Origin of the sequence: Agrobacterium sp. rho-8.1 (assembly GCF_033957725.1) — a bacterium.
Taxonomy (GTDB): domain Bacteria; phylum Pseudomonadota; class Alphaproteobacteria; order Rhizobiales; family Rhizobiaceae; genus Agrobacterium.
Map to the genome: position 1 here is coordinate 1 of NZ_CP192790.1, position 114,173 is coordinate 114,173.

Genomic DNA, 114,173 nt, shown 5'->3' on the forward strand with positions numbered 1-114,173 from the left:
ATGAGCAACTCGCTGCCCAACAGATTTGATATTGAGATTGCCCAGCAGGGTGCCAAGATCTCCAACGCGTTGCATATGTTACGCAGCCAGCAGTATCCTCCTGATGCTCGCAAAGGGCTTCGTAAATTCCAACTAGGGGAAGTCGCGGATTTTATGGGGGTTACCCAGACCCACCTCCGACAACTTCATTCTGACGGAAAGGGCCCGGAGATAGAGTCGGTCAGCGGACGCCGCTACTATACGGCTGATCAAATGTTGGAACTCCGGGACTATCTTGAGGCCAATAAGAAATCTGACAAAAGGTATTACGTTCCTCGGCGACGCGAAGGCGAACCGATGCAGGTCGTCTCGGTCGTAAATTTCAAAGGCGGGAGCGGCAAGACAACTACTGCCGCACACCTCGCGCAATACCTTGCTCTTACTGGCCATCGTGTGTTGGCGGTCGACCTTGATCCTCAGGCATCCCTCACCTCCCTTTTCGGGATCCAGCCCGAACTCGATGATACGGCGTCCCTGTATGAGGCTCTTCGTTTCGATGAGGAGCGGAAATCTATTGCAGACGTTATACAGCCAACCAATATCCCTGGTCTTGACGTGGTGCCTGCAAATCTGGTCCTGCAGGAGTACGAATATGATGTCCCCCTGGCGATATCCTCCAAGAAAGGTGAGGACGGCCGGCTGTTTTATATGCGCATTTTCAATGCGCTGAAGCAGGTGGACGACAGGTATGATGTGGTGGTCATTGATTGCCCGCCACAACTTGGATATCTGACGATCACGGCGCTCATGGCCTCTACAGGCATTCTGATCACGATCCACCCTCAGATGCTGGATATCATGTCAATGAGCCAATTCCTGATGATGCTGGGCGGTATCATGGGTCCGGTCGCCGAGGCGGGCGCCGAGATGCGTGTCGAGTGGTTCCGCTATCTCGTGACGCGCTTCGAACCGACCGACATCCCCCAGGCACAGATGGTCGGGTTCATGCAATCCATGTTCGCCCAACAGATGTTGCGAAATCATGTGCTCAAATCAACGGCCATCTCTGACGCTTCAATAAAAAAGCAAACACTGTACGAGGTGGAGCGAGGCGATTTCGTCCGGTCTACCTATGATCGGGCAATGGAGAGCCTGAACGCGGCCAATGGTGAAATCCAGGAATTGATCCACGGCGCATGGGGGCGCAAATGACGTACTTGTCAGCCGTTTTTTCAGCGGTATTTGTGAACGATATCAATTCCCTGTCGAAGATGAAAGCGAGTTCGGAGGCTGGCTATGGCGCGTGAAAATCCTTTTGCAAAACTGGACATGGCGTCAATCGCGTCAAACCAGACGCCGACAAAACCTGGATACGGCATGACAGGGGCCGCTAAGACCGTCGTTCGGTCGATCGAGGATATGGCAGAGAACAGCAAGAAATTGATGCAGGGCGAGGTGATCGTCGACCTGGACCCGCAGTTAATTGACGGTTCCTTTGTCGCCGATCGCCTTTCCGACGATGGCGACGAATACCAGGAGCTCAAGCAGGCGATAAAGGAATCCGGCCAGATAACGCCGATTCTGGTTCGCCCCAGCTCATCAGACGGCCAACGCTTCATGGTTGTCTTCGGTCATCGCCGTCTCAAGGTCGCCAGAGAGCTTGGAATTTCGGTCAAGGCAGTCGTCAAGAAACTGGACGATGTTACTTCCGCTATTGCACAGGGACAGGAGAATTCCGCTCGCTCCAACCTGTCGTTCATAGAGCGTGCATATTTCGCACAGAACCTGATTGAGTCTGGAATGACGAAGGACGTGGTTCGGTCGTCGCTTGCGATCGACGAGGCGATGCTATCGAAAATGCTGGGTGTCGTGGAAGCTGTCCCGGCCTCGATCCTCAAGGCGCTAGGAGCATCCAAGAAAATAGGACGCGATAGGTGGCTGAGCCTCCGTCAACTGCTTCTAGTCCCTGCTCTTTCGAAGGTAGCCACAGAGCATACGGAAACCGCCGACTTCATGGAGTTGACCGAGGATGAGCGGTTTGATGAACTGCATGATTTTTTAAAGCGCTACAAAGTCAAATCAGTTGCCAAGAAGCCAAAGATCAGTTCGTCCGTGAAGGATTGGACGTCGACTGACTCTTCGCTGAAATTCGTAATGAATGCCAAATCGAAGAAAGTTGCGATCGAACTCTCGAATGTCGAAGCTAAACCTTTCAGCGAGTGGCTTTCAGCCCACATGGATCGTTTGTACGTCGAGTACAGAGGGTCGAAGCAGGAAAACAACGGAGACTGAACAGCAAAAGAAAAAGGCCCCCAAACGGTAAACCGTGGAAGCCTCTCTCGTATCTCTCGCAGGATTGAGGATCGCATTTCCCGGAATCACAGTCAAGAGTCTTGGCACCGATTTGGTGAGCGAATTTCCTTTGCCTGAAGAAAGGTGAAAGAAAAATGCATACGGGACATATAACGACGCCCTTTGGGCGGCGGCCAGCGAAGCTTGCTTTGGTGAAAGAGCAATTAGCGATCGCGGCATCAACACCAAGCACGCGTGTCGAAAAGTGGAAGGTCTTTCGCGATGTGTGCGAAACGAGGGAGCGCTTCGGCCTGCAGGACCGAGCAATTGCCGTTCTCGATGCCCTTTTGACATTTTATCCTGATACACAGCTCGACGCCTCGAACGGGCTTGTTGTATTCCCATCCAATGCGCAATTGTCGGTCCGCGCTCATGGGATCACGGAAAGTACACTGCGGCGCCAGCTCGGCGCGCTCGTCGATGCTGGACTTATCCTGCGTCGTGATAGTCCGAACGGGAAACGTTACGCACATCGCAGTCGCGATGGTGAAATCGAAAAAGCCTACGGGTTCGATCTGAGCCCGCTGCTCACACGGTCCACCGAGCTAGCCTTACTAGCCCAAGACGTCGCAGCGGAGCGGATGCGGTTTCGCCGGTCAAAAGAAACGCTTACGATATGCCGTCGAGACGTCCGCAAACTGATTACAGCTGCGATCGAGGAAGGTGCCCCTGGCAATTGGGGGCATGTAGAAACAATATACGTTGGAATTCTTAGCCGCCATCCTCGCCACCCAGACAGAAACCAGGTCGAGACAACACTTGGAGAGATGGAGCTTCTGCGTGAAGAAGTCATCAACATGTTGGAGATGCAGGTAGAATCTGATTTGATGCATGGCAATGCCGGTCCAAATGATCGGCACATACAGAGTTCAAAATCCGAATCTATAAATGAAATTGAACCTAGCTCCGAAGAAGAGCAGGGCGCAAACGTGCCGGAAGAGCCGAATGCAAGGAGTGTGGCGGGCGCAAAGACTAAGATTAAACTCGAGAAAATAAAGGCTTTCCCGCTGGGCATGGTCCTTCGGGCTTGCCCGCAGATTGTTGACTACGGTCCCGTAGGCGGTATTGCACATTGGCGGGAGCTGATGACCGCGGCCGTGGTGGTCCGCTCGATGTTGGGCGTTAGCCCGTCAGCCTACGAGGAGGCTTGCTGTGCGATGGGGCCTGAAAATGCAGCGGTAGCGATGGCGTGCATTCTCGAACGATCGAATTTCATAAACTCGCCTGGTGGCTATCTGCGAGACTTGACGAAAAGATCGGAGCAGGGAGAGTTTTCGCTCGGGCCGATGCTGATGTCGCTCTTGAGGTCCAATGGTGAAGGGAGTGCTGTTGCGTGACCGATGATTTTACGCAGAACCGCTCGGATAAACTTGTTGCAGTATATCAACGCTTTCGAGACACGATTGATGCAACGGCACCTGGAGGCAAATCAATGCCATATCATTGGTGGACCCTGCCAAATCCACTGGGTGCCATTTGGATGCCCTACAGGTCCATGCTTGGCGAATACGCGACCGAGTTGGCAAACATCATAAATGATCTTACTAATCACGTGGACCGGCTGCGTGCGTGGGATAAGATCATTTCCCAGCTCGACAATGACGAAAAGTTTGCTGTGAGTCACGAGTTCCTGAACACATTAGGTACGGTCGCGCTTGGCCAACCCTATGCGATCAAGTCACGCTTTGCCTTCGCTTCCGGGCACCTGTGCCATCAGGCAAACCAGGCAAGGCAATCGAAGGTCTGGGTGGACGACTTTCCCGAACAGAACCTCTACCTCAACGATATTCAACCTTATGGCGCTGGTTGGAGGAAGTTCAGCGCTTTCAAGGTTCGAGTGGAAGCAATCGGGGGCTCCGCCTTCAAGGCTGCGTCTGATGACTTTCGGAACGCCTATAATCATGGCTTCTCGTCCCGATTTGTACTGGGTATCACCAGCACCGTCCAACGGACGGTCAAGGATGGTAAAGTGAGATATGTATTTGGTGGCAATGAGCCTCTCAGCATTTCAAAAGTCGCTCTATTGCTCGAAATCGAGCGGGATCTTTGTTATGTGGCATTCTATGCGTTTATAAAACTAGTCGCGGAGCAAACGGCCGCGATCACATCGTTCGATGAAAAACATTCATGAGAGCGGAGGCTTGTCCCAAAGAGGTGGATAGGCTTTAGTCATATGCATAGAACAGTCGCATTTGCCCCCACGATCAGGTCGCCCCTGAGGTAGAAGTAGCGAGCAGCAGAGCCAAAACTTGTCAGCCGTCTTTTTTCGTCATTTTCTGATTAGTTTCATAGGGTTATGGGATTTGAGACATAATGTTAACGTGGAGGAAGGGTGCAAATGATGACGGTCGGAGCCAGGGCCTCAAGACGTACGACTTCCACTCCATTGGTTTAGACGCGAGTTGCCAACCAGCAGGTGGTCAGCCGCTCACTAATTTTTTCCAGCCAGACAGTGGTGAAGATAGCAGAGCTCCTGCTTTCGAGGTTCTCTCGTGCAGCAAGGTCGCTGGCAACACACTCTTTAGTGGGTGCCTCGGGTCGGCGAGATTGGCACTTGCCGTCTTGCAAACCTAGATTGAACAGACTCGAAAATCGTCATCAAGCCCATAGTCAGTCTCGATCTTCAACTCCGCGAAGGATTAGCTGATGAACTGGAGAGAGGGTCCTGACGGGTAGCCAAAGCTAAACGACGGATCCGCTAGCCAGCGGGCAAATCGTCGAAGTCAGCCTTTAGGCAAATCAATCAAATGGCCCCATAACACCTCATCGGTATTTCGAGAGAACGAGTTTCCCAATGATGGAAGCCTCCGGCTGAGAACTATACGGGATCATGCTTGTCGGTCTCTCGTGACTAGACGTAATTAGATGATCGGGTGCGAAGGATAGTAACAATGGCCGCTGAAATCGAAATGTTTAGAGATATGTCGCTCCATGGCCCCTCTGAAAAACGCGAAGAGTTGCGGGCCGCGCTTATAACCGCCGCATCCGGGGACTGGGGCGTGGATTTACAGCGATCAGAGGAAGTGAGAAGCAGCGCACTGACTGATGCGGACGTCGTGCTTTTCCGTTGTGCCGCGAACAACGATCACCCAGCCGCTGGCTTGACGCTTTGGGAAACGCCAGACGGATACTACGTGCCAAACGTCGTGCCGTTAGCATTTGGATCCCTCACGAAGGGCGAGTACAACGCAATTCTCCAAGAGTTTATCGATGCAATCGCCCAGCCGATAGCAAACCGGTTGGGATTCGAATTGCGCGCGGCTGAATCTCGGCAAGCGCTGGCCGATTGGGTTTCCGACGAGGTGGGGACAAAGCTTAAGAGATTTTCTGGCGCTGCAAATAAATCGACTGGCGCGAGCCATCCCAGCGACCAAAGACGCTGGTTCGATTTCATCGTTGCGGCTCACCGTAGACACGAGCGGCTTGACCCCGGCACGCTCTTTAGGTGGCTGCATGAGGCAGAGGGCTGGGACGAGGAAACGGCTCACCAACTCGCTGGTGACTACGAAAACGCTCGAGCGCTTCTGAAATTTTCTGACGAAGATCGTTAGTAGCCATGGATGACGTTCAGCTGGCTTCAAAGAACCTGCCTACCCTGTGCATCGACACATGCTCAATCCTTGATGTCTTTAGAGACCCAACGCGAGACGCAGTTCGCGCTTCCGACGGTAAGGCTTATTTGAGCTTGATCCAAGCGTCTGTTGACGGCCGATTATCCTGCTTGATCGCGCAACAGGTGCAAATCGAATTCGCTTTACATGACCAGCGTATTCAGGACGAGGCTGCGAAAGCCATTGAGCGTTTGCGGAGGCAGTTCATTAAAGTATCGGAGATCACCGCAGTCTTCGGGTCTCCAAATGAGATCAACTTTTCCCATCTTGACGATCACGTCGACCGCGCGCGTGCCGACTTAGAGAGGTGGTTTGCAACTTTCCATTTGCTTCTACCCGACGCTCAAACGGAGGTTCGCGCTTTCGGACGGGTGCGGGGGAACCGCGCTCCGGCACAACGGGGGAAGGATACTTGGCAGGACTGCATGATATTTGAGACCTATCTAGAAGCGGGACGGCTACTACGTGCAGGAGGCAATACTGCTCCATTCATATTCCTGTCGTCAAACACCTTGGAATATTTCACCCAAGCGAGGATATTGAAGCATGAAATCACCGAGGATTTTGGGCCGTCCTTGATTCAATATGCGCCAACAGCTGGTGCAGCACTGCATGCACTTGGTTTGTAACTCTTGGCGACGCCCTGAAACTTTTGACGGAGAGTACTTTGAAGTTCATAGACGGCGAGGCCGAAATTCCAGACGAGCTCGTTGAGGCGGTGCTTTCCGGCGACGCTGTTTTCCTTTGTGGCGCTGGAATTTCGAAAGGAGCTGACCTTCCGCTTTTCAACGAGCTTACCCTTAAGATCTACGAGGACCTCGGGGAGGCCTACGAAAACGATCCAGCTGAGCTTGATTCCTTCAGGAAGAACGAATTTGATCGTACTCTCCGCGCTCTTGAGAAGCGCGTGCGGCGACCAGGTAGCGAGCGATCTCCGGTTCGAACGTCCTGTGCGAAGCATCTTCAAGTTCCTCCATTACTTCGCTTCCCTCACCATGAAGCAGTGCTTGCACTGTCTCGCGATAGGGAAGGCCGTAGCCGCGTTCTCACAACGAATTTCGACACCCTGTTCGAACGAGCGGCAAAGGACCGTAAGGAAGAATGGCGCAGCGAAGCCGTGAAAGGTCTCCCAAAGCCTGGAGGTCCGCGTGACTATGGGATCCATCACCTCCATGGTCGAATAGCCGATTCCGCTCTTGAACTTCCGGAAACAGAGCTAATCCTTACGAGTGCTGATTTTGGTGACGCGTACCTGCGGGACGGATGGGCCTCACGTTATGTTGAAGACCGCATGCGCACCGCGACTCTGGTCCTTGTTGGCTACAGGGCAGAAGACGCGGCGCTTCGTCTCCTTCTGGAGACGCTCGACGTTGATCGGGAGCGATTTCCGGATCTGAAGAAGGTCTACGCTTTGGAAAGAGGAACGCCCGGCTCTGCTGCACAATGGAGAGCAAAGGGTGTTATCCCCGTCGAATTCGTGTCCCATGAGGCACTTTACGACACGCTACAAGTTTGGGGGAACTATGCGGAACGCCCACTCGAATTCGAGCGAGACATTATAACGCGCGTCTTCAGAAAGCTCCCAAGCGATGCGTCAGATTTCGATAAATCGCAACTTTCTTCACTGAGGGGCAGGGGAAGCGTTCCCGCTCTATTGATTACCGCTAACCCCTCACTGGCCTGGCTTCCGACTCTTATAGAGCTGGATGTGATCCGCTATGACGACCGCTGGTCGGCCGGTTGGTTGAGGCAGAACCTTCATGAGGCACGTTCAATCGTCGAGGTCGTGTCTCAGCTCCGTATGTTCGGCCCATCTCTAGCAGATGCACTGTCCTACAACTTGGAGCAATATCAGGGAAACTTACCGCCGCTCCTTCGGAAGAGTTGGGCCCTTCTGGTGCGACACATGAGGCAAGTGAAGCGGTCGCATGTGTCGGCCTGGTATGATCTTCTTCCTGTACTGAAACGACTCGATACCTCGACCGAGACAATCGAACGGCTGACTGGCATTCTGCGGCCAGAGATCAGAATCTCCCAGCATTTCACGCTCAGCGACGAGGTGAACGATACCCCAAACTCCGTTCACGATCTGATGCGGGTAGAATATGAGCCTGAGGACGACGTTGCAGTCGATGAGGTCTTGGACGCTTGGTCAACCCAGCACGCTGGTGAGGTGGATGCAGATCTCCTCAACTCGCTCACTCACGCTCTCGACCGAGCTGTAGCGGACGCGGCGGATGTAGGACTTGACGGCAACCGCGGTTTCGGTGTCGTTGACATGCATGTGGCGTCGGTAGCGGATCATCCGCAGAACCGCTATCGTAAGGGCTTTCTCCCAATCGTTCGGGTGATCGCAGAAGTTTGGTTGCGGCTTGCCACCAAACGGCCGGCACTGGCCGTTGAGTTCGTGTCGAGGTGGCTCCGGAGCCCTTATTTGATCAATCGTCGTCTCGCTATGTTCGCGGCCCGGCATCCAGCGATCGACGCCATACTGGTTAAGGAAGTCTTACTGACCTTGCCTGCCGGGGAACTGTTTTTGACGGGCGCAGCCGTTGAGGTCCATCGTCTACTAGTTGATCGCTGGACCGACCTCGATACAAATACACGTTTAGTTATCGAGCAACGTCTCAGAGAGGGGCCGCCGCCAGAGTGGTTTCGGATAGATGCCGATGTTTCTCTCTATGTCGATAGGTCTAGATACGACGTAATTGGCAACCTCATCCGGGACGGCGTCGCTCTATCCCAAGAGACTCGATATGAGTGCGCGTCAATTGAAACACGCCATCCGGAATGGCGCCTGAGACCGCAGGCGCAAGCCGGCTTCCATAGATGGTTTGAGATGAGCTCCGGAGTCTCATCAGACGAGCTTGAAGAGTTCGTTGGTGTTCCAGACAGTGAACTTCTGACTGTGGCGCTCCAAGAGCACGCCGGGGGACGAGTGCAGGAAGGGGAAAGCTGGCGACATGTTTGCGAACGTGATCCAGACCGGGCACTCCGCGCGCTAGCCAACGACGCCGCCATGGACCGATGGAAAGCCGGTGCGTGGAAGGCCTTTTTGTTATCTATCACGAAAGAAAAGATTCTCACCGATGTGCTCAAAGTCGGCGATCTTCTAATGCAATGGCCTGAGGAGAACTTAGGTGAGATCAGCGGGTACGCCGCTGATTGGCTCGGCACCCCACAGCTCCTAAATGGGGGTGCCTATCGCTGGGATCTTTGGGACAAGCTCATAACTATCAAAGTCGATGACGCTCCAGTTGCACTTTCCGCCGAAGCGGTTGTCCAAGAGTCTTTCGGCCATCCCGTGAGCAAGCTTGCGGAAATCCTGGTGCAGCTGATGCCGGTGGCAGAAACAGATCCACTTTTCTCTGATGAGATTGAACCTCGTCTTGCAGCACTGATCGACATGACGGGCAGGGTAGGACAGTTCGCCCGAATACGGCTCTCGATCGAGGTGAATTTCATTTTTGAGCGTGCCCCGATCTGGGCGACCGCCAAACTCGTGCCGCTTTTCGCTTGGTCAAGCCCGGACGCGCCCGCGGTTTGGACTGCCAGGCAATACGCGCGACACATCGGGGGCGGAGCTCTATTCAATGTGACCAAAGCAGCATTTCTAGGACTATTTTCCCGCGCTGACGTCAGTGATGAGGTTTTGAGAACATTCGCCGGGTGGATGATAGCAATGCTTTTGTCAAATCAGAGCGGGGGAGGGGGCTTCGACCTCAGTTTTATCGAAGCGAGAGCCGCTTTGCGACAAACTAGGGCGACAGTTCTTCAGTCGGTAGCCCATGAGTTGGCGGTTGAGATGCAAAGGGCCACACCTCCTCAGAAGACCGCAGTCTGGAGAAACAGCGTCGGCCCGGTTTTTGAAGGCGTCTGGCCAATGGATGTGGATCTTCTGAGCGGAGCGGTAACCTTCAAGCTCCTTCAGATTTTACGGGCTACCGGTGAGGCCTTTCTGGAAGCCGCTGTTGTAATCGAGCCCTTCATCGTTCCCGAAGACAAAGAGCAAGGAACAGCCACTTACTCTCTTGCTAACGCTGATGAAATACTTTTCAGCTCCGCACCTTCGAAAATGCTCGACATTGTCGCCGCGGTAGTTGGTAAGAAAGCGCCTGGATCAGTATTCGAACTGCAGAAAATCCTTGATCGAATAACGGCATACGAAGCCGGCCTAATTGACACAAGGAAGTACCAAGGCTTGCGACAGATGGCGCGCTGATGCGGCGAATAGGAAGGATTGTGACAATCGTACTGAAGGCGTCAGCGTTCAGGAAATTGAATGATGCGTCGGTTTACTATGGTGTGAACCGGCAGGCGACCCTTATGCCGATACGCACGATAAAGCCTTGAATGTTTCACGTCGACGGGGACATTTCTGTACGCCTAATCACATCGCTCTCCAGGGCCGAGGTTGGGATCCGGGACATTTACGCATGAATTTTGAAGGCTCGCTGTAAGATGGCAAAAAATGGACAACGCAAAGATCAGGGTGTCATAGATCGTCATGGAGAAATCGATTTCGGCACCATCGACCACGAACAATTTGAAGAACTTTGCTACGAGTTAGTTGAAGCGGTTGGCTATCATAACCTAGAATGGAGGCGCGGCGGCGCCGATAGCGGCCGGGATATCCAAGGCAAACGCTCAGTCGACACTGGTTTGTTCACTGAGTTTGATGAATCGTGGTTCTTCGAATGCAAGCATCACTCAAAGGGTGTCAGGCCAGAGCTGCTAGCCTCGAAGTTTATTCATGCCCTAGCCGAGAACCCCCGACATCTTGTCTTCTTCATCAGCTCATACCCGACGACGGCCGCAAAGCGTTGGCTTGAGGGCATCACACAGAGATCCACTTTTCAAATTCATGTCGTTGATGGAAAGCAACTTAAAGAGATCCTTCGGCGCCATCCGGCCATAGTTGAAAAGTATTTTAGTAGTAAACTCCAATCCGTAGTGATGGCAGCGCGGCGGTCTTGGCACCTCCGTGATCTGGTGCCTTCGGTACCTACGCTACTCGGATTTGTGGAGGACGAAGAGTTCTCAAAATTGAAGGCGATCGATAGGGCACTGATTTTTCTATGGACCAGGCGGACGTTTAATGACTTCGAACCCGAGGACGTCGTGTGGCGGCCAATGGTCTCAGAAATGGCGGAATTTAAAAACACTTCGATTCCCATATGGCGCTCATGCGAGAAGGTCAGGATCTTCGAACAGAAATTTGACATGAATGGTCATTCCTTAGTCGCAGCTGCGTTGAAGCTGACTAAAGGCAATGCTTCCGTCATTGGAAACTATTGTTACGAAAGTTACGATGACGTCGGCATCGAAGTGTTTGTTGAGCAGGCCAGCATGGATTTCCACGTTCGATATGTTGGAGAAGGCGCCGACAAAGAATTCAAGCAGATAATTGAATGGCTTTTACCGAGAGAAGAGCGTTCTGTATTATAGGGGTTCTAAAGCATCCGTGCGGAGCGCCCCGTCCGCCGCGTCGCATTGTTATAATAGCTTGAAGCCTGCTGCACCGACCGATGTCTCGACTGCTCCATCGCCTCGGGCAGGGGGATCCCACGGTTGGCAGCCTCGGTCAGATAGCCGGACCTTAGCCCATGAGCGGAAAACTCCCCACTGTCCAACCCAGCCATCTCCGCCCGCTGCTTGAGGATCGCATTGATCGACTGAGGATCGAGCGCCCGCTTGGAAACCGTTCCCCATCTCCCGATCCCCCTGAAGACACTGCCCTTGTCGATTTTTGCCGTAGTCATCCATGCGTTAAGGGCATCGACCGGCCGACCTGTGAGATAGACGGTATCATCCTGCTCGCCGAGGTGATGGGCGACGAAATTGAGGAGCAGCGCCTCTGGCGCCGGCCAGGGCAGGGACTTGCCGGTCGCCGCCAACCCCCATGCTTCCAGATAAGCGAGGTCGGAGGTCAGCGCCCTGAGTGTGTTGTCGCCCATACCCTGGTTGACCAGATGGCGCAGTGTCTCGATGTCCTGGTCGGTCAACAACTCGGCGAGCTCGTCGCGGCGTTCGAGCGGCAGGACGGAGGCAATCGTGTCCAGCTCCTCGGCGCGGCGATCGACAGCGGATTTTATCGTGGACGACGTCAAAGGGGGCTCCGAAACGGTGATCTGTCCGGCGATGATGCCGTCCACTGCAACGATTCTGTCTTGTCGATCGACTTGATTAGGCGCAATCGATTTCCTTGTAATGATATAGTTTTTTGTCTCCCGGGATCAGTGGAATCTTTCTTATTGAACGGAATGCGCCGATAGCAGCTTTGCTTCCTCGCTACCGCGTGAAGGTTTAGTCGATTTGGGAGGCTGATTTGTTCTGCTTCCGACCCCGCGTCGCGGGCTTCTCGGGCAGGGTTTTGCCATACTCTTCCCACCAAGCTGCAAGGGCTTCCATGGTGGGCGCAAGTCCCAGGGCCTTGCGTGTCATCTCATATTCGACACGTGGCGGCACCTCCGCATAAACGGTCCGCGAGACCAGACCGTCCGCCTCTAGCTCACGGAGCTGTGCGGTCAACATATGCTGGGTGATGCCGGGGATCGCCTTGCGCAGTTCGCCGAAACGATGGACCCGCTGATGCAGCAGCCACATGATCTCGAGCTTCCATTTGCCCGAAAGCATCGCGAAGGCGCGCCGCATCTCATCCTGCATGGTGAAATCATTCTCTGGCATTGGTCTGGTTTTCCATACCTAGTGTTGGAAATTCATCCTACTTGCGCATTTCGTTCATAGGCTTCAAATTAGATACAAGCTCTGCAGGCGCAACGCAACGCTCAGCGAACAAAATGCAAATTTCAACGCATCTCGCCCAAAGTCGGGGCGGGTGAGGAATATATCATGGCTGCAATTTATACCTATTGGATAAGCACGGCGCTTTTGTCGTTGCTGTATCTGTCCTCTGCTACCCTCTACATCGTGAAAAGGGATTTTGCCGTCAAGGCGCAGGCCGATCTCGGTTACAGTGCACCAAATCTCGTGCCGTTTCTGATCGTAGTGAAGATCCTCGGCCCCTTGGCAATCCTTTCGCGCGTCAGCGTGCCGCTCAGCGACCTCGCATATGCCGGCATGTTCTATCACCTGATCCTGTCCGGCCTCGCGCACCTGGGCGTGCGCAGCATCAAGGGTGCGGTACCTGCCGCCATCGGTCTGGTACTGCTCGTTGCGTCCTTCGCCACCCAGAATGTCGCGCGCGACGTGCCGTCGCTCTTTCTCCAGGCCTTAGGGTTATGACGTGCGAAGCCGCGACACACCGACGAAGTGGAAAATTCCCATGTTGCTTAACACAGAAACGATCATTCACCCGCGGCTGCACCATCTCGGGCTGACGACGGCGAATGTCGCACCGATAATCGAATGGTACCGCCAGGTTTTGGGCATGACGATCGTTCATGCCACGCCCTCCGCAACAGCGGGTCACGCGGACCTTCCGCCGGTCAAGATCACCTGGATGAGCAATGACGAAGCCAACCATCGCTTGGCATTGGTCGAGCTGCCAGGCCTCGAAGCGGACGCCGAGCGTTCGCGCCATCCCCGCATTCAGCACTTCGCTTTCGAGTATCAGCGTCTCGATGAGTTGCTTGGAACCTATGTGCGGTTGAAGAGGCTGGGCATCCTGCCGGTGCTGTGCACCGATGCCGGGCTTCAGACCGCCTTCTATTATGAAGATCCGGACGGCAACAGCGTCGAGATCAACGTCGATAATTTCGGCAATCCCTGGACCTCTGGAGAGTTCGTCCGGAACTCTCCAGAGTTCGCAAGCAACCCGCTGGGCGTCTTTGTCGATCCCGACAAGCTGGTTGCAGGCTTTGAAGAGGGCGCATCGCCCTTTGAGCTTCATACCCGCGCCCGTGCTGGCGAGTTTGCACCAGCAGCGCCCTTCGAACCCCGGGTGATGATCTAGGGCCAATTCAAAACCAAACGCGCATTTGGCCCCGGCATCGTCCGCTCAAGTCAAGAAGGAGATAATCATGGGTCGACTTACCGGAAAAGTAGCGATCATTACAGGCGGGGGACGCGGCATCGGTCGTGCGACCGCCAAGCTCTTCGCCGCCGAAGGCGCAAAGGTCGCCATCGTTTCATTGTCACCGGCAAATATCGCCACGGTCGTTGCCGATATCGAGACGTCGGGCGGTGTCGCCCTGGGTGTACCGACAGATGTCAGCGATGCCGACCAGATCAAGGCCGCGATCGAGAAGGTGGCGGCGACCTGGGGCGGCATCGACATATTGGTCAACTGCGCCTTCGACAGCTCCGTCGTTTTCTCGTCTGTCCTGGACCTCTCGGTCGAACAGCTCCAGCGCAATTTGGACACGGGACCGGTTGCCTTCCTGCGCACCATGCAGGCGGCCTATCCGTACCTCAAGGCCAGCGGCAATGGCCGCGTCATCAACCTCGGATCTGCGGGCGGCGTGCTCGGCATGGTCAACTACGCGCCCTATGGCATCGCCAAGGCTGCGGTCCACGCGTTGACGCGCACCGCGGCGCGAGAATGGGGCGCGGACGGGATCACGGTCAACAACATCATGCCAATCGCCGACACCTTCGGCAGCGACAGGCCGCCGCTCCCCAATGTGCTCGACCGCAACGGCATCCCGGAAAGCGACATCGCGCCGGCCATCCTGTTCCTGGCAAGCAAGGACGCGCAGTTCATTACCGGCTCCAGCATCACGCCCGACGGCGGGATGATGATCGACGCGGCGCGCTGAGACGCGGCGCTCCCCTCCCATACTCTTGCATTGAAGGATTACATCATGGGCCGTCTCAATGGAAAAGTCGCCATTATAACCGGCGCCGGTCGCGGCATCGGCCGCGCCACCGCCAAGCTGTTCGCAGCCGAGGGCGCCAAGGTCGCCGTGCTGTCGCTTACGCCCGCCAATGTGGAGGCGGTCGTGGCCGAAATCGAGGCCGCTGGCGGAACGGCGCTGGGCATACCGACGGACGTCAGCGACGCCGATCAGATCAAGGCTGCGATCGAACAGGTCGCCGCGACCTGGGGCGGCATCGACATCCTCGTCAACAACGCCTTCGACCCGTCCGTCGTCCAGTCGTCGGTGATCGAGCTTTCGGTCGAGCAGCTCCAACGCAATTTCGATACGGGGCCCATCGCCTTCCTGCGCACGATGCAAGCCGCCTATCCGTATCTCAAGGCAAGCGGCGAAGGCCGGGTCATCAACTTCGCCTCATTGGCCGGGATCACCGGCCTACGGCCCTATGCGCCCTACAACATGGCGAAGGAGGCCGTCCGCGCGCTAACCCGCGTGGCTGCGCGCGAGTGGGGGGCTGACAAGATCACGGTCAACAACGTTCTGCCCGTCGCCGACACCTGGGGCGCGGAAGCCAACAACATCCCCGCACCCGACACGCCGCTTGGTCGGTTCGGCTCGCCGGAGGAGGATATCGCGCCTGTCGTGCTGTTTCTCGCCAGCAAGGATGCGCAGTTCATCACTGGCTACAGCCTCACCCCCGATGGTGGCTCAATCATCGACGCTGGGCGCTGAGCCAACCGCGCGGCGATCATCCTGAAACCGTTGTGCGCCTTTGCGCGAAGCGTGGCGGCGCCTTCACCCCAATCAAAAGGAAGACAACAATGAAGACGCATGGACTCACTATCGACACTGCCAATCCGCAGGCCCTCGCGGCCTGGTGGGCCGAGGCTCTTGGAGTAGAGATCGGCACAGACTATGGCGTTCTCGTCACGCTGGTAACGCCTCCCGATCTGCTCCCACTACAGTTCTTCAAGCCTGAGACGATCGCGGAAGGCCGCAATCGCGTACATCCCGATTTCAAGACGTCCGACCTTGACGCAGAGACAGAGCGCCTGGTCGCTTTGGGCGCGATAGTCGTGCAAAAAAACGAGTTGCCGCAAATCCGCTACACGACCCTGACGGATCCAGACGGAAACAACTTCGATCTGGTTCAGGAATAGCGGCTGAGCGAAGTGGCAGGATAAGGATCGCGTATCCCGCCACTGCACCGAGACGGCTGGAAGTGGATGTCGCAGCATGTCCGCTCAGGGCTCCAAAGTCGTTATGGGTAGAAGGGTTTTGAAGACGCTGCGTCTTCCAACTGTCATGGTGGGAGAGCACTCTGAGATTGACAGCGATTGACAGCTGCCAAACCGGCTTGCCGGCTGGGAGGTCTCATTGGCGCAGACAACTCGCACGACGCTCATCAGCGAGGCGGCTTGGCAGAAGGCTTTGGCTCGCGAAGCGGTCATTCGGCCCATCGCTTTCGGAAAGAAGCTGACCGGCCCGGAGAGATTCGCCGTGTGCAGGCAGCTGGGTCTTAAGCCCACACGGTTTTATCAGTTACTGGGTCAATTTCGGCGAAAGCCCGTTACCACCTCACTTTTGGATGAAACGCCGGGTCCGAAAAAGGGGATGCGGCTTCTATCACCGGAACAGGAAGACGCAGTCGCCTGCGCCATCCAGGAGATCTATTGCCGTCGCGAGCGGCCGACGATCACCGCCGTCCATGATCATGTCCGGGTAATTTGCCGTCAGCGAAACCTGTCTGCACCATCGTGGAAGGCAGTGAAGACTCGCATCGATCAGTCCGACCGGCAGACGCTTACCAAGGCCCGAGAAGGTGCCAGCGCCGCGCGTCAGCGATACACGCCGGTCGTCGACGAGTATTCAGCAGGTCACGCGATGGAAATCGTGCAGATTGATCACACATTGGTCGATCTCTTCGTCGTCGATGCTGTGAACCGCCAACCACTTCAACGTCCTTGGCTGACACTGGCGATCGATGTCGCTAGCCGCATGGTGGCGGGTTTCCATCTGAGCCTAGAGCACCCATCGTCCACATCGGTCGCCTTGGCCATCCGGCAGATGGTTTTGCTGAAGGCCTCGTGGCTCGCGGAGCGAAACGTGGTCGGCAACTGGCCCGTCCATGGTTTGCCCGCCGCCATTCATCTCGACAATGCTCGGGAGTTTCGAGGAAAAGCCCTTGCCTGGGGAGCGGCCGAGCATGGCATCAATCTCATCCATCGACCGGTTGCTCGCCCACATTACGGCGGTCACATCGAACGGCTTATCGGCACGATGATGGGTGCCGTTCACTTTCTGCCCGGCTCAACCTCGAGTGATATAGGCTCCCGCAGCGACTACGATCCGCAAAAGCATGCAGTGATGACCTTTGACGAGCTGGAGCGATGGCTCACCCTTGAAATCGTCGGCCGATATCACGCCGATATCCACCGCACGCTGAAGATACCGCCCCGTCTGGCTTGGGAAGATGCCGTCCTCGCCCGTCGTGAACCTTTGCGGCTTCCCTACGATGAACATCGTTTCATCCTGGATTTCCTGCCGTTCGAGGAACGTTTCATCCGCCGAGATGGACTGCATCTGTTCGGCCTCAAATACTGGGACGATGTCCTGAGCCCACGGACCGCTGCGCCGGACAAGATGCGGGTCCGCTACGATCCTCGGGATATTTCCTGCGTCTTCGTTGACGGGCCAAACGGCGAGAGCTGGCCGGTTCGGTTTGCAGACCTCAGCCGGCCACGGATTACGCTCTGGGAGCATCGGCAGGCCATGGCCGCTTTGAGGGCTCGTGGTCTGCAATCAGTCGACGAGCATCTGATTTTCGAGACCATCGAAGCACAACGACAGATTATCGAGGTGGCGGGGCGCCAAACGCGGAGTGCCCGCCGGGGAGCCGAGAGACAGTCGCGAGCCCTGGCGGCGACCAACCGGCAGCAGGCGGAAATGACGGATGATGTCGATGAAAGCGATTTCTTCGATTTGGCACCGTTATCGGTGGAGGAATGGTCATGACGGAATATCTCCACCTGCTGCCGGCCTATCGCCAGTATGCCGAGATGGGGATTGAAGAACGGGTCGCCTGGATCCGTGCAGATCGTTGGCTGGAAACAGCCGATGCGAGCGCTGCCCTGGCGCGGCTGGAAGATCTGCTCTCCTATCCGCCGCGGGATCGAATGCCTTGTCTGCTTCTCTATGGCGATACCGGCATGGGAAAGACAAAAACCATCCGCAAGTTTCTTCGCGATCACCAGCCCATTTTCGATCGTGGGACCGGGGTGACGAGTATGCCGGTCGTGGCGATGCAGATGCCGGCCGAACCCGTCGAGCGCGATGTTTACGGCGAACTCCTCAATGCAATGAGCGCACCGGGTCGAAGCGGAGACGCGACCTTCCGTCTGAAGACCACTTGCCGGACCCTCATGCGCAGAATGGGTGTGCGGATGCTGATCATCGATGAGATCCATGCCATGCTGACGGGGACGTATCGGCAGCAACGAGTTTTCCTCAACGTCATCCGCTTCCTGGCGAATGATCTGAAAGTCCCCTTGATCTGCGCCGGTACCGATCTCGCCCGACAGGCATTGTTGACGGATCCTCAGCTCGCGGACAGGTTCGAAGCACTTCACCTGAAGCGGTGGTCCAATACACAGCGGTTTGCGCAGTTGCTCGCAAGTCTCGGGAGCATTCTGCCTCTGCGCCAGTTATCTCAGCTTGGGACCGCAGCGGTTCGCCGCAAAGTGCTGGATATGACCGATGGCGTCACGGTGCGAATTTTTCGCCTGATCGAGACAGTTGCGGTCGAAGCCGTACGAAATGGAAAAGAGAGGATAACTTTGGAGAGCTTCGATGGTGACAACCTTGTCCTGCCGCTTGTGGCGATGGCGCGCCGCACTGAAGGCCGCCTGCAGCGGCATGCAAACCATTGAGACCGGTGCGGCTGCTGGCGATCGCCCCGCGGCCCTCTGAGGATGAACTCCTGAGCTGTTGGCATTGGCGGGTGGCGAGCCATTACTCCAGCTCGCCCCGGCAGGTTGAGAACTGGATAAGTGGCTCATCGAGAGTTTCGACCCCCCATCTCTTCAATCATGAGATCCCTACCGACCAGTCCGCAACCCGATTATGGGCGCTTGCCTGTCGCCTACGGCAAGGCGATCTGGAGCGACTGTCTCTGCGAGCGACAGGGCGCAGCAGGGCGTCATTCGTCAGCGATCCTGGCCATCGAGGCGTTTGTCCGGCTTGTTTGGATGAAGATGCCGAGGAGGGGAGGGATCACTATTGCCGACAATCTTGGGCGTGTGTGGAGGCAGTGGTCTGCCAACGGCACAAGATTGGCCTCGAGATTAACTGCGGTGGCTGTTTCCGCACTGGGCTGTTTCAGTTCCGGTCTACACCTGCCGGCGTTGTCAGACTGTTTTGCCGTGACTGCGATGCGGTTGTCTCGGTGCGGCGATTCCAGCGCCGCAATCAGACAGACCTGCTGCAAATTGTATCGTTGGTAGGCGAGGTAATAGGCAAGGGCGGGTCGGGGTTTGAACGCATTGAGGTGGCAAGCCGCTTCCTCTGGTCGCCGCGGGCGGAAGGGATGCCATACATCGCCGCGCTGGGTATCCCGCTGCCATATGGCCAGCGACCGTCAGTCACTGCAGGCGCGGCGCCGCTGGCCAGCCTTTCACCGGCATGGCGAGCCGTCACCATGACAGCCATCGCAGACCTTGTCTTTAAGGACAGTTGCAAGACGGCTCGAATCTCTGCCTCTGTTCGCGAAGCCTTTTGGCAATTCGAGCGTGGGCCAGTCCCAGAGTATCATCAGGTGCCTCCACCAACGCGGGTGGCGTCAGTTCTAAATCTACGTCCGGAAACCGAGTACCGGCAGTTGGCCCGCGGCATTGTCGAAAGCGAAGGCTGGAAATCTCTGCCGTCCAAAACAGGGCGCGCAAGAAACCGGGCAATCGGCAAGTTGATGCTCCGTGCCCTCAATGACGGATGAGACCAAACCGATGTGCCTCATCCAGCAGGTGGCGAACAGAGGAAGGTTGCCATTTGCGCCCACCGCGTGCCGGCCGCTCACCCATCTGATCCAGTTGGGCGGCAATATCGCGGAGCGACAAATCTGGATCAGCAATGGCGATCGCTGCAACGAGCTTCATCAGGTGATCCTCTGGGGCACGGCGGGGCGAGCGCGCCAAAAGCTCGGGGTCGGCAAGCTTCTCGCGGACCATCCGATGCGCCGCGCGGCGAAGGCGTTCCACCGTCCAGTCATGACCGCGGCGATTGAGGACCCGGACGACATTGTCCCAGCTGTGCTGAGGCCGGAGTTGCCGCACCATCGGCAGCCACGTTTGGGCGGACGAGATCAACTCGTCGAGATAAAGTTTGTCTCGCGCCTTAGATACCGCCTTGATCGCTTCTGGCCGCCGCTCTCGAAGTCCAGGATTGCCCGGCAGCTTGCCACGCGCTTTTGCCGCCTTGATGCCAGCTCTGGTTCGTTCGGCGATCAAAGCCCGTTCGAGCTGCGCGACAGCTCCGAGAACCTGAAGAGAAAACATTCCCTGCGGGGTAGACGTGTCGATGGGATCGCGGATCGATCGGAAATGGACGCCGCGTTCTTCAAGGTCCTCGATCACCTGCAACAGATGGCTGACCGAGCGGGCGAGGCGATCCAGCCGGATAACGACAAGCACGTCGCCAGCCGCGAGCTCGCCGAGGAGCCTCGTCAGAACCGGTCTGGCCCGTGATGCACCGGATCCATGCTCCTGAAAAATTCGCTCGCAGCCGGCGGCACGTAGCTCGTCCATCTGGGCGTCATGAACCTGATCGTCGGTCGAAACGCGTGCATAGCCGATAAGACGTTTGGGGCCTGGCGACGGTTTGGCGGTTTGCCGTTTTGCCATGGTTTTCTCGCGTGGTTTTAAAGTGCTTTGTACAGATAAGGAATGCGTGAGAAAATGACCAGTTGCAAGCGTGGTTTAGTACCGAAATGTGAGACTGTAGAACGCGATCTAAAGCTGATACACGGTTCGCAGGTGGCATTGCTGAAGCCACCGTCCGGGCTGCTCGCCCAGCCAGATGTATGCACGCATGGGTTTTCAAAACGTCGCCGGGATCGTCAGCTCAAACGTTCGGGTGCCGTCATGGCCTGCGTTCTGGAGCGCGTAGCGCCTATAAATTCGGTCGGTGGATGGAAGGGCTAGCTGTTAATCCGGTTGCAACGACTCGACCTCTACAAGTCATCCTATTATTTCCGGCCTTGCCTCATCGCCGGAAGCCCTTGAGACTGGCAACCCGATAGAGCGAGCTAATTTATGACTGTAGTCGCGTTTTTTGATGATCTCTACATTGCAATAGCGGACATTCTGATGTCTTTGGACTACAGCAAGTCCAATCATCCACTCCCTGCTTCTGTCTTTTTACCGTCCGCCCCTCACGGCTACACAGTGCACCGGGAGGCTGTGCCGAGCAGGATTGTGAGGAAGTCATTCTCGGTCAATACCGCTTCATCTCAGGGTGTGTTCCTCGGCGCAGGAACTGTTGAGCACATCAAGGACGTCATTCAAAATACTCAATTGTTGCGCAGCGGCCTTTTGATGCCGTCTCGATCGCTTCCCACTCTTGATACACGTAAAGTCCAACACCTTATGGCGCATGCCATGGACATCAGTGAACAAAACTCATTGGGTGATTTTGAAATCCTGGGACTATGCGACGGGGTCAGATTTGACCGCGCGGCGACGATCGGTTCATCTTATGAGTTTCCCTACTTTGGCAAGGTGACGATTGCGGGTAGTGGGAGGGAGGCCCTTCGCGACTGGCTATTCCAGCGGGGTGAGCAAATCTCGGAAATGAGCATGTCAAATGAATCCTTCGAAATGCGGAGGCATAGGACCGGAGGCTGGCTGATCAGTCGCCTTCTGGAAGAAGATGGGGCGGACAACCCTCTCACCCTTCCAGCAGGAGTAGGCGGCTACTACGAACTCTACGAATATGACCGATCTGGGATGACACCGGTCGATGCGGTGCTGACAGTGTTTCTATCGCTTGGAGGCCCCAAAAATGCTGGAATCTTCGATCTGCAAAATCTCTTTTTCCACAAATATGTCGATGGCCATTTATGCATCCTGACGCTACAGAACGTGCAGCATTCTATCAAAATCGGTGACGAGATTCGCGTTCCATTGTCGGATTTTTCGCTCTCCGTAGTGCCACGCTTTTATGAGAAGGTATCCGCTCCGAACATCGCGCCCGAACTGATCGCAACGATGGCCGGCAACGCTGACTTCTTCAATCTGTCATTGTTCAGAGACTCGGCAAGGAACTTTCCCTCCCAAGCCAAGCGTTTCATTGACACTCAAAATAAGCTGCTAACGACGAGAGTCGTCAACGGCAACGTGCATATAAGCTTTGACTATGAGCTACTGAAACAACGGTTTCAGCATTTCCCTAAGCGCCCCGCGCATGGCACAGAGGTCTTCTATTCGAAGTGAAACAAGGAACAAATGTTGGCTTGTCGCCCTCGAGTCCATATCCGAAATTGGCGTTTTCTTTCTGCCGACCTCACCTCATCGCGGATTTTCTGTATCGTGGGATCGGCCGACTGGGAAGATGGAGTAGTAGCTCCATCGCAGCAGTCTCGGTTGAATGTCGCAATCTGAAGTGATCCGCCTAAGTGTTCGAGAACACCTCTTCTCGCAGAGGTCTCCCAAGAGATTGTGGTATCCAGTCCAAAATTGAAGTCAGGTTTGCCGCATAACCGCATCTGCGAGAAGTGGTTTCTTCGCCAATATATATGCCGAAGACTTCTGGCGTCTCGCTTATCGTAGAGAGCGGCGCCCCAGAGCAGCAGGAACCGCCAATTTCGCTGACCTCGAAAAAGCTGTTGCCGACATAGATGCTGAGATTGGGATTCGGTGAGTATCGAATACTGCGCCGAATATACCCGCGAAAATAGACCGGAGATGGATTAAAGTTCAGTGCTCCAACTTCCCGTTCGTGATTTTCGTATTCCTTCGCTATCACATCGGGATAGGCCCACATATGATATTCCGCGCTTGGATAGGGAGCTTTCTCAGCGAAGCGGACCGGCGATATGATTGGCATGGGCAGCTCAAATTTAATGATCCCAATATCTTCTTCAGGGTGTACCTCGCCCGTGTTGATCAAACATGCCTCCCACCCCTCAGGATGAGGAACAAAAACACGGGCCATCTCGCCCCGCACTTGGTGAAGGACATGTGCCGCGGTTAGAGCGAAGCCCCGATTTCCTATAAGGAAACAGGTGCCAATAAGCATAGCGCCTTCGGCAATGGGATGGCCATCCGCATCGTGATCAAGGTCGCAGATGGGGAGCACGAAATCGCGGACATTTTTGTTTGCTTGCATGTTCTCTTCACCGGTCCTGAAGTTGAGAAATCGCTGCGCCCAAGGCTAAGCTCAGGCAGGGATAGCGTCCCTCTTGTGTTCATATTTTGAGTACGACTTACAACATTCTTGCCGCACGGCCGCTACGGCGTGTGGCATTGTTATAATAGCTCGAGGCCTGTTGCACCGATTTGTGTCTGGACTGTTCCATGGCCTCGGGAAGGGGAATGCCCCGGTTCGCGGCTTCGGTCAGATATCCGGCTCGCAATCCATGTGCGGAAAACTCCCCAAACTCCAACCCGGCCATCTTCGCCCGCTGCTTGAGAATCGCATTAATCGACTGCGGATCGATCGCTCGCTTTGACACCGTTTCCCATCGCCCAATCCCCCTGAAGACACTGCCCTTGTCGATTTTTGCGGCCGTCATCCATGCGTTGAGAGCCTCAACAGGCCGGCCTGTCAGATAGACGGTATCGTCCTGCTCGCCCGACGTTGTCTTGGTCCGGCCGAGATGAATGGCAATAGAGGGGAGGGGAGGGCCATCCGGCATCTCGATCGGCGGCTCGACGGTCAATTGTTCGACCCGAAGTCCAGCGATTTCGCTGCGCCGACGGCCGCCCGACGCAAAGGCGACCATCAGGATCGCCCGATCACGTAGATCGCGCAGGCCGGTGCCCGCGCAAGTGGCCAGCAGTTTTGCCAGGACGTCGCCGGTGACTGCCTTGGCGCTCTTGCGGCGTCGCGTCCGAGGGACGGCCCGCACCGCGTGGCGAATGGCTGACTTGAGGGCAGGGGAGGTGAAGGCACCATCGAGGCCGCGCCATTTGGTCAGTGTCGACCAGTTGGCAAGTCGCCGACGCACGGTGGCTGGCGCGTGCGGGCCGACGGATTTGAGAAACCCCTGCTTTCGGAGTTTGTCATCCGCCTCGACTGGCATCCCATGATCCGGATCGGTCATTTTTTTCTCGGGGTCCCAAAGATGATGTGCGACGAATTTGAGGAGCAGCGCTTCAGGAGCCGGCCATGGCAGGGATTTGCCGGTCGCTGCCAGGCCCCAGGCTTCCAGATAAGCCAGATCCGATGTTAGCGCCCGCAGCGTGTTGGCACCCATGCCGGCATTGACCAGGTGGCGCAGCGTTTCGATGTCCTGGTCGGTCAGAAGCTCGGCAAGTTCGTCGCGACGATCGAGCGGAAGCACGGACGCTATCGTGTCGAGCTCTTCGGCGCGCCGCTCGACGGATGTCTGTGATTTTGTCGTCTTGGCCACGGAAGCTCCGGTATGACTCGTTTTTCCAGGCACTGACGTGCCCTGCTTTGCTGCGATTCTGTCTGATTTGCGGCTTCAGATCAACAATCATCGATAATCGCTACTTATCGATGGTTAGACCGCCAACTGACAATCATACCATGTGGCGAACCGTAATATTCCAATCGCGTTCGTTTAAGAAATCATTTATCATGATTTCAATGGCTTACGATATTACGAAAATCAGCATAACTGCCCTGATGGGTCCGGCTTTCGACGCCGGTGTGGATTTTAGCTCGCGGTTTCAATTGAAGTGCTAAGCTAGAAACTCGACGTAGAAATTTTCGCTTGCGATTTCACTCCAGAGCAGGGGAGGGGCAGTTAACCCGCTGAAGCCTCGATTAGATTCACCGCAAGCTGTCGTGTCGGCGACGTTATTTGCGCTACCCCTCGGTTGGTCAGCCCGTTGCGGGTGCGATGCTTTTGACATCGAGAGTAATCAATAGCGCGACAAGGAATGCTGCGGCGGTGGCAAGCAGAACTGCTCCGACGAAAATCGCAAGTGCTCTTGCCGCGCCAATGCACAGATCAAGCATGAACCAACGGACCTGCGCCTGTGCGTACCAGATTGCGGCGACCGCCAATACGACGACACCTTCAAGAGTACCCTGATCCTGAGGCATGCTGAAGAAATCAAATGCCAGCACGAGTACGAAGGCAAAGGGTGCCGCAACGTAGCATTGGCTGAAGAAGGGCGGGCGGAGCGAATTGCGCGTGATACTGACCGTCTTCGATCTCAGAAGAATCACCGCCATGCACAGGGGATAAATCCCGAAGATGACCCCTCGTGCGATCAGAAGGTTCGATCCGGATCCGAGTTCCCGGGCGGCTTCCGTCGGATCGTAAACCGAGGGCAGCGAAGCGGACAATGCCTGCGAAAGAAGCAGAGTGATCAGCAGGAACAACGGCGGGCTCAGAGTATCCTGATACTGGTCTTCCGGCTTATCGGCGAGTTCGATGTCAGCGTAGCGCATCATGCTGAGCGGCGTGACGACCGAGCGCCACATCGTGACAGGATAGAAAACAAGCCACGACACAAGTTCGTAGAGCAGCTCTTCGAGCGACTTCAGCAGTTTCATGAAGTCCAAGTGCCAGTCCTTCCCGTCCGATCCCTGCGTATGGATCCGTATCATACCAGCGCCAGTGCCCTACGTCACCGCGGCAATGACAAGCCCGCAGTTGTAAACATTGAACTCTTCGCCATCTAGTCTTTCCACTACGGGATTTGGCGGCTATGTTGCGCGCGTAAAGGCGCTTGGACTGGAAGTCCAAGATATAGTCACACGACCCGAGCAGCGCTGTCAGGGTGCGATGCCCTGAGAGAACGGTTGCTCCTGTATCGGACACGTGGAGCCAGTCGATGAGGATAATGAGAGGCCTGATTTTAGGCGTTGCCTTGCTGGCAGCCGTGCCCGCGGTCGCCGACGACATGCGGCGGGAGACCGTCCGTTTCGCCCCCGGGTCGTCGAGTTCAACCATCAAGGCATCCGTGAAAGGCTATCAGACCGTCCAGTACGCGCTGTCTGTCACGGCTGGCCAGAAGATGAGTGTCCAACTCGATTCCCGCAACACCAGCCTCTACTTCAACGTGACAGCGCCAGGCGCCGATGCGGCGATGTACAACAGCTCGATCGATGGCAACGGCACAAGCATCACGATCCCGTCCAGCGGCAAGTACGTCATTGACGTCTATCTGATGCGTAACGCGGCCCGGCGGAACGAGTCTGCAAGCTATGACCTCACCCTTTACGTGGAATAGTCAGATGCCGAGGCCCTGAGATGACCTCATCGGATCGCGATCTCCCGTTCTACAACGGCATGCCCGTCAAAATCGATGGAGCGGGCTGGCTCGTTCTCATGGCCTCTGTTGCGCTGGCATTTTTGGCACTTACACTTATCCCCCTCCGCGCCTTCCCAAACAATCTCATTCCGGCGCTCCTATTCGTCGGGATTCCGATCCTGGCGCTTCACAGGGTGGCCGGCAGGCACTGGAAATGTCTGTTGCACCGCGTCGGCTTTCGATCCGCGGCGTTGATGGTGCTGTTCGGAGCAGCAACGCTGGTAGGATCCATGGCGATGGGCTGGGTCCTACAGCAGTTTTTCGAGCTTCACTCCAACCCGGTGGCAGATGAGATCGCCGCAATGTCCGCATCGCAGGTCGGCGTTACGCTTTTGGTGACCGGCATCCAGTTGGTCGGCGAAGAGCTTTTCGGAATACTGCCGTTCCTCGCCGTTCTGTGGCTGTGCGTGCAGCATCTGAACCTGTCGCGCAGGTTGGGAATCCTTGTAGCGCTTGTCATCTCCGGCCTGCTCTTCGGCGCGGCGCATCTGCCAACCTATGACTGGCACTGGGCGCAGTCATTGATCGGGATCGGCTTCGCCCGCGTGATTCTGACGCTCGCCTATATCGTCACGAGAAACCTTTGGGTCTCGGCAGGCGCTCATATCATCAATGACTGGACGGGGTTCATCTTTATGTTTGAATTCGGCCACCTGCCAATCAATCCGGTGGAGTGACTGCCGATGGCCAGTCGCCGAAATGAAATCCAGCTCAAAGGCCTTTGCGCCACAACGTTTAACGAAAGGAGTTAGGCATGCGTCTCGTCGCGACATCTCTCATGGGAATGATCCTGCTGTCGGCCATACCCGCGCTCGCAAATGACGTTCATCAGACGAAGTGCAAGGGCAACAGCGGCGCCTGCATCCAGGAAGCCCAGCGCGTCTGCGGTGGCGAATACCACGTTCTCTTCAGCGAAAGCCACGCTGGTGGGCTTCTGGGCGACAGCATTCCCGGGCCTGTAACCTGGTACTCGATGAGCTACGAGTGCCCGAACTCCCGTGGCGAGAAGCCGGACTTCGCGTTCCGCGGCAACACGTACTCCCCGCCACCGCTACGAGACGTCGAAACGAAATCGAGGCAGAGGATTTCGGTCGGCAGCATGGGGAAATTCTGCCAGGGCGAGGCGTCCGCAACGTTCGGCCGCAAGCCTCAGGAGATACTCACGCTTCCGGTCGAACGCACGGGCGGCGGCTTCACTGTCTATGGCCAGTTTCCCCCTGAGGGATTAAGAGTGACCACGTTCGAGTGCCGGTTCGACTCGTCGGGCGCGTTCAGACGCGTTGTTCGAGATTAAGGACCCGTACTCTCGATCGCAATCGAAGAGCCTTGCGGCAATCTGTTACCTAGATCGGCGCCCGGAACTTTGGGGGAGGGGAGGGGCAGATCATAGACCTGAAGCCTTGGTCAAATTCACACGGAAGCGGTCGCGCCGGCGTTGGTATCTGCGGGTCATCTCCGCAGACGCATGGCCAAGCTGTTTCTGGACATAACGTTCGTCGACCTCGGCAGAGGAGGCGAGCCCCGCGCGAAGGGAATGCCCAGAGAACTTGAAGGCGCGCTCGATCTCGCTGAGATCGCCGCGAACGCCAGCCGCCATTGCGGCTCTTTTCACAAGCCGCGCCACTTCCTTGTCGTTCAGCCGCTCCGAGCCAACAGCCTTTCCTTGCCCCGTCACGCGGCGAAAGAGGGGGCCATGCGCCAGCTTGGCGAACTTGATCCAGGTTTCGACGGCCACAATCGGACACGTGGAGTTTGACGAGCCACGGCCAATTTCGACCTCCCGCCAGCCCGTTTTACCGCGCAGGGTCACAAGCATGCCCTTATCGAGGATCTCGATCCAACCGCGGCCATCTTCGGTTTGCTCGGCCTTCAGATCAAGACCGACGATTTCGGAGCGGCGAAGACCGCCGGCAAACCCGATCAGCAACATGGCGCGGTCGCGCAGGCCGCGCAGCGAACCACGCTCAAGGGTCTCGACCATGGCGATGATATCCTCCGCCAACACTGCTTCTTTCTGGACCGGCGGCTTAGCATGACTGTTGCGGATGCCGGCCATCACCGTCGCAATGTGCCTGTCTTTGCGATCAAGCGTGAGACCGCGCTGGGCATAATTCCACCTCAGGGAGGAGAGGCGCCGTTCGATGGTCGAGACGGAGCTGGCCTTGTCGCCCCTCGCAGCCGTGCCAATGGCACTGCCGGAAGCGCAGGCTGTGATGTAGAGCCCGACGGTTTGCGGATGCGGGGGGAGGGGAGACAGATTGGACCGCCGGCACCAGGCGGTGAAGTGTTTCCAGTCTGAGGCGTAAGCCTTGCGGGTATTCGCCGAACTTGCCGCCTCGACGTAGCCGCGGGCGCGCTCAGTGAGGCCTGCGAGATGGGCAGGCGTTTGGTCCTGAACGGCGAGAGAGGGGAGGGGGTTGTCGCCCGACACCTCCGGCGCGGAAACATCACCGCCGGAGGCTGTGCTGAGAGACGACGCTGGGGAGTCCTTAACGTGATTTTCGCTATTCTGCTCGATGATTTGGGCCATTTTTTTATAATGATCAAAATGTCCGATAATGCAAGATTATCGGACGTTTTATCTTCGCGATAGGCTGTGCGGTTTATAACGAAAAAGTAGCACAAACTGCACATCTGATTTATGCTGCTGCGTATGGATTCGATCACATCTTCGTTCTCTGCAACCTCCACATGGACCGGCTACCTCCCAAGCTGGGCGCTGGCGCGTGGCCGTGACATTGACGAGCTGGATGCTGCTTTTGCCGCAGGTATCGCGCTGAAATCACTCGACGATTTAATCCGTTCGGATACACCATGGATAGGCTGCTGGCGCGATCGTCTTGCTCTCAAGTCAGCCGCCGTCGCGGCCAGGATGCTCGGTCGCAACGAGGAAGAGCCCGCGCTGCGGGACGCCGTTTTGTTGACGCCCGTGGACGGTGATCCCGGTCCTGCCGGGAAGCTGTTTTTGGCCACACGAATGCTGTCCCGCCGGATCGGCATGCCGGGCACATCGTTTACTAAGGAATTGGCCACGCTTCTATCGATCCGTTGGGACGACGATCTTGCCTTGGTCCCAGATCTTGTCGATTCTGCCATCCGATCCGGACGTTCGGCACCTTTCGCGGTGGCGGACCTTATAATGGCGATTTCTGCGGCTCGCCCGGACGCAGAAGTGTTGGCACTTGGTCTTGGCGAGATGGTGCTGGCTCAGAAGCTGAACTGGTCGCAACCGGTTCCCCTGTTGCTACCCGAGCGCTTTGGCCCAGCTTTCCGCACCATCGGTGGCCGGGGTCGCGTGAAGCCGGGTGAGTCAGCCTATTCGAAAGCAATCTGCATGGCGATTGTCGATGGCGCCGAACTGGCACTGCGTTCCGCTGCGGAGATCGATCGCCGCGCTAGCCGCTTGTTGGCCATCGCAGCCAAAGTCAGGACCAGAGGAGCTGAACCGGTCATCCGTCGGCTGTTGAACGAAGACGCTGTATCCGCTTCGGCAGCCGGGGCCAGCCTGTCACGATGGGCGGCAAACCGGCTGTTCGAGCGGCTCGAAGGCTTTGAGGCGATACGCGAGCTCTCGGGCCGGTCCTCCTTCCGAATATTTGGATTGTGACAATGGCAGGAGCGAGCGCAGCTAAACGCCGCCGTCAAGCCGGAGGACGCAAGCAAGAGCTCCTGTATGATCGCGAGCTACTGGACTTGCCGTCGGAAATGCGCTGGCGGGAATGGATGATGCGCGTCGAGGCGGTCATTTTTGCGTCCGCCGAGCCGGTCAGCCGCGAGACTCTGGCGCGGGTGGTCGGCAAAGACTGCAGCGTCGATCTGCTGATCGACGACTTGGTCGGAGAGCTGCGAGATCGCCCTTATGAACTGATCTCGGTCGCAGGCGGGTGGCAACACCGGACCCGACCAAGGTTTGCCGAGACGATCCGCGCTTCGTCCGCGCCTACGCGAGGCGGTGTGGCGGCGTTGTCTGAATTTGAGGCGATGGTGCTGATAGCTGTCGGATATTTCCAGCCGATCACGCGCGGTGAGTTGTCAAAGTTATTTGGCAAGGAAGTCAGCCGCGATACGATCGGCGGTTTGCGTGGAGCAGGTTTTATCGGCTCCGGCCCACGGAGCCCTACGCTGGGCGCGCCATATACCTATGTCACGACGCCATATTTCCTCTCGGCCTTTGGCATGGAGACCTTGCGGGACCTGCCAAACATCGAGGCGCTGGAAGACGCTGGTCTCTTGAGTAAACAGGGTAGCGCCGTGGATACTGACCCGGCCGCCGGAGACGACATGTTGGAAGATTGACAGGTTTGGGCTTGGCGCCGCGGTAGCGCACATCGGGCTGCCGCAAGAACTGCGGTTGTTTTTGACAACCGGCATTCTTGGCGGTTTTACGACCTTCTCGACGTTTTCGCTGGATGCTGTAGGGCTTTGGGAAAGGGGAGAGGCTAGCGCCGCCATCCTCTACGCCAGCGCTTCTGTCATCCTGGCATTCATTGCAATGTTCGCTGGCATGGTGCTGGTGCGTGGTATGGCTGGAGGTCAAACGGCATGAAAAGTATTTTTCTCGGCTGGCCCTTCTGGGCGCTATTATCGGCTGGCTTTGCGGCAATGACGGCTATCTTCGCAAAAGTCGGGGTCGAAAACGTCAATTCCGATTTCGCGACTTTCATTCGCACGATCGTCATTCTGGCGGCCGCCGGGATGATGGTCTATGTCACCGAAAATTGGCAATCGCCGGGTACGGTGTCCGGCCGTAGCTGGGTATTCCTTGTTCTATCAGGCCTGGCAACCGGCGCGTCGTGGATCTGCTATTTCCGGGCGTTGAAACTCGGTGATGCCGCACGCGTTGCGCCGATCGACAAGCTCAGTGTCGTCTTCGTCGCAATCTTCGCCGTACTCTTTCTAGGGGAGCGTCTGTCGCTTCCCAATTGGCTTGGCGTCTGCCTGATTGCCTGCGGCGCTATCCTCGTCGCTTACCGAGCCTAGAGCAGATCCGATGTCGAACCCACTTTGCCTCCCGATATGGCAGGTCTGGTACGCGTGGCACCCCGGTTCTGCCCGAGGATGATCGCGTATTCTGACTGGAGTATGTTTGGAGGCGATGGGATACGACGGCACGGCGATGATGGTATCGCTTGTTCGGAGCCACGAACAAAAAGACGCGGAAGCTGCGTCGCAGGAAACCTGAACCAGGAGGAAAACCATGCACATTGTTGCACTCATCCCACATCCTAAAACAGCCCTTTCCAGCCTGCTCATCGCCGACGCTGCATCAGCGGTCGAACCGGGATCAACAATCACGGCGCTCCATGTTTGCGTCGATCCCGCCAAGATCGGAGGCAGTGTAGAGGAAGTCGACATGCAGGAAATGCGGATCCGCGATGAGGGCACGGCCTTTCAGCGACGGAACGAGGTCAGAAAGATCTTCGAGGAGTGGTCGGCAGGGCGTGAACCGTCGCCGGCTGGCGCCAAGGTCGAGTGGGTGGAAGCTGATGGTGGAGAAGAAGACGGTGTCCGCAAACATCTTGGATCAGCCGATCTTGTGACCATCGCCCACCCGCAATCGATGGACGGCGGCGATGCCCTGCATGCGGCGCTCTTCGATCACCATAGGCTGGTGGTTTTTACGCCGGATACTAACGGCACTCCGGTTTCTTTCGGCCGCTCAATCGCCATTTTCTGGAGGGACGATGACGGAATACGTTCTTGCCTTCAAAAGGCCAGAGCTTGGCTCCGCGCTGCTGATACGTTGATAATTCTCGCAGCACACGAGAACGACATCTCAGAGGCGGTTGCGTTCTTTCAGACATTGCATGTCAGCGGGACAGGGCGGCTGCAGACCTCCGTGGCGAAAAACGCCGACGATTTTCTGGAGAAGGCCAATAGGGGCGGCGCGGATACGCTTTTGATGGGCGCCTACCGTCATGGCCTATTCCTCGAGACCGTCTTTGGCGGGGCCACGAAGACAGTGATGGATCACACAAGTTTGCCCGTGTTTCTCAGCCATTAGGCCTACGTACGACACATCCTCCTGTAGAACTTCGCCCTTGGAATCCGTTCTACCAGCCAAAGGGAGTTCAATATCCTTGAGCGCGGTGAGCGAGGAGAAAATTATTTTGCTGCCGGGTGGAATAACGCGTGATTGCCAGCGTCTCTCTCCTGTCATTTCAACAAGGAGATTATACTATGCGCAAAACAGTTCTGATGGCTCTGCCGCTCGCTTTTCTCATGTGCACCGGTGCAGCCCTTGCTGGCCCTGCCATGGACATGGCCAAAACCCGTATCGAAGCGATCGCCAAGGGCGATGTCGCGACAATCACCAAGGACTACGGTAAGGATCCTTCCCTTGCCTGGATTGGTGGTCCGCTCGACGGCACCTATGCGTCGGAAAAGGCGATAGCTGAAGTCTGGACCAAATTCTCGACGGCACAGGGCGAACAGACCGCCACAGTCGGCGAAGTCTGGGAGGCAGCCAATCCGAAGGGCGCGACCGTTGCAGCAAATGTTGTCTTTGCCGGCAAGAACAAGGTTCCCGTTCTCTATATCATGACCTATCGTGACGGAAAACTTGTCGACGAAATCTGGCAGGTTAACCCGCCTGCAAAGTAAGCCGAATGGTGGCCATGCCAGCATCCCCGGTATGGCCACCGATCCGAAGGGCTGATGATGTCGACAATGGCGATGCGACTGGAGGCGGAAATACCGGCACTGCGACGCTATGCCTTCGCGCTTCTGCGCGATCACAACCGCGCCGACGATCTCGTGCAGGATTGCCTCGAGCGTGCGATATCACGCTGGTATCTGCGTCGGACCGATGGTGACCTGCGGGCATGGCTGTTTACCATCATGCGAAACCTGCACATTTCGGCTGGACGCCAATCCCAGCGACGGGGGCCACACCACGAGCTCGATACCGTCACGCTCCCCGGATCGCCCGCCGATCAGGATCATGGCATCGCCGTACGCGATATACTCGAAGCGCTCGATAGGCTTTCCGACGATCAAAAATCGCTTCTGCTTCTGGTTGGCGTCGAGGATCTGTCCTATGAGCAGGCTGCCGCCGTCATTGGTGTTCCGGTAGGAACCGTGATGTCGCGGCTGTCGCGCGCCAGGCAGAAATTCCGATCCATTCTCGACAACAAGACGCCCGTGACCTTGCGAAGGGTAAAATGATGAACACCGGTTCGCCGATTGGCGAAGATGATCTTCAGGCTTACATCGACGGAAAGCTGACGCCTGACCGGCAGGCGCTTGTCGACGCCTATCTTGCTGGTCATCCTGAAGCGAGCGCAAGGGTCACGCAACAGCTTGCGGATCGGGAAGCTTTGCGTGTGCGGCTGTCTGAGAAATTCTCGGAGCCCATTCCAGCGCGGCTGCGCATCGCCAACCTTCAGTCCAATGCAGCTTTGCGAAGACAAGGTTGGTATCGCTCCGCCATGGCAGCTTGCATCTTCTTGGGAATGGGCCTGGCCGGTGGCTGGTGGCTAAAGCCTGAAGGCGTGCAAATCAACGCAGCGCGATTGTCCGAGGCGGGTTTCGCCGCGAACGCATCTGACGCCTATCGGACCTTCGTGGTCGAAGTAGCCCATCCGGTCGAAGTTGGAGCGGATGACGAGGCACATCTGGTCACATGGCTGTCGAAGCGATCCGGCCGGGCACTGACGCCACCGAACCTTTCGGCATTCGGGTATAAGCTGCTCGGCGGACGCGTCCTTCCGGGCGGTGGCGCTGCGGCTGCACAACTCATGTACGAGGATGACAAAGGCGAGAGGCTGGCCGTTTATCTACGCGCCGGCCAATCAGCGCAGACAGCGTTCACGTTTGAAGAGAAAAACGGCGTGTCCAGCTTTGTCTGGGTGGATCAGGGGTTCGATTTCGCGGTATCCGCCTCGGTCGATCGGGCAAAGCTCCTTCCGATCGCAACTGCGATCTATCAAGGAATGATTTGAATCCGGTCAATCTCAGTGCGGTATCAAAAATGACTGCGGCATTGTAAGAACGCCGCAGTCAACTTGTTTTGGGGTTGCCCATAACAGGTAGCCAAACTGTTAGTTGCTCTGCAAGACCGCATTTGCTGACGGTTCTGTTCCCTCAACGAGGATAACCTTAGGTGTCTTGGAGGCTTCGCCCGGTTTGACGATGGAGCGGGTCGGACTGGTGGCAGATGCCATCGCGGCACCTTTGGCATCCGTCTTGAACGCCACGATCGGTTCCGGCTGACCTTCGAACAACAGCGCATAAGCCGTGTCCGGCTTCAATTTCGAAACGCTGAGATCTACGATATCGATCAGGCCAAGATTGCGCGAGACGACCATTCCGCCGCCTTGCGCATCTGCGGCAGGCTTCAGCATAAGTGTGATGTTCTCCGGCATGTCCTTGCGTGGTTCAAGGTTTTGGCGGCCATCGCCTGTCGGGACCGCATCCGGAACGTAGATCAGCGCTTGTGGGGCCTGGCCTGAGGGGATATGGGCGATCTTCTCATTCTTCTGAGTGTCGATCACGTCCACCGCGTCGCCGTTTTCGAGGCCAACAAAGACGCGGCTGCCGTCGCCCGAACCCCAGACACCGTGCGGCAAGGCGCCGACGGGAATGGTGGCTATCAGCTTGGCCTCGTCGTCCAGCGTGTAGACTTTCACGACGTTCTCGCCGCCGATGGTCACATAAGCCAGAGTTCCGGCGGATGTGTCGGCGAACGCCAGATGGTTGGTGATCGGACCGCTATCGATCACGCCCTTGACTTTCAATGTCTTGGTATCAATTCGCGTCACCTTGCCGACATCCTTGTGGGTTAGCCAGGCTTCCTTTCCATCTGGCGTCACCTGAATGAACGGCGAGAATGGCGAGACCACCGGAATGGATGCAAGCAGCTTTTTCGACGCGACATCGAACACCTGAACGACCGGATTGAAGCTGTTGGCCACAAAGGCGCGCTTGCCGTCTGGCGTAAAGATGGTCATGCCGGGACCGCTCTCGGTCTTGATGCGATCGGTCTCCTTGAATGTCTTCGCATCAATGACCGAAAGGTAATCCTCGCCACGCACGGTTGCCCAGACGTGTTTGCCATCCGGCGTGAAGAAGGCCTCGTGCGGGTTGCGGCCGATATAGGCGACACCTTTGATCTTGTTTGTCGCGGTATCGATGAAGGTCACGGAATTGGTCACCGTCGAGACGGCGACGATGGTACGGTGATCCGGCGAGAAGCCAAGGCCGTGGACGTTGACCTCACCCTTGTAAAGCGGGCTCAAGACATTCGGGCGTGGGTCGCCGAGCTTGATCAGGCCGAGAAGCGTGTTGGTCGATGGGTCGATGACAGATACGGTGTTGCTGTTCTGGTCAGCAGCATAGACCCGGTCCTTGGATTCGGGCAGGGCAAAGGCTGGCGTGCTCGCCATCAAGGCGATCAGCAGGGCTGCGGAACGTTTCATTTCGAAGTCTCCGGGTTGGCGGCGACGGAGCCGCGCTGTTGTGTGAGCATCGAATTCATCAACTGAATTTCGTAAGCCTGCTCTGTGATGATCGACTGGGCGAGGTTTCGGATTTGCGGATCTTGGGTGGTGAGCAACACGGCCTTGGCCATGTCGATGGCGCCCTGGTGATGCGGGATCATTTGCGCCAGAAAATCGTGGTCTGGATTGCCTGTTTCGGGTACCGCCATCATGCCGGTATGCATTTTGTCCATGGCCACCTTCATGCTTTTCGAGAACGCAGTTGAAGGGCCGCTATCCTCCATGCTCATCGCCGGTTGGTGGTCGTGGAACTGCTCAGCAGTTGCACTTCCCACAATGGCAAAACTGGCAACAAGTATGAAACTGTAAACGCGCATGGCGGAATCCTTTTGGCTTTAGTGGATAAGAACGCTGTGGGTCGCCGTTTATTCCACTGCTCATCCGTATTTGTTCTCACGTCGGCGTGAGCGGTTGGCACGCGCGGTGCTATACCGGTCTGCGCGAAGAACGACGGAACGCGGATGGTGACTCGAGGCGTGCCGAAATACGGCTTGTTCATATGCCGCCAAGAGGATCACGCGTGTTGGATCCAATCGGCCTGTGAACGATGTCTGAAGGACGATACTCGCAGCGGATTGCGGTATGGAGAATGAACGGCCGGTTGGAACAGGGCGAAAAAGCAGACATTCTAAGCCGTTCGACGACGGCGCCCAGTCGTCCGTCTTTTCAGAGGAAAACCAGCCTGGTCGATCGTAGGAAAACTTCCTACAGGGAATTCCGCCACTCTCAGATTTTGGTTTCACTCCAGGCTGGCGGTGGCTTTCATGACTGCTTTGGCGACCTCGTTGAAACTCATTTTAATCCGAACCTGTTGGCCGTTGACGAAAAACGATGGCGTGCCGGCGACTCCGAATTTTTTGTTCGCTTCGGTTGTCGCAGCATTGAGCTTGTCGAGATAGGCCTGATCGGCGACAGCGCGATCGAAACCTGCGCGGTCGATGCCCATGCTAGCGGCGATCTCGCGCAATGCATCCTCGGCGTTGGCGGCGCCGGCAATCTCATCGAATTTCGTCATGAAGGACGATACCGTCTCGTCGAATTTGTCTCGGCCCCGCGCATTCGCCAGCATGAAGATAACGGCATCCACCGAGTTTCGCACGAAGGGCCGGTACGCGATCTTCAACTTACCCGATGCGACATATGTATCCTGCAGTTTCGGCAGGTCTCGTTCATGGAAGTCGACGCAGTGGCTGCAGGTTGGGGAGGAATAGACGACCAGCGTGACTGGAGCGGTCTTCTGCCCAACGAAGCTGTCTTGGAATACGGCCGGGGTCATCAAATCCTGCACGGGTTCGGCCTCGGCCGATGTCACGCATCCTAAGGCAATGCCGACGATCACGGCCATCATACGAAACGTCATGTCTTCTCCTGTTCGGTTACGAGAAAAAACACTCCGGCATGAGCAATGCCGGAGTGTTTCGATCATCAGTCGGCCTTGAGGCAGGGCGAGACGAAGAGCGAGCGGTCAAGAGTGCCCTTGATCGTCTTGGCCACGACCAGCAGCCACATGCAGACAAGTGCTATAACAAGAACCGCGCCAAAGATTGCGATAGACGACATCGGCACCATCGTTGAGAGACGAAGCGTGGCGACGGCGAACACGCCAAGCGGGAAGGTATAGCCCCACCAGCCGATATTGAATGGAAGGCCCTCGCGAAGGTAGCGCAGGGTGATCAGGACAGCAGTCGCCAGCCACCAGATGCCGTAGCCCCACAGGAGGATCGCGCCGAGGAAGCTGGCGCCACCGAAGGCCGGAGCAACGCTCGCCAATCCATTCGCCGACAACACGGCGGGTCCGGTCTGGCTCATGACGAGAAGACCAAGCGCACCGGTTCCGATCGGGCCGAGAGCCAGCCAGCTCGAGGCGGCCATGTTGACATGCGGAAGCTTGTGGACCGTCATGCGCAGGAAGAGGATGACGAGAACGCTCATGGCGAGCGGGACCGAACAGGCCCAGAGAACCAGGCTCGTCATCAGCACCGTCAACTGCGTCTGAGCATCGCCGATATGGGGCAGAAGCAGACCACCGCTGACGGCCGCTACTTCGCTTGCCACGATCGGCAGCAACCAGACTGCGGTCATCTGGTCGATCGAGTGCGACTGGCGCGTGAACATCATGAACGGGATGGCGAGGCCGCAACAAAGCGACAGAGCGACGTCAAACCACCAAAGCGTCGTTGCGATCGACACCGCCGTGTCGCCGATATGTGGGATGCCATAGATCAGGAAGCCATTGATGATCGTGGCCAATCCCATCGGAATGCAGCCGAAGAACATCGACACGACGGAATGGGAAAAGACCCGTCTTGCCTCTTGGAAATAGAGCAGCCAGCGTGCCGCGTAGAGCGTTGTGCAGGTTGCAAACAGCAGGATATTGAAGAGCCAAAGCGCCTGACCCATCGCGAAAAGCCCCGGATGCCCAGGAAACTGTGCGAAGGCGACCGAAAGGATGCCGGTGCCCATAGTGGTCGCGAACCAATTTGGCGTAAAGTTCCGTATGACATGGCCTTGCATAGGAACATCCGAGGCTGGCGCTACCGGCTCCTTGAAGGCAACAATCTTGTGCATCGAATTTCTCCTGATCGTCGAGGAGAAAATACGTGGGTACAACGATTAGTTCCAACGCATAGTTCAGGATATTTCAATCGCCGTTTCCGATTGATCTAGATTTGCGGCGGCAGCTTCGAAAGCCGCGTGAAGGCGGTCGCGCAGCGTCCGCGAGGTATTGATCAGCGTCGGGCTCGGATGGGGGCAGAGGATCACCTCGATGCCGGCATCCACCAGTACATCTTCAGCACCACTCGCCACCGCGCCCGCCAGGACGGCGACACGTAGGTTCGGCAGCAGCGGCAGAAGGCCTGCAAGTCCCTTGATGCCCTCGCGCCGCTCGCTGGCCACGATCGAGCTTCGGGTTGCGCGGACCCACGGGACCGTATTCCACAGAACGATGTCCCGGCGCGATATCCCTGCGCCAGTCAGTGCCTTGCGCAGGTTCTTCGCCGTGCCGGTCGGGTTATCGATCGAAACGAAACGCTGGCCGCGTTCAACCGGACTTGGTCCAGGCGTCTCCAAAAGGATCAGCAGTCTTGCGCTGATACCGCCATCGTATGGATCGAAGTTCGGCATATCCCGGTCGGAGTTGAGCTGAACGTGCTCCCGGAAGGCGTTCAATGGCTGCATATGCGCACTGTCAAGCGCGGCCAACCGCTCCTCGCGTCGATGCTCGTGCCAGAGCGTATCAGGTCCGCGATAGGTCATCGTGTCTATTCCGACAACAGGGCTTCGAACGCATCGGCCGCCTTGGAGCGATACCGCTCCTTATGCCGGAGCAGGAAGAATGGGCGCGGAAGCGGAGAAGCATTGGCCTCGACCAGCAGGCCGCTGTTGAGTTCGGTCTGGGCAGCACTTCGCGATGTCAGTGTTGCCCCCATGCCGGCCTCGACTGCGCCGAGCACGGCCTCGTTTCCGGGCAGGACAATTGCAACGTTCAACGCCTGCAGCTTCAATTTCTCTTTCGTCATCATCGTCTCGAAGGCGAGCCGTGTTCCCGATCCGGGTTCGCGAAGAACCCATGTCGCGTCTTCAAAATCGGCCTTTCCGAGCTTTTTGCCTTTGGCCCATGGATGAGTTGGCGACACGACGAGGATCATCTCATCCGTGGCGATCATGCGCGACGACAAGGCCGGTCTGTCGACCGCGCCCTCTACAACGCCGAGCTCAACCCGCCCTGCCTCAACCGCGTCGCCTACCGCCTCGGTATTGCCGATCCCGACGTCGAGACCGAGACCAGGATAGCGTGTGTGGAACGTCGCAAGCCTGGAGGGCAGCCAATAGGCGCCAACAGTCTGACTCGCCATAACCGACAATTCCCCGCGCAAAAGTCCGGCAAGGTCGCTTAGCGCAGACTCGGCGGCTTTCGCTTCAGCCAAGACCTGAAGTGCATGCTCGAGAAAGATCGTTCCGGTTTGATTGAGAACGATAGAACGACCGATCCGGTCGAACAAAGCCACGCCGTGCCGTTCCTCAAGCGCGATGACCGCAGCACTGACGGCCGACTGCGTCATGTTCATCGCTTTGGCAGCCTTGGTGATGTGCTGTTGGCGGGCGACTTCGGCGAAGATGCGCAACTGGTCGAGGGTCATGAGGATAGCAACCTTGAATCGGCTCCGAGTTATAATCGATTTATCCGAATGTTCGTAGCAAAATTATGCGATGGAACTGATGCAGAATGGCGCTAGTTTTCTCCTACCAGACACGGAGGAAATACCATGCTGAAATCCATCATCACCGGCGCGGTGATGCTTGGCGCCACGACAGCACCAACGCTTGCCGCCGATATCCACGTCTATGGTCCCGGTGGACCACTCCCTGCCATGAAGGAGGCGGCAGCCGCCTTCGAGAAAAGCTCCGGCAACACGGTGATCGTTACCGCCGGCCCAACGCCGCAATGGATCGGCAAGGCTAAAGACAATGCCGACCTGATCTTCAGCGGCTCAGAGACGATGATGTCGGATTTCGTGAAGGCGATGGACGGCCAGATCAAGGACGCCGATGTCGTACCGCTCTACTTGCGTCCTTCCGCTATCCTGGTGCGTCCGGGGAACCCGGAGAAGATCACCGGCCTCGCTGATCTGTTCAAGCCCGGCCACAAAGTGCTTGTCGTCAATGGTGCCGGGCAGAACGGTCTTTGGGAAGACATGGCCGGCCGGACCGGTGACATCGAGAAGGTGAAGGCCCTTCGCGCCAACATCAGGACCTTTGCCGCCAACAGTGCCGAAGCCAAGAAGGCCTGGACCGAGGACAAGTCCTTCGATGCCTGGATCATCTGGAATATCTGGCAGGTCGCCAACCCAGAACTCGCAGACGTCGTCGAGGTCGAACCGGACTATCGCATCTACCGAGACACCGGGATCGTGCTGACCGAGCGCGGAGGCAAGAATGCCGACGCCAAGGCGTTTTCGGAATTCCTTCAGGGCACCGAGGCCAAGGCGATCTTTGCCAAGGCCGGCTGGACCACGCCCTCGAATAACCTTATCCCGTCTCAGGAAAGATAATGACAATGCAATCCACTCCCAAAAAGATCGCCGTGACCGGTGCTGCCGGCCAGATCTGCTATTCCCTGCTGTTTCGATTGGCGAATGGTGACCTTTATGGCAAGTCGCAGCCGATCGAACTGCGGCTGCTCGATTTGCCTCAAGCCCAGGACGCCGTTCGCGGCGTCGTCATGGAACTGGAGGACTGCGCTTTTCCGCTGCTACACAGCATCGTCACGACCGACGATCCTCGGCAAGCGTTTGACGGTGTCGACGCAGCGTTTTTGGTCGGGTCCCGGCCGCGGTCAAAGGGAATGGAACGGCGAGACCTGCTTGCAGCGAATGCAGAGATCTTTAAGGTGCAGGGGAGGGCGATCAACGAGGTCGCCGGACGACAAGCTAGAATTTTGGTCGTTGGCAATCCGGCCAACACCAACGCTTCCATCCTGATCGCCAATGCGCCGGACTTTAACCCAAGGCAGGTCAGCTCGATGATCCGGCTTGATCACAATAGGGCTTTGACTCAACTGGCGCGCAAGGTCGGCTGTGGCGTCGGCGACATCGATAAGCTCGTGATCTGGGGCAATCACTCGCCGACCATGTTTGCCGACTGGACCTACGCAACGGCTGCCGGCAGGCCCCTGCCGGACACCATCGGCGACGACCATTGGTACAAGGAGGTGCTGATCCCTGAGGTCGCAAGGCGGGGCACTACGATCATAGAGGCGCGCGGCGCGTCCTCTGCAGCATCTGCCGCCAATGCAGCGATCGATCAGATGCGTGATTGGATGCGTGGTACTGATGGGCGCTGGACATCGATGGCTGTTATATCGCAGGGGCAGTATGGCATACCGGAAGGGCTTGTGTGTGGCGTACCTGTGATGTGCAAGGACGGTGACTATAGCGTCGTTGAAGGTCTCGATCTGGACGGGTTTCAGAAAAGTATGCTGGACAAAACGATAGAAGAGCTTGTCGGCGAGCGCGACGCTTTATCCTGATATCGCGGGATGCGGAGGCTGGCACAAAAGATGTGCGGAGATTGCACGCCTATTCTCCGCCTAATTTTGGAGAATAGGCGCCAGCCTCAGAAGAGGCGAATGCCACCACGACGATCAGCGAGCTGCAGTTTGACGGGCCGGTTCGATTTTATCTTTCATAATCCGCTTTGACCGCCGAATGGGAAGGACGAAGCCCTCATCCAGATAGGCGTCGTCGGGAATGAAGCGCTCGAACAAGCGTATCCGGCTGGAAACCGAGTCGGTAGAACTGCGATCAAATCTCGTCGCCAAGGCCATTTCGGCGGATTGTTCGTCGCAAGGATATTCGCCACTGTACCGATAGAACGATTGATTATCTGTTCAAAGTATTGCGCTTCAATTGTCACCGGCACCTTGGACGCCCGCCGCAGGTCATAAGCGCAAGAGGTGCAGACATGCTGGCCGACAAGCCGTGGCTGAGCGAAGGCAGTAATTCCGCGGTGGCACGATGGGCAACGGTCGCGTAATCCGCACCCGTGGATAAAGCAGGAGATTCTAGTCGAGTGTCGCCATCGCCTCCGAAAAATATGGGGGCTGATCAGAACCGAGGCACGCAGGACAGAATTGCAGCCACGTCGAAGCAGCACGACGGGCTTTGATGACCAGTGGTAGCGGCATGTGTCTGTAATCACATGGCTGCAAGGCCATTGACGACAATCGGTCTCTCGCAATTCCATTGAGGCGTGGCCGTAAACAGCCATATTTTCCTGGCGGCGAATCTCACATTAAGTGCCAAACAGAAGCCAGAGTCTCAAATTAAATGCCAAGTCTCAAATTAAGTGCCGGGCTATCTTACTGAAACTGTTAGGACTGGAATCTCACGATTAAATGCAAAACGACACCTTCAACATCGTGCATTCCTCCCCCTTGAAGTTTTTTGACGGTCTTAAGCCCTGTAGGCGACGAGAACGGCGCCTCCCGCGATCATCACGACACCGAGCCAGTTCGGGAGCGTCAGGCGCTCACCGAGAAGCAGCACAGCGAAAATGGACACGAACACCACGGACAGCTTGTCGATCGGCGCGACGCGGGCGGCGTCACCAAGCTTCAGCGCCCGGAAGTAGCAAATCCAGGATGCGCCCGTGGCAAAACCGGAAAGTACAAGAAATAGCCAGCTTCTGGTCGAGACCGTCGACGGCTCCTGCCAATTTCCGGTGATATAGACCATCGCGCCAGCGGCCAGCAGGATGACGATGGTGCGAATGAAGGTGGCGAAGTCGGAATTGACGTTTTCGACGCCGATCTTGGCGAAGATCGCCGTCAGGGCTGCAAAGCCGGCCGAAAGGAGGGCCCAGAACGTCCAGCTTGTAAGGAAGATTTTCATGCGGCTTGTCCATGTCCGGCCATCCGGATCAGCATGAGGCCGACAAAAAGTCCCGCCATCGACAGGACCAGCGAAAGAGCGACATATCCGGCAGCAACACCCCATTGCCCGCGTTCCCACAGCGTCACGGCATCCAGCGAAAAGGTCGAGAAGGTGGTGAACCCGCCGAGCAACCCGGTGGTCAGGAACAGGCGCAACTCCTGTGGCAGGCCTGAGCGAAACACGAAAAATTCCGTGAGCAGGCCCATGACGACGGAGCCGACAACATTGACGGTGAGTGTGCCGTAGGGAAAGCCGAAGCCGAACAGGCGCGCCGCTCCCATGTTGACGGCGTGCCGGAAAACACCACCGATACCTGCGCCAAGGAAACGATCAGATAAACCAAGATCGCGCCTCCTTCAGGATGTCGTGACTTTGAGCGCTTCTGCCGTTTCGACGTCGTGATGGACGACATCCCACTGTTCCAGGTGCTTGTAGACGATCACCTTGTGTTTCAGGACCGCGCCATGGGTCCGGCAGAACTCTTCGAGCTGGTCGCGTGATGCAATCATCTCGACGCACATAGTCAGATCCGGATTGGGGATCTCGAAGCCCTCGTCCTGAAGCTTACCGCTGTTCGAATAGCCAAAATGCGTATGGTGCGCGACGGCATTCTTGATGCCGGCCGACTTCGCCTGCACGACCAATTCCCGGTAAAGAGGCTTCGATCCGAACCAACCGCCCTTGCCGGGCGTCTTCTCACGCGGCTTCATGTAGATACGGACCATGCCAATTTCGGTAGAATGCAGCTTGTGTTGCTTCACGATGATGGGCCTTTCGTTGAGTGTTGCGGTTGTGGCGATCGACCGGAGACGGACCTTTCCGACGATTTCGCCGAGGCTCTGAGTCCGCATGTCACGCATGTGGCGAACCGAGATGTCGGGAGGAATATCGTTGGCGGCAGCGGTTTTCGGAACGCCGACGCGCTGCGACAGGTAGATGCTGGAATGGCCACTGCACAGATAGGCAACGAAGCAGGCGACAGCGAGGTAGACCGAATGGGTGGCGCCGAAGAGCTCAATCCCCATGATCATGCAAGCCAGCGGCGTATTAGTGGCGCCGGCGAAGACGGCCACGAAGCCAAGTGCCGCAAAAAGATCGACCGGTGCGCCGAGAACACCGGCCAGCGCACTGCCGAGACCTGCGCCGATGAAGAACAGCGGTGTGACCTCGCCGCCCTTGAAACCGGCGTTTAATGTGACGATCGTGAACAGCGCCTTCCAGGCCCAGCTCCAGTAATCCACGTGATTGGGACGGAAAAAGCCTAGGATCGTCGCGTCGTCGGGATTGGGGGACCAGACACCCAGACCGAGATATTCCCGCGTACCGAGGAGGTAGACGAGGCCCAGCAATATGGCGCTGGCGAGTACCGGACGCAGCGGCGCATAAGGCAGGATCGCCTTGTAGGCGGACGACGCGAGGTGGGAAAGTTCGGCGAAGAAATGGGCCGCCAGGCCAAAAGCCAAACCGGCAGTGACCACTTTGAGCAGGAGGAGGGCATCGAGGTGGAAACCGACCGCTTCTCCAACGCCGCCGAGATAGGCAATTGCGTAGTGGGTGTGGCCGATGCCCCATGCATGGCAGGTCCAGTCGGCAACGACGGCAGCCAGCAAAGCCGGCAACAGGGCCTCATACTGCATCCGGCCAATGGTCAGGACTTCGAGCGCGAAGATCGCGCCGGCAATGGGTGTTCCAAACACCGCACCGAAGCCTGCAGCAATGCCGGCCATTAGCAGAATGCGCGCATCGCCCGGCGTCAGCTTGAACATCTTGCCAAAAGCGCTGGCCAGGCTGCCGCCGAGTTGGACCGCGGTTCCCTCGCGACCGGCCGAGCCGCCGACGAGGTGGGTAAGTACGGTGGTGACGAGGATGAAGGGCGCCATGCGCAGCGGCACGCCGCCGCCCGGCTCATGGATCTGGTCGACGATGAGGTTGTTGCCACCCTCCGCCGATTTACCGAATTTCTGGTAGGCCCAGACCATCGCAAAACCTGCGACAGGCATGCCGTAAATCAACCAGGGAAATTCGAAACGAAGCTCCGTTGCCCGGTCAAGGCTCCAGAGAAACAGGGCTACGAGCGAGCCGACGGCAGCAGCCATCGGTACGACGATCACGATCCATTTCGCGAGGCTACGGACCTGGGCGATACGAAGTCCGAAAAATGCAGAAAACGCCATCAGATGGACGCTCCCGCACGGTCACATTTCGTCTTGGAGGACAGGTACAGAATTCTAGGCACGACTCTACTCCTTCGCGTGTTGCGCGTTGAGTAGGAGTCATCAGCTTCATCGGGGAAGCGGTTCGGCGTAATGCCCGGCAGAATCCATTACCGTTGTGACTTCAATAGCCAATTGATCCGAATAATGTCAATCCCACTCACCATGGTGAGCGGGATTGCTTGGCACGGTGGCCACATCTTCGACCTGAACGCAGTTTTTTAAGTGATACCGATTTATCTCAGCACATATTTGGGGGGTGCGGAGGTCGGAGAAGGTCGCGGGAGAGTAATAGCAACTCAGACCGCACGCCTCGCTCGCCGGCCCGAGACGGTCAAAAAGACCGCACCCAAAAGACCGGACACAAGCGACCCCATCAGGATCCCGATCTTGACGTGATCCTGTACAACTGGATCGCTGAAGGCCAGCAGGCCAATGAAAAGGGACATCGTAAACCCGATTCCACACAGCAGGGCCACGCCGGTCATCTGACCCCAACTGGCGCTCGCTGGAAGATCGGCTAGGCCCAGTCTTACCAGAACGACCACTGTTCCCAGAACGCCGACCAGCTTTCCGAGCAACAGGCCGGCCGCTACGCCCATTGTGAGCGGCTCTTCGAAGACCGACATCGATAAACCGGCAAACGAAACACCTGCGTTGGCAAAGCCGAAGATCGGCACGATCGCGAAGGCGACCGGCTTGTGCAGCAAGTGTTCGAACCTGTGCAGAGGTGATTCATCGTGTGTGGCCTCCGGCGTCCCCGGCGTCAGCTTCAGCGGTATCGTCAACGCCAGCAAGACACCTGCAAGGGTGGCATGCACGCCTGATGCGAAAACCAACACCCACAGGACCGCGCCGAGGGCGAGATAGGGCCAGAGGGCCTTCACGCCCATGCGATTGAAGATGATCAGATTTCCAACGACGAGGCCCGCGCCAGCCAATGCGAGCAGGTTCAGTTCCGCAGTATAGAAGAGAGCGATAACCACAACGGCGCCGAGATCGTCGATGATGGCCAGCGCCGCCAGAAATATCTTCAGCGATGCGGGAACACGATTACCGAAAAGGGAAAGGACCCCAAGAGCGAAGGCGATATCGGTCGCAGTCGGGATTGCCCAGCCACGGATAGCTGTCGGGTCGCTCCAGTTGAAGTAGAGGTAAAACAGTGCCGGAAACAGCATGCCTCCTGCAGCAGCCGCGCCTGGCAAGACGCGCCGGCTCCAGCTTGAAAGCTGGCCGTCGAGCATCTCGCGTTTGATCTCCAGGCCAACCAGCAGGAAGAAGACGGCCATCAAGGCGTCGTTGATCCAGTGCTGGATGCTCAGCGGGCCGACATAGACGTGCAGCACATGGAAGTAGCTCTCTGCCAACGGCGAGTTCGCCGTGGCAATTGCCAGAGCAGCAACTGCCATCAGGATGATGCCCCCCGATGCTTCATTATCGAGGAACTGACGGAGAGTGGATTGAATGCGGCCCTGAGAAAATGTCGAAGACATGGGTTCGCGCTCCTTGTGAGAGGTTGATCGAAGTATCCGTCAATTTCGGGGGAAGCCCGCAGCGCACGCAGCACGCACTGTAAGCTTTAAACTAGGGTATTTGCTCGACGATTTCCAGCAGATTCGGCCCTATAGGGGCTTGGCCAGACAGCACTATCGTCATCACGCATTATTCGTACGCAAACGCGATCTGCAAACTTTTCGAAGCATCGGATTCGCGTCGAGCTGGAAAAGTTGAGCAGCGAGCCGGAAGTGTGGGTCATCACCAGCGTGGGGATTTGCAGCAATCGTGCAAGGAAAACGCGCTGATGTTCTGGAGTGACACTCGCCCCGCGGCACATCTGATCAATGCGATAATCCACCAGGTGCGCTGCAACGCTGATGATGACCTTTGACGCCTTGCGCAAATCGAAACCGCAGTGGACGCAAAAATGCTGGGGAACAAGCTTGCTTTGACCGTAGGCTTCGATACGTCTTTGGCAGGATGGGCACCGGTCGCGCAAGCCGCAGCGGTGGTGGCGGCAAGATACTTTGGTCGCCAAACGCCAGCTGCGGCGAAAATATGGATGCTCATCGCCAGCCAGGCATTGGGGGCAGTACTGCAACCAGGTTGAAGTCCCGCGCCGACCGCTGTTTCGTAACGGCAGCAAGAGCTCCGTCGGGATGCCACTTGCCAGGGTCATTGCCACGATCTGAGCGTGGGATACACCGGCATTTGCGCGAAGCAGGTTTTCGATGTCGCTCGAGGGTCTGAAATCGATGGCTGGTGACCACATGCCAGATCCAAGTCCGAAGACGCGGGCGAATCCACGTGGTGCAACACCGTTGGCATAAGCAAGGCGGTGCAGCCAGCTCGACAGCAATTCGTCGGTTTGCGGTAAGACGTCGATGGGCCACTGGTCGGAAACGACGTGACGGTATCTCCGTTGTATGCTGATTGTCGGGATACCAGCATCGCCCATCGTCATAACAGGTTGTCCCGTAAAGCCGGTAGGCGCCGCTGCGATATTGGTATGTGCCGCAGTTCGACGATGCCCGCCTTGGTGATACGTTCGGCTCCGGATTGTACCGCCGCGACGGCCGCTCTTGTGACGATGGTGACGGTCTCGCCTATCAAACCTTCCGATAACCTGAAGATAAGCCGCGCCGACGGCTCGCTGGACAGATCCGAGATCCTGGCAAGTGGCAACGCTGCTTCAAGGCTATCGAGCAACATCAGATAGGGCTCATCGTATTGCCATCGCGGGACTGCGACCAGATCAAAACGGCTTGCCATCTCGCTGGTGGCGTTGAGGAAGTCGTAGACGGATACGTCCCCGATCAGAACCGGGGCGATGTCATACTGACGGCCGATTCGTCGCAGGAATGCAAAAATCGCCTCGATGTCGCGCGCCCGTCCGCGCAATGCGTTGTGAAACTCGTCGAAGATCAACACCTTTGGCTTGAGATTTGCCAGCAAGTGATCCAGCTGTTCCGCCTTGCGGCTGACATTCCAAATGTCGCCCCCAGGAGCGTGGAGCGCCTGGAGAATGCTCGCGTAGAAATGGCCAAGGCCCGCGCCCTCTCGCGTCTGGACCATCCAAAGCTTCTGCTGGACAGATGTTCGCAGGTGTTCGACGGCAAACCGCTCCGCAATCATCGTCTTGCCATTGGCATAGGGGCCGACCAGCATCAGGCCCTGGGTTCGTAATGACGGCGGTCTTGAGAGTAGCTCGGTGAGCCGTATATGGCTGTCTTGAGCAACCTGATGTCCGATCCATCGTGGGGCACGGATGTAGGCGATCCGCTCATCCTGGTCGCGTTCAAGGTAGGATCGGACATGGTCGAGCAGATGGTCCGACATGCCATGCTACCAGTCTTCGACCGGTAGTCGGCTTTTCTGACGGGTGGGATGAGGTGAGGCAACGCGCGCCTGTTCCTGCATAGCCGCATAAGGCTTCTGCGACGCGCCCGCGTGGATACCGCGGACAGCAGTTCGCAACTGGCGTCTGGGTTGTTTCGCAGTCCCGACGATAGCAGCGATTTCGCGGCGAAACTCCACCCTTGCAACACTTGAGCGATGGTTTGCATCGCGCCGGCGGGCGCGCTCAGCCTCATGTTCCCATAGCGTCAGCGACGTAAGCCTGCCATCGCGCCGTTCGACGGGTCGGAAGTGTCTGCCTTCCGGATCCCGGACATAGATATGGCTGATGTCTCGAGGGTCATATCTTACTTCCAGCTTTCCCAGCCGGTCGCGCTGCGGAATGAGGCCGCCAAGCCATGACGCGTAATAATGTACGGCAAACATGCTGATCCCCTGCGGCGACAATCTTCTTTCCGTACCCGGCAGAAACGACAATAGAACGGTGTGTGGATCGTCATTGAAGCGCGGTAAAGCTGCGTTGTTGCGCTGCCACTCCGTATTCGGCACATTCAGTGTCTTGGTGTTTTCCTGCCGGTTGTGATCGAGGATGGCCAGCGCAACGCACCGCTCCAGGTCCGCGAATCCGAGACAGGCGCGCCGTTCCGAGGGATATTCATCGCGATCAACCACAGACCTTCCGGTCGAACCGCGATAGGTGGCGAGGATAGCGTTGAGTTTGCCCAGCAGTCGTTCGACCACGCCGCCTTGATGCACTCTTCCGCGGTCACGATATCGAATGCGGATGCCATAATCGTCGCAGCCACGCTGGAAAGCGTGCCCCTTGAATTCCATCGCCGAGTCGGTGACGAGTACCCGAGGCCTGCCAAATGTCGACCAGGCATGAGCAAGGCTACGGTTGGCAAGCCATTCGTCCTTCGCGCACATCGCATGGGCAAGGCAAAGTCCGACCGACAGAACAGATGGTTTCTCCAAAGTCAGGCAGAAACCTAAAATAACGCGTGATGCCACATCGGTCACGATCGTGAGATAAGGCCGACCCACAAACACGCCAGTTCCGTCAACGACCTCCACGAAATTGATATCAGCCGGAGTGTGATCGATCTGACAGACGTCGAGCGGGTGAGTTGCGTGAATATATCCTGGTCGTGGCCTCAGCCGGAGCAGGTGTTTCGGATTGGCTGACCGTTTCTTGGCGATCTCTTCAGCGCTAAACAGCATCGGGATACGTCGGGCAACCGTAACGTATGACGGCAAGGTCAGCCCGGCTTCCTCGCAACGAGCGCGGATTTCAGCCACGACCGGGGCAAGGGGCGGAGCTTCCAGTGTCAGCCATTGCTCGCGCAGTGTTGTCGCTATGATTGCTTCAAGTTTTTCTGACAGCCGCTTGCGGCGGCTTTTTGCGGTGCGCGGGAGTAAGGCTGTCACCTTCCTGTCCATGCGATAGCGGACGAGGAGATTGTAGATTTGTCGCCGCGTTAGCCGCAACTCGGCCGCCGCGCGCGAAACGGCCACCTGCTTCGGCCCGATGCCATCAAGGATCTTGTCCAGTTCGCGGGCCATGCGGAGCGCGACTGACCAATGCTCATCTGAGATCGCGCGTGTCGCCGGCAATCCCTGATCATGCAATTGCTTTGGCATGGGCAGACCTCGCTGAAATCCTTAGCGAAAAATCTACTGAAATTTATCGCCTAACCCTTACGTCCGTATGACAATTTCCGAGTTGAAAAATTAAACTAAAACCCACACGTGGCCTCCACATTGTCCCGCCTTGACGAGCGCATTGTCCGCTCGCCGGCCGGCGAGGGCTTTATCGAACGCTCTCACTTCACCGATGCCTGCGCCTCGCTGTGGATCGGCGGGGAACTGGTCCACATCGAAGACCTCGTTCTCCATGACGCGACCAAAGATATCCGCACACCGACCCACGAGCTGACCATCGCCCGCGACGTTTTGCGCACGCGCCGACGCATCGTCGCGCAGCCAGCCGGCTGGGCTCTGTCCACCGAAGGTCTTCGCAACCTCCGGCAGGCCCGGGCATGGCCCGGGCAGGCGTTGCCTGCAGCATCTTTGGACAACAGGACATCGGTCGCGGCTGGGGGCGACGCTGTGCCAGACACTGGGAACGGAGCAGGGGAGGGCACCGATGATGAAGCTGGCGCGCTTGCGGAGGAATTCGCTGCCATCGACGCGTTGCTCGCCCGCTCTGACGCCGCCATTGAGAACGCAAAGCGTCCCGGCCAATCGGGGGTCGGCCGCGCCGGTGAAAAAAATCCGATGATCTATGATCTCGACTGGGATGAGGAGGAGCGGCTGGACGAATGGCACGGCGTGGTGAGGGAGGCCGAAAATTTGCCGCCGGTGCTGCAGGCGATCATCGCCCTTGATGCCTGGGATGAACTTTCCGTACTTCAACATGCACCCTGGCTGGGGCGGCTACTGGCCGCGTCGATCCTGCGTCAGGCCGGAATCACCACGCAAAATCATCTGGCAGCCATCAATCTTGGCCTGAAAACCATTCCGGTTGATCGCCGTCGACATCGCGACCGGGAAACGCGACTGCTGGCAGTTGCCCAGGGATTGTTGGCGGCGGCAGAGCTCGGGCTTAAAGAGCACTATCGGCTGGCGCTCGCGAAAACCATGATGGAACGCAAGCTGGTCGGACGACGGACGTCGTCCAAACTGCCGCAGATGATCGAGCTCGTGATGGCAAAACCATTGGTGTCGGCCGGGATGATCGCCAAGGAACTTGGTGTTACCCCGCGGGCGGCGCTACGGATCGTCGAGGAGCTGGATTTGCGCGAGATGACGGGCAGGGGGAGGTTTCGGGCATGGGGTACGATGTAAGCGTAGGGGGGGGCTAATGCAGCCCTTTCAATCACGCCGGGCTGCTGCAATTCAGAGCGCCGCGCTGTCTATCGATTGACACATGGCGCATCATAATATTCGTTGCTAGCTCAAACCTCCGGAGCGGCCTACAAGGCTACGAACTGCAGAGTGGGATACGGTTCGAGCTCCGGGGATGCTTCCAACGGTGGGGGAATGTGCGCCTAATGTCCCCGCCGAGCCTGGGGTTAGGTTCGATGTATGAGGATGCCGCAACGTCCTTGAAGTTGAATTGCTCTCGGTCTATAGAGAGAACTTGTTCGTATTGTATTCAAGGACAGACGCGGCAGGGGTTCACATAGCAATCCGCTCATCCGCGACTGCTTTGGGCCCGAACAGGATGTGATCGCCATGCCTTTCTATAGTCATAGCCGCGACCTCGTAGCCGTGGCGCGCGATCAGGTCGAAGAGGTCTTCTGGCATACGTGTAAGATTCGTCGGATAAGCCAGGCTTGTCTGGCTTTCGTCGTCGGACAGGTACTCACTCGCTTTCGGTGCGCTAAAGCCGAACTGACGAGCTGACGATCCTAGGCGCAAAAGGAAGCCCTTGATTTCGCCTCGCTGGATTGCGCCCACCAGCATACGTGAGCGCAGGGATCGGATCTGGTCGGAGGCAATGTCAAACAGTCTTGGACCAGCAAGTTGTCCTTTCAAGAGGCTCGAAAGTACGTCGGTGGGACGACCGAGCGGTGCGGAAGCGTCGGCACAGATCAGCACGTCAGATCCCTTGAGGCCCTCTGCTGGCTTGAACAGCGGTTCGAGAGCCAGGTTCTCGTAAGCACCCCCGTCCCAAAGCCTTACCTTTTGCAAGCCCGGTGATATTTTTCGCAGCGGCTCCTTGGTCGCAGGATCTGTGTGCCACCAACCCTGTGAAGGCAGTTCGAGTTTCAAAGCTCCTATTACGTATGGGACGGCTGCCGACGCTGCAATCGCGTCCGCTACGGTGACTTTAGGCTCGAAATAGGTCCCGAAACGCCAGTCGCCCATACTTTCACGGGAAAAACGCCAATTTTTTCCGGTCTCGAAGGACGTTGCGTTGATATGCCAGATGGGCGAGACAGGAAGGTCGCAAAGTCGCAATTGTATGCCCCAGTGGTGTTGGAGCTGGCGCGACAGGATGCGGGCGCGGTCGAAAAGAATATCTTTACTTGAGCAAAAGATGTTGCCGATCCCCAGCGCGCGCAAACTGAAGAGGTCACTGGACACAAGTGTGGCACGCAGTGACGGAAAAATCGCGTCGAGGAACCGAACCGAAGTTGGCCAGCTGCCATCGGACTGGGCAAAAATGCCGCCGACGATGAGGCTGCCACCCGATACCGTCGAAATCTGATTCACCTGTTCCAGCAACGACCGCTCGGCAAGATACCGGAGCACGCCAAGATGAAATGCCGCGGCCCGAAGACCACCTCCAGAAAGTGCAAGGCCTAGGCGGGGCAGGGATGTCGTCATTGGCTTTCACCGATCAGAACACGCGTCTGCCTGTCGCTCACGATCAGCGAAACCGCTGGCATGCCCTCGAGGTTGAGGATCCGGGCGAGATCAGCGATCTGCTTTAGATCGGTTTCGCTGGGAGAGGCGCTTACACCTCGCGGGTGGGAATGCCATTCCCCGATATAGTTGATCTGATGGGCGCAGCGGGTACGCATTGTTTCTATCGCATGCCGCAGCCCACGTGTACCCCTTACGAACGTGCTCGGAGTAGCGATGCTGTCTGGCGGTGCGTCGAGCGCTTGAACGATGGTGATCAATTTCGCTGTGTCATCGATCAGCCCCATCAGCGATCCGCCATGCTCGTTTGGTAGACATGCCGCCCGCTCTTGTTTCAGGCGCAGATGCAGCGAACGGGGCAGAAAGACCGTCCATCCGCCGACCTCGAACCGATCCACATCAGTCGTTATATCAATGCAGCGAGTACTGCCCTCATCGTCCATCGACCAGATTTTCAAGACCGCTGAAGCATCTGCGATATTGGACGAGATCGCATGAGCGATCGAGCCACTTAGTACTGCGATCGCAGATGCGGGAATACGGTTGGTCAATGCCCGGCAGGCTCCTGTATACCGCAATTGGCCGGCGGCTTTGAGATGGTCGGTTAGGCAGGTATCGTCGGCAAGCGCAGCTAGGTAGGCGGCCTCCAAATGGCGCAAATTGCACGAGCGATCGGCCGCCTCGATCATCAAAACCGCAGACCGACCACTTGGCGTAAAAAAGGCGCAGACACGACGCGCGGGCGAACTGTGATCCGCGAGCCGGCGCGAGACCGGGACCGAAGCTGATGCGTCGAAAATCAGGTCCGTATTCGTCAGCATTTCGTCCAGAGCGGCGCGGCCCGCGTCCGGTGCCAGAATATCCTCAACGAGCGCAGCACCGACCGCGTCCCCGCGGATCGCGCGAAGCCTTCGAAGCAACATATCGGCCTTTGATCTCGCGAGATCGGCGGTCGTCAGGCTGTGGCGCGCGATATTGTGTGGGAGGAACACGTCATCGTCGACCAGGGACCAAGAGAACAGCCCTTCCCGGACGAGGCTTTCTGCGACCGTTGACCCGAGCGAACCGGCTCCGGCCATCACGATGCGCCGATTGTCGGCCGACGCGCGGCCTGCCATAGCGGCGGCCCTCTCGCCGTCGAAATGCGGATGGATGGGTGCATAGTAGATCGGAGTATCAAGGGCGCTAGGGTCTTCGACGGTTGGCTTGAACGTCAAGACGTAGCGCAATGAGGGAGCCTCTCCACTGTCGTTCTCATTGAGAAGCCCCAGCCGCGTGCCGATATCGCCGGGGCTTGCGTCACACAGAAAAGCCATCCGCCCGGTTGGTCCGATTTCTCCGGTCAAAGGGTGAATCTGCGGCAGGCGCAGAATCAGGCAGGTAAGCCAGACATGGGTATCAATGTTCTTGTTGTGGGCGTGCCATTCCAATATCGAGTTGCGCAGAGCGAGATCGACGTCGACCTCTCTTTCGCGGAGTAGGACCGTGAGTTCGCCTAGCGTTCTTGGGGCGAAACGGATGCGCCGCATTGACTGCGGTGCCACGTCGATCGTCAACACATGAGCACGGAGGGCAGCCGGGTTGGCATGGACGGTTTCAGAGAGAGCGAACAGATAACGTGCCTGGCCGTCGGGCGCGATGAGGACAAGGGGATTTCCCTGACTGAGCGCGTCCTCACCACTGCAGGACATGATGATCTGATGGCCACCCTCGTAAGCGAAGAAGGGATCGAATGGCTGGTCATTGCCATGCAGTTCGCCTTGTCCGGCTTTGGCAAACCAAGCCTGGATACGAGACAACAGTTCGGCTGCGCCGTAGCCTGCGCGCACATCCGACCACGGTCGATCATCGATGCACAAACCGGACGGATAGCCGCTCGGCATCAGCGTTTGATGTGGTGTATCCGGGAAGTCCGAACGGGCGACGAGAACAGCTGGCCCGAGGTCGCAATTGGCTGACAAGCAGACGGACACGGTCTCTACAGGCTGAATGGGGTATATCGGGCGCTGGGGCAGCTCGACGACCAAGTCGAAGCTGACGATCTCAACGCCGGTGTTGGCGACAAAACGGCACTCGCGAAGGGTAGCAATCCCCTCGCAAGCAGACTGAATGTAGGTAGCAATACGCCGAGCAAGGGGAACCTGGAGCGCTCCGGCCTCGATAATGGTGCTTTCAGGCGGCTGGAACATCGCGGTTATCCTGCACGTGTAGGGCTAGCTGCGGCCTGGGTTGCGATAGACGCTGCCCCGGTGATGACAACGGCAACGCCTGCCCCGGTGATCTTGAGCTTTATCGGCTTCGGATTGTTGCGTGTGGGTGTTTCCATCGTCACCTTGAACTGGCCATTCGAGTCCTTGATGATCCGTTTGTAGTAATTTGCGGCCTGGCGATGAGGCGGCTGCGGATCCAGGTCGTCAGCGCTACCTTTTTCCGGGATCGGCCAACTCGGCGAGATGATGATCTCTTTCTCGCGGGCCAGCGTTTCAAAGAGCCATTTCACATCGGGAACAGGTTCGGTGACGTCCGTCCCCTTTTCCGCTGACAGTGATTTGTAGGAGCAATGATGGAAGAGCTTGAGGACGTCCCAGTGAAGACGATCGGTGTTTCCATGCTTGCGGCTGGTTTGGACGATCTGCGCCAAGGTCTCGTGATTGATATCGGCACCGAGAAGCGCGTAACTTTCATTGCCGCCCTCACGCACCGTCATCTGAACCACGATCGAACCTTCGTTGCGATCTTCGAGACCGTTGTCTGTCCGCCACGCGAAAGGACTGTGGACAAAGAATTCGGCACCGCCGGAATCGAACTTCGAGAAACCGGGGACTAGGCAACCGGCGTCGACGATGCAATCTTTACGATCTTCTGTCGTCAAACCCCAATCAGCAAGATAGGCTTGAAGATTAGCGGGGCGGGAAAACACTTTGACGCCGTAGCCATTTTTCAGCCTGTGGCGTGCCTCCTGGCGGATAGTCCAGGCATCACCCTCAAGATCGGTCTCAATGATGGCTGCGGCAGGCACCCAGAGCTCATCGATCTTTACCCGGCCGGGGCCCTGATGGATACGCGCGTAGTCAAACCAGAAGAATTCGGACGCTCCACAGATGTGGTCGTCGTCGAGATGGGTAAAGGCGACAACGCGAAAAGAGCTGCGGCCGGCGTCGTCGAGTTCGTCAAGAAGTGCCTTCGGAAGATCGATGCGGGGATCGTCGGATTGACCGCCACGCATGTTGGCGTAGTCCAGCAAAACGAGGTCGTTGTTAGCAAGGCGTAGCAACGTCGTGTCGGCATTTCCAAGGGGGAAGAACGTCATAAAAGCAGGCATAAAGGTCTCCTCCGGCAAACCTCGTGGTTGCCGATGCAATATGTTGATGGGAATAGATACCATATACAGTAAAATAACCTTACCCGTCAAGATACTATTCGTATAAAAATAATACCCATTCCGGCCAAAGAGACCTGATCTCGCCTCGTCAGCCTCAATGGACGCTGCGGTTCGGTGAAACAACGCGAGTCCGGCTCGACTGGTCACCGCGTGGTTAAGCCTGTAAGCAAAAGCTCAAGCGAATCTAAGGGCGAGGGCCCTAGCCGTATCAGCCCTCCGGAATCGACCTTATTACGTACCTGTGGGGACACTGGGCCTCGACGCAGCCAATTACGATCGCGGCGAGTAGACAAGGGTCAGTCGGCTTGTCTGACTACATTACTAGCGAGCTAGCCTTCGGCCTCTGGGTCAACTTCCTCACGAAGAGGTTCCCCCACACCTTTGGAATGCGGACCTGCCCACCATCATGGCGGCACTTATTCGAGGTACGAGCACAGGTGACTTGCCCGACGGCGCGAAATTCTTGTGCACATTTCGCAACAATTCACCTTTCATAGGGCATTTATCTGCAGGTCGATCGTTGCGGCTACGCCTTAGGCTCTCGACATCATTGGGATGCTATGTGCACGAAGGTGGGTGGCGCTGATGCCTTTCGTCACTTGGCCGATCTCAAATCTCGTACAACGACATTGACTTGGCCGTCGCCGGAGAGGTGATCTGAAAGGTTGGACTGAAACTGCTCGTGGGCCTTGCGGACCCTGGCCTCAGCGTGTGTTTCAAGACCAGCCACCTTTTCTTCGATGGACCGGTCCAGGACGACGTATTCTACATCAATGTCGCGCGGGGCAAGCCCAACCAGATCGAGACGCCCGCCGATCAACAGGTGCCGGTCGTCGATGATGACACTGGTGCCCTTCTCGAGGGCGGTGCGTATCCTAGTGTCTCGCTCGTGATCGGCCATAGTCAGCGTTGAGGCGCCAAGTGATGGAATGACGATAGCGTCCTGGCCTGTCGCCCATGTGGATTTTCCCGCCTGCGGGGGACCGATCGTGAGTATGAGCTTCTGACCCGTGCGCGGCCACTGCCAACCGGGTACAAGCGGTGGAAACCGTTCGTTGAGTTTAACCCACCAGGTATCTACTGCGGCAATCTCCTCAACAGTGAGGCTTGTGCCATGGGCCAGCTTGTTGCGGGTGGCTCTAAGCGCGGTCAGACCAGTGATCTCGTCGGGTCCGAGGACCGCAGAAAGGAGGGTCTGTAGATCAAGAAACTCAAGTTTCCAAGGATCTGTGACCTCCTTCATCTTAGTCCCCCTCCGCCTATAAGGATTTTGGGCACTTGCCATACCGGAAAGCCGACGAAGATATTTAGAAACGATAGAACGGCGGATGAGGTCAAGGCATGGCAGTACGGCCTTCACCTGCGCGGCCCATACCCGCCGCGGAACCTCGGCCTCAAATCCATGTGCCACCGCTGCGACGATGTGGGGAACCGCCGCAGCGCCCCAGAGATCGACAAGGCCGTTTCCCCAGGAAGGAAACGGATAGGTATGTCGGCTCGCGAGCTCGGCAACCCGTGTCGCCGGCGCAAGTTGCTCAGCCTCGCTCCACTGGGTTGCGACTTCAAGCAGTTCGCGCGACCAGGCGGCAATCTCTATCACCGTCGACAATCTAACGCTTCCTGTCAACGACGACGACCCGGTCAGTCCGAGTGCGCCCGCGAAAGCCTGTGTGTCGGTTGCCGATACAACACCCAATTGCCTGTGACGCGGCGTTCCAGCGGCAAGGCGGAGCAGATTCTCGTTGCTCAACCCGGGCGGTGTCATAAGCAAGAGATATGGACCGTTCTCGTGCCCAGCGTTACGACGCTCGTAGACAATCGCGCGAATAAGCGCGCTCCATTGCGGCATCGCGCTGTTATGAAAGCCATCGATGATGAATACAGTGTTTGAGAAATCTGGGTGTGCGAGGAAATCAGATACTGAACCGATCGATAGGCCGCTAGCACCGAGCGCGCGGGCGAGGTGGTGGACGATGGAAGCGTTGGGCGATATATCCATCCCCGGCACCTGGACAGTTGAAACGACATGGTCGCGCTCGGCTGCTGAGGCAATTGCGGCTACGAGCCCGCCCGGTAACGGACGCGGGCATTCGGCGAGCGCGACACCATGCTGGACAAGGGCGTCGACAAGTGTCGATATGTAGCGGGCAGGGCCTGGAAGTTGCCACCATTCCATTGCCGACCGCCTACCTTTTTCCGACGATCAGCGTTTTTGCGACACCGTTCATAGAAAACCGTTCGCTGGCACCGCTGTTTGGATCGGCCGCAGTTGTCGTTAGGATGCCCATCAATAGACCGAACCGGATCGCAGTGGAGGCCAGTTCTCGATCCTCGAAAAGTGACAGAATGCTGTCGGCCGTCTCTCCTTCACAGTAATCGGCCAGCGTTGAGAATATCGCGAAGAACTCAGGAGGCATGCCGAAGCGTTCGGAGATGTCGCCGCTCTGCTGGGTGCTGAGCTCCTGAAGCATTTTGTCGACCGCAGCTCCTGATGCCGCAGAAGCGAAAACGGCTTGGCATGGATCATTCCAACCACCAGTCACCTCCACGATTCGGTCAATAGTCTTTGGCTTCAAGCCATTTATCGCGTCAAGTCGGGCAGCGATATAAGACCGCGACCAAGGCTTGAGAGTTGTGATCTCGATTCGGTGGGGCACTTTCGAACCCCATGGATAGGCACCGGACCAGACGGCTGCGTGGTGCGAGGTTCCTACGAATACCGGGCGAACCCGTCCTCGAACAACGTTGGCCTGTTTGGCGACATTTCGAACCCAGTCTGGTGTCCATTCAGTGGTGTGGGGGACAATGAGCACCAGCAGGTGATCATCCTGCCGGACACGCTTGATTTCAGATAAAAGGTCGCCGCAGTCCCGCCAGCCTCTGACCTCGACAGTGACCTTCGGATTGGATGATCGCTTCAACGCGAGATAGACCTGATCGGCATTTGCGATTGCGGGACCAAAGATGACCACGGCGGTAGCGGGATTGACGTCCGGATCAAGCAGTGTGGCTTCCTGTCCGTCGGTGAGAGGTGAGATGCGGAGCTCGTGATCGGATCGGCCGGAGAGCGGAAGAATCGAGCGCGCGTTCTTGGGATCGAAATGGTCCTCCGGTTTGCGTCCTTGGAAGCTGTATATCCGAGTGAGCAGATCCTCCTCGTCGGTGACCATAAGGTCTAGTAGCATGCGTGAGCGCAAACCCCACTTGTTCGTGCCCGTGATGCGACGAAGGATGCCGAAACCCTCCATTTCGTCGAGCAGGTAGTCAGTCTCGGCCGGATCGCTACCCTTGGGGAAGGCTTCTGGCCAGTACTTTGTGGCGCGTTCGGCCACCTCGCTGGTCGTCATCCCGTCGCCGTCGTTGCCTCCTTCGACGTCAATAAGGGCACGCTCGGCAATGATGTAAGTCAAAAGCTCATAGCGTTGCTCGATATGCTTGATGGTCTTCTCGAAGCTTTCATAGAGGGTTTTGCGTATGCGTGGATCGGCGAGAGCACGGTCGACCATTGTAGAGGGAATCGACCATATGAGCTTGTTGGTGGACTTCTGGTGTTCCTCGATGTTGTCTAGGAGACCCTGGCAGAACACCTGAATAAGAATGGGATAGTAATTTGCAAAGCTGAGTATCCGCCAGACGTCTTCGCGGTTTGCAAATTCATAGCCCAGCGCTGCCAGTGGCAGCCTAACGAGTGCTTCGGCGTCGCCGGCGTCGCCGTTAACGAGTGGTCCGATACGGACCGGGTCGCTAGAGATTTGCGCGAGCGGGGAATTTTCCGCCTTGGTGATGCGCGACACATTATGTAGTCCGGAGAGGGTGAACTTGAATCGATGGTTGGTCTCGTTCATCAAAGCGATCAGGCGCAGGACATGGCGATGATCGGTTTCCTGCGCTTCCTGGCGTACAAAATTGTCGGCTTCGTCAAGCATAAGAAGTACGCGACGGCGGCCGTCTCCGGAGAGAAAGTCTTTGATCCCTTGTTCGAAATCGTCGGCCGTCGCTACACGCTTTTCGCCAAAGATCGGCACGAGAACTCTGGCCGCCTTTTCCCACAGCGACTTCGATGAGGCATCCATGAGGTCGACGTAACCAAATTCCGCGTGCGGTGGGGCGCGGCGCTCCAGATGACGCAACAGCGCCGTCTTGCCGAGCCTTCGACCACCATAGACGATATAGGACCCAAAAGGATCGACTATGCCGGCGAGTTCTTTCGCACGGCCCTTGAACATTTCGGGCGGCACCTGCGAGCGGCCATAGTCTTGGTAGGGTTTGGCGACCGTTGATGCCTGTGCCAATTCGAACATTGCCAGCCGCCGCCGTTCCGGCATGGTGAGGACCGTCGCGAGCATCACTTCGTCGACGACAAGGATTTTACGCCGCATCCGAATGCAATCGAGCTTGAGCTGCTCGCGCCGCTCCGTCGCCATCGATCCGAAAAACAATAAAAGGGTTCCGCGATTTTCCGCGCCTTCGGGTAGCGAAATGATCTCGCTATTAGAGACTGTGTTTGTGGCGGCGGCGATTTGCCAAGAGTTATCGACCATACTGCCGAAATCCGGAAGTATGCTCGACTGGCCATCGAATGACATTGAGACGACGGCGTCAATGACGAGGAGACTTCCCTTCTTGGTTTTGGACTTGTTCATCTCCACAAGGGAACAGTCGAAGCTCAGCTGTGACACCAGTCCCAGTAACGTCGCGATCAGTTGCGGCCCTCCTAAACCAGACTTGATTGCCCGTTTAAATATCTGCCATGTCTTGAGTACCTCACCGGCCTCTTCGCGCTGATCCTCGTCGAGCGCTGCAATGCCGTAAATGTCATTGTCGGATCCGGTCGTCAGCATCTGACCGAGTTGAACGAGGTCGGCTCCCTTGATCTGGCGAAGGATAGAGCGGAAGCGGACCAGATCCTTGTTGGCTGCGCCCGTTTCCAGCACTGGTCGACGAGTGGCTCCGGAAGCGAACATGCCCAACCAGTCGGACAGCGTCGCCAGATCATCCGCCTCCAGCAATTTCGACAATGCTTGGCGTTCTCCATCAGAGACCTCCGTCGCCGAGAGGCTGGTGATTTGTCCTTCAAGGGCGGCCTTGCCTTCGTCAAGAAGCTTGCGTGCCTGCCGTTCGAGATCGCTCAGTCTCTCGAAGGCGGCGTTGACGTCGGTGATACGGACACCATCGATTTCTTCTGGCATGAAGTCCCAAGCAATGTCGTCGCCAGAACGGGCTGCAGTGACAGTCCGCAGGCTCTCTTCGAGGTCGGCGGTTACTTTAAGGCCGCCAAGCGCCATGCGCCGCACCTTGTGGAGAAGCATGCCTACGGTCTCCTGCTGCGCGGCGAGCTGGCCGCGCCGGAGGCTTTCGGTTGTCGCAACTCGAGCCTCGAGGTCCAGGTATTCCACTTCGCCAAGGCCAAAATGCTGCCAGAACTGCAGCAGCGCCTTGGCGGCGAGGAAAGCGTCCTCTTGATAACGCTGCTCGACGACTATTCTGAAGCACTCGTCGGCGGTTCCGTTCAACCGCGGCAAGGGAAGGTCGATGATAGCGTTAACCAGTTTTGGACTGTCAGCAGGCGAGGGTGTCCAAGCATGGCTCCAAGTCATGTTCGGAAGCCATAGAAGGGGGACATGCAGTGCGAGATTTGCGGCCGTACGATCGAACTCGCTCGCTGTCGATCCGCGAAGAATGGCACTCAAACGGCCGAGCACATCCCGGGCATAGCCGTTGGCGGCTACTAGCAAGCGATCGCTATCGTCATCTTCGAGATGGCTCGTGAAGTGGTCGATACTGGCAGCCAGATCGTCGATCAAACGGCGCACCAATGTGCGTCGGCTAGCGCGCGCCTGAAGATCGGTCGCCTGACGCTTCGCATCGCGCAAATCTTGACAAAGGCTGGAGAGATCAAGGAGAAGGGCTACGAGCCGCTCCCGCGCCGCGCCGTCGATTACCTGACCATGGCCGACCGCTTCGGCAATTTTCTCGAGTGCCAGCAGTACCCTTTGACGATCTGGGAATTCCTCCGAAAATCGATTGGCAGCATCGACAGCGGTCGGTGACTGCATCGCGCTTGCCAACAAGGTGACTTCGCCTTGATTGGACAGCAGCTCTTTCTTGATCTTCTGGCCGAGGGCGAAACGAAAATTTGAGGCCTGGAAGGCCGCGATCTTTGCCAGAATCCTCTTTTGGCACTCGTCTAAGTAAGAGCGATCCGCCTTCGCATCGCCCGCGGCCGCTATATTTTGCAGGCTAAGGGGAAAATTCGATTTCCGGTTTTCGTCCAGAACTTCCTTCAACCGAAAAAACGCGGCGCAATGACCGCTGCCATTAAGGTGCTCGATAATGCTGAAGGCTTTCGAACTCTCAGAGAGGTTGAAAAGAGCCGTCGGTACCATTGCCGCGTACAGTGCGGTCTGCCTCGCGCGGTCTAACGGCGTGCTCGACTGGGCGATTTTCTCCGCAATCACGACGCACGCCTCGAGCGCGTCCTTGAAGCCTTCCGGTTCGTATTTCGATCCGGTCATTTCCTTCGCAAACGCAATCACCTTGAGTTCGTCAGATGTGATTGGTGTCTCGCCGGGTGACAGCATTGGTTCTGAAGCACGGGCAAAATGATAAGCCAACCCCCACTCATGATGCGTGAAAAGTTCCGCGGCCTTGGCGTGTATGTCGGCCACGAACGGGTCTATGGGGGCTGCATCCGGGTCGTCGGCCGCTTCAGTTTCTATGACTGGCGGCAGCGGGATTTCGAAAGGCTCCTCGTCATCGAAGAACGAATTGTCAGAGAGGGCGGCGATGTCCTCCGCTTCCGGCGCCAGCGGCGCGGAGCCCGGCTCCATTGCCGTGGTGTAATCCTCGACACACTCTACGGAGATGGGATCGTTGACCACGTTAGGCATCGTCGTCACCGCGAGCGCCACCAGTGCGTCGTCGCATCCCTCAAGGGCGGTTCGAGCGTTCGTTTCAATGGCGTCCAACAGCGAGTGCGCGAAGGTTATAAACTGCTTCGGCGGCATTTTTGGAGGCGACCGATAAGAGGCGAGGTCCTCGGCGACGATCGTACCGTTTGCTTCCGCCGCAGCCAAGATATTTGCGGCTTCGTCAAGTGGTCCAAGAAGTGCTGCTGACGGCAACGTCTTAATCCTAGTGGCAATACTGTCGCAAAGCAGTGAAAGTGCGTCGTCTAAGAGTTCCAGCTCTATTAGCGCTCCCTTAATCTTGGAGAGCAGCGCGGCCGCGCGATGGGCGATGTCCTCGGTGGTGCGCGGAGCGAGGTCGAGGGCATGCTGCTTGGCCGCTTTTTCAAGAATGCCCAGTTGCTTCTCAAGCGCCCCCACCAGGGACGCGTCCGGAGGTACGTTTCTTGCCGTTGTGAGCAGGTAAGCCATAGTTGTGATCGCATCGTTCCAGCTGGTTTGAACGAGGTCTCCCCCCATATGGGGGCCCGCGTGATCGGCTACGGGCTCCTCCTCTTCCACCGAAGCGTGGCCTGCAATGGGAAGAGGGTCGCTTGCGAGAAGCGTTTCGAACGGATCCGACGAGCAGGCCATATAAGCTAGGATATAGGATCGAAGTTCGGGGAGGGAGTCAGCGACATTGAACATGGACAACGGTTTGTCCGGGATTGGTTGCGCGGACCATTCAAGCAGGACGACCGCGGTTGATATCTCGCCTCGGCCCCTCGCGGCAAGCTCGACAAGCTGCTGACGGGTGGCCTCCGCGTCCTTTGGGGCCAGTGTGCTGACACCACTCGCGCGGAGCGCGTCTACGTAACGCGATGAAAGACGTTTGAAGTAGGTCCGCTTCTCTGACGCACCGGGTTCGATTTCCTGTAGGAAGAGACGCAGGAAGTAAGGGTAACGAGCAGCTTCTGGCAGGAGATCATACACTGCATCGACGCCGGGGCGTTCTGGTGGCCAGGGAAATCCGGTGACTGGCAGGATGGTCTTGCCCCATTTGGCATGGAAAAGCCGGATCTGCCGATTCGAAATTGGTACCCAGTCACGGAACCAGGCCGCGTCGATATCTCCGGGTAGAGACAGTATCGGGCTGCGCAAGGTCTCGATGTCGACGACGGTATCAATTCTTGCGCTCATATCAATGCCTGCCCTTCTCGCGTTTCGGCAAGATAGATCAATTCTAGGATGTAATGCTAGATGAGTTTTTTGTCTTCCAACATCGCCGCGCGAAAGTCAGTCCAGTTTTCCACGACGACAGGTCGCTCGGCTGGCCGATCGGTGTCGATGTCGAGTCTCAGTCGTTTTTGAAAGTAATATAGAAGGGCTCGCCGAACAGAGATGTGAGCGCGGCCGTTGTCCATTGCGTAATCGAGTGCAACCGTGCGCTGTTGCGACGCCGAGAGAGCGGGGTTGGGCTGCAGGATGACCTCGAAGAAAGTTTCCCATTCTCGGTCCGGAACGTCGAAGCCATCGCCGACCTCATGCTCTCGCACGTTTTCGCAGCGTGATAGAATGAAATCCTTGTATGCGCCGTCTAAGTGGCAGAACGCACGAACATGCCAGCGCAATCCGTCATTTCCGAAGGCGCGAGGTGTTACACGCCGCCAAGCTGCGTCAGGCCGACTTTTGCTCATGGACTGGTAAAATATCTCGACCGACTGCTTTGCGCGGATAGCTCCAAGCAATGATTTAAAGACGACGGGCCGGACTGATCTGAAAGGGATGGGCAACGCATCGATCGGCGGCGGGTGGCCGATCCACGTGTCATCTATACCGATGACGCGATCGGCGATCATCTTCAATTGTGCGAGGTAGCGTTCCGCGCTTGGCTTTAAAAAGCGGGGTGTGAAGTTGGCAGTTGCAACGTATCGTTTTTCTCGGGTGTCGTACCGGATGTTTTCCGGTTCTAGACCCTGATAGAGGGAAAGATCGTTCGAGGCCTGCGGAACTGACACGTTGAAGCGGTCTGTAATGTCGGCGCGGCGGATGCCGCCTTCCCAGAAGCACTTGAACTCGATAAATTCCAGTCGTTGCTCTGTTCCCCAGCGCAAAACGTTGTCGTTGGGCTCCACGCACTTCTCCACAAAATGGGCACCATATGTATAGGAACTATACTGATCTTTTGCGGCTATGGCAATCCGAACCTTAGCCCCTCGCGGTCAGGCGTCGGAAAAGCCGCAAGATCAGTTAGTGCGCCGGTAAATTATCCCCTACAACGGTTGTCGCTGTGATACTCACTTTGGGCCAAAAAGATTGCGTGCATCGAAGGGAACCAACGCCACAGGCGAACAAAGAGGATGCGCATAAACAAGTACTTAGCTATTAGCGCAGGTGGTCTCGGGTTCGAATCCACTCAAGGCGTGCAATGATCCCTTCCCAGTCGGCGCCTCAACCAAACTGGGTCCCCGCGCGCGGTGCCGAAACGACGGTATTTTCAAGGCTCGCGACCCGACAGTTTCATAAATGCTGGGAAACGACGTTGTCATCGTTGATCTGCATCGGAACATCCGATTTCGAGCCCCCGACTTCTGTGCGCACAAGGCTATCGCGAACTTGATGCCGCAGCCAGCCGTTCGCAGGATCGCCGTCGGCGTGGCTCGCCCACACCATTTTCACTGACGGAAAGGACAGACTCACCGGTAACGGGCTAACCTTGAGGCCGAGAAGTGCCGCGTAACGATCAGCGATGCGGCTCGGTACCGTGGCAATGACCGGTGCGATCTGCGCCGCCGATAGAACCGACATATAGCCGGGTGCTGCGGCTATCACGTTTAGCTCCACGCCCGCCAATTCCAGCGCATCCTTGATGCAGCCCTGCAATGTCTCGTTCTGGGAGATGGTTGCATGGTCAGCGGAAAGATAGTTCGAGAGTTCCACCGGGTTCGACAAAGGCAGGAGAGCCGGATTGTAGCAGCATGCCATTTCCGGCTCGTACAATGTCTCGAAGGATCGGCGGCTCGTCTTTGTGTATGTGCAGCCAACCGCGATGTCGATGCTGCCATCCTCCAGTGAAGGTTCCATCGCCTCGTATGGAAACACTCTGGCCAAAACCTTGATGCCGGGTGCATCGCGGCGCAGGCGCATCGTTAGCTCGGGGATAAGCAACAGCTCGATTTCGGGAGACATCGCGATGCGGAACGTTCGTTCTTCCGTTGCCGGATCAAACGCGAAGTTGCCGATCAGCGCCATCTGCGCCTGGCGAAGAGCATGGCGGACCGGCGCGGCCAAGCTGCGCGCCCGTGCTGTCGGCTGCATCACCTGTCCTACGCGAATGAACAATTCGTCCTGCAAGAGGACCCGAAGCGTTGAAAGGGAATGGCTCATTGCAGGTTGCTGGACCTTCAACCTTCGAGCCGCTTTGGTGACGTTTCCCTCCGCCATGAGGGCGTCAAAAGCAACCAGCAGATTGAGATCGAAAGAACGCAAATTGAAATGATCGATAGTTGTCATGAGCCGCATCGATTTGATTACTAATGCGTCCATGCATACGTGCTAAAAAGGTCAGTTCCAAGACCATGTCGTCAACGGGCCGTCCAATGCCCAGGAGTTTCCCATGCAAACCCGTCGCTCCCTACTTATCAGCACAGCAGGCGCAGCCCTTGCTGCAAGCGCCATGACAACCTTGCCCACCGCTGCCTTTGCCAAGGCGCCCATGGTTGGCAAGCAAGCGGCCAGCTTTTACCGCATGAAACTCGGTGACTATGAAATCACCGCGGTTTCCGACGGCACGGTGAAACTGCCCATGTCGAAAATATACAAGGGCATCGCCGAAAGAGACGCAGAAACCTATCTTGCCGATCATTTTCAGGCGGGTTCGGAAATTTCGGTCAACGCCTTTCTGGTCAATACCGGCGAGAAGCTTGTTCTGATCGATGCCGGTACGGGCGATCTGATGGGACCGGCGCTCGGCAAGCTCGTTTCCAATATCGAGGCTGCGGGTTACAAAGCGGACCAGATCGATGACGTCATCCTCACGCACATCCATGCTGACCATTCCGGCGGTCTCATTGCCAATGGCAAGCGTGTGTTTGAAAACGCGATCCTGCATGTCAACGATCGCGAAGCCAAGTTCTGGTTGAAAGCGGATGCCAAAGCCAAGGCTGACAAGGTTCTGGGTCCCCAGATTGCGCAGGCCGAGCAATGCGTCAGCCCGTATGTCGATGCGAAGAAGTTCGAAACCTTTGAGGACGATGCCGCGCCTTTGCCCGGTTTTGGCTCGGTGCTGCGCGCTGGCCATACGCCCGGACACAGCGGCATCATCGTCGAAAGTCAGGGGAAAAAGATCGTGTTCTGGGGCGATATCGCGCATGGCGACGTGCTGCAATATGACCATCCGGAGGTGACGGTCGATTTTGACGTGGACCAGACGACGGCTGCCGCCACACGCGCCGTTGCTTTCGCCGAGGCAGCTGATCAGAAATATCTGGTTGCAGGCGCGCACCACGCCTTTCCGGGCATCGGTCATATCAGGCGGGACGAGACGAACTATGATTGGGTTCCGCTGGTTTATAGCGCCAATTACTGATGTCTGATGAGGCTCCACCTGCGGGATGGAGCCTCGTCTCTACACTCATGCCTGGTTCGGCGGCGACACTTATAATGCAGCCGGTGCCATGGCCCGTATTTTCGATGCATCGATCCTTATGTTGCTGCGCTGAGACGCGTCGGCCATCGTCTCGATGAGGGCGCCACATTCACCCTCGCCGGTTGCGAGAAGTTCTCGGAAGGAGCGGACGCGCGATATGGCCCAGAGCATGCTGGCGACAACCCAAACTGGGCTTCTGGCGAGCCACGCTTTTCCGGAGGGATAGAGTGACGTGCCCAATGCTCTTATGAGCCTGAAACTCTCGTGGGTTCCACGCGCAACAATCAGAGCCTCCTTCCAGGATGCGCCCGTGCCGCGCCGGACAGCGGCGATCGATATGCTCTCGAATGCGACACAGAGAGGAGCATGGCATTGAAGCCAAAGCAGCATGTCTGTTTCCAGCACAGCGGGCAGCCCGGCTTTTGAAAAGAGATCGACCCAACGCTGGTCGCTGATTTTCGTTTTTTGCCCGCCAGCCCCAACGACTGCTTTCAGTCTTCCATCTTTGGCAGAACTGGCCTGCACGAATGGCATTCCGAATGCGCTGCGCTCAGTGCCGATGATGTCGCGCAGTCGATCCGGATCAAAGTTGTTGAACATGAACAAGATGTTTCTGGCTGCACTTCTTTTCAGCGCAGGCAGCACGGCATCGACTTGATGTGCGAGCAATGTGACGACCACAAGATCATAGGGCACAGCTTCGTCCAACGTGTCGGTGACACCAACAGCCGCATGCTCACCCGTGATGCTGATGATTCCGCTGTCGATCAACAAGTGCTCAAGGTGCGCGGAACCCGGCCTTGCAATGACGGTGACCGCATGCCCGCCGTAGCGGGCCAGATGAAATGCGAATGTACTTCCAATTCCGCCAACACCAATCACGGCGATGCGAAGCGCACCCGGGGAGGAAAAATCCGTCATGACGTTTTCTTTCTCGTTAAAGGCATGTGGGGTCTGGGCCGGTGCGATATCTCGGGCGTCTTTGACTATCCGACTTGCCTGCCGCGTGATTGCCATGCCCGGTGCACCTCGTCCCAATCGGGAACGCTGTCGCAGTAGAAGCCGAGTGTCTTGCCTGTCGCGATAGAGCCGAAGGCCTTCATCGCTTTCAGGTGCGCGCCAGCGATCAGATATCGACGCATTGCGCCCTCATCCTTCCACACGGTTCTTGTGTGATGCACGCCATTGATGAGGCGCGCATCTGTGGCGATGTTGCCCTCGGCCTGCTTGGCTTGAGCCATTGACCTGATCGCATGCCACCAGAAACGGAAAAAATGGCGCCTGCCTTTCAGCTGGAGGCCGGTGATTGATACATAGACCTTCTCCATCGCAGTCCTCCTGGCCGTCTGGCACCACCCGAAAGGGGGCTCAGTGGCATTGAAATGTCCTTATTTAGACGCTGTCTAAATCAATGTCAGGATCATTTTCTCTGGTCAAGCGCAATCTAGTCAGTGTAAGGATTAGGCATGAAACCTTATCATCACGGATCGCTGCGCCAGGCGTTGCTGGAGGCGGCGGAAGCAATCCTCGACCGCGACGGCATTGCCGGGCTTACCTTGCGGGCGGCGGCACGCGAGGCGGGCGTTTCGCACGGCGCTCCTGCCCATCACTTCGGCGATCTCTCCGGTCTGTTGACGGAGTTGGCTGCTTCGGGCTTCGTGCGATTGCGCGAGACTGTCCTGGCCGAGATGGAAGAGGCTGCCGCTCAGGTCGATCCCTCTGCTTATGCCACGGCGCTGGGACGCGGATACATCCGCTTTGCCAGAGCGCATCCGGGTGTCTTTCTGCTGATGTTCCGTTCCGAGCGCCTGAACTGGTGTTCGCCCTCCTTATCCGTTGCGGGTCCTGCGGCATTCGCACTTCTTTCGAGTGAAGCTTCCGGTGAAGCGACAGACAGGAGCGATTTCGAAACGCTGGTTGTAGCAAGTACGCGCTGGTCTCTGATGCATGGATTGGCGACGCTGATCATCGATGGCAGGCTTGAAGCGATGGCGCAGAATGTGCCTGGTGCCAATCTGGATGAACTGATTGGGCAGATACTCTCCCGTGGCCTGATCGATGGAACCGGCATCGATACCGCCAGATCGTAACGCGTCAGTCGCGTAAACCGTAGAGGTCGCTTAGTGGACGTTGAAGCGGGGCACGATCTTCAACAGCGCTATGATTGTGGCAAGAAGAATTGCATAAGCCAGAAAAGCCAATGGGCTACCTGACGGTATTCCCTGAAGGACCAGACTGTCAATTGCCTCCGGGTATCAAGGTGCTGCCCGCGCCCATCAGCAAACCTCCTGTAAATCTGTCGCGGAGCGCAGCGAGCCCCGGCACTCCAAGCCGGAACCGTCCCTGAAACATTCCGCTCGCGATGCTTCCTGCGATAAGTCCTGTAAGGCCCATGGCCGTCAGCCAGTCGGAGGTCCCGATATATCTCAATGCAGGCATCCATGGCCAAGGCTGGTGAAGGGCTCCGACAAAAGCGCCGACCAATCCGATCACGCCCATCAGAAATGACAGCTTGAGAATGACGCGCAGCGGCCGTCTCCACAGCGCAAAGCGCAACAGGATGAGGCCGGGCAGACCGAGCGCGACGATAAGCAGGGCATGTTCGGGAAGAGGGGTTCGTTCCGGTGCCGCGATTGCGCCGGCTCCCATCGCGTCAAGAAGGCGAAAGGCAAGATATGCCCCCGCTCCAGTCAGCAGAAACTCGGCCCTTCCTTCGCCAAGGCGTGCAATAGAGCCAAATGCGCAACCGCCATTGATTGTTGCGCCAGCCCCGAATAGAACTGCACCGAGGCCGAGAGACCCCAAAGGCCCCCACTGCGGAACAGCCATGTCTGGCGTCAGTAGCCATGCGACAAGCAATGCCCACAGGCCGCATTCGAAAAACCCGAGCAACCCATCCACCCTTCGATCCCTCATAAGTTCGGACATCGCACGAACGGCGCAGGTGGTGCCATGCTGAATGGCTACTCCGAGCGCGAACGCTCCCACAACCAGGAGCACCGCGAGAGCGTGAATGGAAATGCCGTCGAGATATGTCATCATCAATCCAGTATAAGGGCTGCGACAAGCGACAAGGTTCTGTGATGGGGACAGTGGTCGGGATGCTGCCCTGTTTTCAATGCGGTCTCAGGTCAGTGATGCCTGAGCTCTGACGCGCGCGATGCTTTCGCCGAGAATGAAAATACTGACGCCCAGCAACGAGACGTCTTTGAGCAGAAACTGGCCGACCGGATTGATCCAGGGGAAGCCACCAAGGTCCGCGTACCAGATCGGCAGTGCGAACATGACCGAGACCGTGGTCAGAAACGTCATCGAGCCGATTGCGCCACCAAGGACGCCAGCGCGTGCCGACCAGATGGAGGCGATCAGCAGGATGGCTGTGAAAATCTCTGCAGTACCGAGCAGAGCGGTTGCGCCCACCTCGCCAAATGCTGGATAGAGCCACGATAGCCACGGTGTGTTTGTTATGAGGGGTTTGAGGGCATCGACCTCGATCTGCGTGTATTTAAGGACGCCTATCAGCAGGAGCGGAAGGACCACGCCCGCAAGGGCAACGCCGCGACCGATTTTTGTGATTGTGCCGGCGGGGATGATGCGATCAACGCCAAGGATGGCGCGGTCGGCGGCGGATGTGATTGTCCGGGTCATTTTTATTATCCTTTCTATTTATATGCATGAAGCATACATTAATTCTGCTTGATGTCTATGCGTGGCGCATATATTAATTCGTCATGACTGAGAAAAAGACAGAAAACGTAATCGGCGCACTGGTTCTGGGTTTGGCGGATGCGGTGTTGCGCGAAACAGAAAACCAGGCTCCGGAGAAGGGTCAGGCTGCGGCGGCCATAACGCTGTTGCGGCACGAACCGGGCATGCCCATTGAGCAAATGCGGCGGGCGCTTGGCCTTTCTCATTCCGCCACGGTGCGGTTGGTGGATCGGCTCGTGGCCGATGGCCTTTTCATGAGGCAGCCGAGCGCAAGCGATCGCAGGGCGGTCGCCCTTCACTTAACGGAAGCCGGAGACACGCGCTGCGATGCTATCTTGTCCTCACGCTTCAAGCGCATCGCACGCGCCATGGATGTTCTTACGTCAGTTGAGAAAGAGACCTATCGCCTGCTGACGGAAAAACTGCTCACCAACTTTGTTGAAGACCTCGATCATGCCTATTCAGTTTGCAGGCTTTGCGATTTGAGTTCCTGCCCGAACTGTCCTGTCGTTTGCAGCCTCCAGGCAAAAAATGAGGCATGACAGAGCATGAGAATGCAGCATGGATTTCGCAGGCTTCGAGCGTCAGTGCTTCAAGGAGCGGATCAGCGATTGGAGAGAGGCTGACGTGCCATCATGGCCGCCAACAAGATGGGCCATATTTTCGTCTGCCAACACGCCACGCTGAAGCAATCCTTCGACGACACCGCCCCTGTCTTCTGGTACGTCACCATGTGAAAGCTTTGCGGTCAAATCGAAGCTGGTGATTTCAAGCCGATATCCCTGGATCATCTTTCGCCAGCCCTGCCAGAGATCGGCAGCCAGTTCCTTCGTTTGCCATCCGCCCTGCGGTTCGCTGGCATTCACAAGGTCTTTGATCTGGCGCTGCAGGGCAACATCGTCCATGAATGCAAGCCGCCCATGCATGATCAGGCTGATATAATTATAGGTCGGGGCCGTTCTGCTGCGATTCGAATCTGGATCTGGGAAGCTCGACGTGAACCAACTGGGCGATATTGCCGCCCCGGGTCCCTGAACCAGGATCGTGACTGGCACGCCCACCGTCATGTCGCTGGAAATCGGATTTGCCTTGGCCAAATGGAATTCAAGTGCGCCTGTTGGTGCGTTTCCAGGCCGGAAGGTCAGTGGCGCATGGGCAATACGCGGTCCTTCGGTTCCGTTGATGGATATGGCAGCAAATGGAAATGTTTCGACCAAGGCGCGAAGGAGTGCCGGATCGGTGTGCTTGTATTCTGAATAGTGCATGTTGGGTCCTCGTCTAGTGTACAGAGAATTTTCGGCATCAGATCGAATTCTACAAATCGGCTTGGGTGGGCGACAGCCTTCGCTGCTGCACCCGGGGAAGGCTTTCGCCCAAAATCGCAAGGCTGACACCCAGCAGTGCGATATCTTTGATCAGAAATGATCCGGTAAAATTCAGGAACGGAAAGCCGCCTGAAGAGGCTTCCCAGATCGGCAATGCGAACAGGGTCGAAACGGTTGTCAGGAATATTAGGGCCCCTAGCGCTCCAGCGACGATCCCGGCACGGACCGACTATAGAGACGCAACGAATAAGACGGCTGTGATCAATTCGACGACACCGAGCAAATGGCTGGTGCCCGCAAAACCGAAAGCTGAATACAGCCATGCCAGCCACGGCGTACCGCTGATCAGCGGCTTGAGCGCTTCTACCTCGATCTGGGTGAACTTTAAAATTCCAATCAAGAGCAGGGGGAGTACAACCCCTGCTAGGGAGATGGCTCCACCGGCTTTTAATGTGAAATGATGTGCTGGTTGATATTTTGAGAATTTGGCCGCAGCGGCCTGTGAGGAAAGCGGGTTCATCTTTCAGTCTCCATTTTTCCATCGATACAAGAATATGTATGCATGATGCATATAAACATGAGAGCGAAACAATGTCTATGCATGACGCATATTTATTTATAGGTCATCAAAATTGGTTAGTAGGAGCGCTACTCTCCCATCTCCGCTAAGAATATCTGAAGGATGGGTTATGCTGCGAACTAGGGCCTTTTGGCTCCGCATTAGCATTGATCGGTCATGTTTGAGAACGACCGTCGAACCGTCGAACAAGGTTCTCATATTGTCGCATAAGAGCACCTCGTCTGGTGTCATCAGTGCCGGTCTCGCGCAGCGGCGATCGAGCCTGCATGGCCGTAGAGCGGTCGAGGTCGACTTTAAGGATATTGCCTCAAAAAGTACCCACTATTCGCAGTGGATGACATCGATGTCAAAAAACCTTAAGCGATATTAGAACGGCGTCTCGCGATACCACTTCGTTGATCTTACACAATTTCTCAGTATTGTCGGCGACGCGTGTTCAGTGGTTCGTTTTTTCCGCACACTCGAAATAATGTGGCCGCAGGTTCGGCTTGGTTCAAAGCGTTCGGTACTTTGCCTTCATCCCATCAGGTCTTAAACAGCGCGGAGAGGTCACGCCGTCCGTCCACCACTCGGACGATCTCGACGGTATCAACAGGGCCGTCATCGGCGTCGGGGCTTATCTCATAGAGAATCACATAGGGCGCTTCGACCAACATCCGAGCGGTTCGGAATACTTCCGGGTGACGCTCGCCCAAACGCGGGTGCTCGATCAGCAATTCCGCCTTGCGGCGAAAATTGGCGAAGTACCGCTCAGCGCTGCGCGGTTGCTCTTTCCTCATTTCGATGTAGATGCTCTTTACGTCGGCGCGCGCCTTCAGTGTCCAAAGAAGCTTAACGGGCATGGGGAGCGGCAGACGCTATTTCCTGGCGTGCTTCATCCAACACCGCATCAAAATCCACTTCGACCGCAGGGCCACTAGCCTTGCCTTCTTCCCACATCGCACGTAGCTTGGCGATATCTTCGCTCTTCTGCATCCATTTGGCCGACCAGTCACGCATAGCTTCGCGAACAACTTCGCTTCCGCTAGCATAAGCGCCACTTTTCACCGCGTCACGCAATAACTCGGCGTGTTGGGGTGTCATTGAAACGCTGACCTTTTCAACATTTGGCATAGGTGACCTCCAAAGGCATTTGGTAGTAATTTTTACCACCAAAGGCTCAGAGTGGCAACATCGTTGCAGGGTCTCTTGGCGCACTGCTTCAGCCGCAAGGTCGCTACGGAGACGGCTTGACGGAAGTTGAAATTACGTGCCGCGGGTTCGGTTCCGTTCAAGAGCAGGCTATTACGTCTCTTGCTCAAATTGATTACGCGTCTGGCCAAAAATCTTCCGCTGGTCGTCGGCGGTGGCGAAAGTTGGCTTCTTGTCCTAGCCGGTCGAAGAGCCGCGCCGCCGTCAACCCAATCGCAAGAAAAACGGGGCGGCCAGCTGCACTAACCAAATCATCGGCTCTGGCCATCGCAGACACGCAGCAAATGTGGCTCCCGCGACGGAAGCCGCAAGGGCCAGCAAGAGACTGAACACGGCACCTGAAGAGATAGCTACGATCAAAGCGAGAGTCACAACTATAAGATAGACAACACTGAACATAGGTCTTTCCCGGACTGGCGGCTAACCGTCCACCGCGGCTTCCGTAGCTGCTGCGGGCAGCGGTCATTCTACAGAATATGTGATCCGCGTTAACAGCCTGATACTGTGGGCCCTGGCAACCCCACATATTAAGTGACAAGGATTGAAAATACCGTCAACGGGTTGCCTCATTTATTTTCCCATCCCTTTGGTAGAAGCAATGCCGCAGCAAGAAGCTGGTCGCGATCTCGCAGGCCTTCATTGTAGAGCCTGGCCACTGATACCGTTAGCCTCCCAATCGCGGACGGCTCTCGAACGAGACCTTGCGCACGGGCGACCTCCTTGACGATACTGGCACACAGACGTGCATCTTCTCTTGAGATGAGCTCAGGCATTTCCTACCTCTCAAATTGCCCCCCAGACCGGGGCGGGACTGTAAACTATTTAGAAGTTCAGGTTGGCGCAGGCCGACAATGCGGGAATTGCTGACCTGTCGATCGGATATCAGGTCGTCGCACAAATGATCAATCCCTTGGAGCCGGACCTCGGGTTGTTTCAGTTCAAGCCGGTTGGCTATGCCAGTGGATCGGTTCGGATTTGGCAGATCATAGCGCAAGGCGCCTGTACTCATCTTCGCTTTGGCCGCTATCCGCATGATATTAAAGATGTTTCGAGCCGCATTGACCCTCAACTACGAACGTGGACAGCACCTCTTACGGACGCTCATTGCACGCTAGGGAACCTGGTGATTTGGAGCGAAGGAAAAGAGGATCGTTAACTCTGTCCATTCCCTCAGGCTTAACCCAGATGCTGTAGGGTTTGTCCAACGAAAGGGCAGATGGCGCATGATTAGGCAGTCACAATGGTTCGCGAAATGGGGCCTCCCGGCAAGCGTGTCCGCTTTGGTTGGAGCGATGTTACTCGGCACCCTTTACTGGTCTGCCGCCGAAATTGACGAGGTCGCCGCGGAACGGCAGAAGGGTTTGGCCACCCTCATCGTTTCAAAAATCCGATCTTCGGTCGCTCACGATCAAGAGAGTGCCACCGTGTGGGACGACGCCGTCATCAGAACTAAGGACCGTGATCAGGATTGGCTTAACGTGAACCTTGGGCAGTGGATGAACACCTACTTCAGCCATGATGCCGCCGTCGTGCTTTCTGCCAATGGGCTGCCCATCTACCAATATATTTCAAAATCAGCCAGCGAGGTGTCACAGGAAGACCTTCGCCTGGCTTATAGTCCGCTGGCGAAACGGCTCCGTGAAAGGCTGGCTGCAGGAGACCATGAGGGCGTTTCGGACAAGGTCCTGTCAATCGGCGAGAGTGATCTGACCTATGTAGGGGAACGACCTGCTGTGGTCAGTGTCAAACCTATTGTGTCTGACACAGGCGAGATCGAGCAGCGGGCGGGCGAAGAAAACCAGCATGTCGCGGTACGGTTTTTGGATCGAGACTTCCCGTCTGAAATAGGTAGCGAATACCAGTTCGCCGAGATGCAGTTCACAACGGAGATGCCACGCGACAAGCGCCACTCCCATATCGCTCTCACCTCGAAGTCTGGAAAGGTGATAGGGTACTTTAACTGGCATCCATTTGAACCGGGCAGGAGCGTTTTGCAGGCAACCCTCCCGGTTATCGGACTTTCCGTCATTGGCATATTCATCGCCGCCAGCCTGGCCGGGCATGGAATCTGGCGACGCTCGGTTAAACTCAATTCCAATCGCCGGGAACTTCAACATTTGGCGCTTCGCGACACTTTGACGGGCCTCGCGAACAGGGGTTATTTTAATAATGAGCTCGCGGGGCGCCTGAGGAAAGCATTGCCTGAGGACGTGTGCAGCGTACTCTTCATTGACCTCGACCGGTTCAAAGCGGTCAACGACACATATGGACATCCAACCGGTGATAAGCTGATTTCTCTCGTTGCTGCGAGAATGAGGGAAATTCTCCCGGACGCTTTGATCGGACGGATCGGAGGCGACGAATTCACCGTCTTGCTCGAGAGGACGAACGCCGACGAGGTCGTCGCCGTCGCAGACAAAATCGTCGCGTGCCTGCGCGAGCCTTTTGAGATCGACGGAGTATATGGCTCCATTGGTGCGAGCGTCGGTGCGGCGATCGCAACAGGTGTAAACGTGGATCCTGTCGAGCTGACGAGGAAGGCGGATATCGCGCTCTATCACGCAAAAGCTGCGGGACGGAATACATATGCATTATTTGGCGATCATATGGACGAACTTCTCCGCACCCGCCGAAAACTGGAGCATGATCTTCGCGAGGCATTGTCAACGGGGACGCAGATTGAGGTTGTGTACCAGCCGGTCTACTGTGCTGACAGCTCGCAACCTTGCTCGGTCGAGGCGCTGGCGCGGTGGAAACATCCAGAGCTAGGCTCTATCGCTCCGGATATGTTTATCCCGCTTGCAGAGGAGATTGGCGTGATCAACAAGATTGGCGCTCATGTCTTGGAGGACGCGTGCAGCCTGATCGCCGGGTTGCCTCCCATCAGTGTCGCCGTGAATGCATCCGCCTCCGAACTCGCTTCTGCTGGCTACCCACTGCGGGTTCTTTCTACCCTGGCCAAATGGGGGATCGAGCCGGCTCGATTGGAAATCGAGATAACAGAAAGCTTGGCCATTGATAGTGAGGAAGAGACCGAGCGAAACATCGCGATGCTGAGAGAGGCAGGGGTAAGATTTGCAATCGATGATTTTGGCACCGGGTACTCGTCGTTCTCAAGAGTTCAGAACGTGACTGTTGACAGGCTCAAGATCGACAAATCGTTTATCGCCGGGATGGGCGAGGGCCGGAACAGCGCGATTGTCGAAGCGATCATCAAGATGGCGCGTGCAAACGGGCTCCGGACAACGGCCGAAGGGGTTGAAACCAACCAGCAGAGAGATGCGCTGAAATCGTTGGGCTGCGATAACATCCAGGGTTTTCTGATGTCGCGCCCAATAGGACGAGCAGAAGTTACGGCGCTTCTGCAGATGTTCGCATTAAGACCAAGCAGGGCCGACTCGTCGACCGCTTGCTAAGTCGCAGCGGAAATGAATGCCGAGGTGCATCGTCGCTGGTAGCTTTGCGTGGAGGCAGCATCATCGGTCCTAACGGGAAATGAAAGGATCTATCTGTCCTGAGAAGTAGCCGGCGTGCGGCGTGGCATTGATGGCCTGTCGCGTTCGTTGAGACGGCGATCAAGGAGGCGCTTAGCTCTGGCGCGATCTTCAGATTCCGCAGGAAGCGCGCCTATAGTTGAGCCAATTCGCAAGAGAGGCACGGGTAACACAGAAATCTTGGGGCGTTTGGTGGGGTTAAAATGCCTCATCAGGGTCTCTAACCGTTTCGCCAAAGGCCGCCAGGGTGTGGCACCCTTTGCAGAAGCCGCAATGTAATCTGCTGGACTGGAAGTTATCGGTCGCAAGAAGTCGTATTGACCCACAAAGTCATTTTGCTGAAATTACGCCATGAGCCGGTTCGAAAAACGAAAAAACATTCATGATGAATTTTGGACCGTCATCGACTCTGTCACGGTAAGTCCGGCTACAGTCGATGACCTTCCTATTGATGCGCTGACAGAGGACGAGGCAGACGAGATGATCGTACTTCTCGAAGCCCACCATATTCAAACTGACGGACCGGTAAAATAATCGATTCCCCACTCGAACGGTGACGCCATGCCAATGTATTTTTTCCGTGTCCACGATGAAGACGGCGAGATGATCGACGAGCACGTTGCTGAATTTGCGAATGACAAAAATGCGTGTGTAGAGGCGATGAAGACTGCGCGAGAACTGGCCGCGGACAGAATGATTAACGGTGACGACCTAAACGGAATCTATTTTGAGATTGCGCGCTCGGATGGGTCTTCAATGGACAGGATACTGTTGAATTCGGTGTCGAGAGGTGTGATTGCTGAAGACGCCTGACGCGCCCCCGCTCGACCCCATTCAGCCTCTCACCTATATTTAACTCGGACCGATTGTTATGGCACCCGTTCGAGAGCGCCTACGATCTTAGCTTCTTTACGAGAATGACCAGGGATAAAAAGAAACAAGCGGAATTTGTCAAGATGATAGGCCATTCGGTGCGCATCACCCCGAATGCGGTCCAGAGCGCAAATCCTGTAACCGTGAGACAGTACATTCCTGTTGAGATTGCTTTCGTATCGTCGGTCCTGACAACCTTGTAGACCTGTGGAACGAAGCTTGAGACCGAACACATCGAGGCAAGGTATCCGACCAACAGAGCGGTATCCAATGAATGTTTCCTTCGTGCAGATGCTGCTATTGTGAGCGCCAGCAGGCGGCCCCTCATGACTAGTTTCGATAGTATCGACCCATTGTTGCTCTGACGAATGTCGTCCACGGCTAAGTCGTCTCTTCGTGTTTTCGGATGGCCAGTATTTCCGAACCATCAGGCGATGCGCGGGTTTGCATCATAAGCTCGTATTCTCGGACGGCTTGCTGCCAGTGTTCGTGATCGTGTCCGTTTATCTGCCCGTTTTCTTCCCAAAGTGCATATGCGTGATCCAGATATCCCTTTTCTCGTTCATTTGTGCTGCTCGGGTCTCTTTGTTGATATTCAAGCCGGACTGGCAGGCCTTTCAACGGCAGTGGTGGACCTGTTTCCCGCCAGCGCAGAAGCCGTGGTCCAGCCGCGCGACACGTTTGTCAGGGGTGTTTGGGACCGAGGCGGACGTCTTCGACGGGTGCGCTGATTTTTCGAGATGCTGATTGTTGCCTAAAACTTATGTCACGCGAGATATCCTCACTTGTATGCCTCAGATAAATCCTAGTTGACCTGACGTCAGTCCGAAATTCCAAATCGCAATAGTTGCAACTCTGCCTAGTAATTGGGCGCATTGAGTTTTTCGTGTGCAAAAATAACCAAATTTCAATGGTTTATTTTTATATGACTGAAGCAGTTCCCAGCAGACACGCTTTCATCATCAGAGGCCAAAAGTGAGCATATTCGGCAGTCTAAAAATCAGGACGCGCATCATTATCGTTGCCGCCATCCCCACGATCGCCTTGGTTGGCGCAGCCTTGCAAGACAATGTCAAGCGATTGCAAACTGCATCTGAGGCACGGTCGGTGGCAGAAATTGCTTCGATGGCCCCTGTCTTGGGTGCCACAATCCATGAGGTTCAAAAGGAACGTGGAGCTTCCGCCGGTTTTGTAGGTGCTCGTGGACAAGGCGAGTTCGGCCCGCTTCTTGAAAAGCAAAGGGGTGCTGCAGACGCGGCAATCCAGCGTTTCATCGCGCTTGGTCTAACAGACGAAGATAACGATATGGCACCTGCTTTGAAAGAACTTGCTGCCACCGCTCAGGCCAAACTCGATAAGCTTAAAGCAATGCGGCAGGATGTAACGTCTCTCAAGGCTGGTGTGCCCGATCTCGCTGCATATTTTGCCGATACTATCGGTAGCCTCATCAAGATCATTGAATCGATGAGTTCCCTGACGACAGACAGCACTATATCCAACAGAATTGTCGCTTACTCGGCCCTTCTGCAAGGGAAGGAAAGGGCAGGCCAAGAGCGTACGATTGGAACTGCGGCTTTTACATCCGGCAGCTTCAACCCAGAAAGCTATCCGCTTTTCGTAAGATTCGGTGCAATGCAAAATGTCTATTTCTCTGATTTCAACAGCTATGCGGGCGCAGACCAGCGCGCAGCTTTGCAAGATGCATTGAGCAGTGATGCAGGCAAACTCGTCGAAAGCCAACGCAAGATTGCGATGGCTAGTCCGTTCGGAGGACAACTGAACAGCGTAAGCGGAGAAGAATGGTACAAAGCTTCGACCAATCGTATCAATGCACTGAAAACTGTCGAAGACAAAACAGGCCTCGACTTGCGCGATTACGCCGCAGCGTCTGCTGCGCAACAGCACAACAGCCTTCTCATCTCCTTGGCAATATCCGCAGGCGTTCTTGCACTCGTCGCGGTGCTTGCAACAATCGTGACACGTTCCATTACGAACCCGGTGACCCGCATTGTGAAAACGATGCGCGAACTGGCGGATGGCCATGCGGAAGCCGAATTGAGCGTCGTTGCCGACCGCAGTGAAATTGGCGACATGGTGAAATCCGTGGCCGTGTTCAAAACCAATGCGCAGGAACGGTCGAAATTGGAAGCCGAGGCGCAGGCCAACCGCACGCTGTCTGAACGAGAACGGCTGGAGCAGCAAGAAAGAGAAGCAGCCGAAAGTGCAGAAGTTCAATTCGCGGTCGATACACTCGCTGCAGGCCTCGGCGCGATGGCCAACGGCACGTTGAACTACCGCATCAACCAGTCCTTTGCGACCCGTCTCGATAAAATCCGGGTGGATTTCAACGGTGCAATCGAGCGTCTTGAGGATGCCATCGTCAATGTGAGCGGCAATGCGCAGGCCATTTCCGCTGGATCCAACCAAATCCGCGCCTCGGCTGACGATCTTGCCAAGCGCACAGAACAACAGGCAGCATCTGTCGAAGAGACGGCCGCTGCGCTGGAACAGATTACTACAACCGTTGCCGATACCAGCCGCCGTGCTGAAGAGGCCGGTCGTCTCGTAACCAAAACGCGCGAAAATGCAGAACATTCCGGCACGGTAGTGACGAAAGCCATCAATGCGATGAATGCGATTGAGAAGTCGTCCAACGAAATCTCCAACATCATCGGCGTTATCGATGAGATTGCATTCCAAACAAACCTGCTTGCCCTGAATGCGGGCGTGGAGGCGGCCAGAGCGGGCGAGGCAGGCAAGGGCTTTGCCGTGGTTGCCCAGGAAGTTCGTGAACTCGCACAACGTTCGGCCAGTGCGGCAAAAGACATCAAGGCACTGATTGCGAAATCAGGAGATCACGTCAAAAGCGGCGTTGGTCTTGTCGCACAAACGGGGGAATCGCTCGGCAAGATTGTCGAGCAGGTGAAAGAAATCAGCGTTAACGTATTGTCTATTGTTGAAGCATCCCGCGAACAGACGACCGGCATCAAGGAGATCAATCGGGCTGTGTCACAGATGGACCAGGGCACCCAGCAAAATGCGGCGATGGTGGAGGAATCTACGGCCGCGAGCCATGCACTCGCACGAGAAGCCGATGCCTTGTTTGTTCTGGTCGGAAAATTCGAGACAGATGCCAGAGCAAAGTCTGCATTCTCGTCCACATCAGGTCGGCAGCCGGATCAAAAACGGTCGCCTGCCCGGCAATTACTGAACCGGGTGAGTTCGTCATTTTCCGGCAATGCAGCTCTTAAAACCAAAAGCTGGGAAGAGTTCTAAGAAAAACCGGCTTTGACGGACTTCGATCAGGTCACCTCCCTTCGAGGAATGGAGGTGACCTGTTACCTATTCCTTGCAATCGCAATGTGGCGATCAAAGCCAAGGGTTTCCGCGCGAGACGCCTTCCGGTTCGGCAATAACTATATAGGAAATTTCTGATGAAGCTTGGCCGTAGGCAGCCATCTTTCCCCCGGTGGGAAGCTCACATCAAGTGAAAAAAAGCGAAGCCATAATCTCAAATTAATGCAGGGCTATCTTGTTGAAAGTGTTGGGACTGGGATCTTACGATTAAATGCAGAACGACAGCGCGGTAGAGATCACATATGCGCCGCAAGCTGCGCAATCTTGACGGTCGCATCGTATCCGACGCCGTTGGACATAATGGTGATGCTGTCTTTGTTCTTGAACATGTACACCGAGTAGAAATTCGTAGGATTTTCGGCGATTTTCAAGCCCCAGGCACTTTCGCCTAACGCAGGGATTTCCACGAGCTCCCCGGGCTTGTTCTCGGCCTTTATGACTTCGATACCCTGATCGAAATAAGCCCGTTCCGCTCCAGCGGGGATACCAAGGCTTTCGCCCTTGAAATACATGACCTTTACATAGGCACCTGATGTGCTGCCTTTCCAAGAACAAAAGCCGTTATTGGTCTCCCGTATACGTGCAGGAGCACCAACGAATTGCTCCATATCGGCCGCAGGCACCTTCAGGCAAGCCGGCTCGTTGGGATTGACCGACACCTCTGGTGTTTTTGATCCGTCCGCCGCTATGGCCGCCGTGGCTATGCTAAAACCCAATAATGCTAGTCCGGCATATCTGCGCATAGCTTATCTTTCGGTTCAACTTGAACTTGAATGGTGACTTTTTACTCGCGAGGGCTAATTTTTAGGCAATTCTATCCAGTTATTTATAATTCATAAACAGATTGCCCCTAGATTTAACGGGTGCGCCCATGATTGTCCAATCCGCGGCGAGTTGAGGATGGGGATCCTCAGCGAAGCATCATCCTGCCAGACAGCCCCAAACAGTTGCCGAATTATCGAGAGACGTGCGTCTCTATTGCCTGGTTGAGGATGTAATGACTATCCGTGTGAAACTGCTTGCCTGCATCTCGGTGCTCACCGCTACAATTGTTATGATTGCTGCCTTCTCCTTTTACGCAATGGAACAGGAAGCGAAAATTGCTGATTCCATCGTGGTTGATCGCGTCGAACCGATGGAGCATTTGAAAATAATTGGTGATCGCTACGCGGTCAACATTGTCGATACCGTGCATAAGGTTCGTTCCGGTGCATTGTCCCCTGTTGAGGGGACAGCAAATGTCCAGTCTGCACTGACTGATGTGAACGATCATTGGAAGGCGTACATAGCCACCACCCTTACAAGTGAAGAAAAGCAACTTGCCGATCACTTCGAAGAAGCGCGCTTGAAGGCGGACGTCCGCGTCCAGAAGCTTCTCGGTATCCTCACGTCGAAAGATGCTTCTGCGCTCGCCAGCTTCGCAGACAGAGAACTCTATCCGGCAATCGATCCTCTGGGTGGAGATATCGCCAAGCTGGTCGATGTGCAAATCCGCGTCGCCAAGGAGAAGCTGGCAGAGGGCAATGACCTGAGGGCAATGCTGACAACATTGATGATTGCGCTAACAGCCATGGCAGCCGCCGTTTCCGCTTTTTCTATCTGGACAGTCATTGCGGGTGTCATCCGTCCCGTGAACGCCATCACCGGCGCGATGGACGCGCTTGCCAAGGGTAATCTCGACGTCAACATTTATGGTGAGGGACGCCCTGACGAAATTGGAACCATGGCGTCCACTGTGGCTGTGTTTCGCGATAATGCACGTGATCGGGTTCGGCTTGAACAGGAAGCCGCAGCAAACCGTTCGCTTTCCGAGCAGGAGCGTGCTGACCGTGAACGCCTGCAGGCACAGGAGGCGTCGGAAGTTCGCTTTGCAGTCGATAGCATCGGCAGTGCGCTAGGCCGCCTATCTGATGGCAAGCTGAACTACAGGATTACCGAAACCTTTGCAGACCGGCTTGATCAGGTCCGCCTCGACTTCAATGAAGCCGTCGCAAAACTCGAAGACGCCATGCGCCGCGTCGGCCAGAATGCGCAGGCAATTGCAGCCGGGTCCAATCAGATCCGTGCGGCGGCCGACGATCTCTCGAAGCGGACGGAACAACAGGCAGCATCGGTCGAGCAAACAGCAGCGGCACTAGAGCAGATAACGACCACGGTCACCGACTCAAGCAGGCGCGCCGAAGAGGCCGGCAACATGGTCCAGCAGACGCGCCAATCGGCGGAGCACTCAGGTGCGGTGGTCAGCAGAGCTGTCACCGCCATGCACGAGATAGAGACTTCGTCGAATGAGATTTCCAACATCATCGGTGTCATCGATGAGATCGCCTTCCAGACCAATCTGCTTGCACTGAATGCCGGCGTAGAAGCCGCCAGGGCGGGCGAGGCGGGCAAAGGCTTTGCCGTCGTTGCACAGGAAGTGCGCGAACTCGCGCAGCGTTCTGCAAAAGCTGCAAAAGAGATCAAGGCGCTGATTGGCAAATCGGGAGTGCAGGTCAAGAACGGCGTCGAATTGGTGACGGAAACCGGCAAAGCTCTGGAACAGATCGTCGCGCAAGTTCAGGGTGTCAGCACCAATGTCACAGCGATTGTCGAAGGCGCTAAGGAGCAGGCGACGGGACTGCGGGAAATCAACACTGCCGTCAACACCATGGACCAGAGCACTCAGCAGAATGCCGCCATGGTCGAGGAATCGACGGCGGCAAGCCATTCGCTGGCCAGGGAAGCGGAGGCACTATTCCAACTGATCGCCAGTTTCGAGATTGGTTCAACCCATACAGCCACCGGTCCTCGCAGAGATCTGGAAACACCACCAGCGCCGTCTCCGGCAAGACGTCTGATGGCACGCGTTTCCAATGCTGTGCGTGGCAATACCGCCGCAAAAGCCGATAGCTGGGAAGAGTTTTAAAAAGTCTGACCTGAAACCTGTCTACAGGCCCTGTTCATGCAGCTTCCGCCCAATTTTTTCTACAAGATTGGGCGGAGAGCCTCATTCCCCACATCAACATCATGGTCGCGCGTGTCCGACATCAACGCACCTGATACAGAATTGGTTTAATTGAGAAGAGAGGATTTTCGGCTCATCGTAGCTCACATCAAAGGAAGCGAGGATGAGACAAAATTTGAGCCGCCGAATTCTCCCGCCGAACAGGTTATCAAAGATATCCGCCGCGGCACGCGCAAGCACCATTATGGTGGAGGGATTTGCGGTTCATGTTATTCGCACTCTTTTTTCCAGGAAATCGCCCAAAATTTTGAACCATTTAGTTCAGAACTTATCGCCCGTAGTCAGTCTGTCCCGGGTTCAAATCCGCTCAAGGCGATGGATCGCAGCAACTTTCTGACCACGTATGCTTTCAGGATTGTGCCCCATCACGCCGGTCCTAGCATGATGTAGGTTTCGCTCTTAGCCACTCCGTTGGTGGCGCGCACCGTCGAGATCAATTCATTCAGCTGTAACATCGTTGACACTTCAATCTCTGCGATCATGTCCCAGATGCCATTGGTGTTGGACAGCGCCTTGACACCAGGGAGACGTTTTATAGCGGAAATCGTCGCCTTCGGAGAGCCTTCCACTTCGATCACAATGAACGCCCGGATAAAATCCTTGCCGACATCATCCCTCAGCCGGACCGTGAAACCCTTGATGTCACCGTTGCCGATCAGCCGATCCAGGCGTTTTTGGGCCGTGGCGCGAGCAACGCCAAGCAATTGTGCCAGTTCAGGAACAGAAGCGCGACCATTAACGCGCAACTCCGAAATCAGTCGCTTGTCCAGCTCATCCATCGTGAAATTCCTTTTTCGTCAAAATATTGATTATATCGTCAAATGTATAGAAAAAACGACAGTTCCTGTTCTTTTTTGTTCAGGCGACAATCGCTAGAACCAATTCAGTCGGGACTTCATGACAACCAAAAATGCGGGATCAAGCTTAAAGCAAACGGGTCTGACGCTTCCGATCGATCAATGCCGCTGACACATGTAACCGCTGATTAAACAGTAATCCGGTGAGCCGGATTATGATGGGAGATGGATTTATGAGACTGTCGCGCGTTTTTTCCTCAATGCTCGTTGTTGCTGGCCTGTGCGCCACCGTGACTGCAACGCATGCGGATGACCTTCAGAAGATTGAGAAGGCCGGAAAGCTTTCGGTCGCTCTTTCCGGTGCGTTTCCACCCTTTAGCTTTGTTGATGAAACCAACAAGGTTGTTGGTTTCGATGTTGATATCGGAACCGAGATGGCGCGTCGCCTCAAGGTTGAGCCAAACATCGTAACCACGGCTTGGGACGGTATTATCGCCGGCCTGGTGACCGGGCGTTCCGATACCGTCATCGGCTCCATGGGCATTACCGACGAACGTAAGAAAGCTATCGACTTTGTAGGTCCTTACTATCGCTCGGGGCTTGGTCTGTTTGTCGCCAAAGGTGCCTCTGTCAAGAGCATTGGTGACCTCGAAGGTAAAACCATTGGAGTGACTTTGGGCGAGACGTCGGAAAAATGGGTTCGCGACCAGAACAAGTTTACGGTCCGCACCTATAAGGGCTTGCCAGAAATGCTTCTCGACCTCGGCGCTGGTCGCGTCGATGCAATTGTTGCAGATGACGTTCCGGTTCTTGTTGCGATCAACAAGAGCAGCGCGGCCATCGAGCAGGTCAAGGATTCCACATTGCCGCGCTTTGATATCGGCATCGCAATTCGCAAGAACAATCCAGAACTCGCTGCAGCAATGCAGAAGGCGCTTGAAGACATGATGGCAGACGGCACATACGAAGCCATTTCGAAAAAGTGGATTGGTTCGGACATCCGTTAAATGGTGCTGCTCCGGGGCGACAACAGTTCCCGGAGCATTGCATTCCAGCGGATACATCACAATCACCGCGTTCAGGCGTTATCTTCTCCAGCGCAAGCCTGTGACGGGATTTCGCGCAACCAGTGAGATGGTTCTTTCGCCATTTTTGCGTGAAAGCCCAATCCGGAAAGGCCGAAATGGATATCGAACTCATCAAGCGGATTTTCCCGTTCATGGTCGAGGCGTCCTTGATGACCCTGAGCCTGACCGCTGCGTCGCTGGCCATAGGGCTTGTCATCGCAACAGCCATCACCACTGCACTCTTCTCCAAGACGGGGCCTTTGCGGTGGTTCGGTGCGGCCTATGTCAGCATCATGCGGGGCACGCCCTTGCTTGTGCAGCTTTTCCTAGTCTATTTCGGCGGCCCGCAATTCGGCCTCGATCTCACACCATTTATGGCCGGGATGTTGACCATGGGCCTCAATATCGGTGCTTACATGTCGGTCGGCATGAAAGGTGCCATTCTGGCCGTTGATAGCGGGCAGACAGAGGCTGCTCGCTCAATCGGGTTTGGTCGCTTCGCAACCATGCGGCTCTTTGTTTTGCCACAGGCGGCGCCGTTGATGATCCGTTCTCTCGGTGTCAACACCGTTATTCTATCGAAAAGCACAGCTCTGGTGTCAACAATCGGCGTGGTGGAGCTAACCTATTCCGCACAGCGCCTGGTAACCTCTACCTATAAGCCTTTCGAAGTCTTCGCCCTGGCTGGCCTGTCTTATCTGTTCATCGTCGCCGCCATTTCGCTGATGGTGCGAACAATCGAACGGATGTGCGACACAAGCAAGAGGGCAAGCGCATGAGCCTCGATTTAAGCGTCGTCCCGTCCTACTGGGAAATCCTCTTCACTGGACTACTCTGGACTATCCTCATTACCGTGCTTGCCGGTGCGATCAGCATTGTACTCGGTATGCTGATAGCCACGACAACACTCTACGGCCCAAAGCTCGTCAGCCTGCCGATCCGCGGCGTCATGTTCCTGTTCATGGGCACGCCACTGCTCTTGCAACTTTATCTGCTCTATTACGGCCTATCGCAAGTCGGTATCCTGTTGCCAGCCTTCTGGACAGGGGTCATCGGTCTGGGCCTGCATTATGCGGCCTACAATGCCGATATTTTCGGAGCATCACTGAGAGGTGTCGATTCCGGCCAGACAGAAGCAGCTAGAACGCTTGGTTTTGGCAAGGGAGCGACCTTACGGCACTTCATCGTGCCTCAGGCAGTGCTTGCAGCGCTTCCGCAGGTTGGAAACAACAGTATCATTCTCTTGAAGGATACGGCGGTCCTTTCCGTCCTCGGTATCGCAGAACTTGTGCTGAACACGCAGCGCGCCATCAGCGAAACCTATCGTCCCTTTGAATTCTATCTCACTGCGGCGGTTCTCTATTACATCGTCAATATCGCGATGGAGCTTGTTTTGAAGCAGGCGGCCAGAAAAGCGGAAGCAATCCGATGACAGCACAAAACCCCATGATCCAACTCCGACAAATCCGCAAATCCTACGGCGACCACGAGGTGCTGAAGGGCATCGACATGAGTGTCGCGCGCGGCAAGATCATTTCAATCATAGGGCCAAGTGGTTCGGGCAAGAGTACGCTGCTGCGATCTATCAATATGCTGGAGGCAATTTCCAGCGGCGAAATCTGGCTGGATGGACAGCAGGTGAACCGGCCACTGAAAGGCCGCGCCTTCGAAAACCACATCAACCATATCCGACGGGAAATGGGCATGGTTTTCCAGCAGTTCAATCTGTTTCCACACTTGACGGTGCTCCAGAACATCATGATCGGGCCGATGAAACTCAAGGGTCTGGCCAAAGCCGAGGCATTGGACAGAGCGAATACACTGCTTGCAAAGGTGGGGCTTGCCGATAAGGGAAATGCTTATCCGTCCCGCTTGTCCGGTGGACAGAAACAACGCGTTGCCATCGCACGCGCTCTCGCCATGCAGCCCAAAGTCATGTTGTTCGATGAAGCAACGTCCGCTCTCGATCCGGAGCTCGTGGAGGAAGTGAACCAGGTCATGAAACAACTTGCCGCTGAACATATGACCATGCTGATTGTGACGCATGAAATGCGATTTGCCGCGGAGGTTTGTGATCATGTCATGTTCATGGACGGTGGTGTGGTAGTCGAGGAGGGTGCGCCCGGCGATGTCCTGTCAAACCCTGTGGAAGATCGGACCCGTGCGTTCCTGCGCAAGCATCTCTCCTATTAGAGCAAAGACCCAAGTCATGAGCCTACATAAAAATTCACCGCTGGATCCTGCATATGTACGAGATCTGGCCCTGCGCCTTGTCTCTTGGCCCAGTGAAACCGGAACAGCGGGAGAGGCAGAATTCGCCGACCGCCTGCATGCGTTGCTTCTGGAAATTCCTTACTTTCGCGACCACCCGGAGGACCTTCGCCTGATCGAAAGCCATGGTGATCCATTGACGCGAAATTTGGCCGCACTGGTGCGCGGTACGGGCCGCAAAACAATCGCTTTGGCTGGCCATTTCGATACGGTTTCGACCGACAATTATCACGAACTCAAACCGCTTGCCTGCGACAGCCTCAAGCTGAAAGACACGTTGATTGCCGACCTCTCGGCCAGGGCACGCTCCGAACAGGAAGAGCGGGCTTTGCAGGATCTGCTGAGCGGTGATTTTCTGCCCGGACGCGGTATGCTGGACATGAAAAGCGGTGACGCGGCAGGCATCGCCTGTCTTGAGCATTTTGCAAACTGTCCTGATCGCAAGGGCAATCTGCTGCTGATCATCACACCTGATGAAGAGCGTGAAAGCCGCGGCATGCGTTCGCTGCGCGATGCTCTGCCAGACATTGCCCAAGCCTTCGATATCGAGATATCCGCCGCTGTTAACATGGATGTCACGTCCGACCAGGGTGATGGCAGCGAAGGCCGCGCCGTTTACGCAGGCACCATCGGCAAGCTTTTGCCGTTTGCGCTTGTTATCGGTTGCAGCTCCCATGCAAGCTACCCGTTTGAAGGCGTCAGCGCGCAGGCCATGGCCGCTGGTATTCTGTCGCGTTTCGAGGGCAACGCCGCACTCGCTGACAAGGATGACAGCGATGTTTCGCCACCACCAATATGCCTTGAAGCCAAAGACCTGCGCGACGGATACGAGGTAACAACGCCTGAACGTTTCTGGATAGCATTCAATTGGCTATACCACGCCATGTCGGCGGAAGACCTGTTCGAGCGTTTCCGCAATGAGGTTTTGACCGGCGCCGTTGAGGCTGTCGATCGCTTTGCTGCTCAGGCTCTGGAATATGGCAGGCTGGTGGGAAAGAGTGCCGGCCCTGCGCCTGCGACCCCACGTCTCGTTACGTTTGCGGAACTGCGTGCGCTCGCGTCGCAGGTGGCGGGAGAAGGCTTCGAAGCACACTATGCTGAGAAGGAATCCAGTCTTTCTGCCATCGACAACCCTCTGTCATTAACCCGCCAGCTTACTGAATGGCTGATCGGTGTGGCGCGCCTTTCCGGACCAGCTATCGTCGTCGGCTTTTCCGGGCTGCACTATCCGCCCAGCCGTCTGCGCATGGAGTACGTCAACGACCGCGCGCTGCATACGGCGATCGAAAAGGCACGCACCTTCCTCGGCAATGAACCAGACCGGAGCCTGACCTGGAAACCGCATTTTCAGGGCATTTCCGATATGAGTTTCCTCGGTCAAGCGGCGACTGGCAGCGATGTGGTTTCTCAGAACACGCCGATTTCGCGCCTGATCGACCGGCCTCCCGCGAATGCGCTGCGCTTTCCAGCGGTCAACATCGGGCCATGGGGGCGTGAGTTTCACCAAAAGCTCGAGCGGGTCCATGCCCCCTATGCTTTTGAGGTTCTGCCCACTCTCATTGCCGATATTGTCGATCAATTCCTCAACGACACCAGCAACGATATCTGACGCAGCTTGGAGCAGACAACACCGCTTGTCTCAATCCGCTGCCAAAAGCCAACAGGATAACATCCATGACCACCCCTGCAAATCTGAACACAGTTCCTTTCGTCAGTGTCGATCATATGATGAAGCTTGTGCTGACGGTTGGAACCGACACGTTTCTGACCGAGCTTGCCGCCGTGATCGAGGAGGACTTTCTCCGCTGGGAGCAGTTCGACAAGACACCGCGCATTGCCTCGCATTCCGATGAAGGTGTTATCGAATTGATGCCGACGAGTGACGGAACGCTCTACGGCTTCAAATATGTTAACGGCCATCCAAAGAATACGAAGGAAGGACGCCAGACGGTCACAGCGTTCGGCGTGCTATCGGATGTCGGCAACGGATATCCAATGCTGCTTTCCGAAATGACGATTTTGACAGCTCTGCGCACCGCCGCTATGTCCGCCGTCGCCGCCAAGCATTTAGCGCGTAAAGGCTCGAAAACCATGGCGATTATCGGCAATGGGGCGCAGAGCGAATTCCAGGCGCTGGCCTTCAAAGCGATCGTTGGCGTGAACGTGTTGCGCCTTTTCGATCTTGATCCTTCTGCAACAGACCGCTGCACCAGCAATCTTGCGGGGCAAGGCTTTACGATTATCAAATGCACCACGTCACAGGAAGCGGTCGAAGGGGCTGACATCATCACGACAGTCACGGCCGACAAGCAATGCGCCACCATCCTTTCCGACAATATGGTCGGCCCAGGCGTCCACATTAATGCCGTTGGTGGCGATTGCCCAGGCAAGACGGAATTGCATAAGGACATCTTGTTGCGCTCCGACATCTTCGTCGAATATCCGCCGCAGACACGCATTGAAGGTGAGATTCAACAACTAGATGCCGACTACCCTGTGAAGGAACTTTGGGAAGTGATGGCAGGACAAACCGAGGGACGTCAGTCCGACCGCGCCATCACGCTCTTCGATAGTGTAGGTTTCGCGATCGAGGACTTTTCCGCTCTACGCTACGTTCGTAGCAAACTTCAGGAGACGGGGCTCTACGTCGAACTCGACCTTCTGGCTGATCCGGATGAGCCAAAAGACCTTTACGGCATGCTTTTGCGCTGCAAGCAAAACCTTTAAAGTGCCCGATTTTGTGTGACTTTGATGCGTTTCCAGGGGTGGCGCACGCTGGGCCGGAATTTGTCGGCACTGTTTCGGTAATCAGCTCAGACATGGTCACGACCAAACCTAACGCCTTGGGTTGCTGATGTTTGGGTAGATCCGTAATATCGTAAACATCGAATGGGGTTGGCGCTTGTCAATGCAGCCGAACAGCTTGCGACCGCAAAAGGAGAGGATGTGCTGTAGCTATGTTGCGTGCCAGAGCGGACGCACCTTCTATGCTGCCTAGGGTGGACTGAAATTGAGTGGAATGTGTTGCGGGAACAGGCGTGCATTTTCGAAAAGCCGATGACGCAGAAAGTGCTGGTTCCGTAGTGGACGTTATACGCTTGGCCACTGCCATACTGCGTGTCATGACCGTTTTGAGGTGGTCTTCGCGTTTAATTCAGGGCTGAGTTGGGTCGAGAGCCGTCATCTACCGGGCCAGTGTGCTACAGCACCGCAGCCTTGTGAGGTTGACCCGGAACGTATCCGGCCAGCGCTGGTAGCGTCTCGTCGTCTCGGCCGACACGTCTCCGACGCACGTCGCAGAATTCCGAACTTTCGCTGAACATGACGTGAGAAAGAACGTATTTGGGCATTCTCACTCCGTTTCTCTCTGGCACTAGTGTCGAGGGCGAGCGGGAATAGGGGCCTGCCTTTAACATAGCATTTATGTTGGGATACGGCTTGCGGACCGAGGGGAATCCATTCCGAAAACCGACCGATGATACCTAAAAGGAACAATTTAAGAGGAATGATCCGTATTCCTTTCTTTTATGTTGACCGAGCTCAAAATGTCTGAGATGGCTTGTCTCCTTCAAGGTAAACGTTTGGGTAGGTAAGATGGCACGGTCTGAGTCAGATGCCCTGTTGGAAATCGGGCAGTTGCTGAAGTCTACGCGAAAAGTCCGGCGACTGACGCAGGAGCAGGTTGCCGACATGGCGGGTATATCGCGTCCCCGTTATCGTGAGATAGAAGCCGGAAGTAGTGCTGCGCGCACAACGACGCTCATCAACATCGCCCGCGCGCTCGGCCTTGAGTTGATGCTCATACCACAAGCCATGGTTCCGGCCGTCGATGCGCTGATGCGGCCGCATGACGATCTCGATGATCTTCCAGCATTCATGGTTCATCCAGATGGGAATGAGAATGTCTGAGGCATCCTCCGATCCACGATCGATTTCATCCCTCGACGTGCTGCTGAAAGATGTGAGGGTCGGCACAATCGTTCGGACGCCTGGCGACTTCAACGCTTTCAGCTTCGAGGGCAGCTACCGCGCAACCGGCGGCTTCCTGGTGCTCAGCCTGTCTTTTCGCGCAGCCACCGGCGGCTTGCGCAAGGACCCGAAACCCGTTGCCAGAGCGTTGCCGGCGTTCTTTGCCAATCTGCTCCCCGAAGACAAACTGCGTGAGGCAATGGAAAAACACCACGCGGGGGGTGTTCGTGCGGGCAACGACTTCGACCTGCTCGTCGCACTCGGCTCGGACCTGCCGGGGGCTGTCCGCGTCGTGCCAAGTAACGGAAGGGTTGCGCGTCTCGACAACCTGTCTGCTCCCAAGCCGAAAGTACGGTTTTCGCTCGCCGGCGTCCAGATGAAGCTTTCCGTGATCAAGAACACTGGGAAGGGGGGTGGACTGACGCTGCCGCTCGGTGACGACCAGGGATCATACATAGCCAAGTTTCCATCGACATCGTTTCCTGGCGTGTCGGAAAACGAATATGCTAATCTCGCATTGGCCGAAGCGATCGGAATGGAGGTCCCGGAACGCGAACTGGTCGAGCAATCGGAGTTCGAAGGTATTCCAAAGGAGTTCGAGACGCTGTCGGACGGAAAAGTCCTGCTCGTCAAACGTTTCGATCGCGGCGCAAACGGCGAGCGGATCCATATCGAGGATTTCGCGCAGGTGTTCGGCGTCAATCCTTCGCGGAAGTACGAAGGTGCCGCCTACCATGATATCGCTGCAGCCTTAAACGTTGCCGTTTCGTCTGCGGCCGCACTCGAATTCGTCCGCAGGCTGGCTCTCGCTGCGATCACCGGCAACGGCGACATGCACCTCAAGAACTGGTCGCTCATCTATCGCGAAGCTGGCGACACGCCGCAACTCGCGCCTGTCTACGACGTACTCTCGACAGTGCCTTACATCCCCGCGGATGCTATGGCGCTGTCGCTTGCCGGCGAGCGCCCCTTCAAGGCCATGATGGTACAGCGCTGGAAAACCTTCTCCAATCGCGCCCGCCTGCCGGAAGCAGCCGTCCTCAGGGCAGTGGCCGACACGGTCGAACGTGTCAACGAACTATGGTGGTCATTGCCGGAACGGCAAGTCGTTCCGCAGAAAGTTCTCGAGCGTGTCGATACGCATGTCAGGCTGATGACCCCGATCCTTAGCACCTGTGCGGATTGAAGCCGTCCGGCCGAACGGTGACAACTCTATCCCAGCCCTTGCGCCAGCTCTCCTGGCGCATCTTCACCCGCTGCCAAAGGGTGCCTTCGACGATTCTCAGCGAAGGCACCTCCTGCACGACATGGTGCTCAGCTGCATTCTCCCGTGAGACCCGACGTTCTTTCGTGGGATTTTTCCGATAGGCAAGGCGGTTGAAGGCGAGTAGCCCGATATAGGCCTCCTTTCGTGTTCGGAGAGGAGAGGTTGCGCGTCACGCATCTTTCATCGCGTATCGTCCGCGATCGCTTGTTTCGCCGCTTGATCTTGCAGGCCTACGACAAACGATGCGCGATAACAGGCTTGAAGCTGATCAATGGCGGCGGCCGGGCCGAGGTCGCCGCTGCCCATATTCGCCCGGTCGAAGCGAACGGTCTGGACATTCTGTCAAACGGCATTGCGCTTCTGGCACCGCACACTGGATGTTCGATCGCGGCCTTATCGGCTTATCTAACGATCTTGAGGTTCTGATTTCTCGTCACGCAAACGATCGCGATAGCGTCCAAGGCCTTATCAACAAAACAGGAAGAGCTATTGTGCCGGCAGGTGTGCACGAACGCCCGCATCCCCAGTTTCTGAGATGGCACCGCGAGAATACATTCAAACAATAGCGCGCCGTCGGATCAGATCCTTTCAAGAGCACGATGCTGGCAACGCGTTTCTGATGGGCCACTCGCGGCCCGCACGCAATCCACCGCGTCGCGCCATCAGTTGTCATCTGGTGCCGCATTTAACGGATGCCTATTCCTTCCATAAATACCCCCACCAAATGAGCGACGCGAGCTTACGGTGATGTCAGTTTTTCGGTTGCCAAGGAGATGGCCATCGCTGTGCAAACGAGATCGTCGAAGCTGATATCGGGCCGAACCACTCCCGCCTTCTGCGCACGGTTCAGGAGTCGAGCACCTTTATTCTTGGTCGCGACACATCCGGGCGTTCCAACTGGACGTCTTGAAGCTGAAGCTGGACGAAGCAGCCATCGTCCGCAACGTCGGCGGCAAAGTCAATCCAGCCTTCTTCGAAACGATGAACATCCTTGGCAATGTGTCCAAGGCGGCTGGACAGCCTGTCGGCGAGGGATGGAACGTGATCCTGCTGCAGCACACGGATTGTGGCATTAGAGGCTGTTACACGCGCCGGATCTTCTGGCACAATACATGAGCGTCCCGTCCGACGGTCTGGAACCCTTGGCTATTATGGATCCCTACAAGGCGGTCGAGGTGGACATCGAAGCGCTACGCGCCAATCCTGCGATACCTGAAAGCAGCATCGTCGAGAACGGCCAGATATTCCTGCGGCGCTCGATAGGCAGCACCGACGCTATCATGTCCAGTTCTCCTGCACGGCGCTCGACGGCAATCAGAGATGTCTTCGCTTCGGCCATGCTCCAAAATGCCGATTTCAGCGGCAGGGGGCGTGTCTGCCCCGATTCTTGCTGTTTCGCGAATACAGATCAGAGCTACCGTCGATTAACGGTGTCTCGGCGATTGAAACAGCATCCTCAAAATCCGAAAAGCCGTCATTCCGGTTCATTCGGCTTGGTAGTGAGCAAGAAACATTTCAAGGCAGTCGTCGATAACTTGGTCAGCTTTTGCAGTTTCAATCGATCTGGTGCCGCTCAAGAACTTTGGCCAGTAGAAAAAAGCTTTCAGTAGAGCGCTTAGCTGTTCCCCACTGCCAGCGCTGCGTCTCGACAACGGCCAAGTGATTACTGAGATTACCGCAATCTGCCGGTATCTGGATGAGGTTGCCAAGGGTGGGCGGTCACTGTTCGGAGCGACGCCCGAGGAGCGTGCCGTCACCGACATGTGGACGCGTCGCGTCTATCTCGAGATCATCGCTCATTTTGTAGCGCATTGGCGTGGCACCGACGACGCAGTCAACTTCTACCGCGGCAATCGACTTCCAATGCCGGAAGCGAAATTAGCTAACCGCATTGAGGCCGAGCGCGGCCTCAATCAGCTGGACGAAGATATGGAAGGCAAGACTTATATCACTGGAGATAACGTCTCCATGGCGGATGTCCTACTCTATACTTTTATGTTCACCATGGGCCAGTCTTTGCCCTGGCTAGATATTCCGGGCCGCAGGAACATGGCCTCTTGGTTCGAGCGTATGGGAGAGCGGCCCGCTTCAAAACTTATTGGGCAGTCTTTGCCAACCCATGTCAGCGCTTAAGGTGCAGCACCACTAACTTGGTCTCTCAGACGACAACGGATTCAGTTCGTCACCTGACCTCGACGCAGACGGGAACACACAGGATACCACTATGAAACAACGAAAACTCGGAATGCAGGGTCCGACGGTTTCTGAGCTTGGCTGTGGTGCCATGGGCATTTCCATCGCCTATGGATCAAGCGACATCCGAGAGGGTATCCAGACTATTCAACGGGCCTATGAAAAGGGCGTCACCTTTTTCGACACCGCGGAGCTTTACGGCTGGGGGGAGAATGAAAAGATTGTCCGGGAGGCCATCAAGGGCTTCCGCGACGATGTTGTGATTGCCACCAAGTTTGGCTTTACCCGCTCCTACGGCAGTGACAGCCGTCCGAAAATATCCGGCAGGTGGCGGAAAACAGCTTGAAATATCTTGGTGTCGAGCAGATCGACCTCTTCTATCAGCACCGTGTGGATCCGGCCGTGCCAATCGAGGACGTTGCCGGCGCTGTCAAGGACCTGGTTGATGCCGGGAAGGTCAAGATATTTTGGCGTGAGCGAGGCCGGCGAAAAACCATTCGCCGAGCCCACGCTGTGCTGCCTGTGTCAGCACTGCAAACCGAATATTCGCTGTTCGAACGCGACGTTGAAGCGCTCTTCCCGGTCATCCGTGAACTCGGTATCGGCTTTGTTCCCTACTCGCCACTTGGTCGTGGTTTCCTCACCGGCACTGCCAAGCCTGCTGCCAAATATGAGGAGTCCGATATGCGCCGGACAGTCGAACGTTGGCAGCCTGGAAATTTCGAAAAGAACGTTGCCGCGACCCAGAAGCTCTCCGGACTTGCGGCTTCAAAGGGCGCGACCGTTTTTCAATTGGCCTTGGCATGGCTGCTGGCCCAAGGCGATGACATCGTACCTATTCCCTGCACCCTTAGTACTGCGTGCGTGGTAGAGAATATCGGTGCCGCCGATCTTGTCCTCACCGAGAGCGATCTGGCACGCATAAGTGGAATCCTGCCTACTGCCGGATTTGGTGCGCGCTACAATGAAGCATATACGCCCAGTGTATATGATGGCCTACATAGCTAATCTTAAACGGATGGATTGGTGGTCTGGGCTGCCAATCCAAAAAACCTCTACACAATTTCAAGGCAGACGAGTCAAACCTTGAATTTTTGAGGCTGGGTATCACAAGGGACGGACCACACAACTCGCAACCGCAAATCTGCGACCGCCACCTCAGCGGTAGATGGCTCACCAGATATGCACCAATCAATGTCTGGGTCTATTAGTGTTTGGCAAATAGCATACTGCTTGAAACGCTTTCTTATGCTTTTACCGCAAAGCAAGGAACTGAAATGACAATAAATTCCGAGGCACGCGGAATGTCCGCTAGCATGATCTTCTTGTTCGCGGTTGCCGCTGGCTCTGCCGTCGGTAACCTTTATTGGGCGCAGCCTTTGCTCACCGAGATATCGGCGGCCTTGGATTTTCCGCTTGCGGCTTCCGGTTCGCTGATCACGGTGACCCAGCTCGGCTACGCCCTTGGCGTGTTGCTGCTCGTCCCGCTGGGCGACGCCCTCGATCGCCGCCGGTTGATACCGGCGGTTATGACAATGGCGGCGTTGGCTCTGTTCGCTTGTGCCCTGGCTCCCAACTACACCATCCTTTTAGGGACCTTGGCCGCTGTCGGCCTGACAACCGTGTCAGGACATCTGCTTCTCCCGCTTGCAGGAGACTTGGCAAGGGACGGCCAACGCGGCCACGTCATCGGGTCGATTGCCGCAGGCGCACTGACGGGCATCCTATTGTCGCGAACCATCAGCGGTTTGCTTGCGGACCTTTTCGGTTGGCGTTCGATATACTTGGTCGCTGCTGTCGTTACCCTGGGCCTAGCCGGCCTGCTGGCGTTCAGGCTGCCTGCCGACACGCAGCGTACACGCATGTCCTATGGCGTGCTCCTCCTGTCCATCGCCACGACTGTGGCGCGCAACCGGGCCATTCAGGTCACACTGCTTCTCGGTGCGTGTGGGTTCTCTGTCTTCACCATGTTCTGGACCGGACTTACCTTCCTGCTCAGTTCCCCGGCCTATTCTTACTCCGTAATGCAGATCGGCCTCGTTGGCCTGGTCGGTTTGGCCGGTGCCTTGGCCGCTCGGCGGGCGGGTATGCTGCATGATCGCGGCCTGTCTGTCCCGGCAACAGGGTCCGCTCTCGGCCTCACTCTCGTCTCGATCGGCATCGCCGCAGCAGGAGGCAGTTCCATCTGGATGCTGCTCCTGGCCGTCCTCTTCATCGACATAGCGCTGCAAGGTGCAAGCGTTCTGAACCACACCCGCCTCTTCTCGCTCGCGCCTGAGGCACGAAGCCGTCTAAACACAGCGTTCGTTGTCTGCAATTTCACCGGCGGCGCCGTCGGTTCTATCTTGGCAGGATACCTCTGGGCTGCGGGTGGCTGGTACCTGTTACTGGCCGGGCAAGCGGCGATTGTGTTGCTCGGGCTGATTGTGTGGGCAATCAGTCGGGAGACTTTAGCAGCCGGCTGAACGACAACATCCATATCAAAAGGATCGGGAAATCGATTGCCGCATTGGCCAGCCTGCTTCTGCTCGTGGTGGTTGGGACAGGCATGGGTGTCGATTGGCAGCGATCCTTTTTATTTATAGTGGTACGAACGGGACGATCGGCATCAATACTGTAAATTAGCAGGGCGTCCCAACGCCGATACGCATAATAACGCCTTATTAATTATCACGTTGACTGGATGATTTCTGTAGACTTGATCACACCCATGCCTATAGCCAGCACCATTTCGCCATGCGTGTCATCATCAATTGAGCGGTCTCCTCAAACATCCGCCGTATGAAACCCTCCCCGACAAGTTGTGTGCCAAACCACAAAGGCATGGTGTGGCTATGTGATCCGCTGGGTTATGGGTACATTTCATTGCGGCTGCCGAGCATATACGTCAACCGCTGTTACTTTTGGAACGTCCTGGATTGTTCATAGGCTGAACGTGCGGCGTCTATGCGCGCGGAGTTTTCGACGGCCCAGTCAGCCAGCACTTGGACCGGTGTTACAAAATCTTGGCCAAGGCTTGTAAGGGCGTATTCCACCTGTGGAGGATTGGTCGGCATCACGGTTCGCAAGATAAACCCATTTTCTTCAAGATCCCGCAGCGTCGATGCCAGCACTTTCTGGCTAATCTCACCAACAGTTCGTCGCAACGTGTTAAAGCGCATCGGCTGCTGACTTAGCGCTCCTACTATCAAAACGGTCCATTTTCCGCTGATTCTAGCCAGCATACGACTGATGTGCTCGCAGGGATTGGTTTCCAAATGGTCATCTAGTTTCATAAAAGTGCCTCCTTGTCCGCAATGAAAACCTTACGTAATCAGGTTTCACTAAGAAAGCTGATTACACGAGGTTATCATGTTTGCTAAGCCAAAAATCGCGGTCATTATTGGCTCCACCCGCCCCAGCAGGTACGCAGATGTCCCTGCACAATGGATACTGAAACAGGTTCATGCTCGTGGTGACATGGAGGCCGAGATTATCGACCTGCGTGATCACCCGATGCCATTCTTCGACGAGTATGCCTCCAACCTCTGGATGCCTAGTCAAAGCGCTGAAGCGGTTCGCTGGCAGCACACCATCGGCCGGTTTGATGGCTACATCTTCGTCGTGGCGGAGTATAACCACTCGATCACCGGCGTGCTCAAGAACGCACTAGATCAAGCCTATAACGAGTGGATCCGGAAACCTTTCACGGCGATCGGTTATGGCGGAACCGGTGCCTCGCGCGCCATAGAGCATTTGCGAGGGATCGGTGCTGAATTGCAGATGGTGTCTACGCATGCCGCCGTCCATATAGGTGGTAGTGACTTCATGACTGTTCATCCTGCCTATGGCAACAAGCCGATCGAAGAGATTGAGGCAGGGATCCTGCCATCCGCAAAGACAGCTCTTGATGCGCTGCTCTGGTGGGCAAGGGCAACGATGGCCGCCAAGGCCGCTGACCGTTCATCGTCCCCCGTTCAAGTTATTGCAGGAGACATCCGATGAGAATGCTCGACGGCAAAACAGCAGTGATTACAGGTGGCGGGAGCGGCCTTGGTTTCGCAACTGCAAAGCGCTTCATCGAAGAAGGAGCATTCGTATTTATCTTCGGGCAGAGGCAAGCAACATTGGATGCCGCAGTGACGGAACTAGGCCCCAGCGCCCGCGCAGTGCAGGGCTCGGTGGCGGATCTGGCCGACCTTGACCGTCTGTTCGATACAGTGAAAGCAGAACGTGGAACAGTCGACATACTGGTCGCCAACGCGGGAATAAGCGAGTTTGTCCCACTGTCCGAAATCACGGCCGATCACTTGGATCGGATCCTCGACGTTAATGTCAGGGGTACGCTTTTTACCGTCCAGAAGGGATTGCGGTTGATGGCGGCGGGAGGCTCTATTATCCTCACTGGCTCCAGCGCAGGCTCCACCGGCGCTGGAGGTATGAGCGTCTACGGAGCGACAAAGGCTGCAGTGCGCAGTTTCGCCCGGAACTGGGCAGAGGATCTGCGCGGCACGGGTATCCGGGTCAATGTCCTTTCGCCCGGCCCCATGCGAACCGAGGCGGTGCTGAACTCGCTCAGCGAAACACACCTGGACGCGATCGCCGGTCAGGTGCCGCTGGGCCGTGCAGGCGATCCTGAGGACGCTGCTGCCGTTGCAGCATTCCTTGCCTCCTCCGACAGCGCGTTTATGACCGGGAGTGAAGTTTTCGTAGACGGTGGTATCGCACAGGTTTGACGAGTAGCAAAGGACAGAAAGATGGGACTTAACACTGAAACAATCATCCATCCTCGCCTCCATCATCTTGGCCTGACAACGCGGGAGGCAAAGCCGATGATAGACTGGTACCGACAGGTACTTGGCATGATCGTCGTTCATACAACACCTTCGGCAACGGTCGGCCACGAGGACCTTCCACCGATTAAGACGACCTGGCTAAGTAACGATGGGGCGAACCACCGCCTCGCAATCGTGGAGTTGCCTGGTGTGGAAGCCGATCCGAACCGCGCTATCCACGCGCGCGTCCAGCATTTTGCGTTTGAGTACCCGAGGCTTGAGGATCTGTTAGGAACGTATGAGCGGCTGAAGGCCCTTGGAATTCTCCCAGTTCTATGCACGGACGCTGGTCTGCAAACGGCGTTTTACTACTCCGATCCCGATGGAAACAGCGTTGAGCTCAACGTAGATAATTTCGGCAACCCATCAACCTCTAGTGAATATATCCGCACCTCGCCGGAGTTCGCGGCCAATCCACTTGGCGTGTTCGTCGACCCGGAAAAGATGATCGCCGCATACCAACTCGAACATTCTGCGTGGGAGTTACATGTTCGTGCACGTGCAGGAGAATTCCTCCCCCTCACTCCTTACGATCCACGTGTCATGATGTAGATGCGATGCTTGATCGACATTGTGCGTCTATAGCGCCACAGCACCATTGCCTTGAGCTTTTCGCGTCCGTCGCTCCGCCATTGCGCCGAAATCCCGCCCAGAAACAAATCGAGCCGCTTCAGCAGTTGGGTAAGCGGCAAGGAGACCCCATCTGGCGCGGCTGATGCTGAGTAGGGTAATTTCGGGCATACGAGTTCTCTGAATGTGAGGATCTATGTCTAGACCTGCGGCTAGGGTACAACCGAGTCCAGCTGAACCATGCCCAGCTTATGGCGCTCGTTGACGGCATGGACTGGAAACGGGTGCGCTCGGTGGCGGTGAAGCCGCCGGAGACTGTTGGGTAATGGCCGCAACCTGCTTTCGGCCCTGGCGCCCGATGCGACGTGGACGGAAGCCGAAGGTTTCCCCCATTGCGGGTACCTATGTCGGCCCGGAAGCCATTGTCGCCGGGGTGTTCCAAAAGCTCGGCACGGAGTGGATTGGCTATAACGCAAAAGTCCATACCTTTATGGAGGACGGCGATCGTGTTGCGGCGTTCGGTATCTACTCCGGCACCTTTAAGGCGACGGGCAAGTCGATGACGGCGCACTTTGCCCATCTCTACGAGGTCCGCGACGGCAAGATCGCCAGCATGGGTCAATATGTCGATGCGCTGCTGGTGAACCGGGCAATCGTCCCAGAAGCCTGACAGCCGGAAATGACTGAGAATGTTGTATGGTGGGGGCACGCCAATGTGGAGCGCCCCCACTGAAATGTTACCGGATTATTACACCCACGGGCCGGTAAACGTGGGGCTCCATGCCATTCATTTTGCAAATGCCAATCAGGCCGGCAAATCGGCCCAAGTCCGCCCGCCCTCCTCATGGCCCGCAAAGAGCGTGGTGTCATAGACCAACGCTTTCTCAATCAAAACGTTTCCTCCATGCAGCATCAGCCTTAATCGACTCAAAAGTCAGAGATTTGATGACAACTGTAACAGCTGGGCCATCTCCCGGTGGGAACGGAGGATCGCCACGAGCGATCGCGACACGCGTCCACGGCGACGGAGGCCATAGGTTCTTTCAGATTTGAAAAGAATTCGTTCTCTGATTGACGAGCCTCTATCACAAAGGCGATCGGAATAGGTCGGCTGTATTGCCATATGCAGCTTTCTCGACCAGCCCCCAAGTAATGTGAAACAAGCGGCCGACACCCAGCAGCGTCAATGCTCGGTCGAAAATCGGGGATCTTGCGAAGTCGGTTACGCTGAAGCTGAGATGATCGATCACGAAATCTTCCTTCTGTCGGGAGTTTAAGCAACGCCGCTAACGGCAACACCGTTGGCGGCTGATCGATCAGCGCGCGCTGTCTATAAGGGAGCCGCCATCCGGGGTGAGGCTGTATCCCGTCATGTATTGCGAGTCCTTGCTGGCAAGGAAAAGGACGACCGGCGCAACATCGTGTTCAGGGTCGCCGTAGCGGCCAAGTGGATTGGTCGGCTCGGGCACGCCCGCGTCTTCTCCCCATGTCAGAGCAAGGGGCAGAAGGTTGTTGACGGTGATCTTGTCGGCGGCCCATTCGCGCGCAGCCGTCCGGGTCAACGCCCGAACCGCTTCCTTCGCCATGTTGTAGGGACCGTAGCCTGCCAGGCCCATGACGCCCGCCATCGAGCCGAAGTTAATGATACGTCCCTCACCACTTGCCTTCAAATGCGGATGTGCTGCTTGCATCAGCCTCAGATAAGAAATCGGACCCATCTCGAAATTGCGTTGAAGCTGTTCGACTGACAGATCAAGGATCGACGAGTTAGGCGCGGATGGGTCGAATGCGTTATTGACGAGGATGTCGATCCCTCCGAAGGCTACGACGACCTGTTCTATAGCAACCTTGATCTGGTCCCCGTCGCTGACGTCACAAACAACGCCAATGGCCGTGCCGCCCGCACCCTCGATCTCGGCTACGACCGCGTCGATGTTGGCACGGGTTCGCGACACGACTGCAACTTTTGCGCCTTCCTCTGCAAATAATTTGGCGGTCGCGCGGCCGATGCCACGGCTGCCGCCGGTTACCACGGCGACTTTTCCGGCAAGACGGTTCATGTTCAGAGCCTTTCGATGTTTGTTGATGAGTGAGTTGATGCGAGATGCGCGTATGCCGAAGGGGTTGCCCGCGCAGCATTCTGGGTGGTGAACGACGCGATTAGCAGGATCATTCCGATGACGGCGGGGAGGGCGCCTTGGGGTTTCTTCACGCCGAGGTGTGCCATGCCGGACAGGATCAGATGGTAGAAAATACCGGCGTAAGCGAGATCGCTCAGCGCAACGTTGAAGCGCGACAAAATGGCAGCGGCGCCAAGGACCTTCACGATGATCATGAACTGCAGCAGGTAGCTGGGATAGCCGAGATCCGTAAGAACGCCGCGAACCCAGACCGGCTTCGTGACATAGGTGAATGCCGAAAACAGATAGAGCAGGGACAACAGACCCGTGCTGATCCAGTAGATGTAGATCGTAAGCATAGTTTCTCCGACTGCTGCCGCTGTCGCGACAACACTGGTGGTGTTGATGTTTAGCGGCCGGGGATAAAGATGTATCGGCGCAGCCTACTGCATACCCTGAAGATGTAGTGTAACATCACCGATGACAAGTAGGATGAATAACCTGGGGTTAGTATGGAAAAACATACCAATGACCACGAAGAAGTTAATATGCATGAGGAAATGCGCCGCGCATTCTCGTTATTGTCGGGCAAGTGGAAGCTCGAAATCATGTGGCTGCTCAACCAGCAAATTTACCGCTTCGGCGAGCTGCGCAAGGCTATCCCGGGTATCACGCAGCATATGCTGACCGCTCAGCTGCGTGAACTAGAGGAAGACGGACTGGTGTCGCGAACGGTCTTCGCGGAGGTTCCGCCCCGGGTTGATTATGAGATGACTGATAAGGCGCGCGGGCTGGGCCCAACCATGGAAGCGCTGGCGGCATGGTGGACGAAATATGGCTCTACCGTGTCCGTAAAACGGCCGGTCGGGAGCGGACGAAAGCGCAAAGTCTGATCTATATCGGTTTATCAAAATAAGTCCTCAACTCACAGTGTGTGCCGACACTTTCATGCCCAGCGGCAAGAGGAGGTTTGATCGGGTGACGTAATGAACGGCTTAGTCTGCAACGGGGCCCTACGCGCGATGACAACAATCCGTACCAGATTTCGCTGTGCGCAGCTGAACATTTAAAGCCACTTCGACAGACCATGCAGGCACAGACGGGCGGTATGATTGCAGGCTTTTAGGCATCTGAAATTAGCCGGCGCAACATTTCTGAATATATAAGCATCCAAAAATACAGTTAGATCTGGCAACCAATCTGGATGCACCGTTCCGTGTGAGGTCGGTGTTGATGACATCATTCAAGGTCCAGTACGCGTCAATTGTCGCAGGCTGGCCATGAACCGCATGGGGGAAGTCTTACCCCATGCTTGCCCCATGCGGATCGATGTTAGAGTTCGCACGTCTATAGCGAATTGAGATTTGATCACGCGTCTATCGCAACCCGATGATTTTGGCTCTCATGTGTTTGCGCCGCGAGCGATCTTCCCATGGTCTGCAGACCTATCAAACCCATCCAGGATAAAACATGCAACGTGCTACCAACAAAATCCGCTTGGCCTTTCTGGCCTGCACCGTCTTGTCGCTCGCCGCATGCGGAAAAGAGGAGGGGGAACAGAAACAGGCGGTCGAAAGACCGCCAATGCCGGTTTCGATCGTGGAAGTCAAACCTGAGACGATCCCGGTTGTCAGCGAACTGCCCGGCCGCGTTTCACCTATGATCACTGCAGATGTGCGCCCCCGGATCACCGGTCTCGTGCAGAAGCGTGTGTTTAAACAGGGGACAACGGTCGATGAGGGCGATCTTCTTTACGTGATCGACCCGGCGCCATTTCAGGCGAAAGTCGATTCTGCGCAGGCAACTCTGGACGCGGCACTTGCTGCCCAGAAACTGGCAGGGCAAAAGGCAGACAGGCAGACCCAACTGCAGCAAAAGGGTGTAGCCAGCGCCGATGACAGCGAGACGGCCGTCGGGCAATTGGCCCAAAGCAACGCAGATGTTGCCCGCGCCCAGGCAGATCTCCGCTCCGCACAACTCGAACTGCAATATACGCAGATCAAGGCTCCAATCAGTGGCAATATAGGTCGCGCGCTGATTACGGAGGGCACGCTCGTGAGCCCGACCTCTGACGTGATGGCGACGATCCAGCAGATCGACCCGATCTATGCGGACTTTACGCAGCCTGCCGACACATTGATCCTTTTGCGCAACGCCATCAAGAATGGCGACCTCAAGGAAGATGCCGCCGGTGGCGTCAGCATGAAGCTGGTAACGGAGCAGGGGCGTCCCTATCCGCACGACGGCAAACTTCTTTTTTCCGAAGCAAGCGTCAATGCCCAGACAGGCCAGCTCATCTTACGTGGCGAATTCCCTAACCCGGAGCGCAATCTTTTACCGGGCATGTATGTCCGCTCAAGGCTCCAGCAGGGAGCGCTCGAAGGAAGCTTTGCTGTGCCCGAGCAGTCCGTCCAGCGCGATACCGCTGGAAAGCCACAGCTCTACATCGTCAATGCCGAGGGCAAGGTCGAAGTCAGGGAGGTCACGCTCGGATGGATAATCGATGGCCGATGGGTGGTCATCAAAGGGCTTAATGCCAACGACAAGGTGATCGTTGAAGGATTTCAGAAGGTCGGACCCGGCCAAGCCGTAAAGGCTGAGGCATGGATCAATCCAGTCGCCGCTGGCGCCTCCCCGAAAAAGGAGGGTTGATCCTTGATCCCCGCATTCTTTATCGACCGCCCCGTATTTGCCTGGGTGCTCTCCATTGCCATCATGCTGGCAGGCGCAATTTCGCTGACCGTGTTGCCCATCTCCCAATACCCGGATGTGGCACCTCCGCAGATCACCATCTCCGCTACCTACCCCGGTGCATCGCCTGAAGACACCTATGAGGGTGTGACGCGTCTGATGGAGGAAGAGCTTAACGGAATTCCGGGGCTGCTCTACTACGAATCCACCTCGAATGCCCAAGGTGCTATCACCATTACCGTGACGTTCGAACCAGGTACGGTTCCCGAAACGGCGGCTGTCGAAGTTCAGAACCGTGTTCGCCGCGTTGAGGCCAGACTGCCATCCTCCATCGTCCAGCAGGGTATTAGTGTCGATACTGCAGGCGGTGGTACGTTGCTGCTGGTGGCTCTGACATCAAAGAGCGGCTCGATGGACGGTATCGCGCTGGGCGACTACATGAGCCGTAATGTTGCCAACGAGTTGCGGCGCGTTCCGGGTGTCGGTAATGCCCAGCTGTTCGGCAGCGAGCGTGCCATGCGCGTCTGGATTGATCCTGATAAACTGCTTGGTCTCAATCTGACGCCAGCTGACGTTACAAGTGCTATCCAGGCACAGAATGCTCAGGTTGCTGCCGGCCGTCTCGGAACGGCACCATCGGTGCCAGACAGGCGCACCACGGGATCGCTGTTGATCAAGGGGCAGCTAACCTCGCCGGACGAATTCGGCCAGATCGTACTCCGTGCCGAAACAGACGGTTCGACAGTTAGACTGCGAGACGTAGCCCGGATCGAAGTCGGTGCCGACAGCTATGCCACCTCGGTCAGGATAAATGGCAAACCTGCTGCCGGTGCGTCGATCGAGCTTGCACCGGGCGGGAATGCGCTGATCACTGCTTCGGCAATTAAGGCGCGGCTGGCAGAGCTGGCACCGTCGTTTCCCGAAGACATCGAATATTCGGTCCCCTACGACACCACGCCATTCGTCTATATCTCCATCGAACAGGTTTTGATGACGCTGGCCGAGGCGATGGTCCTCGTCTTTCTCGTCATGTTCCTCTTCCTGCAAAATATCCGCTACACCATCATTCCGACAATCGTCGTGCCGATCGCGTTGCTAGGCGCTTGCGGTGTGATGTTCGTGCTCGGTTTCTCGATCAACGTGCTGACGATGTTCGGCATGGTTCTGGCCATCGGTATTCTGGTGGATGATGCGATCGTCGTGGTTGAGAATGTCGAGCGCATTATGACGGAGGAGGGGCTTTCGCCGGAAGAGGCGACCAAGAAGGCAATGACGCAGATAACCGGCGCGGTGGTCGGCATTACTTTGGTGCTGACTGCGGTTTTCGTTCCGATGGCATTCTTCCCGGGTGCAGTCGGCGTTATCTACAAGCAATTTTCACTGACAATGGTGGCGTCGATCCTGTTTTCTGCTTTCCTCGCCTTGACGCTAACCCCTGCTCTCTGTGCGACGTTTCTCAAACCTGTCGAAAAGGGGCACACTCACACTAAGAAGGGTTTCTTCGGTTGGTTCAACCGTGGCTTTGACCGTGGTTCCCATACATACAGTGGTTGGGTAGGGCGCCTGATCAAGCGTTCAGGACGCGTCATGCTGATCTACCTCGTCGTAGCAGCAGCGACGGCCTGGATGTTCCTGCAATTGCCATCTTCCTTCCTTCCTGATGAAGATCAGGGCACGTTGCTCGCCCAGGTCCAGGGTCCGGCCGATGCTACGGCGGAACGGACGCTCGATTCTATCAAGCTAATGGAGAAGGTCGTCACGTCCGAACCGTCGGTTGATCGCATTGTGGCGATCAGTGGCTTTAGCTTCTCCGGGTCAGGCGAGAACGCCGGACTTTCGTTCATCACCCTGAAGGATTGGAGCGAACGGACCGCTGAGCAGTCGGCCAAGGCTTTGTCGAACAAGTTCAATGCCGGCTTCCAGGCCATCAAGGACTCGACGGCTTACGCCCTGTCGCCGCCCGCGATTTCTGGCCTTGGCACCTCCAATGGATTTGCGTTCCGGCTTCAGGATCGCGGTAACCAAGGTACGGAGGCTTTGAATGCCGCGCGTGACCAGTTCATGTCAGAGGCCGGCAAAAGTCCAATTCTTGCTCGGGTCATGGTTGAGGGTCTGGCCGATGCACCGCAAACTGTGCTGACCATTGATCGCGAGAAGGCCAACACCTATGGCGTCACCTTCGCCGACATCAATCAGACCATCAGCACCAGCCTCGGCTCTGCCTATGTCAACGACTTCCCCAATGCCGGGCGCATGCAGCGGGTTACCGTGCAGGCCGATGCCAACAAGCGCGGTACGATCTTTGACGTGATGAAACTGACGGTGAGAAATTCCGAAGGCGGCATGGTGCCGATCTCGGCCTTCGCCAGATATGAGTTCACCAAGGGTTCGGCGCAGATCGTCGGTTACAATGGCTTCCCGGCTGTCCGTTTCAGCGGTCAGGCGGCCCCCGGTTACTCCTCTGGCGATGCCATCACCGAGGTCGAACGGATTGCTGGCGCGCTGCCATCCGGTTTTGGATACGAATGGAGCGGGCAGTCGCTACAGGAAATCCAGTCCGGCTCGCAGGTGCCGATGCTTTTGGGCCTGTCCGTCATACTGGTGTTTCTCTGCCTTGCAGCTCTCTATGAAAGCTGGGCGATACCACTTTCGGTGTTGTTGGTCATTCCACTTGGCGTGATTGGTGCGGTCGGTGCAGTAATGCTGCGTGACATGCCGAACGATGTGTATTTCAAGGTTGGCTTGATCACCATCATGGGACTCTCAGCGAAGAATGCCATTCTGATCATTGAATTTGCCAAGGACCTCAGGGCTGAGGGTAAGTCGACGTTCGATGCAGCTGTGGAGGCTGCCCACCTTCGTTTCCGACCAATCCTGATGACGTCACTCGCCTTCGCTCTGGGCGTGGTTCCCTTGGCGATTGCTACAGGCGCAGGGTCGGGGAGCCAAACGGCGATCGGGACAGGTGTCCTCGGAGGTATGATTTCTGCCACGATCCTCGCGATCTTCTTCGTGCCGGTATTTTTCGCGTTCGTGATGAAGTTCAGCAAGGACCCGGCGAAACGCAAACCGGATCCTGCGAAGCAAGCCGTCCCGGCCGAGTGACTAAGGACACGATGAAGGGCATTGTCGGCTCATGGCCGAATGCCCTTTATGAAGAATCGGACACGGTCTTCTATGACGCCACCCTCGATTTCGCTTCTGACTTGGTCTGATGTCGAAAAAAGCGCCGTTCGTAGAAGTGGCAGCACTATCAAAACTAGAAAATTGCTCCCATCCCGTTGCGCATCTCCTTGCTCGCCTGAACCATACTCCGCCGAAGAGATCAGCACCTGCGCAATATATCCCACATAGCGAGGAGCTGCATGCTCTCTGTAGAGGCGCGCAAGATTGGGGAAACGGACTGCTTCAGCCGTGATCGCCCTGTCCAGTTCGATTGCCTCGGGCTGGAGGACGTGCTCGAGTAGAAGATGGGCCAGCTTCAACAGTTTGTCTTCGAGTTTCAAGCCCTGCAGGTCGAGGCTATCTATCTCCAGCAGGTTGTGGTCAATACGTCTCTTGACTACCGCGTCAAAGACGGCGTCCTTGTCTGCGAAGCGTGCGTATAATGTGCGCTTGGCTACATGCGCCGTCGTGGCGATTTGATCGATCGATGTCCGCTCGAAACCCTGCGCCAGAAACAAAGTTTCTGCTACGTCGAGGATTTTGCCCGACAATTGCGCGGTTGCTTCCTGAGTGGGACGTCCCCCGGAGCCTGAATTAGTCGATTGTCTCATACCAAGACTGATATTCTAATGGGTCATTCGTGCCAACCCGTAACGATCCAGTGCCCGCCTAGATATTGCGTCGCTTGCGCTGATCGCCACCGGCGGCGCCCCGCATGCCGATGAGGTGTACAGTCCCTGTGCACATGTCCCGTGAATTCTACGTGAAGAAAGTCGGCTCCTTTGCTGTCATTGCCATGAGGTGAGCCAACCATTGGCGAGCTCGGCAATGAAAATTGCTTTCTTTGCGCTTGGCAAAGAACAGCGGAGCAGTAGGTGACGAGGAAACCTTCTCATCGTCGTGTGGCGATGAAACAGGTACCATGAAGAAACGTCAGGTTGTCGATACCCGTCAATTTTTGAAATGAACCCGCTGCAAGCCAATCGTCTATAAGGGGTTGAATATCGACGATGGGTAGATTGCTCACCAACCGAATTTCGTCAATGCAGGCAGCTACAGTTACAATTGCTGCAAACTGGTGGTTCCGAGCTGCCAGCTCAAACTCATCTGGCGTTGTCGCACTGAACGTCGCAACACCCTCTGCCTCGCAGACACTTTCAAACAATTTGATCGCCCGTGGCTCTGGCATATAAAGGCAAACACTTTTTAACGCCCACAACCCGACAAGATTCAACATCTAACGCTCTCCGGTTTTTCAGGCAGATTAGTTCAGAGACGCGTGTCTTTGCGTTTCGATTGATTATGTTTTGTTGCGGCCATGCTTCCCGCACATAAAAATACACAAAACCAAACACAGTGCTGCAACGGGCCGAGTTATTCTTCGTCATCATGGATGAGGAAAACGCAATATGCTCTACCCCCCAACAGCTTCAAACATACTGGTCTTTCTACCCAAGGAAGCCGGTGCGACGATCGTGGCCCGGCTGGCAGAGCATGGATACCAGTCCATCTGCGTGTCCACCGTGCCCGAGGCTTTTGATGCCCTTCGGTCGGACAAGTTTGTTTTTGCCATAACGAGTCGACCGGACATCGACATCCTGCGAAATATTCGCGCTATACCAGTCATCAATCTCGAAGTCTTTTTCCATGCTGGCATCTCTAACGATGGCATGGCGATTGGTGCAAAGAGGTTCGATAGCAAAGCATTTATCGAAAGAATAGATTTCCTCGCTCGATCAGCGCCACCTGAAAGACAAAACTCCGGGGCTGCGCGGTTGATATTTTCGAAGGAACAGGAATCGCGCAGCGTCCGCTGGTGGGCCACCGCTGTAAATGCTTTGCGCATCTCGCAAAACCGCAAGGGCAGGATAGATGTTCAATCCTGATAAACAAGGTAGTTCGGTCAGGGTCTTCCCGGTTTCTGTGGTTACAGATATAACCGCCCGAAGATCGCAATTGAGCCGGTTTTCCCGCTTCGCTGCTGTTTGGCGGATTGCGGTTCCAAAACAAGAGTACTGGGTTTTGGGGGGATGTCTCGTAATGTTCTGGTTTATCAGTGCGGTATCTTTGAGCGGATATGTTATCTTGGCGCTCTTCGTCGTGGTGGCGCTAGCGCGGGTGGCTAAGAACACTTGCGTCCTGTTCGCAGAGAAATTGCCCCCGCCGTCACGTGCCAGATGTCATCTGATCGCATGGGCGTCCGCAGCATTCTTCTCGGTATTGACAGTGAGGGCATGCTATATTGCGGCCGTCATCGTCGACACCAGATTTCGTTGAATGACGATCCAGAAAACAACTACCCGTTAAAGAAGTTGCGCCAGGTGCCGCAACATCTTGCAACATTTCGGAATAAAGTCTTGCGTAGGATTCGATAGGGATAGAGCGAAGTGCGGTAAGGCCGCGTGTGTCACACAACAGCCCGGGGTGACGGGCCAAGAGTTATTGATATGACGATCTCCCCGCAGCCAGGAAATATCTCATTGACCAAAACGGTTGCGTCAGCGCAAGCCAAAATTCTGATCGTTGAAGACGACCGCGATATCGCGAGCATGTTGGTCGATCTGGTCAAAGGCAACGGCTTTGACGCCGCTTCGGTCACGAACGGGAGGGAAATGGATAAAATCCTTGCCCGCCATAGCTTTGATTTGATCCTCTTAGACGGAATGTTGCCTGGCGAAGATGGTTTCAGCATTTGCAGGAGACTTCGATCTTCTGGAAAAACACCGATACTGATGCTGACAGCGCTGCGCGATGATATAGACCGGATCCTTGGACTCGAGCTGGGGGCGGACGATTACGTCACCAAACCATTCAATTCACGGGAGTTGCTAGCGCGCATACGGAACATCCTGAGAAGAGCGTCTGCCCACGACGAGCCAGATGATGCACGCACGCCTTTGACGTTCTCGGGATGGCGGATAGACCCTAGAAGCCGTGAGCTTTTCGATGCCGAAGGTGCTCAGGTCTCTATGACGACCGCAGAGTTCGATCTGCTTTGGGCATTTTGCTGTCATCCGAACAAAATTCTCACGCGAGAGCAGCTTTTGGCGATGACGCACGCTGGCTCGGCTGGACCGGTTGAGCGTAGCATCGATGCTCATATCAGCCGTGTCCGGCAGAAGATCGAACCCAATTTGAAGGAGCCGACTTTTATCAAGACTGTACGGCTTGGGGGATACCTCTTTGCTTCACAGGTGGAAATTCTCTGATGAAGGGCCTTCGCTGCACATCCATCCGCAATCAGCTTTTTTTCCTCGCTCTCTTGCTGGTCGTTCTCGTTTCAGCCGTTGCGGCCACCACCGAGCCGTTCATTTACGGCCGTCATGACAAAGGAATCGAGATCGGTTTATTCGCTGGTCACGTCGAGATGGTGCTCGAACAGTTCGCGCGCAGCAAGACTCCCGTGGAAGAAGATGCCGCGCTTCGATTTGCCGACCAGGTACACATTCCGACTGAACGCGCATCGGCCGCTAAAGCGTCGATGGTGTATGAACCAGGCGCGCCCAACCGGGAAATTGTACTGCGCGTTAAAGAGCTCATCAACGATGGATTTTTGAGCGCTGTCCGTCAAGCGTTCGCGGATAGCACCAGTTCGTCTTGGCTGACTGTCAAAGTCGACGAAACCAGAGCCCTCTCATTCGAGATGCCTTATTTTCCGACCAGTGTCTGGCTTGCGCCCGCAATGGCAAGCGGGATT

At 56.3% G+C, this 114,173-nt stretch carries 109 protein-coding genes, 5 pseudogenes and 1 riboswitch (1 of these 115 running past the window's edge); of the genes and pseudogenes, 64 read left to right on the forward strand and 50 right to left on the reverse strand.

The window, feature by feature from the left end; translation table 11 throughout:
- From repA to RMR21_RS22685, 8 genes are all read left to right on the forward strand, one after another.
- The gene (gene repA, locus RMR21_RS22650; RefSeq protein WP_498672104.1) at window positions 1-1,191 is read left to right on the forward strand and encodes a plasmid partitioning protein RepA; all 1,191 of its coding nucleotides are present in this window, start codon (window positions 1-3) and stop codon (window positions 1,189-1,191) included.
- 84 nt (window positions 1,192-1,275) lie between these two features.
- Window positions 1,276-2,271, forward strand: coding sequence for a plasmid partitioning protein RepB (repB, locus tag RMR21_RS22655; protein WP_498672106.1), 996 nt, complete (start codon window positions 1,276-1,278; stop codon window positions 2,269-2,271).
- A 155-nt stretch (window positions 2,272-2,426) separates the two neighbouring features.
- Complete coding sequence (gene repC / locus RMR21_RS22660; protein WP_498672108.1) at window positions 2,427-3,668, forward strand: plasmid replication protein RepC; 1,242 nt, start codon at window positions 2,427-2,429, stop codon at window positions 3,666-3,668.
- Window positions 3,665-4,462, forward strand: coding sequence for an integrase (locus RMR21_RS22665; RefSeq protein ID WP_498672110.1), 798 nt, complete (start codon window positions 3,665-3,667; stop codon window positions 4,460-4,462). The genes repC and RMR21_RS22665 overlap by 4 nt, the downstream gene beginning before the upstream one ends.
- A gap of 760 nt (window positions 4,463-5,222) precedes the next feature.
- The gene (locus RMR21_RS22670; protein WP_498672112.1) at window positions 5,223-5,882 is read left to right on the forward strand and encodes a hypothetical protein; all 660 of its coding nucleotides are present in this window, start codon (window positions 5,223-5,225) and stop codon (window positions 5,880-5,882) included.
- A gap of 5 nt (window positions 5,883-5,887) precedes the next feature.
- A complete protein-coding gene (locus RMR21_RS22675) occupies window positions 5,888-6,571 on the forward strand; it encodes a PIN domain-containing protein (RefSeq protein WP_498672115.1) in 684 nt (227 codons plus the stop codon).
- Between the two features lie 38 nt (window positions 6,572-6,609).
- Entirely contained in the window at window positions 6,610-10,164 is a 3,555-nt protein-coding gene (locus RMR21_RS22680; protein ID WP_498672117.1) for an SIR2 family protein, read from the forward strand.
- A 239-nt stretch (window positions 10,165-10,403) separates the two neighbouring features.
- Window positions 10,404-11,390 (forward strand): restriction endonuclease, encoded by a 987-nt coding sequence (locus tag RMR21_RS22685; protein WP_498672119.1) that lies wholly within the window; start codon window positions 10,404-10,406, stop codon window positions 11,388-11,390.
- 5 nt (window positions 11,391-11,395) lie between these two features.
- Here RMR21_RS22685 and RMR21_RS22690 read toward each other — a convergent pair whose 3' ends face one another.
- A complete protein-coding gene (locus RMR21_RS22690; protein ID WP_498672258.1) occupies window positions 11,396-12,088 on the reverse strand; it encodes a tyrosine-type recombinase/integrase in 693 nt (230 codons plus the stop codon).
- Window positions 12,089-12,248: 160 nt separating this feature from the next.
- Window positions 12,249-12,629 carry a winged helix-turn-helix transcriptional regulator gene (locus RMR21_RS22695; protein WP_498672122.1) on the reverse strand — a complete coding sequence of 127 codons (381 nt, stop codon included), beginning with the start codon at window positions 12,627-12,629 and terminating at the stop codon, window positions 12,249-12,251.
- A 165-nt stretch (window positions 12,630-12,794) separates the two neighbouring features.
- Here RMR21_RS22695 and RMR21_RS22700 point away from each other — a divergent pair, with 165 nt between their 5' ends.
- From RMR21_RS22700 to RMR21_RS22740, 9 genes and pseudogenes are all read left to right on the forward strand, one after another.
- Window positions 12,795-13,187 (forward strand): DoxX family protein, encoded by a 393-nt coding sequence (locus tag RMR21_RS22700; RefSeq protein ID WP_498672123.1) that lies wholly within the window; start codon window positions 12,795-12,797, stop codon window positions 13,185-13,187.
- Between the two features lie 40 nt (window positions 13,188-13,227).
- Complete coding sequence (locus tag RMR21_RS22705) at window positions 13,228-13,857, forward strand: VOC family protein (protein ID WP_498672125.1); 630 nt, start codon at window positions 13,228-13,230, stop codon at window positions 13,855-13,857.
- A gap of 67 nt (window positions 13,858-13,924) precedes the next feature.
- Complete coding sequence (locus RMR21_RS22710; RefSeq protein ID WP_498672127.1) at window positions 13,925-14,662, forward strand: SDR family NAD(P)-dependent oxidoreductase; 738 nt, start codon at window positions 13,925-13,927, stop codon at window positions 14,660-14,662.
- A 45-nt stretch (window positions 14,663-14,707) separates the two neighbouring features.
- Window positions 14,708-15,454 (forward strand): SDR family NAD(P)-dependent oxidoreductase, encoded by a 747-nt coding sequence (locus RMR21_RS22715; RefSeq protein WP_498672129.1) that lies wholly within the window; start codon window positions 14,708-14,710, stop codon window positions 15,452-15,454.
- Between the two features lie 89 nt (window positions 15,455-15,543).
- Window positions 15,544-15,882: a VOC family protein gene (locus tag RMR21_RS22720; protein ID WP_498672131.1), complete on the forward strand. Its 339-nt coding sequence runs from the start codon at window positions 15,544-15,546 to the stop codon at window positions 15,880-15,882.
- A gap of 217 nt (window positions 15,883-16,099) precedes the next feature.
- Window positions 16,100-17,737: a TnsB C-terminal domain-containing protein gene (locus RMR21_RS22725; protein WP_498672132.1), complete on the forward strand. Its 1,638-nt coding sequence runs from the start codon at window positions 16,100-16,102 to the stop codon at window positions 17,735-17,737.
- On the forward strand, window positions 17,734-18,651 hold the full coding sequence (locus tag RMR21_RS22730) for a TniB family NTP-binding protein (protein ID WP_498672134.1): 918 nt from the start codon (window positions 17,734-17,736) through the stop codon (window positions 18,649-18,651). Before RMR21_RS22725 ends, RMR21_RS22730 begins: the two co-directional genes overlap by 4 nt.
- A 71-nt stretch (window positions 18,652-18,722) precedes the next feature.
- A pseudogene (locus RMR21_RS22735) lies at window positions 18,723-19,001 on the forward strand (hypothetical protein); the annotation flags it as partial.
- A 306-nt stretch (window positions 19,002-19,307) separates the two neighbouring features.
- Entirely contained in the window at window positions 19,308-19,712 is a 405-nt protein-coding gene (locus RMR21_RS22740; RefSeq protein WP_498672260.1) for a hypothetical protein, read from the forward strand.
- Here the strand turns inward: RMR21_RS22740 and RMR21_RS22745 are convergent.
- Entirely contained in the window at window positions 19,699-20,616 is a 918-nt protein-coding gene (locus RMR21_RS22745; protein WP_498672135.1) for a recombinase family protein, read from the reverse strand. The two genes, RMR21_RS22740 and RMR21_RS22745, sit on opposite strands and share 14 nt — an antisense overlap.
- A 411-nt stretch (window positions 20,617-21,027) precedes the next feature.
- Between RMR21_RS22745 and RMR21_RS22750 the strand changes: the two genes are divergently transcribed.
- Entirely contained in the window at window positions 21,028-22,206 is a 1,179-nt protein-coding gene (locus tag RMR21_RS22750) for a hypothetical protein (protein WP_498672137.1), read from the forward strand.
- Window positions 22,207-22,384: 178 nt separating this feature from the next.
- On the opposite strand, the gene RMR21_RS22755 is transcribed toward RMR21_RS22750, so the two are convergent.
- From RMR21_RS22755 to RMR21_RS22765, 3 genes are all read right to left on the reverse strand, one after another.
- On the reverse strand, window positions 22,385-23,101 hold the full coding sequence (locus RMR21_RS22755; RefSeq protein ID WP_498672139.1) for a S1 family peptidase: 717 nt from the start codon (window positions 23,099-23,101) through the stop codon (window positions 22,385-22,387).
- Window positions 23,102-23,198: 97 nt separating this feature from the next.
- Window positions 23,199-24,347: a site-specific integrase gene (locus tag RMR21_RS22760; RefSeq protein ID WP_498672140.1), complete on the reverse strand. Its 1,149-nt coding sequence runs from the start codon at window positions 24,345-24,347 to the stop codon at window positions 23,199-23,201.
- A gap of 437 nt (window positions 24,348-24,784) precedes the next feature.
- Complete coding sequence (locus tag RMR21_RS22765) at window positions 24,785-25,474, reverse strand: permease (protein ID WP_498672141.1); 690 nt, start codon at window positions 25,472-25,474, stop codon at window positions 24,785-24,787.
- Between the two features lie 272 nt (window positions 25,475-25,746).
- Here RMR21_RS22765 and RMR21_RS22770 point away from each other — a divergent pair, with 272 nt between their 5' ends.
- The 3 genes from RMR21_RS22770 (at window position 25,747) to RMR21_RS22780 (ending at window position 27,520) form a co-directional block, all read left to right on the forward strand.
- The gene (locus tag RMR21_RS22770; protein ID WP_498672143.1) at window positions 25,747-26,145 is read left to right on the forward strand and encodes a hypothetical protein; all 399 of its coding nucleotides are present in this window, start codon (window positions 25,747-25,749) and stop codon (window positions 26,143-26,145) included.
- A gap of 20 nt (window positions 26,146-26,165) precedes the next feature.
- On the forward strand, window positions 26,166-26,903 hold the full coding sequence (locus RMR21_RS22775) for a CPBP family intramembrane glutamic endopeptidase (protein ID WP_498672144.1): 738 nt from the start codon (window positions 26,166-26,168) through the stop codon (window positions 26,901-26,903).
- A gap of 77 nt (window positions 26,904-26,980) precedes the next feature.
- Window positions 26,981-27,520 carry a hypothetical protein gene (locus tag RMR21_RS22780; protein ID WP_498672145.1) on the forward strand — a complete coding sequence of 180 codons (540 nt, stop codon included), beginning with the start codon at window positions 26,981-26,983 and terminating at the stop codon, window positions 27,518-27,520.
- 90 nt (window positions 27,521-27,610) lie between these two features.
- Here RMR21_RS22780 and RMR21_RS22785 read toward each other — a convergent pair whose 3' ends face one another.
- The gene (locus RMR21_RS22785) at window positions 27,611-28,756 is read right to left on the reverse strand and encodes a site-specific integrase (RefSeq protein ID WP_498672146.1); all 1,146 of its coding nucleotides are present in this window, start codon (window positions 28,754-28,756) and stop codon (window positions 27,611-27,613) included.
- A gap of 123 nt (window positions 28,757-28,879) precedes the next feature.
- On the opposite strand from RMR21_RS22785, the gene RMR21_RS22790 reads away from it, so the two are divergent.
- The 8 genes from RMR21_RS22790 to RMR21_RS22825 all read left to right on the forward strand — a co-directional run bounded on the left by RMR21_RS22790 (window position 28,880) and on the right by RMR21_RS22825 (window position 34,169).
- On the forward strand, window positions 28,880-29,833 hold the full coding sequence (locus RMR21_RS22790) for a DUF1403 family protein (protein ID WP_042617875.1): 954 nt from the start codon (window positions 28,880-28,882) through the stop codon (window positions 29,831-29,833).
- Between the two features lie 2 nt (window positions 29,834-29,835).
- Window positions 29,836-30,522: an SMC-Scp complex subunit ScpB gene (gene scpB / locus RMR21_RS22795; protein WP_042617842.1), complete on the forward strand. Its 687-nt coding sequence runs from the start codon at window positions 29,836-29,838 to the stop codon at window positions 30,520-30,522.
- Window positions 30,523-30,577: 55 nt separating this feature from the next.
- Complete coding sequence (locus tag RMR21_RS22800) at window positions 30,578-30,772, forward strand: fluoride efflux transporter FluC (RefSeq protein WP_052496826.1); 195 nt, start codon at window positions 30,578-30,580, stop codon at window positions 30,770-30,772.
- The gene (locus RMR21_RS22805; protein WP_042617843.1) at window positions 30,769-31,206 is read left to right on the forward strand and encodes an EamA family transporter; all 438 of its coding nucleotides are present in this window, start codon (window positions 30,769-30,771) and stop codon (window positions 31,204-31,206) included. The genes RMR21_RS22800 and RMR21_RS22805 overlap by 4 nt, the downstream gene beginning before the upstream one ends.
- A gap of 217 nt (window positions 31,207-31,423) precedes the next feature.
- Window positions 31,424-32,230 (forward strand): universal stress protein, encoded by an 807-nt coding sequence (locus RMR21_RS22810; RefSeq protein ID WP_042617844.1) that lies wholly within the window; start codon window positions 31,424-31,426, stop codon window positions 32,228-32,230.
- 176 nt (window positions 32,231-32,406) lie between these two features.
- A complete protein-coding gene (locus RMR21_RS22815) occupies window positions 32,407-32,829 on the forward strand; it encodes a nuclear transport factor 2-like protein (RefSeq protein WP_042617845.1) in 423 nt (140 codons plus the stop codon).
- A gap of 57 nt (window positions 32,830-32,886) precedes the next feature.
- A complete protein-coding gene (locus RMR21_RS22820; RefSeq protein WP_042617877.1) occupies window positions 32,887-33,393 on the forward strand; it encodes a sigma-70 family RNA polymerase sigma factor in 507 nt (168 codons plus the stop codon).
- Window positions 33,390-34,169 carry an anti-sigma factor family protein gene (locus RMR21_RS22825; protein ID WP_042617846.1) on the forward strand — a complete coding sequence of 260 codons (780 nt, stop codon included), beginning with the start codon at window positions 33,390-33,392 and terminating at the stop codon, window positions 34,167-34,169. Before RMR21_RS22820 ends, RMR21_RS22825 begins: the two co-directional genes overlap by 4 nt.
- Before the next feature lie 99 nt (window positions 34,170-34,268).
- On the opposite strand, the gene RMR21_RS22830 is transcribed toward RMR21_RS22825, so the two are convergent.
- From RMR21_RS22830 to RMR21_RS22855, 6 genes are all read right to left on the reverse strand, one after another.
- Entirely contained in the window at window positions 34,269-35,645 is a 1,377-nt protein-coding gene (locus RMR21_RS22830) for a YncE family protein (protein WP_092937832.1), read from the reverse strand.
- Window positions 35,642-36,043, reverse strand: coding sequence for a DUF305 domain-containing protein (locus RMR21_RS22835; RefSeq protein WP_042617848.1), 402 nt, complete (start codon window positions 36,041-36,043; stop codon window positions 35,642-35,644). The genes RMR21_RS22830 and RMR21_RS22835 overlap by 4 nt, the downstream gene beginning before the upstream one ends.
- 422 nt (window positions 36,044-36,465) lie before the next feature.
- Window positions 36,466-37,086, reverse strand: coding sequence for a DsbA family protein (locus RMR21_RS22840; protein WP_052496827.1), 621 nt, complete (start codon window positions 37,084-37,086; stop codon window positions 36,466-36,468).
- A gap of 65 nt (window positions 37,087-37,151) precedes the next feature.
- Window positions 37,152-38,294, reverse strand: a complete 1,143-nt coding sequence (locus RMR21_RS22845) for a TDT family transporter (protein ID WP_082249874.1) — start codon at window positions 38,292-38,294, stop codon at window positions 37,152-37,154.
- Window positions 38,295-38,357: 63 nt separating this feature from the next.
- Window positions 38,358-38,984 carry a uracil-DNA glycosylase gene (locus RMR21_RS22850; RefSeq protein ID WP_042617849.1) on the reverse strand — a complete coding sequence of 209 codons (627 nt, stop codon included), beginning with the start codon at window positions 38,982-38,984 and terminating at the stop codon, window positions 38,358-38,360.
- 5 nt (window positions 38,985-38,989) lie between these two features.
- Window positions 38,990-39,868 (reverse strand): LysR family transcriptional regulator, encoded by an 879-nt coding sequence (locus RMR21_RS22855; RefSeq protein WP_042617850.1) that lies wholly within the window; start codon window positions 39,866-39,868, stop codon window positions 38,990-38,992.
- Window positions 39,869-39,994: 126 nt separating this feature from the next.
- Between RMR21_RS22855 and RMR21_RS22860 the strand changes: the two genes are divergently transcribed.
- Together RMR21_RS22860 and RMR21_RS22865 are read left to right on the forward strand one after the other, a co-directional pair.
- Window positions 39,995-40,780 carry a substrate-binding domain-containing protein gene (locus tag RMR21_RS22860; RefSeq protein WP_042617851.1) on the forward strand — a complete coding sequence of 262 codons (786 nt, stop codon included), beginning with the start codon at window positions 39,995-39,997 and terminating at the stop codon, window positions 40,778-40,780.
- 5 nt (window positions 40,781-40,785) lie between these two features.
- The gene (locus RMR21_RS22865; protein ID WP_042617880.1) at window positions 40,786-41,757 is read left to right on the forward strand and encodes a malate dehydrogenase; all 972 of its coding nucleotides are present in this window, start codon (window positions 40,786-40,788) and stop codon (window positions 41,755-41,757) included.
- Between the two features lie 925 nt (window positions 41,758-42,682).
- Here RMR21_RS22865 and RMR21_RS22870 read toward each other — a convergent pair.
- From RMR21_RS22870 to RMR21_RS22900, 7 genes are all read right to left on the reverse strand, one after another.
- Window positions 42,683-43,120, reverse strand: coding sequence for an EamA family transporter (locus RMR21_RS22870; protein WP_110807941.1), 438 nt, complete (start codon window positions 43,118-43,120; stop codon window positions 42,683-42,685).
- Window positions 43,117-43,443, reverse strand: a complete 327-nt coding sequence (gene crcB, locus RMR21_RS22875) for a fluoride efflux transporter CrcB (protein WP_082249875.1) — start codon at window positions 43,441-43,443, stop codon at window positions 43,117-43,119. Before crcB ends, RMR21_RS22870 begins: the two co-directional genes overlap by 4 nt.
- A 75-nt stretch (window positions 43,444-43,518) precedes the next feature.
- Window positions 43,519-45,336 (reverse strand): voltage-gated chloride channel family protein, encoded by a 1,818-nt coding sequence (locus tag RMR21_RS22880; protein ID WP_110807942.1) that lies wholly within the window; start codon window positions 45,334-45,336, stop codon window positions 43,519-43,521.
- 86 nt (window positions 45,337-45,422) lie between these two features.
- A riboswitch (Fluoride riboswitch) is annotated at window positions 45,423-45,499 on the reverse strand.
- A gap of 175 nt (window positions 45,500-45,674) precedes the next feature.
- The gene (gene nhaA / locus RMR21_RS22885) at window positions 45,675-46,868 is read right to left on the reverse strand and encodes a Na+/H+ antiporter NhaA (protein ID WP_042617856.1); all 1,194 of its coding nucleotides are present in this window, start codon (window positions 46,866-46,868) and stop codon (window positions 45,675-45,677) included.
- A gap of 86 nt (window positions 46,869-46,954) precedes the next feature.
- On the reverse strand, window positions 46,955-47,836 hold the full coding sequence (locus RMR21_RS22890; RefSeq protein WP_052496828.1) for a TniQ family protein: 882 nt from the start codon (window positions 47,834-47,836) through the stop codon (window positions 46,955-46,957).
- Window positions 47,833-48,711 carry a TniB family NTP-binding protein gene (locus tag RMR21_RS22895; RefSeq protein WP_042617857.1) on the reverse strand — a complete coding sequence of 293 codons (879 nt, stop codon included), beginning with the start codon at window positions 48,709-48,711 and terminating at the stop codon, window positions 47,833-47,835. Before RMR21_RS22895 ends, RMR21_RS22890 begins: the two co-directional genes overlap by 4 nt.
- Window positions 48,712-48,717: 6 nt before the next feature.
- Window positions 48,718-50,370 (reverse strand): TnsB C-terminal domain-containing protein, encoded by a 1,653-nt coding sequence (locus RMR21_RS22900; protein WP_042617858.1) that lies wholly within the window; start codon window positions 50,368-50,370, stop codon window positions 48,718-48,720.
- Between the two features lie 108 nt (window positions 50,371-50,478).
- Between RMR21_RS22900 and RMR21_RS22905 the strand changes: the two genes are divergently transcribed.
- Window positions 50,479-51,576, forward strand: coding sequence for an RHE_PE00001 family protein (locus RMR21_RS22905; protein WP_498672156.1), 1,098 nt, complete (start codon window positions 50,479-50,481; stop codon window positions 51,574-51,576).
- Between the two features lie 333 nt (window positions 51,577-51,909).
- Here the strand turns inward: RMR21_RS22905 and RMR21_RS22910 are convergent, their stop codons facing one another.
- From RMR21_RS22910 to RMR21_RS22940, 7 genes are all read right to left on the reverse strand, one after another.
- The gene (locus tag RMR21_RS22910; protein ID WP_498672158.1) at window positions 51,910-53,064 is read right to left on the reverse strand and encodes a patatin-like phospholipase family protein; all 1,155 of its coding nucleotides are present in this window, start codon (window positions 53,062-53,064) and stop codon (window positions 51,910-51,912) included.
- Window positions 53,061-55,292, reverse strand: a complete 2,232-nt coding sequence (gene cap2-3, locus RMR21_RS22915; protein ID WP_498672160.1) for an anti-phage 6A-MBL system cap2_3 protein — start codon at window positions 55,290-55,292, stop codon at window positions 53,061-53,063. Before cap2-3 ends, RMR21_RS22910 begins: the two co-directional genes overlap by 4 nt.
- A 5-nt stretch (window positions 55,293-55,297) precedes the next feature.
- Window positions 55,298-56,425 (reverse strand): anti-phage 6A-MBL system MBL-fold protein, encoded by a 1,128-nt coding sequence (mblB, locus tag RMR21_RS22920; RefSeq protein WP_498672161.1) that lies wholly within the window; start codon window positions 56,423-56,425, stop codon window positions 55,298-55,300.
- Between the two features lie 655 nt (window positions 56,426-57,080).
- Window positions 57,081-58,661 carry a hypothetical protein gene (locus RMR21_RS22925; protein ID WP_498672164.1) on the reverse strand — a complete coding sequence of 527 codons (1,581 nt, stop codon included), beginning with the start codon at window positions 58,659-58,661 and terminating at the stop codon, window positions 57,081-57,083.
- Window positions 58,662-58,671: 10 nt separating this feature from the next.
- Window positions 58,672-64,572 (reverse strand): AAA family ATPase, encoded by a 5,901-nt coding sequence (locus tag RMR21_RS22930; protein ID WP_498672165.1) that lies wholly within the window; start codon window positions 64,570-64,572, stop codon window positions 58,672-58,674.
- A 56-nt stretch (window positions 64,573-64,628) separates the two neighbouring features.
- Window positions 64,629-65,507, reverse strand: coding sequence for a BrxR family helix-turn-helix transcriptional regulator (locus tag RMR21_RS22935; RefSeq protein ID WP_498672167.1), 879 nt, complete (start codon window positions 65,505-65,507; stop codon window positions 64,629-64,631).
- A gap of 385 nt (window positions 65,508-65,892) precedes the next feature.
- Window positions 65,893-66,885, reverse strand: coding sequence for a LysR family transcriptional regulator (locus RMR21_RS22940; RefSeq protein ID WP_498672169.1), 993 nt, complete (start codon window positions 66,883-66,885; stop codon window positions 65,893-65,895).
- Window positions 66,886-66,988: 103 nt separating this feature from the next.
- Here RMR21_RS22940 and RMR21_RS22945 point away from each other — a divergent pair, with 103 nt between their 5' ends.
- Complete coding sequence (locus tag RMR21_RS22945; RefSeq protein ID WP_498672172.1) at window positions 66,989-67,960, forward strand: MBL fold metallo-hydrolase; 972 nt, start codon at window positions 66,989-66,991, stop codon at window positions 67,958-67,960.
- 69 nt (window positions 67,961-68,029) lie between these two features.
- Here RMR21_RS22945 and RMR21_RS22950 read toward each other — a convergent pair whose 3' ends face one another.
- Together RMR21_RS22950 and RMR21_RS22955 are read right to left on the reverse strand one after the other, a co-directional pair.
- Entirely contained in the window at window positions 68,030-68,941 is a 912-nt protein-coding gene (locus RMR21_RS22950) for a ketopantoate reductase family protein (protein WP_498672174.1), read from the reverse strand.
- A gap of 65 nt (window positions 68,942-69,006) precedes the next feature.
- Complete coding sequence (locus tag RMR21_RS22955; RefSeq protein WP_498672176.1) at window positions 69,007-69,348, reverse strand: hypothetical protein; 342 nt, start codon at window positions 69,346-69,348, stop codon at window positions 69,007-69,009.
- A gap of 138 nt (window positions 69,349-69,486) precedes the next feature.
- Between RMR21_RS22955 and RMR21_RS22960 the strand changes: the two genes are divergently transcribed.
- The gene (locus tag RMR21_RS22960) at window positions 69,487-70,110 is read left to right on the forward strand and encodes a TetR/AcrR family transcriptional regulator (RefSeq protein ID WP_498672180.1); all 624 of its coding nucleotides are present in this window, start codon (window positions 69,487-69,489) and stop codon (window positions 70,108-70,110) included.
- Window positions 70,111-70,258: 148 nt separating this feature from the next.
- On the opposite strand, the gene RMR21_RS22965 is transcribed toward RMR21_RS22960, so the two are convergent.
- Together RMR21_RS22965 and RMR21_RS22970 are read right to left on the reverse strand one after the other, a co-directional pair.
- Window positions 70,259-71,062 carry a YeeE/YedE thiosulfate transporter family protein gene (locus tag RMR21_RS22965; protein ID WP_498672182.1) on the reverse strand — a complete coding sequence of 268 codons (804 nt, stop codon included), beginning with the start codon at window positions 71,060-71,062 and terminating at the stop codon, window positions 70,259-70,261.
- A gap of 84 nt (window positions 71,063-71,146) precedes the next feature.
- Window positions 71,147-71,668, reverse strand: coding sequence for a YkgB family protein (locus RMR21_RS22970; RefSeq protein WP_498672185.1), 522 nt, complete (start codon window positions 71,666-71,668; stop codon window positions 71,147-71,149).
- Window positions 71,669-71,751: 83 nt separating this feature from the next.
- Here RMR21_RS22970 and RMR21_RS22975 point away from each other — a divergent pair, with 83 nt between their 5' ends.
- Entirely contained in the window at window positions 71,752-72,270 is a 519-nt protein-coding gene (locus RMR21_RS22975) for a MarR family winged helix-turn-helix transcriptional regulator (RefSeq protein WP_498672188.1), read from the forward strand.
- Window positions 72,271-72,312: 42 nt separating this feature from the next.
- Here the strand turns inward: RMR21_RS22975 and RMR21_RS22980 are convergent, their stop codons facing one another.
- From RMR21_RS22980 to RMR21_RS23000, 5 genes and pseudogenes are all read right to left on the reverse strand, one after another.
- A complete protein-coding gene (locus RMR21_RS22980) occupies window positions 72,313-72,993 on the reverse strand; it encodes an FMN-binding negative transcriptional regulator (protein ID WP_498672189.1) in 681 nt (226 codons plus the stop codon).
- A gap of 49 nt (window positions 72,994-73,042) precedes the next feature.
- Window positions 73,043-73,573, reverse strand: a pseudogene (locus RMR21_RS22985) (DUF417 family protein).
- A gap of 584 nt (window positions 73,574-74,157) precedes the next feature.
- A complete protein-coding gene (locus RMR21_RS22990) occupies window positions 74,158-74,475 on the reverse strand; it encodes a type II toxin-antitoxin system RelE/ParE family toxin (RefSeq protein ID WP_498672191.1) in 318 nt (105 codons plus the stop codon).
- Entirely contained in the window at window positions 74,465-74,746 is a 282-nt protein-coding gene (locus RMR21_RS22995) for a type II toxin-antitoxin system ParD family antitoxin (RefSeq protein ID WP_192067401.1), read from the reverse strand. Before RMR21_RS22995 ends, RMR21_RS22990 begins: the two co-directional genes overlap by 11 nt.
- A gap of 644 nt (window positions 74,747-75,390) precedes the next feature.
- Entirely contained in the window at window positions 75,391-75,597 is a 207-nt protein-coding gene (locus RMR21_RS23000) for a hypothetical protein (RefSeq protein ID WP_498672192.1), read from the reverse strand.
- Between the two features lie 62 nt (window positions 75,598-75,659).
- Between RMR21_RS23000 and RMR21_RS23005 the strand changes: the two genes are divergently transcribed.
- The 4 genes from RMR21_RS23005 (at window position 75,660) to RMR21_RS23020 (ending at window position 79,131) form a co-directional block, all read left to right on the forward strand.
- Window positions 75,660-75,980, forward strand: a complete 321-nt coding sequence (locus tag RMR21_RS23005) for a hypothetical protein (protein WP_498672193.1) — start codon at window positions 75,660-75,662, stop codon at window positions 75,978-75,980.
- 136 nt (window positions 75,981-76,116) lie between these two features.
- Window positions 76,117-78,240 carry a putative bifunctional diguanylate cyclase/phosphodiesterase gene (locus RMR21_RS23010; RefSeq protein WP_498672195.1) on the forward strand — a complete coding sequence of 708 codons (2,124 nt, stop codon included), beginning with the start codon at window positions 76,117-76,119 and terminating at the stop codon, window positions 78,238-78,240.
- A 429-nt stretch (window positions 78,241-78,669) separates the two neighbouring features.
- Window positions 78,670-78,852, forward strand: coding sequence for a hypothetical protein (locus tag RMR21_RS23015; protein WP_498672197.1), 183 nt, complete (start codon window positions 78,670-78,672; stop codon window positions 78,850-78,852).
- A gap of 27 nt (window positions 78,853-78,879) precedes the next feature.
- Window positions 78,880-79,131, forward strand: coding sequence for a DUF6894 family protein (locus RMR21_RS23020; protein WP_498672198.1), 252 nt, complete (start codon window positions 78,880-78,882; stop codon window positions 79,129-79,131).
- Between the two features lie 79 nt (window positions 79,132-79,210).
- Here RMR21_RS23020 and RMR21_RS23025 read toward each other — a convergent pair whose 3' ends face one another.
- Both RMR21_RS23025 and RMR21_RS23030 read right to left on the reverse strand, forming a co-directional pair.
- Window positions 79,211-79,519: a SemiSWEET family sugar transporter gene (locus RMR21_RS23025; protein WP_280174250.1), complete on the reverse strand. Its 309-nt coding sequence runs from the start codon at window positions 79,517-79,519 to the stop codon at window positions 79,211-79,213.
- Window positions 79,520-79,572: 53 nt separating this feature from the next.
- A complete protein-coding gene (locus RMR21_RS23030; RefSeq protein ID WP_498672200.1) occupies window positions 79,573-79,812 on the reverse strand; it encodes a DUF2934 domain-containing protein in 240 nt (79 codons plus the stop codon).
- A 354-nt stretch (window positions 79,813-80,166) separates the two neighbouring features.
- Between RMR21_RS23030 and RMR21_RS23035 the strand changes: the two genes are divergently transcribed.
- Complete coding sequence (locus RMR21_RS23035) at window positions 80,167-82,467, forward strand: methyl-accepting chemotaxis protein (RefSeq protein ID WP_498672202.1); 2,301 nt, start codon at window positions 80,167-80,169, stop codon at window positions 82,465-82,467.
- A gap of 317 nt (window positions 82,468-82,784) precedes the next feature.
- On the opposite strand, the gene RMR21_RS23040 is transcribed toward RMR21_RS23035, so the two are convergent.
- Window positions 82,785-83,291, reverse strand: coding sequence for a hypothetical protein (locus RMR21_RS23040; protein ID WP_498672204.1), 507 nt, complete (start codon window positions 83,289-83,291; stop codon window positions 82,785-82,787).
- Window positions 83,292-83,545: 254 nt separating this feature from the next.
- Between RMR21_RS23040 and RMR21_RS23045 the strand changes: the two genes are divergently transcribed.
- A complete protein-coding gene (locus RMR21_RS23045; protein ID WP_498672206.1) occupies window positions 83,546-85,453 on the forward strand; it encodes a HAMP domain-containing methyl-accepting chemotaxis protein in 1,908 nt (635 codons plus the stop codon).
- A 464-nt stretch (window positions 85,454-85,917) separates the two neighbouring features.
- Here RMR21_RS23045 and RMR21_RS23050 read toward each other — a convergent pair whose 3' ends face one another.
- Window positions 85,918-86,331: an Lrp/AsnC family transcriptional regulator gene (locus RMR21_RS23050; RefSeq protein WP_448779971.1), complete on the reverse strand. Its 414-nt coding sequence runs from the start codon at window positions 86,329-86,331 to the stop codon at window positions 85,918-85,920.
- 251 nt (window positions 86,332-86,582) lie between these two features.
- Here RMR21_RS23050 and RMR21_RS23055 point away from each other — a divergent pair, with 251 nt between their 5' ends.
- The 6 genes from RMR21_RS23055 to ocd all read left to right on the forward strand — a co-directional run bounded on the left by RMR21_RS23055 (window position 86,583) and on the right by ocd (window position 92,414).
- Window positions 86,583-87,356 carry a transporter substrate-binding domain-containing protein gene (locus RMR21_RS23055; protein ID WP_498672207.1) on the forward strand — a complete coding sequence of 258 codons (774 nt, stop codon included), beginning with the start codon at window positions 86,583-86,585 and terminating at the stop codon, window positions 87,354-87,356.
- Between the two features lie 176 nt (window positions 87,357-87,532).
- Window positions 87,533-88,195, forward strand: a complete 663-nt coding sequence (locus RMR21_RS23060) for an amino acid ABC transporter permease (protein ID WP_498672209.1) — start codon at window positions 87,533-87,535, stop codon at window positions 88,193-88,195.
- The gene (locus RMR21_RS23065; protein WP_498672211.1) at window positions 88,192-88,848 is read left to right on the forward strand and encodes an amino acid ABC transporter permease; all 657 of its coding nucleotides are present in this window, start codon (window positions 88,192-88,194) and stop codon (window positions 88,846-88,848) included. Before RMR21_RS23060 ends, RMR21_RS23065 begins: the two co-directional genes overlap by 4 nt.
- Window positions 88,845-89,609 (forward strand): amino acid ABC transporter ATP-binding protein, encoded by a 765-nt coding sequence (locus RMR21_RS23070; RefSeq protein WP_498672213.1) that lies wholly within the window; start codon window positions 88,845-88,847, stop codon window positions 89,607-89,609. The genes RMR21_RS23065 and RMR21_RS23070 overlap by 4 nt, the downstream gene beginning before the upstream one ends.
- A gap of 16 nt (window positions 89,610-89,625) precedes the next feature.
- Window positions 89,626-91,296 (forward strand): M20/M25/M40 family metallo-hydrolase, encoded by a 1,671-nt coding sequence (locus RMR21_RS23075; protein ID WP_498672215.1) that lies wholly within the window; start codon window positions 89,626-89,628, stop codon window positions 91,294-91,296.
- Between the two features lie 65 nt (window positions 91,297-91,361).
- Window positions 91,362-92,414 carry an ornithine cyclodeaminase gene (ocd, locus tag RMR21_RS23080; RefSeq protein ID WP_498672216.1) on the forward strand — a complete coding sequence of 351 codons (1,053 nt, stop codon included), beginning with the start codon at window positions 91,362-91,364 and terminating at the stop codon, window positions 92,412-92,414.
- Between the two features lie 473 nt (window positions 92,415-92,887).
- On the opposite strand, the gene RMR21_RS23085 is transcribed toward ocd, so the two are convergent.
- Window positions 92,888-93,037, reverse strand: a complete 150-nt coding sequence (locus RMR21_RS23085) for a hypothetical protein (RefSeq protein ID WP_498672218.1) — start codon at window positions 93,035-93,037, stop codon at window positions 92,888-92,890.
- 244 nt (window positions 93,038-93,281) lie between these two features.
- Between RMR21_RS23085 and RMR21_RS23090 the strand changes: the two genes are divergently transcribed.
- From RMR21_RS23090 to RMR21_RS23100, 3 genes and pseudogenes are all read left to right on the forward strand, one after another.
- Window positions 93,282-93,596 (forward strand): helix-turn-helix domain-containing protein, encoded by a 315-nt coding sequence (locus RMR21_RS23090; RefSeq protein WP_498672220.1) that lies wholly within the window; start codon window positions 93,282-93,284, stop codon window positions 93,594-93,596.
- Window positions 93,589-94,842: a type II toxin-antitoxin system HipA family toxin gene (locus tag RMR21_RS23095; RefSeq protein WP_498672222.1), complete on the forward strand. Its 1,254-nt coding sequence runs from the start codon at window positions 93,589-93,591 to the stop codon at window positions 94,840-94,842. Before RMR21_RS23090 ends, RMR21_RS23095 begins: the two co-directional genes overlap by 8 nt.
- 219 nt (window positions 94,843-95,061) lie before the next feature.
- A pseudogene (locus RMR21_RS23100) lies at window positions 95,062-95,489 on the forward strand (HNH endonuclease); the annotation flags it as partial.
- A gap of 173 nt (window positions 95,490-95,662) precedes the next feature.
- Here RMR21_RS23100 and RMR21_RS23105 read toward each other — a convergent pair.
- The 4 genes and pseudogenes from RMR21_RS23105 to RMR21_RS23120 form a co-directional block, all read right to left on the reverse strand.
- Window positions 95,663-95,818, reverse strand: a pseudogene (locus RMR21_RS23105) (SbtR family transcriptional regulator); the annotation flags it as partial.
- Window positions 95,770-96,030, reverse strand: a complete 261-nt coding sequence (locus RMR21_RS23110; protein ID WP_498672226.1) for a hypothetical protein — start codon at window positions 96,028-96,030, stop codon at window positions 95,770-95,772. The gene RMR21_RS23110 and the pseudogene RMR21_RS23105, both read right to left, overlap by 49 nt.
- A gap of 52 nt (window positions 96,031-96,082) precedes the next feature.
- Entirely contained in the window at window positions 96,083-96,262 is a 180-nt protein-coding gene (locus RMR21_RS23115) for a hypothetical protein (RefSeq protein ID WP_498672228.1), read from the reverse strand.
- A 145-nt stretch (window positions 96,263-96,407) separates the two neighbouring features.
- Window positions 96,408-96,686, reverse strand: a complete 279-nt coding sequence (locus RMR21_RS23120) for a TetR/AcrR family transcriptional regulator C-terminal domain-containing protein (RefSeq protein ID WP_498672230.1) — start codon at window positions 96,684-96,686, stop codon at window positions 96,408-96,410.
- Between RMR21_RS23120 and RMR21_RS23125 the strand changes: the two genes are divergently transcribed.
- From RMR21_RS23125 to RMR21_RS23140, 4 genes are all read left to right on the forward strand, one after another.
- On the forward strand, window positions 96,583-97,056 hold the full coding sequence (locus RMR21_RS23125; protein ID WP_498672231.1) for a glutathione binding-like protein: 474 nt from the start codon (window positions 96,583-96,585) through the stop codon (window positions 97,054-97,056). The two genes, RMR21_RS23120 and RMR21_RS23125, sit on opposite strands and share 104 nt — an antisense overlap.
- 91 nt (window positions 97,057-97,147) lie before the next feature.
- Window positions 97,148-97,462 carry an aldo/keto reductase gene (locus RMR21_RS23130; RefSeq protein ID WP_498672233.1) on the forward strand — a complete coding sequence of 105 codons (315 nt, stop codon included), beginning with the start codon at window positions 97,148-97,150 and terminating at the stop codon, window positions 97,460-97,462.
- Complete coding sequence (locus RMR21_RS23135) at window positions 97,459-98,124, forward strand: aldo/keto reductase (RefSeq protein ID WP_498672234.1); 666 nt, start codon at window positions 97,459-97,461, stop codon at window positions 98,122-98,124. The genes RMR21_RS23130 and RMR21_RS23135 overlap by 4 nt, the downstream gene beginning before the upstream one ends.
- Window positions 98,125-98,393: 269 nt before the next feature.
- The gene (locus tag RMR21_RS23140; RefSeq protein ID WP_498672237.1) at window positions 98,394-99,581 is read left to right on the forward strand and encodes an MFS transporter; all 1,188 of its coding nucleotides are present in this window, start codon (window positions 98,394-98,396) and stop codon (window positions 99,579-99,581) included.
- Window positions 99,582-100,013: 432 nt separating this feature from the next.
- Here RMR21_RS23140 and RMR21_RS23145 read toward each other — a convergent pair whose 3' ends face one another.
- Window positions 100,014-100,391, reverse strand: coding sequence for a winged helix-turn-helix transcriptional regulator (locus tag RMR21_RS23145; protein ID WP_498672239.1), 378 nt, complete (start codon window positions 100,389-100,391; stop codon window positions 100,014-100,016).
- A gap of 76 nt (window positions 100,392-100,467) precedes the next feature.
- Here RMR21_RS23145 and RMR21_RS23150 point away from each other — a divergent pair, with 76 nt between their 5' ends.
- From RMR21_RS23150 to RMR21_RS23165, 4 genes and pseudogenes are all read left to right on the forward strand, one after another.
- Window positions 100,468-101,100 (forward strand): NADPH-dependent FMN reductase, encoded by a 633-nt coding sequence (locus RMR21_RS23150; protein WP_498672011.1) that lies wholly within the window; start codon window positions 100,468-100,470, stop codon window positions 101,098-101,100.
- Window positions 101,097-101,831, forward strand: coding sequence for an SDR family NAD(P)-dependent oxidoreductase (locus tag RMR21_RS23155; RefSeq protein ID WP_498672012.1), 735 nt, complete (start codon window positions 101,097-101,099; stop codon window positions 101,829-101,831). The genes RMR21_RS23150 and RMR21_RS23155 overlap by 4 nt, the downstream gene beginning before the upstream one ends.
- Before the next feature lie 21 nt (window positions 101,832-101,852).
- Window positions 101,853-102,482 carry a VOC family protein gene (locus RMR21_RS23160; RefSeq protein WP_498672241.1) on the forward strand — a complete coding sequence of 210 codons (630 nt, stop codon included), beginning with the start codon at window positions 101,853-101,855 and terminating at the stop codon, window positions 102,480-102,482.
- A gap of 333 nt (window positions 102,483-102,815) precedes the next feature.
- Window positions 102,816-103,170, forward strand: a pseudogene (locus tag RMR21_RS23165) (nuclear transport factor 2 family protein).
- 646 nt (window positions 103,171-103,816) lie between these two features.
- Here the strand turns inward: RMR21_RS23165 and RMR21_RS23170 are convergent.
- Both RMR21_RS23170 and RMR21_RS23175 read right to left on the reverse strand, forming a co-directional pair.
- Window positions 103,817-104,560: an SDR family NAD(P)-dependent oxidoreductase gene (locus RMR21_RS23170; RefSeq protein ID WP_498672243.1), complete on the reverse strand. Its 744-nt coding sequence runs from the start codon at window positions 104,558-104,560 to the stop codon at window positions 103,817-103,819.
- 2 nt (window positions 104,561-104,562) lie between these two features.
- Window positions 104,563-104,979: a DoxX family protein gene (locus RMR21_RS23175; RefSeq protein WP_498672245.1), complete on the reverse strand. Its 417-nt coding sequence runs from the start codon at window positions 104,977-104,979 to the stop codon at window positions 104,563-104,565.
- 153 nt (window positions 104,980-105,132) lie between these two features.
- Here RMR21_RS23175 and RMR21_RS23180 point away from each other — a divergent pair, with 153 nt between their 5' ends.
- From RMR21_RS23180 to RMR21_RS23190, 3 genes are all read left to right on the forward strand, one after another.
- Window positions 105,133-105,513, forward strand: coding sequence for a winged helix-turn-helix transcriptional regulator (locus tag RMR21_RS23180; protein ID WP_498672246.1), 381 nt, complete (start codon window positions 105,133-105,135; stop codon window positions 105,511-105,513).
- 577 nt (window positions 105,514-106,090) lie between these two features.
- On the forward strand, window positions 106,091-107,272 hold the full coding sequence (locus RMR21_RS23185) for an efflux RND transporter periplasmic adaptor subunit (protein WP_498672248.1): 1,182 nt from the start codon (window positions 106,091-106,093) through the stop codon (window positions 107,270-107,272).
- 6 nt (window positions 107,273-107,278) lie between these two features.
- The gene (locus RMR21_RS23190) at window positions 107,279-110,416 is read left to right on the forward strand and encodes a multidrug efflux RND transporter permease subunit (RefSeq protein WP_498672264.1); all 3,138 of its coding nucleotides are present in this window, start codon (window positions 107,279-107,281) and stop codon (window positions 110,414-110,416) included.
- A 29-nt stretch (window positions 110,417-110,445) separates the two neighbouring features.
- Here RMR21_RS23190 and RMR21_RS23195 read toward each other — a convergent pair whose 3' ends face one another.
- Entirely contained in the window at window positions 110,446-111,087 is a 642-nt protein-coding gene (locus RMR21_RS23195; RefSeq protein WP_498672249.1) for a TetR/AcrR family transcriptional regulator, read from the reverse strand.
- 281 nt (window positions 111,088-111,368) lie between these two features.
- Window positions 111,369-111,713: a hypothetical protein gene (locus RMR21_RS23200; protein ID WP_498672250.1), complete on the reverse strand. Its 345-nt coding sequence runs from the start codon at window positions 111,711-111,713 to the stop codon at window positions 111,369-111,371.
- A gap of 238 nt (window positions 111,714-111,951) precedes the next feature.
- On the opposite strand from RMR21_RS23200, the gene RMR21_RS23205 reads away from it, so the two are divergent.
- The 3 genes from RMR21_RS23205 to RMR21_RS23215 form a co-directional block, all read left to right on the forward strand.
- Entirely contained in the window at window positions 111,952-112,362 is a 411-nt protein-coding gene (locus tag RMR21_RS23205) for a PleD family two-component system response regulator (RefSeq protein WP_498672252.1), read from the forward strand.
- A 561-nt stretch (window positions 112,363-112,923) separates the two neighbouring features.
- A complete protein-coding gene (locus tag RMR21_RS23210) occupies window positions 112,924-113,685 on the forward strand; it encodes a response regulator (protein WP_498672254.1) in 762 nt (253 codons plus the stop codon).
- Window positions 113,685-114,173, forward strand: the beginning of a protein-coding gene (locus tag RMR21_RS23215; RefSeq protein ID WP_498672256.1) for an ATP-binding protein. The gene runs 876 nt beyond the window's last position; only the first 489 of its 1,365 coding nucleotides appear in the window; its start codon is at window positions 113,685-113,687; its stop codon lies beyond the right edge, outside the window. The genes RMR21_RS23210 and RMR21_RS23215 overlap by 1 nt, the downstream gene beginning before the upstream one ends.

Excerpts from the sequence above, each read along its gene's own strand:
- RMR21_RS22740 (WP_498672260.1), top strand. The coding sequence starts at position 19,308 with ATGCCATACATCGCCGCGCTGGGTATCCCGCTGCCATATGGCCAGCGA.
- RMR21_RS23040 (WP_498672204.1), bottom strand. The coding sequence starts at position 83,291 with ATGCGCAGATATGCCGGACTAGCATTATTGGGTTTTAGCATAGCCACG.
- RMR21_RS22715 (WP_498672129.1), top strand. The coding sequence starts at position 14,708 with ATGGGCCGTCTCAATGGAAAAGTCGCCATTATAACCGGCGCCGGTCGC.
- RMR21_RS23140 (WP_498672237.1), top strand. The coding sequence starts at position 98,394 with ATGACAATAAATTCCGAGGCACGCGGAATGTCCGCTAGCATGATCTTC.
- RMR21_RS22930 (WP_498672165.1), bottom strand. The coding sequence starts at position 64,572 with ATGAGCGCAAGAATTGATACCGTCGTCGACATCGAGACCTTGCGCAGC.
- RMR21_RS23150 (WP_498672011.1), top strand. The coding sequence starts at position 100,468 with ATGTTTGCTAAGCCAAAAATCGCGGTCATTATTGGCTCCACCCGCCCC.
- RMR21_RS22815 (WP_042617845.1), top strand. The coding sequence starts at position 32,407 with ATGCGCAAAACAGTTCTGATGGCTCTGCCGCTCGCTTTTCTCATGTGC.
- RMR21_RS22895 (WP_042617857.1), bottom strand. The coding sequence starts at position 48,711 with ATGTCGGACCATCTGCTCGACCATGTCCGATCCTACCTTGAACGCGAC.
- repC (WP_498672108.1), top strand. The coding sequence starts at position 2,427 with ATGCATACGGGACATATAACGACGCCCTTTGGGCGGCGGCCAGCGAAG.
- RMR21_RS23010 (WP_498672195.1), top strand. The coding sequence starts at position 76,117 with ATGTTACTCGGCACCCTTTACTGGTCTGCCGCCGAAATTGACGAGGTC.
- RMR21_RS22835 (WP_042617848.1), bottom strand. The coding sequence starts at position 36,043 with ATGCGCGTTTACAGTTTCATACTTGTTGCCAGTTTTGCCATTGTGGGA.
- RMR21_RS22675 (WP_498672115.1), top strand. The coding sequence starts at position 5,888 with ATGGATGACGTTCAGCTGGCTTCAAAGAACCTGCCTACCCTGTGCATC.
- RMR21_RS23120 (WP_498672230.1), bottom strand. The coding sequence starts at position 96,686 with ATGTCGGTGACGGCACGCTCCTCGGGCGTCGCTCCGAACAGTGACCGC.
- RMR21_RS22840 (WP_052496827.1), bottom strand. The coding sequence starts at position 37,086 with ATGACGTTTCGTATGATGGCCGTGATCGTCGGCATTGCCTTAGGATGC.
- RMR21_RS22755 (WP_498672139.1), bottom strand. The coding sequence starts at position 23,101 with ATGCAAGCAAACAAAAATGTCCGCGATTTCGTGCTCCCCATCTGCGAC.
- scpB (WP_042617842.1), top strand. The coding sequence starts at position 29,836 with ATGGCAGGAGCGAGCGCAGCTAAACGCCGCCGTCAAGCCGGAGGACGC.
- RMR21_RS23015 (WP_498672197.1), top strand. The coding sequence starts at position 78,670 with ATGAGCCGGTTCGAAAAACGAAAAAACATTCATGATGAATTTTGGACC.
- RMR21_RS23090 (WP_498672220.1), top strand. The coding sequence starts at position 93,282 with ATGGCACGGTCTGAGTCAGATGCCCTGTTGGAAATCGGGCAGTTGCTG.
- RMR21_RS23000 (WP_498672192.1), bottom strand. The coding sequence starts at position 75,597 with ATGCCTGAGCTCATCTCAAGAGAAGATGCACGTCTGTGTGCCAGTATC.
- RMR21_RS23180 (WP_498672246.1), top strand. The coding sequence starts at position 105,133 with ATGGAAAAACATACCAATGACCACGAAGAAGTTAATATGCATGAGGAA.
- RMR21_RS22745 (WP_498672135.1), bottom strand. The coding sequence starts at position 20,616 with ATGGCAAAACGGCAAACCGCCAAACCGTCGCCAGGCCCCAAACGTCTT.
- RMR21_RS22790 (WP_042617875.1), top strand. The coding sequence starts at position 28,880 with ATGGATTCGATCACATCTTCGTTCTCTGCAACCTCCACATGGACCGGC.
- RMR21_RS22865 (WP_042617880.1), top strand. The coding sequence starts at position 40,786 with ATGCAATCCACTCCCAAAAAGATCGCCGTGACCGGTGCTGCCGGCCAG.
- RMR21_RS23020 (WP_498672198.1), top strand. The coding sequence starts at position 78,880 with ATGCCAATGTATTTTTTCCGTGTCCACGATGAAGACGGCGAGATGATC.
- RMR21_RS23065 (WP_498672211.1), top strand. The coding sequence starts at position 88,192 with ATGAGCCTCGATTTAAGCGTCGTCCCGTCCTACTGGGAAATCCTCTTC.
- RMR21_RS23025 (WP_280174250.1), bottom strand. The coding sequence starts at position 79,519 with ATGAGGGGCCGCCTGCTGGCGCTCACAATAGCAGCATCTGCACGAAGG.
- RMR21_RS22965 (WP_498672182.1), bottom strand. The coding sequence starts at position 71,062 with ATGATGACATATCTCGACGGCATTTCCATTCACGCTCTCGCGGTGCTC.
- RMR21_RS23160 (WP_498672241.1), top strand. The coding sequence starts at position 101,853 with ATGGGACTTAACACTGAAACAATCATCCATCCTCGCCTCCATCATCTT.
- RMR21_RS22970 (WP_498672185.1), bottom strand. The coding sequence starts at position 71,668 with ATGACCCGGACAATCACATCCGCCGCCGACCGCGCCATCCTTGGCGTT.
- RMR21_RS22730 (WP_498672134.1), top strand. The coding sequence starts at position 17,734 with ATGACGGAATATCTCCACCTGCTGCCGGCCTATCGCCAGTATGCCGAG.
- RMR21_RS22870 (WP_110807941.1), bottom strand. The coding sequence starts at position 43,120 with ATGAAAATCTTCCTTACAAGCTGGACGTTCTGGGCCCTCCTTTCGGCC.
- mblB (WP_498672161.1), bottom strand. The coding sequence starts at position 56,425 with ATGCCTGCTTTTATGACGTTCTTCCCCCTTGGAAATGCCGACACGACG.
- RMR21_RS23085 (WP_498672218.1), bottom strand. The coding sequence starts at position 93,037 with ATGCCCAAATACGTTCTTTCTCACGTCATGTTCAGCGAAAGTTCGGAA.
- RMR21_RS22990 (WP_498672191.1), bottom strand. The coding sequence starts at position 74,475 with ATGCCCGTTAAGCTTCTTTGGACACTGAAGGCGCGCGCCGACGTAAAG.
- RMR21_RS22695 (WP_498672122.1), bottom strand. The coding sequence starts at position 12,629 with ATGCCAGAGAATGATTTCACCATGCAGGATGAGATGCGGCGCGCCTTC.
- ocd (WP_498672216.1), top strand. The coding sequence starts at position 91,362 with ATGACCACCCCTGCAAATCTGAACACAGTTCCTTTCGTCAGTGTCGAT.
- RMR21_RS22700 (WP_498672123.1), top strand. The coding sequence starts at position 12,795 with ATGGCTGCAATTTATACCTATTGGATAAGCACGGCGCTTTTGTCGTTG.
- RMR21_RS23055 (WP_498672207.1), top strand. The coding sequence starts at position 86,583 with ATGAGACTGTCGCGCGTTTTTTCCTCAATGCTCGTTGTTGCTGGCCTG.
- RMR21_RS22685 (WP_498672119.1), top strand. The coding sequence starts at position 10,404 with ATGGCAAAAAATGGACAACGCAAAGATCAGGGTGTCATAGATCGTCAT.
- RMR21_RS22940 (WP_498672169.1), bottom strand. The coding sequence starts at position 66,885 with ATGACAACTATCGATCATTTCAATTTGCGTTCTTTCGATCTCAATCTG.
- RMR21_RS22975 (WP_498672188.1), top strand. The coding sequence starts at position 71,752 with ATGACTGAGAAAAAGACAGAAAACGTAATCGGCGCACTGGTTCTGGGT.
- RMR21_RS22855 (WP_042617850.1), bottom strand. The coding sequence starts at position 39,868 with ATGACCCTCGACCAGTTGCGCATCTTCGCCGAAGTCGCCCGCCAACAG.
- RMR21_RS23095 (WP_498672222.1), top strand. The coding sequence starts at position 93,589 with ATGTCTGAGGCATCCTCCGATCCACGATCGATTTCATCCCTCGACGTG.
- RMR21_RS23155 (WP_498672012.1), top strand. The coding sequence starts at position 101,097 with ATGAGAATGCTCGACGGCAAAACAGCAGTGATTACAGGTGGCGGGAGC.
- RMR21_RS22825 (WP_042617846.1), top strand. The coding sequence starts at position 33,390 with ATGATGAACACCGGTTCGCCGATTGGCGAAGATGATCTTCAGGCTTAC.
- RMR21_RS22780 (WP_498672145.1), top strand. The coding sequence starts at position 26,981 with ATGCGTCTCGTCGCGACATCTCTCATGGGAATGATCCTGCTGTCGGCC.
- RMR21_RS22890 (WP_052496828.1), bottom strand. The coding sequence starts at position 47,836 with ATGACGATGGGCGATGCTGGTATCCCGACAATCAGCATACAACGGAGA.
- RMR21_RS22770 (WP_498672143.1), top strand. The coding sequence starts at position 25,747 with ATGAGGATAATGAGAGGCCTGATTTTAGGCGTTGCCTTGCTGGCAGCC.
- RMR21_RS22960 (WP_498672180.1), top strand. The coding sequence starts at position 69,487 with ATGAAACCTTATCATCACGGATCGCTGCGCCAGGCGTTGCTGGAGGCG.
- RMR21_RS22720 (WP_498672131.1), top strand. The coding sequence starts at position 15,544 with ATGAAGACGCATGGACTCACTATCGACACTGCCAATCCGCAGGCCCTC.
- nhaA (WP_042617856.1), bottom strand. The coding sequence starts at position 46,868 with ATGTCTTCGACATTTTCTCAGGGCCGCATTCAATCCACTCTCCGTCAG.
- RMR21_RS22955 (WP_498672176.1), bottom strand. The coding sequence starts at position 69,348 with ATGGAGAAGGTCTATGTATCAATCACCGGCCTCCAGCTGAAAGGCAGG.
- RMR21_RS23200 (WP_498672250.1), bottom strand. The coding sequence starts at position 111,713 with ATGTTGAATCTTGTCGGGTTGTGGGCGTTAAAAAGTGTTTGCCTTTAT.
- RMR21_RS22860 (WP_042617851.1), top strand. The coding sequence starts at position 39,995 with ATGCTGAAATCCATCATCACCGGCGCGGTGATGCTTGGCGCCACGACA.
- RMR21_RS22845 (WP_082249874.1), bottom strand. The coding sequence starts at position 38,294 with ATGCACAAGATTGTTGCCTTCAAGGAGCCGGTAGCGCCAGCCTCGGAT.
- RMR21_RS22805 (WP_042617843.1), top strand. The coding sequence starts at position 30,769 with ATGAAAAGTATTTTTCTCGGCTGGCCCTTCTGGGCGCTATTATCGGCT.
- RMR21_RS22850 (WP_042617849.1), bottom strand. The coding sequence starts at position 38,984 with ATGACCTATCGCGGACCTGATACGCTCTGGCACGAGCATCGACGCGAG.
- RMR21_RS23130 (WP_498672233.1), top strand. The coding sequence starts at position 97,148 with ATGAAACAACGAAAACTCGGAATGCAGGGTCCGACGGTTTCTGAGCTT.
- RMR21_RS22995 (WP_192067401.1), bottom strand. The coding sequence starts at position 74,746 with ATGCCAAATGTTGAAAAGGTCAGCGTTTCAATGACACCCCAACACGCC.
- RMR21_RS23045 (WP_498672206.1), top strand. The coding sequence starts at position 83,546 with ATGACTATCCGTGTGAAACTGCTTGCCTGCATCTCGGTGCTCACCGCT.
- repA (WP_498672104.1), top strand. The coding sequence starts at position 1 with ATGAGCAACTCGCTGCCCAACAGATTTGATATTGAGATTGCCCAGCAG.
- crcB (WP_082249875.1), bottom strand. The coding sequence starts at position 43,443 with ATGGGAGCGGCGCGCCTGTTCGGCTTCGGCTTTCCCTACGGCACACTC.
- RMR21_RS22945 (WP_498672172.1), top strand. The coding sequence starts at position 66,989 with ATGCAAACCCGTCGCTCCCTACTTATCAGCACAGCAGGCGCAGCCCTT.
- RMR21_RS22900 (WP_042617858.1), bottom strand. The coding sequence starts at position 50,370 with ATGCCAAAGCAATTGCATGATCAGGGATTGCCGGCGACACGCGCGATC.
- cap2-3 (WP_498672160.1), bottom strand. The coding sequence starts at position 55,292 with ATGTTCCAGCCGCCTGAAAGCACCATTATCGAGGCCGGAGCGCTCCAG.
- repB (WP_498672106.1), top strand. The coding sequence starts at position 1,276 with ATGGCGCGTGAAAATCCTTTTGCAAAACTGGACATGGCGTCAATCGCG.
- RMR21_RS23070 (WP_498672213.1), top strand. The coding sequence starts at position 88,845 with ATGACAGCACAAAACCCCATGATCCAACTCCGACAAATCCGCAAATCC.
- RMR21_RS22750 (WP_498672137.1), top strand. The coding sequence starts at position 21,028 with ATGACTGTAGTCGCGTTTTTTGATGATCTCTACATTGCAATAGCGGAC.
- RMR21_RS22950 (WP_498672174.1), bottom strand. The coding sequence starts at position 68,941 with ATGACGGATTTTTCCTCCCCGGGTGCGCTTCGCATCGCCGTGATTGGT.
- RMR21_RS22925 (WP_498672164.1), bottom strand. The coding sequence starts at position 58,661 with ATGGAATGGTGGCAACTTCCAGGCCCTGCCCGCTACATATCGACACTT.
- RMR21_RS22910 (WP_498672158.1), bottom strand. The coding sequence starts at position 53,064 with ATGACGACATCCCTGCCCCGCCTAGGCCTTGCACTTTCTGGAGGTGGT.
- RMR21_RS22705 (WP_498672125.1), top strand. The coding sequence starts at position 13,228 with ATGTTGCTTAACACAGAAACGATCATTCACCCGCGGCTGCACCATCTC.
- RMR21_RS23145 (WP_498672239.1), bottom strand. The coding sequence starts at position 100,391 with ATGAAACTAGATGACCATTTGGAAACCAATCCCTGCGAGCACATCAGT.
- RMR21_RS22810 (WP_042617844.1), top strand. The coding sequence starts at position 31,424 with ATGCACATTGTTGCACTCATCCCACATCCTAAAACAGCCCTTTCCAGC.
- RMR21_RS22710 (WP_498672127.1), top strand. The coding sequence starts at position 13,925 with ATGGGTCGACTTACCGGAAAAGTAGCGATCATTACAGGCGGGGGACGC.
- RMR21_RS23075 (WP_498672215.1), top strand. The coding sequence starts at position 89,626 with ATGAGCCTACATAAAAATTCACCGCTGGATCCTGCATATGTACGAGAT.
- RMR21_RS22830 (WP_092937832.1), bottom strand. The coding sequence starts at position 35,645 with ATGAAACGTTCCGCAGCCCTGCTGATCGCCTTGATGGCGAGCACGCCA.
- RMR21_RS23175 (WP_498672245.1), bottom strand. The coding sequence starts at position 104,979 with ATGCTTACGATCTACATCTACTGGATCAGCACGGGTCTGTTGTCCCTG.
- RMR21_RS23195 (WP_498672249.1), bottom strand. The coding sequence starts at position 111,087 with ATGAGACAATCGACTAATTCAGGCTCCGGGGGACGTCCCACTCAGGAA.
- RMR21_RS23170 (WP_498672243.1), bottom strand. The coding sequence starts at position 104,560 with ATGAACCGTCTTGCCGGAAAAGTCGCCGTGGTAACCGGCGGCAGCCGT.
- RMR21_RS22820 (WP_042617877.1), top strand. The coding sequence starts at position 32,887 with ATGTCGACAATGGCGATGCGACTGGAGGCGGAAATACCGGCACTGCGA.
- RMR21_RS23050 (WP_448779971.1), bottom strand. The coding sequence starts at position 86,331 with ATGGATGAGCTGGACAAGCGACTGATTTCGGAGTTGCGCGTTAATGGT.
- RMR21_RS23115 (WP_498672228.1), bottom strand. The coding sequence starts at position 96,262 with ATGGCCGAAGCGAAGACATCTCTGATTGCCGTCGAGCGCCGTGCAGGA.
- RMR21_RS23185 (WP_498672248.1), top strand. The coding sequence starts at position 106,091 with ATGCAACGTGCTACCAACAAAATCCGCTTGGCCTTTCTGGCCTGCACC.
- RMR21_RS23060 (WP_498672209.1), top strand. The coding sequence starts at position 87,533 with ATGGATATCGAACTCATCAAGCGGATTTTCCCGTTCATGGTCGAGGCG.
- RMR21_RS22775 (WP_498672144.1), top strand. The coding sequence starts at position 26,166 with ATGACCTCATCGGATCGCGATCTCCCGTTCTACAACGGCATGCCCGTC.
- RMR21_RS22785 (WP_498672146.1), bottom strand. The coding sequence starts at position 28,756 with ATGGCCCAAATCATCGAGCAGAATAGCGAAAATCACGTTAAGGACTCC.
- RMR21_RS23210 (WP_498672254.1), top strand. The coding sequence starts at position 112,924 with ATGACGATCTCCCCGCAGCCAGGAAATATCTCATTGACCAAAACGGTT.
- RMR21_RS22670 (WP_498672112.1), top strand. The coding sequence starts at position 5,223 with ATGGCCGCTGAAATCGAAATGTTTAGAGATATGTCGCTCCATGGCCCC.
- RMR21_RS22980 (WP_498672189.1), bottom strand. The coding sequence starts at position 72,993 with ATGCACTATTCAGAATACAAGCACACCGATCCGGCACTCCTTCGCGCC.
- RMR21_RS22880 (WP_110807942.1), bottom strand. The coding sequence starts at position 45,336 with ATGGCGTTTTCTGCATTTTTCGGACTTCGTATCGCCCAGGTCCGTAGC.